The following is a 111,717-nucleotide window of genomic DNA, read 5'->3' as shown; positions in this document are numbered from 1 at the left end:
CGCGCGGAGGCGGCGCTGCACGGCGTGGCAGGGGTGGTGGTCAGCCATGACAACTGCCCCCACCAGTCGGTGGTCTGCGGGGACCCCGCCGGGGTGGGCCGGGTCCTGGAGCGGCTGCGTTCGCAGGGCGTACTCGGCCAGGAACTGCCGTTCCGTTCCGGTTTCCACACGCCGATGTGGGAGCCGTACCTCGGGCAGGTCCGCTCCGCGTTCGACCGGCTGCCGGTGCGGGCGGGGGCGGCGGCGGTGTGGTCGGCGACGACGCTCGCGCCCTTCCCCGCCGGCGCGGATGCCGTCCGGGACCTGGTCGTGCGGCACCTCCTGGAGCCGGTCCGCTTCCGGGAGCTGACGCTGCGGCTGTACGAGGACGCGGGCGTCCGGAGTTTCGTCGCGCTGGGGCCGGGCAGCCTGAACGGCTTCGTCGAGGACACCCTCCGGGACCGCCCCCACCTGTCGGTGGCCACCTCCTCCCCGCGGCTCGCGGGCCTGCCCGCCCTGCGCCGCACCTGCGCCGCGCTCTGGACCGAGGGCCACGCCCCGCACTGGGCCCGCCTGTCTCCGGACCCGGCCGCCGCAACGCCGACCGCCCCGGGCCGGGCCGCCCCCGGCCGGGCCGTCGCGCTGGACCTCGGGTCACCGTTGGTCCGGCTCGGCGAGCGGGCCCGCATCGCCTTCGGCGGCCTGGCCGCCCGGCCGGTGGGGGTCGATCGGCCGGAGGGTGGCGATCGGCCGGACGGGGACGACCGGCCGGGGATGCTGTCCGCGCTGGACACCGTCCTCGCCGAAACCCGCGCGGCCGCGCAGGCCGTCACCGAGGCCTGGTCGACCGTACGCGGGTCGGCCCGCAGCACCGCTGCCGGTCCGCCGCCCGGCCCCGTCGCCCCGCATGCCCCGGGCCGGCTGCCCGGGACGCCTCCGGGCGCGGCCGTACCCGTCCCGCGCGCGGGGTCCGCCGCTCGTTCGGGGAGCGACCGGCTCCGGGTGTCCCTCGACGCCCTGCCCTACGTGCGCGACCACTGCGTGTACCTGCAGCCCGACGGCTGGCCCGAGGACTCCGACCGGTTCCCCGTCGTGCCCATGACGACCATGCTGGAGCTGGCCGCCGACGCGGCCCGCCGGCACGCCCCGCCCGGCGCCGCCCTCATCGGCTACGACGAGGTACGGGCCCTGCGGTGGCTCCCCGCCGCACCCGCCGTCGACATCGAGGTCAGTGTCCGCAGCGAAGGGCCCGGGCGGATCCGGATCGGACTCGGCCCCTACGCCTCCGTCGTCGTCCTGCTCGGCCCGGGCCACGGGCAGCCGCCCCCGCCCGACACCACCCCGCTGCGGGATCCGCGCCCCGCCCCTGTCAGCGCCGAGGCCCTGTACCGGGACCGGTGGATGTTCCACGGCCCCCGCTTCGCGGGCGTCCACGAGGTCCGGACCGTCGGCGCCGACGGGATCCGCGGAGTGCTGCGGGCCCTGCCCGACCCGGGGGCGCTGCTGGACGCCGCCGGGCAGCTGTTCGGACACTGGATGCAGCTCGAACTGCCCGTCGACAGGCTGGTGTTCCCCGCCACCGTCGACCGCATCCGGTTCTTCGGGCCACCGCCCGCCGCCGGCGAGCTGATCTCCGCCACCGCCCGGATCCGCGAGGTACGGGACGTCACCGTGCGCGGCGACCTCGAGCTCAGCCGCACCACGGGTGAGGTGTGGGCCCGGATCGAGGGCTGGACGTACCGCCGCTTCGGCGCCGACGAGCGCGTCTGGCCGATGAAGTTCACCCCCGAGGTGTGCGGCATCGGCGAACCGCAGCCCGCCGGATGGTGCCTGGCCCGGCGCCGGTGGACTGACCCCGCCTCGCAGGAACTGGTCATGCGCCGCTACCTCGGTGCCGCCGAGCGGGCGGCGTACGAGCAGCTGCCTCCCCGTGCCCGGGCGCCGTGGCTGCTGGGCCGGATCGCGGCCAAGGACGCGCTGCGGCAGCTGCTGTGGGACGGCGGTGCGGGGCCGGTGTTCCCGGCCGAAGTCCCCGTCGGGAACGATGCCCACGGGCGACCGGTGCCCGGGGGTGCGCTGGCCTCCGGCTTCCGGCTCTCCCTCGCGCACAAGGACCGGATCGCCGTCGCCGTCGCCCACCGGTCCCTGGCGGTGGGGATCGACGTGGAGCCGGTGACCGCCGACCCCGACGCGCTGATCCGGATCGCACTCGCCCCGGACGAACTCTCCTTGGCCGAAGCCCTGTCCGCCCGCGAGGGGACCGGCCTGCCGGGCGCGCTCACCGCTCTGTGGTGCGCCAAGGAGGCCGCAGCCAAGGCTGCGGGCACCGGCCTCGGCGGCCGCCCGCGCGCCTGGCGGACGGTGGAGGGCCCGGGCTCCGGCTCCGGCTCCGGCTCCGGCGGGCTGCGGGTGCTGTCCCCCGACGGGCATCCGTACGCCGTCCGTACGTCCCTCCTGCCCGACGGCCACGTCGTCGCCTGGACCACCCACCCCGCGGCGCCCGGCCGCACCCCCGTCCCCATCACCCTCACGGAGACCAGCCATGGCCACTGACATCCTCGCCGAGATCACCGGCATGCTCGTGGAGATCGTCGGCGACGAGTTCCTGCTTGCCGAGGAGGTCACGATGAAGACCAGGTTCAACGAGGATCTCGCCCTGGAGAGCATCGAGTTCGTCGCCCTCGCCGAGCTGCTCCACCATCGCTACGGCGCCGAAGTCGACCTCATGGGCTTCCTCGCCGAGAAGGACATGGACGCCATCCTCGCCATGTCGGTCGGTGAACTGGTCACGCACATAGGCCGGGTCACCCATGCCTCCCTCGCCCGGGCGGCGGCCACGCCGCCCGCCTCGGCCGGCTGAGCCCGCCATGGCCTTCGTCCACGCGAACTCGCTCCGCTTCCACGTCCAGCGGCTCCCGGCCGCCGGCCCGGACGGGACCCCCACCGACCGCACCGACCGCCCCGATCAGCCCGTCGTCGTGTTCCTGCACGGACTGGTCGTCGACAACCTCTCCTCCTTCTACTGCCCCCTCGCCCTCCCCGCGGCCCGTGCGGGCCACGAGGTGGTCCTCCACGACCTGCGCGGCCACGGCCGCACCGAACGCCCCGCCACCGGCTACGACAGCCGCACCGCCGTACGGGACCTCCTCGCGCTGCTCGGCGCACTGGGACTCGGGCACCGCCGCGTGCACCTGGTCGGCAACAGCCACGGCGGCACGCTCGCCCTGCACGCCGCGCTCGTCCGGCCGGACCTGGTGGCCGGGCTGACCCTGCTCGAGCCCCCGCTCAGCGGGGCCTGGGTGGAGAACATGGTGGACACGCTGTCCGCAGCCGCCCTGAGCCTGGAGGGCAGTGCGGTACCCACCGAACTGCTCGGCCTCAGGCTGCGCAAGGCCGCCCATCTGACGGCGATCGCCGACGAGCTCCTCAACCGGACGAGCCTGATCGACGACATCGCGGCCAGCCGCACCTTCACTCCCGCCGACTACGCCCGGCTGCGCTGCCCCCTCCTGATCGTGTGCGGAGAGCACTCCGAACTCGTCGCGGGAGCCGAAGAGCTGGCCCGGCACGCGACGCAGGCGAGCACCACATTGCGGATCCTGCCGGGGCTCGGGCACGACGTGCTGAAGGAGAGCAGCGGGGCCCTGCGGGAGACCGTGCTGGCCCACCTCGGGGCGACGGCCGCGGTGACGGCCGCGCGGGCGGGAGCGCTGGTGCCATGAGGGTGCTCTTCACGGTGCCGCCGCTGGCCGGACACGTCAATCCGACCGTGGCCGTCGGAGCCGAACTCGCCGCCCGGGGGCACCAGGTCGCCTGGGCCGGGCCGGCCGGGGCGCTGGCCCGGCTGCTGCCCGCGCACGCCCGGATCCTGCCGGCCGGCGAGGAGACGGGCGGCGGCTATGCGGCGCTGCACGACCGCTGGCGGGATCTGCGCGGGGTGGGGGCGCTGCGCTTCCTGTGGGAGGAGGCGCTGATTCCGCTGGCCCGGGCGATGGTGCCGGGGGTGACGGACGCGGTGCGCGGCTTCGCGCCGGACCTGATGGTCGCCGATCAACAGGCCCTCGCCGGGCCGGTGGTCGCGCGCCGGCTCGGGATCCCCTGGGCCACCTCCGCGAGCACCTCCGCCGAGCTGACGCGGCCGTTCGCGGACTTCCCGAAGGTCGGGGAGTGGGTCGACGAGCAGATCTCCGGGTTCCTCACCGAGTGCGGGGCGGACGCGACGGCGGGCGCGAACGGAGCCGGGGGGCCGGACGGGGCGGGCTGGGACCCGCGGTTCTCCGAACGCCTCGTCCTGGTGTTCTCGACACCCGAACTCATCGGCACGGAGGACGGCTTCCCGCCGCACTACGCGTTCGTCGGCCCTGCCTTCGGGACCCGGCCGCACCCGCCCGGTTTCCCCTGGCAGCGGCTCGACCCGGAGCGCCGCCGGGTCCTGGTGTCGCTGGGCACCCTCAACCAGGAGGCCGGCGGCCGGTTCTACGGGGCGGTGCTGGGCGCTGCCGAGCGGCTGGCGGACGAGGTGCAGCTGGTGCTCGTGGCGCCCGCGGCCCTGATCGGGGCCGTGCCCGGGAACGTGCTGCTGATGGAGCGGGTGCCGCAGCCGGAGCTGCTCCCCCATCTGGACGCGGTGGTCTGCCACGGCGGCCACAACACCGTCTGCGAGGCACTCGCGTACGGGCTTCCGCTGGTGGTCGCGCCGATCCGGGACGACCAGCCGATCGTGGCCCGCCAGGTCGTCGGGGCCGGGGCCGGGGTGCGGGTCCGGTTCGGCAGGACTCGTACCGAAGAACTGCGGGACGCGCTCACGGCCGTGCTGGACGACCCCGGCCCCCGCCGGGCCGCCCGGCGGATCCAGGCCTCCTTCGCCGCGGCGGGCGGAGCCTCCGCCGCGGCCGACCGGTTGGAGAAGCTGCTGTGACATCCCTGATCCGTCCGACGGCCCCGATGCCGACGCCACGGCTCGCCCTTCGCGGAGTCCCGTGGACCTCCGCCGTGCTGCTGGCCGCGCTCGGTGCGGGCACCGTACGCGCCCGGCGGCGGCTGCGGGCCCTCCCGGTGCTGCCCGCGCCCGCGATCGCTCCGGCCGCATCGGCCGGTCTGCCGCGCACCGCCGGGTGGCGGCTGCTGACCGTGCAGGGCGTGGAACCCGATGCGGCGACGTTCCTGACCGCCTGTGCGTACGCCGACCGGGAGGGGCTGCGGGTGCTGGACCTGCTGCCGGCCGATCTCGCCGCCGAGCGTGCCCTGGGGCTGCTGCGCCTGGTCGACCCGGCCGGCTACCGGCAGGACCGGCTCGGCGAGGGGCGGGGCGCCGGGTATGCGGTGCTCGTGGCCGAGGAGGTGCTCGCGCGGGCCGGGGTGGATCCCGGCTCGCCCCGGCGCGATCCTGCGGAACTCCAGGCGCTCGTCCGCCGCTTGAAGGAGTTCGCGGCCGACGCCACCGGTCTGGCCGTCGCCCCGGCGCTGAGCTCCGGGCGCCCCGGCCTCGAGACCACCGGCCAGGGGCGGGTCGCCGAGCTGCGGGCCCAGGGGTTGGCGCCGGGTGCGCTGGCCGCCGCCCAGCTCGCCGGGCTGGCGGTGCTGGCGGGTGCGGTACTGCGCCAGGGCCGCTGGGGCGCGGCGGCGGCCGGGCTGTACTGGCTCCAGCCGTACCTCGCCCTGGGCGGGCGTGGCGCCCCGCTGCGCCCCGCCGACCTGGCCCGGGCGACCGCCGCCCGGCCGGTGCACTCCCTCGCCGCCGGCCTGCGCACGGCCGCCGCGGCCGCCCGTACGCCGCGCGGCGCGGCGGACACCGCGCGGGCGGCGTCGTACCGGGCCGACCTGGCCGACGGGATCGACCGGTTCTTCGAACCGCGCCGCCCGGACTGCCCCTGGTGCGGGTCCCGGCAGCTCACCGTCCGGGTCCGGGTGCCCGACCTGCTGCAGGGCAAGCCCGGCCGGTTCACCCTGGAGCAGTGCGGGGACTGCGGGCACGTCTTCCAGAACCCCCGACTGACGCCGGAGGGACTGGAGTTCTACTACCGAGATTTCTACGACGGCCGCGGCGGGGAGGGCGCGGGCACGGTCTTCGGCCGGCTCGGTGCGTCGTACCGGGCGCGCGCCGAGATGCTCCGCCCGTACGGGGCCCCTGCTTCCTGGCTGGACGTCGGCACCGGGCACGGGCACTTCTGCAACGCCGCGCGGGCCGTGTGGCCCGGTACCCGCTTCGACGGGCTGGACATGGGCGACGGGGTGCTGGGGGCCGAGCGGCGCGGCTGGGTGGCCACCGGATTCCAGGGCCAGTTCCCGGAGTTCGCGGCGAAGCTGGCCGGCCGGTACGAGGTGGTCAGCATGTACCACTACCTGGAGCACACCCGGGACCCGCTCGCCGAACTGGACACGGCGGCCGAGGTGCTGGCCCCCGGCGGGCACCTGGCCATCGAGCTCCCCGATCCGGATTCGCGGATGGCGCGGCTGCTGGGACCGGCCTGGCTGCCCTGGTTCCAGCCGCAGCACCAGCACCTGATCCCGGCCGCGAACCTGCGGGAGGCGCTGGCCGACCGGGGGTTCACCGTCCTGGCCGAGGAGCACGGCGCAGCCCACCAGGGCAACGACTTCTTCGGCGCGGTGGCGCTGACCGCGACGCGGCTGGCCCCGGATCCGGACCGCCCGTGGGGTCCCCCCGCCACGCCGCGCAGCCGGGCCCTGGCCGGTGCCGTACGGGTGGCGGCACTGCCCTGCTTCGCCGGCGCGGCGGTGCTCGACGCACTGCGCACGGCCGCGGCCCGGCGCGCGGACGGCGGGAACGCCTACCGGATGCTGGCCCGCCGGGAGGGACCGTGACCGCGGCCCCCGCCCACACCGACGGACCGGGCGGGCAGGGCGGGACCGGTGCCCCGGCCGGGCAGGACCCCGCCGGACGGGACACCTCCGGACAGGACATCGCCCGGCGGGCCACCGCCGACCCGCTGTTCCGGCTCGTCGCCTACGCTCTGGAGGCCGCGCACGGACGGCCCCCGGCGGCCGTCTGGAGCGCCCCGTACGCCTTCCACCTCGGATCGCCGGGGCTGGTGGCGGCGGCGGGCTGGCCGGTGGCGGCCGCTGCGGCGCCGCGCAGCGACGGCCTGGTGCGGCTCAGCTCCCTGGGGCACCCCGCCGACAGCTGTGACGTTCCTCTGGTGCTGTCCGGGCCGGCGCCCTCGATGCCCGCCTGGGCCGCCCGGCCGTACACGGTGCTGCGGGCCCTGGCCCGAGCCGGGTACGGCCGCGGCGGGACGGATCTGCACGTGCAGGGTTCCCTGACGGCCGCCGCCGGGCTGGCCACCGCGGAGCCGGCCGACTGCGCGGTGGCGCTCGCGGTGGTCGACGCCCACACACCGCCGGGCACGGACCCGGACCGTGCGCAGCTGGCCCGGCTGCTGGCGGGCGCGCTGCCGGACGGCGACGAGGCGCTGCGCCGGGCGGTGTTCTTCGCCCGCCGGGGCGAGGCGCTGTCGGCGGGCCGGGATCCGGCGCGGCCGCACCGGTACGTCGCCTTCGACCCGGCGGCTTCGAACGCGCGGCTGGTGCTGCTGGCCGTACGCACGGATCCGCACCACCCGGACCTGCGGGCGGCGCTGGCGCAGGCCGTGGCCTGCGCCAGCCGGGCGGGGGCGCTGAGCGCCTGGCCCCCGGGGCTGCCCGGGCCGCGGCCGGGGCGGAGCGTCCTGGTGCTGCTGCCCGAGGAGCGTCTGGCGGCCGTGCGGGCCGCGGTCGCGGAGGACTTCCGCGGCCGGGGACGGCCGGTACCCCGCTTCCTGAACATCGCCGTGGCCGGTGCGGCCCGGCGGGAGGAATGAACCACCGATCCCGAGGAGGAACCGCTCATGCCCTCACCCAAGGCCGTCGCGAGACGAAGGACCCGTAGGTCCGCGCTCGTGGCCGCACTCGGCGCGCTCGGCCTGCTGGGCGCCTTCACCGTGGCCAACTCGCAGGCAGCGGACGGCAGTACGGATCCGACCCGGCGGGCGACCGCCGCCGCGGGGCTGCCGGCGTACGACCACGTGGTGGTCGTCGTATACGAGAACAAGCAGTACGGCGAGATCATCGGCAGCGCGAACGCCCCGTACATCAACCAGCTGGCGAACGGCGGCGCGAGCCTGACCGGTATGAAGGCGCTGACGCACCCCAGCCAGCCGAACTACTTCAACCTGTTCTCCGGCGCCACCCAGGGCATCACCGGGGACGGCTGTTACACCCCGCAGTCGATGACCGCCGCGAACCTCGGCCAGGAGCTGATCGCGGCCGGGAAGACCTTCGCGACGTACAACGAGGACCTGCCCGCCGAGGGGTCCACGGCCTGCACGAACGGCCAGTACGCGCAGAAGCACAATCCGTGGTTCGCCTTCAAGAACGTTCCGCTCACCACCGGCAAGACCTGGGCGCAGTTCCCGCAGAACAACTTCGCGGCGCTGCCGAACCTGTCGTTCGTCGTCCCCAACCAGTGCAACGACATGCACTCGTGCTCGGTCAACGCGGGAGACACCTGGACGAAGAACAACCTCGACGCCTACGCCCAGTGGGCGAAGGCCAACAACAGCCTGCTGGTGCTGACGTGGGACGAGGACAACTACCTCGGCTCCAACCAGATCGCGACCGTGTTCTCCGGGGCGAACGTCAAGACCGGCAAGTACGCCACCGCCTACAGCCACCACCATCTGCTGCGCACCTTCGAGGACCTGTTCGGCACGGCGACGCACGCGGGGAACGCGGCGAACGTGCAGCCGATCAGCGAGGTGTTCACCGGCTCCACGGACCCCACGCCCACGCCGACACCCACGCCGACGTCCACTCCGACGCCCACTCCGACCCCGACGCCCACTCCGACGGCCGGCGCCCTGCAGCTCGCCGACCCCGGCCCGCAGAGCTGCAAGTTCAACCAGTCCTGCACCATCCAGCTCACCGCGAGCGGTGGCAGGCCGCCGATCCGGTACTCCGCCACCGGTCTGCCGTGGGGACTGACCGTCGACGCGGGCACCGGCCGCATCAGCGGCAAGCCGTGGGCGAGCGGCACCGTGCAGGTGACGGCCACCGCCACCGACTCGGCCGGGGCGAGCGCGAGCACCACGTTCGCGCTGGCCCTCACCTGGTTCTGACCGGCGCGGACACCGGCCGGGCGAGGTGCAAGCGGGTGTGGAAGCTGCCCGCCGACTCCTTCCCGGCCGGGTCCTCGCCCAGTGCCGTGACGGTGGCGACCGCACGCTGCTGCTCTCCGGGATCCGTGAAGCGCCGCTGGGGGTTCGTGCCCTCGGCGCGCTCCACGGTGAGCCCGTAGGACTCCAGGCAGCCGGCGATCGCCCGGTAGTCGTGGGTGCGCAGGACGAAGGCGGCCACCGGCACCGGCCGGCCGACGGCTGTGAGCAGCCGGGCGAACGTGCGCTCGGTGAGGAAGCTGGTGCCGCCGGTGATGGTGATCAGGCCGACGCCGGCCGCGGAGCGCCGCAGCCGGTCCCCCGGCTCGGCGGTCTCCAGGTTCACGCAGTACCCCTCGTCGAGCAGGCCGGCGGCCACCGCGTAGTCCACCGCGGGGCGCGAGACGTCGATGCCGATGGCCCGCACGGCCTCGGGACGGCGTCGGGCGGCGTAGAAGTCGCGGTCACGGCTGATGAGTTCGGCGGTGGTCAGTCCGGCCGCCTCGGGCGAGGTGTAGCGCGCGTACAGCTGCGGCAGGGTCACGTCGTGGTTCACGAGGGCCGCGTTGATCCCGTACGAGCAGCACACGTCGAGCATCGTCCGCCGTCCGGCGTCCAGTTCGCCGGCCAGGGCGCGGAACACCGGCTGGGCGTGGGCGGGTGTCTGGTATCCGTACGGCCCGAGAGCGGTGAAGTACCCGCGGGGGTCCGGGAGCACGTAGGCGTCGTCGAAGCTGGTCATGTCTGCTGTGGTCATCGGTCGGACGTCTCCCTGGTCCAGGACGTGGCTCGGCGGTTCAGTCGTATCCCGCCGGACGAGGTGCCTGAAAGGCCGCCGATCCGGCCAGCGGCGCGCGTCCGCGCTTCCGTGTCCGGCGGGCCGTCGCAGCGTAGGGTCGGGCCATGGCGGAGGCACGGCGGACTCTCGAAGGCAAGGTCGCCCTGGTGGCCGGGGCGACGCGGGGCGCGGGCCGGGGCACCGCGGTCCAGCTGGGCGCGCAGGGCGCGACGGTGTACGTGACGGGGCGCAGTACGCGCGGCAGTCGTTCGGAGTACGACCGGCCGGAGACCGTCGAGGAGACGGCGGAGCTGGTCACGGCAGCGGGCGGGCAGGGCATCGCCGTGGTCGCGGACCACCTGGTGCCGGCGCAGGTGGAGGCGCTGGTCGGGCGGATCGACGCCGAGCAGGGGCGCCTGGACGTGCTGGTGAACGACATCTGGGGCGGCGAGCGGCTCTTCGAGTGGGACAGCACGGTGTGGGAGCACGACCTGGACAACGGGTTGCGCATCCTGCGGCTCGCGGTGGAGACCCACGCCGTCACCAGCCATTTCGCGCTGCCGCTGATGCTGCGCACGCCGGGCGGGCTGGTGGTGGAGATGACGGACGGCACGGCCGAGTACAACGCGGCCAACTACCGCGTCTCGTTCTTCTACGACCTCGCCAAGTCGGCAGTCCTGCGGATGGCGTTCGCGCTCGGGCACGAACTGGGGACGCGCGGCGCGACGGCGGTGGCACTGACGCCGGGCTGGCTGCGCTCGGAGATGATGCTGGACAACTTCGGGGTGGGCGAGGCGAACTGGCGGGACGCGCTGGCCAAGGTCCCGCACTTCGCCATCTCCGAGACCCCGTCGTACGTCGGGCGGGCGGTCGCGGCGCTGGCCGCGGACCCGGAGGTCTCCCGCTGGAACGGGCAGTCGCTCTCCAGCGGGCAGCTGGCCCGGGTCTACGGGTTCACGGACCTCGACGGCAGCCGGCCGGACGCCTGGCGGTACCTGGTCGAGGTCCAGGACCCGGGCCTCCCGGCGGATGTGACCGGATACCGCTGAGCGTGCCGGCCGGTCGGGCCGCTCCGGCGGCCTTCAGGGCAGCCGGAGTTCGCGGGCGGCACCGAGCGGGGCGAAGAACCGCTCCACGTCGGCGTCGGAGACATCGGCGAGCGCGGCCGGGGACCACCGGGGGTTGCGGTCCTTGTCGACGACCTGGGCCCGGATGCCCTCCACCAGGTCGGACGCGCGCAGCGCGTTGCAGGACACCCGGTACTCCTGGACCAGCACCTGCTCCAGCGGGCCCAGGGCGCGGGCCCGGCGGACCGCGGCGAGGGTGACCTTGAGGGAGGTCGGCGACTTGGCCAGGAGCGTCTCCGCGGCCTCCTTGGCGGCCGGATCGCCCTCGGTCAGCAGCCGTTCGACGATCTCCTCGACGGTGTCCGCCGCGTAGCAGCGGTCGATCCAGTCGCGCCGGTCGGCCAGTTCCCCGGGGGCGGGGTTCCCGGAGAACTGCGGCAGCACCTCGGCTGCGGGCGATCCTGAGAGGGCCCTCGTCAGTTCCGGCAGCCGGCCGGCGGGCACGAAGTGGTCGGCGAGTCCGCACAGCAGCGCGTCGGCGGCGCCCACGGCCGTTCCGGTGAGCGCGAGGTGGGTGCCGAGCAGGCCGGGGGCGCGGCCGAGCAGGTAGGTCCCGCCGACGTCCGGGACGAAGCCGATGCCGGTCTCGGGCATGGCGACGCGGGAGCGCTCGGTGACGACGCGGACGCTGCCGTGGGCCGAGACGCCGACGCCGCCGCCCATCACGATGCCGTCCATGAGGGCGACGTACGGCTTGGGGTAGCGGGCGATCCGGGCGTTGAGCCGGTACTCGTCGCGCCAGAAGTCTGCGGAAGCGCTGGTTTTGGCCTTGGCGTCGTCGTGTATGGCCCGGATGTCCCCTCCGGCACACAGGCCGCGTTCGCCGGCGCCGCGGATCAGGACCTGGTCGACGCCGGGGTCCTGCTCCCAGGCGCGCAGTGCCGCGTCGATCCGCAGCACCATGGGGTGGGTGAGGGCGTTGAGGGCCCTGGGACGGTTGAGGGTGATCAGCCCCGTCCGGCCATCGGTGGCGAGCAGGACCGTGTCGTCGACGGCTTCTTCGGTCTTCACACCGGCCAGTATGTAGCGTGGGTGGGCATGCGGAAGATCATTCTGATGAGTGCGGTCTCCCTCGAAGGCTTCTTCGAGGGGCCCGAGCGGCAGATCGACTGGCACCTCGTCGACGACGAGCTGCATCAGCACTTCAACGACGAGACCCGCGCGATGGGCGGCTTCCTGGAGGGCCGCGTCACGTACGAGCTCATGGCGGGGGTCTGGCCGACCGCCGATGCCGACCCCGCCGTCAGCGGGCCGATGGCCGAGTTCGCCGGCATCTGGCGGGACATGCCGAAGTACGTGTACTCGCGCACGCTGCAGCAGGCCGACCTCGGCTGGAACTCCACGCTCGTGCGGGACGTCGTCCCGGCGGAGGTCGCCGCGCTCAAGGCGGCCCCGGGTGGCGACCTGGTGCTGAGCGGAGCCGATCTCACCGCCTCGTTCCTGCGCCACGACCTGGTGGACGCCTACCGCCTCTACGTGCAGCCGGTGCGCATCGGCCGCGGCAAACCCCTGTTCCCGCCGACCCCCGCCCGGGTACCGCTCCGCCTCGAGGGCACCCGTACGTTCGGCAACGGCGTCGTACAGCTCCGGTACGGGCGCCCGTAGGACGCCCCACGCTCACAGCCCGCGCGGGTGCGCTCCGGGCGTGTGGCCGAAGGCCCGCCGGAAGACGTCGATGAAGGCGCTCGCGGAGGACCAGCCGCAGCGGTGCGCGACCGCGGTGACCGGGGTGCCGACGGCCAGCAGCCGCAGCGCCCGGTGCAGCCGCAGCTGGGTGCGCCACTGCGGGAAGGTCATGCCCAGCTCGGCGCGGAACAGCCGGCTCAGCGTCCGCTCGCCCGCCCCGGCGCCCGCCGCGGCGCTCAGCGCGGCCAGGCCGCGGGAGTCCGCCGGATCGGCGTGCAGCAGGGCGCACACCGCCGCCAGCCGGGGATCGGCGGGCGCGGGCAGGTGCAGCGGCTGCAGCGGCGAGGCCCGCAGCTGGTCGAGCAGCACCCCGAGCATCCGGCGGCGCTGTGGGCTGTCGTCGTCGGGGGCTCGCGTGTAGGCCAGGATCAGCTCCCGCAGCAGCGGTCCGACGGCGATCACGGCGGGGGTGTCGAGGGACAGCGGGTTGAGGTGGGTCGGCAGCCCGACGGAGTGCAGGTCGGTCCGCCCGTACGCACGGTGCTCGTGCACCGTCCCGGCGGGGATCCACAGCGCGCGGGTCGTGGGCGCCACCCACGTACCGGCATCGGTGGTGATGGACAGCACGCCGGAACCGGCATAGGCGATCTGGTGGTCGTCGTGCCGGTGCGGGTCGATCCCGACGCCCGTGTCGAGCTCGCGGACGCTGGTCGCGGCCCGGGGAGTGTGGCGGATTTCCTGCATCACCCGGCAATTTATCGGAAGCGGGCCGCCCGCGACACCGGAGATTCTCGACCGGTGAACCCGAACCCGTCGAAAAGCGCTGCAGAGCAGCTCACCGGACCCGCCGGACGAACCGCCGCCAAGACCGCTCCGGCGCGGCGGCGCCGCATCGCCGCCTACGCGGCCGGGCATTCCTGCGTGGACGTCTACCAGGGCGCCGTCGCGGCCCTGGTCCCCTTCCTGGTCTCGGAGCGCGCGTACGGCTACGCCGCCGCCTCCGGCGTCGTGCTGGCCGCCTCGCTGCTGTCCTCCGTGGTCCAGCCGCTGTTCGGGGCGCTGACCGACCGCCGCCCGATGCCCTGGCTGATCCCGCTGAGCACGGCCGCCGCCGGGCTGGGCATCGCCCTTGTCGGCGCGGACGCCGGCTATCCGGCCACCGTCGCCGCGGTCGCCCTGTCCGGGCTGGGGGTCGCCGCGTACCACCCGGCGGCCGCCCGGCTGGTCCGCACGAGCGCGGGCGGCCCCGGGCACACGGCCATGAGCTGGTTCGCGCTCGGCGGCAACATCGGCTTCGCGTGTGCCCCGCTGCTCGTCGTGGGGGCCCTGTCGGTGCCCGGCGCGGCGGGCTGGTGGCTGCTGGCCGTCCCCGCGGCACTCGGAGTCGCACTGAACCTCCCCCGGCCGGCGCGGGACCGTACGGCCGGACCGGAGGCATCGCAGGGGGCGGGCGGCGCGGGCGCGTCGGCCGGGCCCGAGGACCGCCGGGCCTTCCTGCGGCTCTCCCTCGTGGTGGTCGTCCGGTCCGTCGCGTTCATCGGGCTGAGCACGTTCATCGCCTTGTACGTACGCGAGCGCGGCGGCGGTGAAACCGCGGGGGCGGTGGCCCTGTTCGCCCTCTTCGCCGGCAGCGCGGGCGGCACCCTGCTCGGCGGCCGGCTGGCCTCCCGCTGGGGGCGGGTCACCACCGTCCACCGGGCGTACGCGGCGGCCGCCCCCGCCGTCGCGGGCGTGCTCTTCCTGCCGCTGCCCCTGGTGTACGTCTGCGCGGCGCTGGCGGCCGCCGCCCTGTACGTGCCGTTCTCGCTCCAGGTCACGCTGGGCCAGGACTACCTGCCGGCCCGCATGGGCACGGCGAGCGGGGTCACCCTCGGCCTGACGGTCAGCGTGGGCGGCGTGGCGAGCCCCTTCATCGGCGCCGTCGCGGACGCCACCTCCGTGCGGACGGCCCTGCTCCCCCTGGCCGTTCTCCCGCTGCTGGCCTGGGCCCTGGCCCGGCGGCTGCCGGAACCCGCGCCGGGCACCTGAAGGGCGGTTGCCCGCCCGGGGGTCAGCCCTTCGGGAGGGCTCGGTGGGCCTGCCAGGCCGCCAGGGCCTGCGGCCGGGTGCCCTCCGGGTGGCGGGCGTGCCAGTCGCGCAGGAAGCGGTTGAACTCGAACTGGGAGGCGACCTCCCGGGGTTCGGCCGCCCGGGCGCGGGTGCCGTGCCAGTGGGCGACCGCCTCGGCGAGGGTGTGTCCCGCGTGCCGGGCGACGTAGTCCCGCATGAAGGCGTCGAAATGGAATCCGGGCCCGATCTCCCGGACGAAGTACTCCCGGAGCACCTGGCTGCACCGCTGGCCCTCCGGGATCACGGTGTCGCCGTCGACGGGGGCCGTGAGCTGCCGCCCTGCGCGGCGCCGGGCCCGGACCGGATCCGGCGGCCGGAGCCCGTCGAGCGCAGCGGCCAGCCGGGCCGTCAGCGCCACCTTGCCGCCCCCGGCGGACAGGCCCATCTCCCGTGCGAGCGCGGACAGTTCGGCCAGCGTCCAGTACCAGCGCGTCAGCTCCGCCCCGGTCAGCGCCGGGGTCAGGGAGGGCCGGACCTCCCCGGTATTCGTACTCATGTTCCCATACTAGTGCTCTGACCGGGAGCATTTACCGGGTTGGCGACGGGGCCGGAACCGGTATCTCGACCGGCTCCGCCACCACGCCCCCAATCCCGCGCGACCCGTGTTTCATGAGCCTGACCCGTGACGCCCGGATCCATCCGAGGAGATCCCATGACCGCCACAACCGACCGCACCCGCCCGACCCTCGACGACGGCACCGCCCTGGTCCTGATCGACCTCCAGCAGGGCATCCTGGCGCTGCCCACCACCAGGCCCGCCGCCGAGATCCTCGAGAACGGCATCACGCTCGCCGAGGCGTTCCGCGTTCACAAGCTGCCGGTCGTGCTGGTCAGGGTCGCCTGGTCGCCCGACGGCGGCGACCTGCCCACCACCGACGTCGACCGCCCGGGCCCGGCCGCCGCGCCGCCCGCCGCCTTCTCGGAGATCCCGGCCGAGCTCGCCGCCCTCGGCGACGTCGTCGTGACCAAGCGCCACTGGGGCGCCTTCACCGGCACCGAGCTCGACCTCCAGCTGCGCCGCCGCGGCATCCACCGGATCGTCCTGGCGGGCATCTCCACCAGCGTCGGCGTCGAGTCCACCGCGCGTACGGCCTGGGAGCACAGCTATTGCCTGGTCTTCGCCGAGGACGCCACCGCCGACACGGACCCCGCGTCCCACGCCCATTCGTTCGGCAAGATCTTCCCGCGCATCGGCAAGGTCAGCACGACCGCGGAGATCATCGCCGCACTGAACGGCTGACGACATCCAGCCATTCACACGTGGCCATGATCTGACGTGACATCAAATGGCCTGAATTGGTGCCGTTTCAGCTGTGGTTATGCTCATCACCCAAGTGAACGAGGACTTTCATCGATCACTTATGGGCAGAGTGGGGCGGCCGATTGACACCCCCCACGCGACCGCATGACCGGAGAACCGATGGACCACAACCTTGTCATCCAGACCCCCGCTGGTGGCCAGGAGTTCGACGAGAGCCAAGTTCCGCTCTACTACAGCCGCAAGACCGTGGAAATCCTCCACAAGTACGGCCCCGGACCAAGGGTCCATTTCCACATGGGCCTCTTCGCCCCCGGTGCGACGCCGAACACCACGGTCACCCAACGGGTGCTCAAGCGCCGCATCGTGGAGTCCCAGGAGGCCATCGTCGAGCACGCCGCACGTAGTTGGGGGGCCTACGCCACACCCCCGGGCAGCGTCCTCGACATCGGCTGCGGAGTCGGCGGCGGGTCGCTCTACTGGGCCCAGGAGCACGGTGCGACGGTCACCGGGCTCACCGTCGCGGCCGATCACATACCCGTGATCGAGGACTTCGCCCGCCAGGCGGGTGTGGGCGACCGCGTCACCCCCCTCCTGGCCGACGTGCACGCGTTCGCCGCCGACCGGAAGTACGACGCCGCGTACGCCAACGAGAGCTCCGGCTACATGGACCGCGAGCGGCTCTTCCAGGTCGTGGCCCGGTCGCTGAAGCCCGGCGGCTGGTTCGGCATCCAGGAGCACTTCATCTGCCGGCCCGAGTGGACCGAGTTCATCGACGGCTACTACAAGACGCGCCTCGGCACCCTCACCGAGTACCTCGCCGCCGCCGAGGCGGCCGGTTTCGAGCTGGAGCAGGACGAGGACGTCACCGACCGCGTCGCCGAGTTCTGGGTCCAGTCCATGGCCTGGAACACCGCCGAGCTGGATCGTGCGGAGGGCAGCGGCACCCCGTCCCACTGGTCGTGCGAGCGGCTCCGGGAGTCCGCCATCACGCACGGCAAGCTGTTCCGCATCTGGCGCGACCACGCGCTGGAGACCCGGCTCCTGCTGTTCCGTCTCGGCGGGGGCGGCTGACGATGGCACCCGCGTACGGCGAGAACACCCGTCCCTCCCGCATCGGCTGGCAACTGCCGCCGTTCTACTGGCCGTTCGAGAGGGGCCTGATCCACCCCAAGGCGGCCGAGCTCGAAGAGCGCTCCATCGCCTGGATCGATGACTTCGGACTGTACCCCGACGCCACCGAGCGCGCGTGGGGACTGGCTTCGCGCAGCGCCGACCTCGTCAGCCGGATCGTCCCCCACGGTGACGTCGAGCAGATGCTGCTCTTCGCCCAGTGGTGTTACTGGGCCTTCGCCGCCGACGACTGGCAGGACTCCGGCACCGGCGGGGGGCGCACGGCATCCGTCGTCGACCAGGGCACCCGCGTCATCCGCGCGCTCGAAGCGCCCGGCTCCGGCCTGCTGCCGGCGGGACCGCACACCGCCGCGCTGGAGGACCTGGTGGCCCGCACCCGGGTGATGCTGACCCCCTTCCAGCTGCGCCGCTTCACCGAGGGCGTACAGGAGTGGGTGCTCGGCGCCGCCTCGCAGGCCGCCCACGCCGAGCGGGGCACCATGCCGAGCCTGAACGACTTCGCGGCGACCCGGAGCTGGATCGGCGGGACCCGGTTCCTGCTGACGTGGTGCGAAGCGGCCGCCGGCATCGAGGTACCGGCCGAGGTGCTGTACTCGGCGCCCGTCCAGGCCCTGACCGAGGCCGCCGGATTCATTGTCGCGTGCGACAACGACCTGTTCTCGTACAACAAGGACGACCACCACCGGCCGCTGGAACAGAACCTGCTCAACGTGCTGGCCCGGGAGGACGGCTGTACGCCGGCTGAGGCGCTGCCCGCCGCGTACGCGCTGCGGGACCGGTCGGTGACGCTGTTCGTCCGGCTGAGCGAGAAGCTGGCGCAGGGCGCCGACGAGCAGCTCGGGCGCTATCTCACCGCGCTGGAGCACTGGATCGCGGGGGACACCGAATACCACGACCGTGCGCCGCGCTACGCCAGTCCGCGCAACCGCAACGTGCTGCCCGTCGAGGGCGCTTCGTACGGCATCACCTGGAGCGACACGCCCAGCGATCCGAGCGTCGCGCCGCTGCCTGTCCCGGCTCTCGCCTGGTGGTGGCAGCAGCTCGACGACTCGTCGCGCTGAGGTCAGCCGCGGCCGCGCAGGCGTGACCACCAGGAGGACCGGCCCGCCGGCCGCTTCCCCGCAACGGGGACGGCCGGCGGGGCCGCCGGCGCCGTCCGGGGCGCCTCGGCGGCCGGCCGGCCCGCTCCGGGTACCGGAGTGGAGCCGGTGACGGTGCTGCCGCGCGGGGTGAACCGTACGGGGAGCGCCACCAGATGACGGGACAGCAGCGAGGACGTCCACTGGAGCTCGTCCTCGGGAACGGCCAGCTCCAGGTCGGGCAGCCGGGTCAGCAAGGTGTCGATGCCGGTGTCCGCGATGGCCCGGCCGATGTCCTGTCCGGGGCACTCGTGCGGGCCGCTGCTGAAGGCCAGGTGGGAGCGGTTGCCGTGGACGGGTACCGTCAGATCGGGCCGGATCTCGGGGTCGACGTTGCCCGCCCCCAGCCCGAGCAGCAGCATGTCCCCGGCCTTGATCGGCGTTCCGGCCAGCTCCGTGTCGCCGGTGGCCCAGCGCCCGAGCATCGTCATGAACGGCGGCTCGTCCCACAGGACCTGTTCCAGGGCGTCCGGGAGCGTCATGTGGCCGCCGGACAGGTTCGCGCGGAAACGTCGGTCGGTGAGCACCATGCGCAGGGTGTTCGCGATCAGGTTGGCGGTCGTCTCGAAGGCCGCGATCAGCACCAGCCGCAGGTGCTCCACGGCCTCGTCGTCGCCGAGTGCCGTGGGGTGCTCCACCAGCCAGGTGGTGAAGTCCCTGCCGGGCACCACCCGCTTGCGTTCCACCAGCTCGCGGAGGGTTACCGAGACGAACTCGAAACTGGCGACGGCCGTCTCGGTGCCCTTGATCATGTCGCGGGCGGCCTCGACGAGACGGGGTCCGTAGGACTCCGGCGCGCCGACGAGCTGGGTCATCACCAGCATCGGCAGCGGCTCGGCGAAGTCGGCGACCAGGTCGGCCTTTCCGGCCTGGGCGAAGGCGTCGATCAGCTGGTCGGCGAAGCGCTTGACGTACCGCCGGATGCCGCGCCGGTCGAAACGCTCCAGCGACTCGGTGATCGCCCCGCGCAGCCGCTCGTGCTCGATGCCTTCGACCAGGTGGCACGCGGGCTGCCATGCGGTCATCGGCGTCAGGGGGTGGTCGGCCGGAACGTTTCCCTGCTGCTGGTCCCGCCAGTGGCGCGGGTCGCGGGCGAACCGGGACGGGGTGCGCGCCACGTCCAGGTTCTCGCGGTGGCCCAGCACCAGCCAGGCCGGGAGGTCGCCCTGGACGAGGACGGGCGCCACCGCGCCGTACTCGGCGCGCAGCTTCTCGTACAGGCCCATGGGGTCGGCCTCGGCCTCGGGCCCGTAGAGCCGGTGGGCCGGGCAGCCGGGCGGCGGGGCGGCCGCACCCGGCTGGGGAACGGGGGTGGTGCTCACAGTGCCTCCGGGGTCGCGGCGAGGGAGTGCAGGTAGCGCATCAGCGTCATCAGGACGTCGCGGCTGGAGTCGCGACGCCGGGCGTCACAGAAGACGAGCGGTACGGACGCGGGCAGGTCGAGGGCGGCCCGCAGCTCCTCCAGGGGGTGCTCGGGCGCGTCGGGGAAGGAGTTGACGGCGACCACGAACGGTACTCCGCGCTCTTCCAGCCGGCCGATCACGTCGAAGCTGACCTCCAGCCTGCGGGTGTCGACCAGGACCACCGCGCCGAGCGCGCCCTCGAACAGGCCGCGCCACAGGAACCAGAAGCGCTCCTGGCCCGGCGTGCCGAAGAGGTAGAGCACCAGCTCCTCGTTGATGCTGATGCGGCCGAAGTCCATGGCCACGGTGGTGGAGGTCTTGCGTTCCACCCCCGCCGTGTCGTCGACGCCGACCCCGGCCTGGGTCATCGTCTCCTCGGTGGTGAGCGGCCGGATCTCGCTGACCGAGCCGACGAGGGTCGTCTTGCCGACGCCGAAGCCGCCCACGATCACCACCTTGACTGCGGCGGCGGCCGTGGCCGGCAGCGCGTCCTCGCGCCGGGGCGCGGTGGCCCGGTCAGAGCTTTCGAAGTCCATCGATGACTGCCTCAATCAGTGCCAGGTCCGGGAGTTTGGCGGGTGCGACGGGTGGGCGGGAGAGCACGTGCTTGGCGGCGAGCAGGTCACCGAGGAGTACGGTGACCACGCTCACCGGCAGGCCGAGATACGCGGAGATCTCGGCCACCGAGAGCGGCGACTGGCACAGCCGCATGATCGCCGCGTGCTCCGGCTGCATCCCGGGCCTGGGACCCGACTTGGCGATGATCAGCGTGACGAGGTCGACGTGGGTGGGGACTAACCCCCCACTGCGGCCGCCGGTGATCACGTAGAGCCGCTCGGGAGTGCCGTCCTCCCAGTCCCCGCCGGGGTTGCTCACGCCGGCTGCCCGTCGCGGCGCGGCGGGCTGCTCAGGTGTTCTCCGATCCGGGCGACGAGGTCGCGCATGCGCTGGCCCATCAGGCCCGCGTCGACGCCTTCGCCGGCCAGTACGGCGAGGAAGGCGCCGGCACCGGCCGCCATCAGGTAGAAGAAGCCGCCGTCCATCTCGATGACGACGAGCCGCATCCGCCCGCTGCTGCCCGGGAGTTCGGAGGCGACGGCTCCGGCGAGGCTCTGCAGTCCGGCGCAGGCGGCGGCGAGCCGGTCGGCGGTGTCGGTCTCCGCGCCGTACTGCGCCATGCGCAGGCCGTCGGCGGACAGGACGACGACGTGGCGGGTCTGCGGAACGCTCTCGGCCAGGTCCTTGAGCATCCAGTCCATATTGGTCTGCTGCTGACTCATGGCTGTTCCCCCTTGCTCGCCGAGGCCGGCGAGGCGTCTGTGTTCTGGCTTGCTGCGCCGCTCCGGCTCGCGGTGGTCTGGCTCGCGGCGGTCTGGCTCGCGGCGGTCTGGCTGTCCCCCGACAGGCCGCCCTGGAAGGCGGCCAGCCACATCCCGGGCTGTACCTCGGGCTGGGGATCGGGCGCGGGCTCGGGCACGGCTCCGTACCCGTATCCGGCGCGGTCCGCGGCCGCCTCGGCCGCTGCCGTGATCCGGTCCCCGGTGGCTATCGGCTCCGGCGCCACGGCGCGGGTCTTGCGGCGGCGCTGCGGCAGGCCGTTCGGGGTCCGCTCGGTCACGGCGGGTACCTCGTCGGCGGCTGCCGGCATCCGGGGGCCGGTGACCGGGCGGGCGGCCGGTACTCGGGTGTCTGCCACGGCTGCCTCGGTCATGGCTCCGCCGGCCGGCGCCGGCGGGAGGGCGGCGCGGGGCCCCGAGGCGGTGCCGATGCCGTGGGCGACGCCGGTCGCGGCGGACGCGGTGGTGATCAGCTGTTGCGGGATGACGAGCACGGCCCGTACGCCGCCGTACGCCGACGCGCGCAGCGAGACCTGGAAGTCGTACGCCTGCGAGAGCCGGCCGACCACGGCGAGGCCCAGGCGCGGGGTCTCCCCGAGGTCGGTGAGGTCGATGCCCTGCTGCGCCTGGCGGAGCATGCGCTCGGCCCTCTTGCGGGCCTCCTCGCTCATGCTCACGCCGCCGTCCTCGATCTCGACGGCGATGCCCGAGTTCACGTCCACGGCGGTCAGATGGACCTTGGTCTGCGGCGGCGAGTAGCGGGTGGCGTTGTCCAGCAGCTCGGCGAGCGCGTGGATGAGCGGCTCGACGGCCGGTCCGACGACGGCGACCTGCGAGACCGAGTGGAGCTCGACGCGCTGGTAGTCGATGATCCGCGACATGGCACCGCGCAGCACGCTGTACAGCGGGACGGCCTTGCTCCACTGGCGGCCGGGCCGCGCCCCGCCGAGCACGGCGATGGAGTCGGCGAGACGGCCGATGAGGGCCGTGCCGTGGTCGAGCCGCAGCAGGTCCCCGAACACCTCCGGGCTGCGGCCGTGCCGGTCCTCCATCTCCCGCAGTTCCTGGGCCTGTTGGTGCACGATGGCCTGGACGCGGCGGGCGATGTTGACGAAGGCCCGCTGCGCGGAGTCACGCAGGTCCTCCTCGGCGACGACGGCGTCGAGCACCGAGCGCAGCACGGCGTGGTGCGCCGCCCTGAACTCCGGTGCCAGGCCGGGCCCGTGGGTGTCGGGCTCCTCCAGGGAGGCGAGCACCTCCTCGGGAAACTCCCCCTTGCGCAGCCGCTCCACGACATCGGGCAGCAGCTCCTGCGCCAGCCGCACGGTCTCGGCCTGCTGCCGGTGCAGGGCCGCCTCGTGCGCGGCGACCGTCAGCCGCAGCGCGGCCAGCGCCTTGCCGCGCCGGGCGGCCTCACCGCAGGACAGGGCCACGGCCACGAAGGCCACGGCACCGATCCAGGCGACGGGGGTGCGGGCAGGTGCGGACACCTGCACCACGGCGATCGCCGCAGCAGCGGCGGTCAGCAGGGCGGGCAGCGCCCATGCGACGGGTGAGGTGGGCCCTGGACTTCCGGGCGACGATCCCACGCGAACCATCAGAACCCTCAAACGATCGAAAGCGAATGATCATATGACAACGGCCCGGAATCTTAGCGTCTATGTGCACGGCTCTTGACAGCAGGTCATGATCCGGACGCAGCAAGCGGGTTGACCCTCCCGGATCTGGCCGAAACCCGCGGTCGACAAGGAGCGCATACACCCCGTACGCCGCCCCGGCAGCCCCGGCAGCGGCCGCCCTCCGCCCGGTCTGCACCCCCCCACCGCGCCGTCACGCCGCCCCTCACGGTTCGGCTGATTCCCGCCACCCACCGTCGGTCCGGCCCACTCACGTCCTGCAGGCCTGCCAACGCCACGAAGCGCTCCCCCACGCCATCGCATCCCGTTTGGCAGAGCTCGGGTACAGGCTGCCCGATTTCATCGGCCTGACCGCCGAGCCGCCAGCGCTGGAGCAGTCGGCCACCGGATTCGTCCAACGTGTCACCCAGGAGCTGTCCCCCGCAGGCGAGTAGCCGTGAGACGGGCCGTCCGCCCTCGACCGGCCTCGGGCGGACGGCCGATCGACGCCCCGAAGGTGCCGGAAAACGATCAGGGGCCGTTTCGGATTTCTCCGAAACGGCCCCTGATCTACGACTCTTTCGAGTCGGGACGACAGGATTTGAACCTGCGACCCCTTGACCCCCAGTCAAGTGCGCTACCAAGCTGCGCCACGTCCCGTTGTGCTGCTGATCTGGGGTTTCCCCGTCCCTGCGGCACATGCAGAACATTACCCCACGTAGAGGGGTGCGCATGCACCGGTTTCCGGCGGGAGGGAGGATGGCCTGGTGAACGGACGGGATCGGGACGGTGAGGGGCGGGCGCGGAGCGCGCGGCCCCGGGACGGGCTGGGGCGGCCGCTGCCCTACGGGGCGCCGGGGGTGGAGCGGCAGCCCGAGGGGGTCGTGCGGACGCCCGCCGAGACGCTGGGCGAGGCGCAGCGGCTGCTGGACGCCGGGATGCCGTTCCATGCGCACGAGGTGTTCGAGGACGCCTGGAAGTCCGGCCCGCCGGCCGAGGCACCGCTGTGGCGGGCTCTCGCGCAGCTGGCGGTCGGCCTCACGCACGCCGCACGCGGAAACGCCGTCGGCGGCGCCCGCCTGTTGCGCCGCGGGGCCACCGCCCTGGCCGGGCCCGAGGGGGACGGGGCGGGGGGAAGCGCCGGGGTCGCCGGGGCTCGGGAGCTCCACGGGATCGATGTGCCGGGGCTGGTCCGCTGGGCCCGGGAGTTGGCCGGGCGGGTGGAGGCCGGCCCGGCCGTCGACGCGGCGGCCGAGGCCCCGCGGCTCGCCGCGCCGCCGGACGGCCCGAGCCCCGTCTGACCCCGGCCCGGGTCGCCGGTGGTGCCGCTCCGGGCGGCCGGGGCCCGGCGACGGCTACGCCGGCTCGAGGAGGTCCCAGCGGTTGCCGTAGAGGTCTTCGAAGACGGCCACCGAGCCGTACGTCTCGTGGCGCGGCTCCTCCAGGAAGCGGACGCCCTCCGCCGTCATCCGGGTGTGGTCCCGGGCGAAGTCGTCCGTGTACAGGAAGAAGCCGACCCGGCCGCCCGTCTGGTTCCCGACCCGGGAGCGCTGCGCCTCGTCGCCTGCGCGGGCCAGCAGCAGTGCCGCCTCGGTGGCGCCCTGCGGGCGGACCACGACCCAGCGGCTGCCGTCCGGGCGCGCGGTGTCCTCGACGAGGGTGAAGCCGAGGGCGCGGGTGTAGAAGTCGATGGCCTCGTCGTAGTCGTGGACGACGAGGGCGGTGAGGGCGATGTATGCGGACATGGGACTCATTCTGCTCGTCCGGTCAGCAGGACCACCTCCAGGGTGCGCGGGCCGTGCACGCCCTCCACCCGGTCGAGCTCGATGTCGCTGGTGGCGGAGGGTCCGGAGATCCAGGTCAGCGGCCGCGTCGGGTCGAGGCGTCGCAGGGCCTGCGGGACCGAGTCGACCACCTGGTCGGGCACCCGGACCACGCAGATGTGGTGGTCGGGGACGAGGGTGATGCGGCGACGGCCCTGGTCGGGGCCGCCGTCGAGGACGATCGTGCCGGTCTCGGCGATCGCCAGGGCGCAGCCGGTCACCACACTGTCCACCCCGTCCAGTTCGGCCGTCGTGGACACGGCCCGGTCGTGGATGCGGGTCGGATCGGCTGCCGCGAGCCAGTAGGGGGGCAGGGCCGGCGGCACGAGCACGGTCTGCGCGCCCCGCGCGGCCAGCAGCCGCATCAGGAGCAGCGCGAGGCCGTCCTCGTCCACCCGGTGGACCTCGGCGCGGTACTCGGCGAGGTTCGCGGCGAGGAGGTCCGCCGTCTCCGCCGGCGTACGGGTGCCGTGGACCTGGAAGTAGTCCCGGGGGACGGCGGGGTCCGGGGCGCCGTCCGCCACCGCCCGGCGGATCCGGCCCAGGATGCGGTCCCGGGTGCTCATGCCCGCCCTCCCCGCTCCCGCGCCCACCAGTCGCGGAACGGCTCCGGCGGGGGCTCGGGGAGGTCCCGGGTGTCCGTCCATGCACGGCCGGGGCCGGGCAGGCGGCGCGGCCGGAGCCGGCGGGACCGGGCCAGGAGGCGCTCCCCCGCGCGCAGCGCGCCCGGGCGGTCCAGGAGCAGTCGGGCGGCCCGCATCGCGGCCCGTTCGGCGGTGTGGCCGTGCGCGGGGCGGATCCGCACGCGGACGCCCTCGCGGGTCACCGGGCCGCCCTGGGCCACCCGTTCGCGCAGGTGGACGAGGACCTCGGGGATGTCGATGGCGACCGGGCAGACCTCGTAGCAGGCCCCGCACAGGGTGGACGCGAACGGCAGCGAGGCGTCGATCTCACTGCCGGTGCCCCGCAGTTGGGGGCTGAGGATGGCGCCGATCGGCCCGGGGTAGACCGAGCCGTATGCATGGCCGCCGGCGCGCTCGTACACCGGGCAGACGTTCAGGCAGGCGGAGCAGCGGATGCAGCGCAGTGCCTGGCGGCCCACCTGGTCGGCGAGGGTGTCGGTGCGGCCGTTGTCGAGGAGGACGAGGTGGAAGGCGGAGGGGCCGTCGCCGTCCGCCCCTCTCGAAGGGCCCAGCCCCGTCCACATCGTCGTGTACGGGTTCATCCGCTCGGCCGTGGACGAGCGCGGCAGCGTCTGCAGGAAGATCTCCAGGTCCCGGAAGGACGGCACGACCTTCTCGATGCCGACGACCGAGATCAGGGTCTCGGGCAGCGTCAGGCACATCCGGCCGTTGCCCTCGGACTCGAAGACGACCATCGTGCCCGTCTCGGCGACCATGAAGTTGGCGCCGCAGACCCCGACCTTCGCCCGCAGGAACTTCTCGCGCAGGTGGAGGCGGGCGGCCTCGGCGAGCTCGCGCGGGTCGTCGCCGAGCCCGTCCGGCGCCGGGCGGCCCCAACGGCCCATCTCCGCCGCGAAGACGTCCCGGATCTCGGCCCGGTTGCGGTGGATGGCCGGGACGAGGATGTGCGAGGGGCGGTCGTGGCCGAGCTGGACGATGAGCTCGGCCAGGTCCGTCTCGTACGCGGCGATCCCCGCCGCCTCGAGGGCCTCGTTGAGGCCGATCTCCTGGGTGGCCATGGACTTGACCTTGACCACCTCCCGGTGGCCGGTGGCCAGCACCAGCCCGGTCACGATCCGGTTGGCCTCGTCCGCGTCGGCCGCCCAGTGGACGGTGCCGCCCGCGGCCGTCACGGACTCCTCCAGCTGGAGCAGGTAGCGGTCGAGATGGCGGAGGGTGTGGTCCTTGACGGCCTTGCCCGCCGCGCGCAGCCGGTCCCAGTCGGCCAGTTCGGCGACCGCCCGGGCCCGTTTGTCGCGGATGGTGTGGGTGGCGTGCCGGAGGTTGGCGCGCAGCACCCCGTCCCCGACGGCCTCGCGCGCCGCCTCCGGGAAGGCGGGGAAGGCGGGCATCCCCATGAACGTGCCCGTCATCGCAGCGGTTCCTCCTCCGTCGAGGCCAGGATCTCGGCGAGGTGCAGGGCGCGCATCGCGTCCCCCCTGCGGTGCAGGATCCCGCCGAGGTGGGCCAGGCAGGAGTTGTCGGCGCCGCACAGCACGTCCGCGCCCGTCCCCACCGCACTGTCGATCTTGTCGGTGCCCATCGCCGCCGACACGTCCGGGTTCTTCACGGCGAAGGTGCCGCCGAAGCCGCAGCACTCCTCGGCGCCGGGCAGCTCGATCAGGTCCAGGCCCTTGACGGCGGCCAGCAGCCGCCGCGGGCGGTCCCCCAGCCCGAGCCCCCGCAAGCCATGACAAGAGGGGTGATAGGTGACGGTGTGCGGGAAGTACGCGCCCACATCGGTCACCCCGAGCACGTCGACCAGGAACTCGGTCAGCTCGTAGACGCGCGGTACGAGGTCCTCCGCCTGCGCCACCAGCCCGGAGCCCCGCCCCTCCTGCTCCGCCAGGCGGGCGATGCGCGGGTAGTGGGCCCGGACCATCGCGGCGCAGGAACCCGACGGGGTGACCACGTAGGGGTACCCCGCGAAGGCCGCGGCGGTGCGCCGCAGCAGCGGTTCGCTCTCGCGCCGGTAGCCGGTGTTGTACTGCGGCTGGCCGCAGCAGCTCTGGGCCGCCGGGAAGTCCACACCGACGCCGAGCCGCTCCAGCAGGCGTACGACGGCGATGCCGGTCCGGGGGTACAGCGCGTCGTTGACGCAGGTGACGAACAGGGCGGCACGCATGAGGGGCAGAATAGCGGCGTGAAGAAGTTCTCAGTGATCGGCATAGGCGCGGGCGACCCGGACCACCTGACCCTCCAGGCGGTCAAGGCGATCGGCGCGGCGGACGCATTCCTCATCCTGGAGAAGGGGGAGGAGAAGGCGGATCTGACCGGGCTGCGGCGCGCGATGCTCGACGAGCACGCCCGCCCCGGCCACCGGCTCGTGGAGGGCCGCGACCCGGACCGGGACCGGACCCCGGACCAGTACGCGCCGACGGTGGACGGCTGGCGCAGCGCGCGGGCCGAGATCTTCGAGCGGTTCATCGCCGAGGACCTGGCGGAGGGCGAGACCGGGGCGTTCCTGGTCTGGGGCGACCCTTCGCTGTACGACTCCACGCTCGCCATCCTGGACGAGGTGCTGGAGCGGGGCCGGGTGGCGTTCGAGCACGAGGTCGTGCCCGGCATCAGCAGCATCTCCTCGCTGCTGGCCCGGCACCGGACCAACCTGAACCGGGTCGGCCGGCCGGTCCAGATCACCACCGGGCGGCGGCTGGCCGAGGGCTGGCCGCAGGACGTGGACGACGTGGTGGTGATGCTGGACGCGCGGCACGCCTTCACGGCCCACCTCGACCAGGACCTCTTCATCTACTGGGGCGCCTACGTCGGCACACCGGACGAGATCCTGGTCTCCGGGAAGCTGGCGGAGGTCTCGGGCCGGATCGAGGAACTCCGGACCGAGGCCCGCGCCCGCAAGGGCTGGATCATGGACACGTACCTGCTCCGGCGCGGCTGACTCTCCGTCAGTTCAAGAAGGCCGGGAGCTCGGCGGCGAGGCGTTCGTACTCCTCGGGCCGGTTGTAGACCTGCCCGCAGACGCGGATGCCTCCGCCGCCCGGCCACGCCCAGATCAGGACCCGGATGCCCAGGTCCGCCGCGATCCGCTCGCGCAGGGCGCACGCGTCCTCGTGGGTCTCGGCGGTGCCGGGGGGCAGCCGCAAGGAGCGCATGGCGAGGCCCTCGGTGTACGGGAGCGGGGTGAGCCCGGGGATCTCGGCGAGCAGGGCCGCGCCGTGGGCGGCCAGTGCGCTGTTGTGGGCCCGCACCTTCGCGGCGTCGAGCCGGTCGAGGAGGTCCAGGCCCTCGGGGGCGGCGAGCCAGCCGGTGTAGTCGGCGGTGGCGCGGTTCTCGACGGAGCGGGGGAACCCGTCCGCGTCCTCCCAGGAGGGCACCAGCGCCCGGACCCGGCTCCGGTGTCCGGGGGCGACGGCGAGGACGGCGCTGCCGGAGGGCGCGTACCCCCATTTGTGCAGGTTGCCGAACCAGAAGTCGGCGCCCCCGGCGAGCGGGTCCGCGATCATGCCGGGGGCGTGCGCCCCGTCCACGACGGTGGTGACGCCGCGGGCGGCCAGGTCGGCGAGCAGCCGGGGCGAGGCAATGAGCCGGGCGGTGGGCGAGCTGATGTGGTCGAGCAGCGCCACCTTGGTACGGGGCGTCAGCCCGGCCAGCACGGTCTCGCGTACGGCGTCCTCGTCGGGCAGGTTCGGGTCCAGGGCGACGGTGGTGACCCGGGCGCGGCGGGCGGCGGCCGCGACGACGGTGCCGTAGCCGTGGTCGGTGACCAGGATCTCGTCGCCGTCGGCGAACGGGACGGCGTCGAGGGCGAGGTTGGCGCCCTCGGTGGCGTTGGCGATGAAGGCGACGCCGTCGGGGTCGGCGCCGAGGTGCCGTGCGATGCGGGCGCGGGCCCCGGCGATCCGGTCCGCGGCTGCGATGAAGAAGGCGTCGGGGTCGGCGTGCGCCTCCTCGCGCAGGGCGGCCTGGGCCTCCTGCACGGGGATCGGCACCGCGCCGAACGACCCGTGGTTGAGGTGGGCGATCTCCGGGTCCAGCCGGAACAGCCCGGGTCCCCCCGGGAACACGGCGGGCCCGGCAGGACGCAACGGCGCGGCGGGGGTGGTCGGGTCGGTCACGGATCCTCCGAGGGGTGGTGTGCGGTTGCCCGGATGATGCAGGCCGCCGGGACGGCCCGGAAGGGCCAATACCGCCAAAGTGGCCGGTACACCCCCTAGTCCCGCCCGCTGGTGACGGCGTAATACTGCAGGTCCTGGATTTTCACCGTGTGGTCCGCCGCGTAGGGCAGTTTCACCTCCGCGCCGGGCTTGCCGTCGCGGACCACCACCGCCGAGCTGGTGCCCGGGCGCAGCGGGAGCAGTGCGGAGTGGATGCCGGCCGGGGCCTCGTGCTCGTCCCGGGCCGTGCCCACCGCCGTGCGGACGGTCGCCGGGGCCGTCAGGAAGCTGAGCACCTCCACCGTGTCGCGGGGTGCGGCGCTGCCCTTGCGCAGGGACATCACCAGCGACTGGCTGCCTGTGGGGTCGGCCGCGGCGAACTGGGTGCGCGCGGAAACGTACAGCGTGTCGCGGACGATCTCCGGCCAGCTGCCCGTCTTGAACTTGGTCAGGTAGTACGAGGAAAGGTCCAGGTAGGCGTAGCCGTTGTGCAGCGAGGGCGCGAACTGGCTGCCTTCCGAGTAGTCGTTCCAGGTGGTGAGCTGCACCCAGTCGGCGCCGTCGTCGATGGCGTGCGTCCAGGTGGAGCGCAGCGTGGCGGTGTTGCCGGCCTCGTCGTAGATGCCCTGGTTGGGGCGGGCGTCCTGGACCGACACGGGCTGCATCCAGATCTTGCCCATGCCGTGGGCCCGCTGCACGTCGCGGGTGGCGCTGTCCTGGCCGACGTAGCTGCGGCTGCCCCACTCGGAGAAGCCGTGACTGATCGGCGCGAACCGTGCGCTGTTGGCGTCGAAGTCGAGGAACGTCGGGACGAAGGCGGTGCGGATGCCGTGCCGGCTCTTGAGGAGGTCGAGGACCTTCGTCCACCAGGCGACGTCCTTCGCCTCCGTCTTGAACGGGGAGACGACGAGCCGGCCGTCACCGAGGCGGTGCGCGGCGGGGGCCTTGCCGAGGGCGGCGACGGCGTCGGCGAGCACGCCGGGTTCGTCGGTGTTCAACGAGGTCATGTCCGGCATCAGCATGATCTTGAACGCGGGGTCGACCGCATGGGCGGCCTCCATCAGGAGGCGGGCGCGGTCCCGGTTCGGCCCGGACAGGGAGAGCATGTCGAGCGTGAACCCGTCGAGCCCGGCGGCGCGGGCGGTGCGCACCTCCTGCTCGAGGTTGGCGCGCTCCCAGTTGCCGTCCTTGGGCCGGACGGGCAGCGGCCGGTCGCGCAGCAGGCCGCCGTACCGCTCGTGCTTGCCGTTCTCCCCGCCCGGGTTCAGATAGTTGCGGGTGTAGTAGTCGGCGTCGGCGCTCGCGTTGTCCAGTGAGAGCGGGTACGGGGTGAAGTAGTGCGCGAACACCAGCTTCCTGCCCGCGCCGCCGGTGCGCAGGGCGGCCGGTGCGGGCAGGTCGAAGGGCAGGGCTCCGGCGGGCCGTTGACCGTCGGCGTCCTCCGCGCCGGCAGCGTTGCCCGGGCTCTGGTCCTCACCGCCCGGGCTCCCGCCGGGGGCGGGCGGGCCCTGGCCGGTGGCACCCGGTGTGGGGGTCGCGGAGCCGGTGTCGGAACCGGCGGTCCAGGGCGTGCCGATCGCGGAGGCGGCTGCGCCCTCCCGGCCGGAGGCGCGGGCGAACGGGTCCCAGGCGATGCCGGTGGCGGCGCAGACGCCGACGAGCAGGAAGGCGGCGGCGAGCAGGGTCAGCAGAGGCCGGCCCCGGAACCCCCGGCGGCGGCGGTGCGAACTCATCGTGGATGCCCTCCCCTGCACTGTGCCCCGGTTGCGGGACTTGCACAGCAGTAGAGCCGATCGGCGGCTTCCGGACAACCGTTCGCAGGGGCAGGGGGCGGCAACCGGGCCGGGGCCGGCCGGCGGTCAGGAACGGGCGGCGGCGACGTTCACGTTCTCCAGGATCCCGAGTGCGTCGGGGACGAGGACGGCCGCCGAGTAGTAGGCGCTGACCAGATAGGACATGATCGAGCGCTGGTCGATGCCCATGTAGCGGACGTTCAGGCCGGGTTCGTACTCCTCGGGGATCGCGGTCGGCCGCAGGCCGATGACGCCCTCCTGCTCCTCGCCGGTCCGCAGCGCGAGGATCGAGCTGGTGTGGCCGCCGACGATCGGGATCTTGCCACAGGGCAGCAGCGGGATCCCGCGCCAGGCGGGCACCGACTTGCCCTGGACCTCGGCGGAGTCGGGGACGAGCCCGCGCTTGTTGCACTCGCGGAAGAAGGCGGCGATGGCCTTGGGATGGGCCAGCAGCACCTTGGTGCCGCGGCGCATGGTGACCAGCTCGTCGAGGTCGTCGGGGGTGGGCGGCCCGGACCAGGTGTTGATGCGCTGCTCGTACGCGGCGTTGTGGAGCAGCCCGAACTCCCGGTTGTTGACGAGCTCCCACTCCTGGCGCTCGCGCAACGCCTCGACGGTCAGCCGTAGTTGCTGCTCGAACTGGTTCATCGGGTCGTTGTAGAGGTCGGCGACGCGGGTGTGGATCTGCAGGACGGTCTGGGCGAGGGAGAGTTCGTACTCGCGCGGGCTGAGGTCGTAGTCGACGAAGGTGCCGGGCAGCAGGGCCTCGCCGGCGTGGCCGGAAGCGAGCTCGATGTCGGCCTCCCCGCGCCGGTTGACCGGGCGGCGGCCGTTCTCCACGTACTGTTCGAGGTGGGCGCGCAGGGCGGCGGAGCGCTCCAGTACCTCCTGGAAGGCGCGCCAGCGCAGCACCATCACGGTGCCGGCGGTGGCGGCCCGTACGGAGTAGTCCCAGCGCGGTTCGGGCCGGCCGAGGGCGTCGTCGCCGAGCTGGTCGCCGTCGGCGACGACGCCGAGGCCGTCCGGCGCACCGTACTTGCCCTGGGCGCGCTTCTCGAGGCGGCCGTGGGCGATGACGAAGACCTCCTCCACGGGCGCTCCCTCCTCGACCAGGGTGTCGCCGGCGCGCAGGTCCCGTTTGACGAAGCGGACGGCGAGGTCCTCGAGGACCTCCTGGTCCTGGAAGCCCTTGAGGGTCGGGAGTTCACCCAGGGTGGGGGCGAGGATGCGCACGTCGTCGGCGCCGGTCTGCACGAAGGAGACCCGGCCGCGGCCCACGGCGTGGCTCAGTCGCCGGTTGACGCGGTAGGTGCCCGCGGTGACGTCCACCCAGGGCAGTACGCGCAGCAGCCAGCGGGAGCTGATGCCCTGCATCTGGGGGACGGACTTGGTGGTGGTCGCGAGCTTCCGGGCGGCCGCGGTGCTGAGGGCGGCCTGCCGGGCCGCCGCTTCGGCCTCGGGGGTGGGGGCTTCGGGGGTGGTCATGCCGGGGTCCCTCCGTTCGGGCCGTGCGCCGGGCCGTGCTCCGGACCGTGCGTCGGGCTGTCGTCCCGGGCCGGGTCCCGGCCCGCGGAGTTGTAGCGGTCGGTGGTGCGGTGCCATTCCAGATTTGGAAGCGGATCAGCGTCGGGAATCCGGCCGCGACGAGGAGGGCCGACTCCTCCTCGAAGGCGCGTACGAGCTCGTCGTGGAGGTCGGCGGAGCGGCGGACCGCCTCGGCCCGCGAGCAGCCCTCCTCGGCCTCGATCAGCGCAGGCAGGTTGTAGTTGACGGCCGCGCTCTCGTCCTCGCGGTGCATGGAGTAGAGGTCGTTGACGATGACGCTGGCGGAGGCGGCCTTGAGGACCGCGCCCCGCACGCGCGGGTCGGCGTACGCCTCGACGGGGAGCTCGTAGCCGCCGGCCGGGTCGAGCATCACCATGGTGGGGATGAAGCTGTTGTCCTGGCGGACGGCGAGGAACTCCCAGACCGACGGGGTGCGCCCGGAGACGCGCCAGCCCGCCTCGGCGGTGTAGCCGGAGAACAGCGCGGCCATCTCGTGCCGGTAGCGGGTGAGCTGGGACCGGGTGGCGTACCGGGACAGGTGCCCGGTGCTGGAGCGCAGCGCGACGAGGACCGGATCGGCGCGCATGGCCTGCTCCAGCCGGGGTGCGTAGCGGGCCGGCAGATGGGCCGGGTCGATGGCGGCCAGGGCCTGGGACAGGTGGGTGGCGATCTGCAGCGGGACGGCGCCGGCGCTCTCGTCGTCGCAGTAGTAGTCGTCGGTGGCCCACTGGGCGAGGGTGCACTTGGCGGGGGCGAGCAGCCGGTCCGGGTCCTCGACGTGGGCGAACGTGAGCATCGTGTACCGGCCGAGCGAGAGCTCCCGTACGTCGTCCAGCCGGCCGGCGTAGATCCCGGTCTCCTCGGCCCAGGCGATGAGCCGGTCATCGACCGCTTCGGCGAGGGCCGGGTCGTCGCGCTGCGGGGGCGGGCAGTACAGCTCGGGGACGGCGGGGTTCCCCCGCGACCGCCCGGGCGCCGCGGGCGTCGGCACCGCGGCGGGAGTCGGAAAGGGCATGGCGGCCGGGGCCGGGGCCGGGGCCGGGGGCGGGAGGGCGGGACGGATGCGCAGGGTGCTGGTGCCGGGGCCGCCCGGCCCCCCGCGCAGCCGGGCCAGCAGTGCCGCACGCGACGGTACGGGAGGGGCGGACACGACGGGAGGGGCGGACGGCGTGGGTGGGACGGACGGGTCGGGCAGCTCGAACAGGACGGGCGGGGCCGACACGACGGGAGGGGCGGACGGCGTGGGTGGGACGGTCAGATCAGGCAGGGCGGACCGGCCGGGCAGTGCGGACCGGTCGGGCGGGTGGGCGGGGTCGGCAGCGGGCGGATGCTTCTGCATGGCATGACAGTGCGATGCGGGCCCGGCGCACGGGTAGCCGCCCCGGCACCGGCCCTGTTGAAAATCCGACGCGGTTGAAGCTCTGAACGGTTGTACGAGGAGGCCCCCGTCACGTTCCCGCGGCCACCCGCTCCAGCAGCGGCCGTACCACCCCGCTCGCGCGCACGGCCCGCAGCCGCCCCCGCATCCGGCGCAGCGCGTCCGTCACCCGGGCCGACTCCAGCTGCGGTACGACGTCCAGTACCTCGTGCCAGGCGGCGCAGGCGCGCTCCAGGTGCCCCTGGCCCAGGTGGAGTTCGGCGAGCCGGGCCGCCGTGACCGCCCGTGCGCGGCGCTCCGCCGCCGGCCGGTGGCGCAGCGAGGCGCCGAGCGCGGCGATGGCGCCCCGGCCGTCGCCGAGCGCGGCCAGCGCCTCCGCCTGCTGGTGGCACAGCGCGGCCTGGTGGTAGTCGCCGATCGGCGCACTCTGCCCCTCCGAGCGGTCCAGCAGCCGCTGGGCGCCGGCCAGATGGGAGACCGCGGCCCGCCGGTCCCCGCAGGCGGCCTCCGCCACGGCGAGCTGCCCGGTGACGAACGCCGCCTGGAGCGTCGGCAGCCGCCCCGCCTCCCGCGCGGCCGCCTCCGCGAGCTCCAGCGCCTGCGTGCGGTGGCCGAGGTGGTGGGCCTGCACGCTCATCGCCCGGAGCACGGGCGCGTGACACTGCGGGTCTCCGGCCTCCCGGCCCAGCCGCAACGCCGCCCGGTAGTAGGCCTGGGCCACCCCGTGCTGGTTGCTGTCGAAGCACAGGAACCCGGCGGTGTAGGCCAGCCGGGAGGTGGCGCCGAGCAGCAGGTGGCGTACGGAGGGCGGCGCGTCGGCGCGCAGCCACGGGGCGACGGTGGTGGCGAGGTAGGCGGTCAGGGCGGGCCGGGCGAGCCCGCTGCCGAACATCATGTCGGCGTTGCGGAAGACCGGGAGCACCGCCTCGGCGGCGCGTACGTGGTCGTGCCCGATCCGTGCCCCGCCCCGCGCCCCGCCCCGCGCTCCGGCCCGTGCCGCAGCCCGCGAGCCGGTCTGCCCCGGACGGGCCGGCTGTTGCTCCTCCGGCGGCCGCCACGCGGAGGAGTAGACCGGGATCTCGCCCAGTGCACCGACCCCGAAGTCCGGCCCGCAGTCCGGCATTTCAGCCCCGGTCGGCGCGGCCGCGGCGAGGACGTCCGCGCCGTGCGTCCCGTCGCCGGGGCGTTCCCGCGCCCTCGCCCCGGCGGGCCGGGCGAGCCCGGTGTCGGCGGCGGCGATCCGGCGCCCGGTGCGCCTGCTCAGCGCCTCGGCGGCGAGGTCGACGACGTGGGCGGGCGGCCTGGTGCCCGCGAGCCAGTGGGAGACGGAGGTCCTGTCGTAGCTGAGGGTGAGGCCGGCCTCGGCTGCGGTGCCGTTGACGGCCCGTGCGAAGTCCTGCCCGCTCCAGCGGGCTTCGATGAGGAGGGTGCGGAGTTGTCCGTTGGGTTCACGCTTCGCCATCCAGAACCGCCCAACTCGTACGTGTGTCCAGCGCTTCAACACGGTCGGAGATTCAACAGGGTGGGACAGGGGCCCGTGTACCGGGTGGGGCCGCCCTGCCTCTAACTAAGACGTGTGCACACGGTGGCACCCGGTCACACCGGGTGTGCGTGGCGTGCGGGAGCACAGCGGATCACGCACAAGCGGGATCACTCCTTCCGATCGCCCCCGTACGCGACGTACGCGGCGTGCGCGACCCTCACCCGGGCCGCTGCGCAGGACAGTCACCGACGCCGCATCCGGAGCCAGGAAGACCGACCGAGAGGACGTTCCGTCATGTCTGTCGACCCGACGACCGAAGAGAGCGCCGCCGCACGCCCGAACCGCAACGCCCGCCAGAGCCTCAGCACCGATGCGGCGCGGAATCTCGCCACCACCACCAAGTCCGCCCCGCAGATGCAGGGCATCAGCTCCCGCTGGCTGCTGAAGATCCTCCCGTGGGTCCAGACCAGCGGCGGCACCTACCGGGTCAACCGCACGGTCAGCTACACCCTCGGCGACGGGCGCATCAGCTTCGTCAAGACCGGCTCCGAACTCCGGGTCATCCCGCCCATGCTGCGCGAGCTCGGCATGCTCCGGCACTTCCCCGACGACGCGGTCGTCAAGTCGATCGCCGACCGGTTCGTCAAGGAGGAGTTCCGCAAGGGCGACGTGATCGTCCGCCGCGGCGAACCCGTCGACAAGATCTACCTCATCGCCCACGGCCGCATCGAGCGGCTCGGTGAGAGCGCGTACGGGGAGGAGGCAAGCCTCGGCGTCCTGAGCGACGGCGACCACTTCGGCCACCACCCGCTGCCGGACGCCCGCTGGGAGTTCACCGCCCGGGCCCAGACGGACGTGGTGACCATGACGTACAACCGCGGTGACTGGGACGAGGCACTGAGCCGCTCCCCCGCCCTGCGCCGGCACGCCGAGGCCTACCTGGAGGCGGAGCGCGTGGGCCGCAAGGGCAGCGAGGCTGTGGACCTGTCCGCCGGCCACACCGGCGAGGTCATGCTGCCCGGCACGTACGTCGACTACGACCTGAGCCCCCGCGAGTACGAACTGAGCGTCGCCCAGACCGTGCTGCGGGTCCACACGCGCGTCGCCGACCTCTACAACCAGCCGATGAACCAGTCGGAGCAGCAGCTGCGGCTGACGATCGAGGCCCTCAAGGAGCGCCAGGAGAGCGAACTGGTCAACCACCCGGAGTTCGGGCTGCTGCACAACGCCGACTACGAGCAGCGGATCTACGCCCGCACCGGCCCGCCCACCCCGGACGACATGGACGAGCTGCTCAGCCGGCGGCGCGGCTCCCAGTACTTCCTCGCGCACCCGCGCACGATCGCCGCGTTCGGCCGCGAGTGCAGCCGGCGCGGGCTGTACCCGGCCTCCGTCGAGTTCCAGGGGCATTCGATGCCCTCGTGGCGCGGGGTGCCGCTGCTGCCCTGCAACAAGATCCCGGTCACGAAGGAGCGGACCAGTTCGATCCTGGTCATGCGTACCGGCGAGGACAACGAGGGGGTCATCGGTCTGCACCAGCTGGGCCTGCCGGACGAGTACCAGCCGGGCCTGTCCGTCCGGTTCATGAGCATCAGCGAGCAGGCGATCGTCTCCTATCTGGTCACCGCGTACTACTCGGCGGCCATCCTGGTGCCCGACGCCGTCGGGGTGCTGGAGAACGTAGAGATCTCGCGCTTCGACGACTGAAGGCGGCGGCCGCATGAGCAGCACAGGGAGCGCGCAGCCCTTCGAACTGCCCGAGTTCTACGTCCCGCACCCCGCCCGCCTCAACCCGCACCTTGCCCGTGCCCGCGCGCACGCCCTCGACTGGGCCCGCGGCATGGGCATGCTGGAGGGCTCCGGCGTCTGGGAGCAGGCCGATCTGGAGGCGCACGACTACGCGCTGCTGTGCGCCTACACCCACCCCGAGTGCGATGCTTCGATGCTTTCGCTGGTCACCGACTGGTACGTGTGGGTGTTCTTCTTCGACGACTGGTTCCTCGAGGTCTTCAAGCGCCCCGGCGACCGGACGGGCGGGCACACCGCGCTGGAACGCCTGGCCCTGTTCATGCCCGACGGCCCACCCGGACACGACGTGAACGCGCGGGCCCCCGAGCCCCGCAACCCGGTGGAGGCGGGGCTCGCCGACCTGTGGGCCCGGACCGTCCCAGGGCATTCGCCGGACTGGATCGCCCGTTTCTCGGTCAGCACCCGCAATCTCCTCGTGGAGTCCCTGTGGGAGCTCGACAACATCAGCATCGGCCGGGTCGCCAATCCGGTCGAGTACGTCGAACAGCGCCGCAAGGTCGGCGGCGCGCCCTGGTCGGCGGGGCTCGTCGAGCACGCCGTGGGCGCCGAAGTGCCCGCCGCCGTCTCCGCCGAGCGGCCGCTGCGCGTGCTGCGCGACTGCTTCGCGGACTCGGTGCACTTCCGCAACGACCTGTTCTCGTACGAGCGGGAGGTCGGCAAGGAGGGCGAACTCAGCAACGGGGTGCTGGTGCTGGAGACGTTCTTCGGGTGCACCACTCAGGAGGCGGCCGATCAGCTGAACCGGCTGCTCACCTCACGCCTCCAGCAGTTCGAGCACACCTTCTTCGCCGAGCTGCCCCCGATGTTCGTGCGGGCCGGCCTGACCCCGGAACAGGTCGCGGCGGTGCTCACGTACGCCCGCGGGCTGCAGGACTGGCAGTCCGGCGGCCACGAATGGCACCTGCGCTCCAGCCGCTACATGAACCGGCGGGCCGGCCTGCCGTCCGGACCCTCCGGGCTGGGCAGCGCCACCTCCGGCCTCAAGGCGCTGCTGGGCATCACCGGCGGCGCGGACCGCCTCCGGCGGCACACCCGCACCCCGCACCCGGTGGGCCCGTCCGTGATCCCGGAGTTCTACCTGCCGTACCCGACCCGGCTCAGCCCGCACCTGGAGGGCGCCCGCGGGCGGCTGGTGGAGTGGAACCGTGCGATGGGGATGTTCGACGAGGGCCTGTGGTGGGAGGACAAGGCCGTCGACTACGACTTCGCGCTCTGCTCGGCGGGCATCGACCCGAAGGCCTCGGCCGCGGACCTCGACGTCAGCGCGGCCTGGCTGAGCTGGGGCACGTACGCGGACGACCTCTACCCGCTCCGCTTCGGCGCCACCCGCGACCTGGCCGGGGCCCGGGCCCAGGACGCCCGGCTGCGCTCCCTCATGCCACTGGAGCCGGAGGCGCCCACGCCTCCCCCGGTGAACGCGGTGGAGCGGGGGCTCGCCGACGTCTGGCTGCGCACGATCACACCGATGGCCCCGGCCGGGCGGCGCATGTTCCGGGCGGCGGTGGACGCCGTGCTCGACAGCTGGCTGTGGGAGGTGGAGAACCAGGCGGCCCACCGGGTGCCGGACCCGGTGGACTACCTGGAGATGCGGCGGGTGACCTTCGGCTCTCCCATGACGGCCTCGCTGGCCCGGATGGCCCACATGGACGTCGTACCGGAGGAGGTCTACGGGAGCGCCGCGATGCAGTCGCTGGAGGCGGCGGCCTTCGACTACTCGGCGCTGATGAACGACGTGTACTCGTACCAGAAGGAGGTGGAGTACGAGGGCGAGCTGCTCAACATGCTGGTCGTCACGGAGACCTTCTTCGGCTGCGACTACCGGACGGCGCTCAGGGTCGTGAACGATCTGATGACCTCGCGGATGAAGCAGTTCGAGCACGTGCTGGAGAAGGAGTTCCCCGCCATGTACCGGGACTTCGGGCTGGACGCGGCGGCTCGCGCGGCACTGGACCGGTACGCGGACGAGCTCAAACAGTGGATGGCCGCGATCGCCACGTGGCACGCGGAGACCCGGCGCTACCGGGAGGAGGACCTGGAACGGCACCACGCGCGGCGGAGCGCACCGGTGGTGGCGGCGGCGGCCGGGGCGCTGCCCCGGGCACCGCACCGGGCCGGGTGGGCGTGAGGGCACCTGCGGTCAGGTGTGCGCGCAGGGTCTCGGCGGCGACCACGACGTGCGCGGTCAGGGACCCGGACGTCGGCGAGGTCCAGCCATGCGGGGTGGCCTCCAGCAGGACGTGGGCGTCGCGGGCGCTCTTCACGGTGCCCCACCTGGCTGTATGGACAAAAGTACACCGCGTGTACAACTTATCCGGAATCCGACATTCCCCTGGCCATCCGGCAGAACTGGCGCATAATCATCGCTACGCGGCGCGAATGAACCCTTGGCCGCGCATGGGACACGCATGCAATGGGGGGCATCGTGCCGATGAGGGATTCAGGCCGGACCGGCACGCTTCCGGCGACGTCCGACGAGCTGTCGCGGCTGCTGACCGCCGTCCGGCGGGGGCGGTTGCTGACCATCACCGGGCGGTTCCGGGAGCCGCGGAGCCGGCTGGTGCGGGAGATCGCCGAGCGGCTCTCCTCCAACTTCTGCGACGGCGCGGCCGTCGTCAGGCTGGCCCGGCCCTTCGGCGTTCGCGAACTGACGGCCGCGCTGGGCTGCGTACCGGGCATGCCGTTCCTGCCGTACGGGACCACGGACGCCGTCTCGTGGCTCGCGGAGCGAGACATGCTCCTGGTCCTGGACGGCACCGAGCACCTGGCACCGGAGGCGCTGGCCTGGCTGCGGCGCCTGCTCACGGCCGCCCCGGGGCTGCGCATCCTGGCCGCGGGGCGCTCGCCGCTGGCCTTCGAGGGGGAACGCGTCCACCGCCTCTGATCCGGCACGCAACGCACCGGCCGCCGCTCCCCGGCGGAGCCGCCCCGCAACCGGGTTCGCGGGCGTCTGGTGCCCACGTACGCGTCCGCAGACGGGTCCGCCCCGGTCGGCGACTGCCGACCGGGGCGGACCCGTCAAGACATCCGGAGCTTACGCGAGGGTCGCGATCGCCTGGTTGAAGGTCGCGGACGGCCGCATGACCGCCGAGGCCTTCGCGGCGTCGGGCTGGTAGTAGCCGCCGATGTCGGCCGGGGAGCCCTGGACGGCGATGAGCTCGCCGACGATGGTCTCCTCCTGCTCGCCCAGCGTCTTGGCGAGCGCCTCGAACGCGGTGGCCAGCGCGGCGTCGTCGGTCTGCTTGGCCAGCTCCTGCGCCCAGTACAGGGCGAGGTAGAAGTGGCTGCCGCGGTTGTCGATGCCGCCCAGCTTGCGGCTCGGCGACTTGTCCTCGTTGAGGAAGGTGCCGGTCGCGCGGTCCAGGGTGTCGGCCAGCACCTGGGCGCGGGCGTTTCCGGTGGTGGTCGCGAGGTGCTCGAAGGAGACGGCCAGCGCGAGGAACTCACCGAGGGAGTCCCAGCGCAGGTAGTTCTCCTTGACGAGCTGCTGGACGTGCTTCGGGGCGGAGCCGCCGGCGCCCGTCTCGAAGAGGCCGCCGCCGTTCATCAGCGGGACGACCGACAGCATCTTGGCGCTGGTGCCCAGCTCCAGGATCGGGAACAGGTCGGTCAGGTAGTCGCGCAGCACGTTGCCGGTCACCGAGATGGTGTCCTCGCCGCGGCGGATGCGCTCCAGGGAGTACGCGGTGGCCTTGACCGGGGAGAGGATCTCGATGGTGAGACCGTCGGTGTCGTGGTCGGCGAGGTACGTCTTGACCTTGGCGATCAGCTGCGCGTCGTGCGCGCGGCCCTCGTCGAGCCAGAAGACGGCCGGGACGCCGGTGGCGCGGGCGCGGGTGACGGCGAGCTTGACCCAGTCCTGGATCGGCGCGTCCTTGGTCTGGCAGGCGCGGAAGATGTCGCCGGCGGCGACCTCCTGCTCCAGGACCGTGTTGCCCGCGGCGTCGACGACGCGGACGGTGCCCGCGGCGGCGATCTCGAAGGTCTTGTCGTGGCTGCCGTACTCCTCGGCCTTCTGGGCCATGAGGCCGACGTTCGGCACCGAGCCCATGGTGGACGGGTCGAAGGCGCCGTGCGCGCGGCAGTCGTCGATGACGGCCTGGTAGACGCCCGCGTAGCTGCTGTCCGGGAGGACCGCGAGGGTGTCGGCCTCGTTGCCGTCCGGGCCCCACATGTGGCCGGAGGTACGGATCATGGCCGGCATGGAGGCGTCGACGATGACGTCGGACGGGACGTGCAGGTTGGTGATGCCCTTGTCCGAGTCGACCATCGCGAGGGCCGGGCCCGCGGCGATCTCGGCGTCGAAGGAGGCCTTGATCTCCTCGCCGAGGCCGTGCGGGAGGGACGCCAGGCCGTTCAGGATGGTGCCGAGGCCGTCGTTCGGGGACAGGCCGGCGGCGGCCAGGACCTCGCCGTACTTCGCGAAGGTCTTCGGGAAGAACGCGCGGACCACGTGGCCGAAGACGATCGGGTCGGAGACCTTCATCATCGTGGCCTTGAGGTGGACGGAGAACAGGACGTCCTCTGCCTTGGCGCGGGCGATCTGCGCGTCCAGGAAGGTGCGCAGCGCCTCGACGTGCAGGACGGACGCGTCCACGACCTCGCCGGCCAGGACCGGTACGGACTCCCGCAGGACGGTGGTCGCGCCGTCGGCGGCGACGTGCTCGATGCGGAGCGTGCCGGCCTCGGCGATCACGGCGGACTTCTCGGTGGAGCGGAAGTCGTTCTCGCCCATGGTGGCGACGTTCGTCTTCGACTCGGAGGTCCAGGCGCCCATGCGGTGCGGGTGGGCCTTGGCATAGTTCTTGACCGAGGCGGGGGCGCGGCGGTCGGAGTTGCCCTCACGCAGGACCGGGTTGACGGCGCTGCCCTTGACCTTGTCGTAGCGGGCGCGGATCTCGCGCTCCTCGTCGGTCTTCGGGTCGTCCGGGTAGTCCGGGAGCGCGTAGCCCTGGCCCTGGAGCTCGGCGACCGCGGCCTTCAGCTGCGGGATCGAAGCCGAGATGTTGGGCAGCTTGATGATGTTCGCTTCCGGCGTCTTCGCCAGCTCGCCGAGCTCGGCGAGGGCATCGGCGATCCGCTGGCCCTCCTCGAGGTGCTCCGGGAAGCTGGCGATGATGCGACCGGCCAGGGAGATGTCACGGGTCTCGACATTCACACCGGCCGTCGACGCGTAGGCCTGGATCACAGGCAGGAAGGAATACGTCGCGAGGGCCGGGGCCTCGTCAGTGTGCGTGTAGATGATGGTCGAGTCAGTCACCGGATGCTCCGCTCCACAGTCTGCGTCTCTCGTCTGCAACATTGCTCGACATCAAGATATCTCGTGATCGGGCCGGTCCGGACAGCCCCCTCCCCGAGTTCTCGAGGAGACGCGCGTCACCCCGGTCCTCCGCGACCCCGTGGAACGGCGAAACGCCGCCTCCGGCTGTTTCCAGCCGGGGGCGGCGCTCGGGCCATTCAGACGCTCAGGCTTGCGGGCCCGGTCAGGCCTGGACGGCCTTCGGGTTCTGGCCGTACTGGTTCGGCTGCGGCTGGCCCTCGGTCGCCATGAGGACGAGGAGCCAGATGCCGCCGATCAGCGGGACCAGGGCGATGAACATCCACCAGCCGGACTTGCCGGTGTCGTGCAGGCGGCGGACACCCACGGCCAGGCCCGGGAGGAAGACGGCCAGCGCGTAGATCGCGTAGAGGAGCGGGTAGGTGCCGATCGCGTTGTCGAGGACGGCGACGATGATCAGGGCGATCAGGTTGAAGAGGGTGAACATCCAGTACTCCTGCCGGCGGGCGCGGCCGGAGAAGACGGTGTACTTCTTCAGGACGTCGGTGTAGTAGTGCATGGGTCCCCCCTGAGGACGGTTCGTCGGCCCGTCCTGCTGGAGCAAGCCGAGGCAGAACTTATGCCCCGCTTATGTGGCGGTCAAGCCAGTTCTCAAGTCACCGGAAGTACCGCTTTCCTGGGGTCCATCGACCAAAAACACCGGTATCGGGAGCCATTGGGGACCCACTGGTCGTGTCAGGTCACACGGGGTGACCAAACAGGGGTGACGGGGCCCTATTTGTGAGGTTGGAGAGCCCCCTGATCCTCTCCGGGCCGGCACGCGCGAGGCCCCGCAACTCCCCGAGCGGGCCCGTCCGCGCCCACATCGTTACGGCTCTGCGACCTGAACCGGCCACCACACGCACGGACGTCCCGCGCCGGCCGGGGGCCGGGCGCGGGACGTGGACGCCGTGGACGCACCGGCCGGTTCAGCCGATGTGGAACGGGTCCCCGTAGACCTTCCAGTCGAGGGGGGTGTTGAGGTTCAGGTTGCCCTTCTTGAGGAAGACCCGCTGCGCGGTGTCGACACGGCTGGTGTCGCTGTGCGCCTCCTCCTGCTTCATCGCCCAGACGCGGGCGTCGAGGAAGGCGTTGAGCCAGGTCGTCTCGTTGCCGCCCTGGGCCGGGGGCTTGGCCTTGGACAGGGCCCGCTTGCGGATGTTGCGGAAGCTGGTGGAGTCGGTGCCGTCGCCGTGCATGACGATGGCGTCGTAGTAGATGAACTGGCCTAGCGTGCCGACCCCGTCGGACTTGCCCTGCTTGACGGCCGGGTTGAAGTAGACCCGGTCGCGCTCGTGGTCCTGGGCCTTCTTGAACTCGCCGTCCTGGGCGGCCTTCGCCCAGTCCTTGGGGAAGTTCGGGTCGAGGCCCTTGTGCGAGTCGGTGCCGTCGACCTGGCGGAGGGCCGGAAGGTACTTGGCGAGCACGTTGCCCGGCTTGACGTCGGTGTAGTACTCGACGAGGTCGAGCATGTCGCCGGTGCCGGAACAGAAGCCGATGATGCCGGCCGTGTAGCCGCGGCCGTCGTCTATGTCCTCTATGTACTTGTACTGCGCCTTCCAGTCCAGCGAGGAGTTCTCCGCGCTGGAGACGATCTGCATGGCGATGTCCTTCTTCGCCGGATCGTCGAGTCCGACGGCGGCGGCCGGCGAGGCGGCGGACGCGGGGGCGGAAGCGGGGGCGGAAGCGGGGGCGGGTGCCGCGGTGGCGTGGGCGGTCACGGGCACGGCGAGCAGGGCGCTGCCGAGCAGGGCGCCGATGGCCATTCTCTTGCGGTGGGGGGTGAACACAAGACCTCCATGGGGGAGTTGAGCCTTACCCGACTTCGTTAGGAAACTTTACTACCAGAGGTCGGGACAGCTCAATACCCGTGCACGCCACGCGTGCGGATGGGGCCGGTGGTCAACCCGCGGCTCAGAGCCAGCCGTTGCGGCGGAAGCCCCGGTGAATGACGAAGCAGGCGAGGGCCATGACGCCGACCACGATCGGGTAGCCGTACGTCCAGTGCAGCTCGGGCATGTTGTCGAAGTTCATGCCGTAGACCCCGCAGACCATGGTCGGCACGGCGACGATGGCCGCCCACGCCGTGATCTTGCGCATGTCCTCGTTCTGCGCGACGGTCACCTGCGCGAGGTGCGCCTGCAGGATGGAGTCGAGCAGGCCGTCGTACGCGCCGATCTGGTCGGTGGCCCGGGTCAGGTGGTCCGCGACGTCGCGGAAGTACGCGCGGACGTCAGGCGGGATGACCGGTATCGGCTGCGTGGCCAGGTGCTGGAGCGGCCGGCTCAGCGGGGCCACCGCCCGGCGCAGTTCCAGCAGTTCGCGCTTGAGCTGGTAGATGCGGCCCGCGTCGCCGCGGCCCCCGTACTCGCTGAAGACGGCGGTCTCGACGGCGTCGATGTCGTTCTGCACCGCGTCCGTGACGGCCACGTAGTCGTCGACGACGTGGTCGGCGATGGCGTGCAGAACGGACGACGGTCCCTTGGCCAGTTGCTCCGGCTCCGCCTCCAGGCTCTCGCGGACGGGGCCGAGCGTGCCGTGGCCGCCGTGCCGGATGGTGATGACGAAGTCGTCGCCGGTGAACGCCATCAGCTCGCCGGTCTCCACGACCTCGCTCGTCGCGGTGAGCTCCTCGTGCTCCACGTAACGCACCGTCTTGAAGACGGAGAACAGTATGTCGTCGTACCGCTCCACCTTGGGGCGCTGGTGCGCGTTCACGGCGTCCTCGACGGCGAGGGGGTGCAGGCCGAACAGCCCGGCGAGCCCGGCGAGCTCCTCCTTCGCCGGTTCGTGCAGGCCGATCCAGACGAACCCGTCGCCCGTCTTGCGGACCCGTCGCAGCGCCTCTTCGACCTCGGCGCAGCCGTCCTGCCGTGCACCGTCCACGTAGACCACGCAGTTGACCACCGCGCTGCCGAGCGGGGAGCGGGACGGGTGGCTCAGGTCGACGGCCCGCCTGTAGCCGCGACGCACGGCCCGGCGCAAGTTGCTGAACATGGACAACGGGGTACTTCCCTTCGGCGGATCAGCGGCCAGTCTGCCACCGTCGCCGATCGGCCCCCGTCAGACCCTGTCGATGAACACGCTCGTCGACTTCACCCGGGCCACGGCCCGCGCGCCCACCTCGAGGCCGAGTTCCTCCACCGCCTCCCGGGTCAGCAGCGACACGATGCGGTGGGGACCCGCCTGGATCTCGACCTGGGCGTCGACGGTACCGAGCTTGACGGCGGTGACGATGCCCGGGAAGGCGTTGCGCGCCGAGGTGTACGGGGCGTCCTCGGCGTCGGCACCCTCCTGGGCGGCCTCCACGCAGAACGCGGCCAGGTCCGGCCCGTCCACCATCCGCCGCGTGCCCTCCCGGCGGGTGGGGAACCGCTCGGCATCCGCCCAGCGCCGGGCGGTGTCGACGCTCACGCCGAGCAGCCGCGCAGCCTGGCCGATCGTGTAGGACTCCATGGCCGCAGCTTACGGGTGCCGGGCCCCGTCCTGGCGGAGTGCCTCGGCCGCCGCGGCCGCGATCACCTGCGCCACCGTCGACAGCGCCGGGGAGTCGAGCTTCCACTGCTGCCAGTACAGGGGCACGTCCAGCGGCCGCCCCGGCACCAGCAGCACCAGCCCGCCCGCGCGCAGCAGCGGCTCCGCCTGCGGCTCGGGCACCAGTCCCCAGCCCAGCCCGGACGCCACCGCGTCGCAGAACCCCTCCGAGGTCGGCACGTGGTGGCGCAGCGGCCCGGCCCCGGCGTCCTGATCGCCGGTCAGCGACCGTACGAACACGTCCTGGAGCACGTCCCGCCGGTCGAACACGATCACCGGGGCCTCCCGCAGACCGTCCTCGAGCGACCCGGCCGCGAGGTGACGCGCCACGAACCCGGGGCTCGCCACCGGGAGGTAACGCGCCAGTCCGAGCCTGCGTACGGTGCACCCCGCCACCGGGTCCGGCGAGGAGGTGACCGCCGCCATGACCTGGCCCTCCCGGAGCAGCGCCGTCGTGTGCGACTCGTCCTCCCGGTGCAGTTCGAAGGAGACCGGCGGATCCTGCGGCACCTGCGTGAGCGCCGGCAGGAACCAGGTCGCGAGCGAGTCCGCGTTGACCGCGATCGGCAGCCGCACCGGGCCGCCCGACTCCTGCGCCATCCCGAGCTCGGCGCGCGCGTCCCGCTCCAGCCGGGCCAGCTGCCGGGCGAACCGGACCACCACCTGCCCGGACTCGGTCGCCCGGACCGGCTTCGTCCGCATCAGCAGCACCCGCCCGGTCCGCTGCTCCAGCGCCTTGACCCGCTGGCTGACGGCGGACGGGGTCACGTGCAGGGCAGCGGCCGCCGCGTCGAAGGTGCCCTCGTCCACGACGGCGAGGAGGGTCCGTACCTGGTCCAGGGGAAGCTCATCCATCACGAGGGCTAAGGGTACGTAAAAATCTTTAGCTGTACTGAAACCCTGCCGCTGCCTACGGTCGAAGACATGACACACGGCATCATCGCGGCGGCCCTCGCCGGCTTCGGCACCGGACTCTCCCTCATCGTCGCCATCGGCGCACAGAACGCCTTCGTCCTGCGACAGGGGGCCCGTCGGCAGGCCGTCCTCGCCGTGGTCGCGATCTGCGCGCTCTCCGATGCGGTCCTCATCGCCCTCGGCGTCGCGGGCGTCGGCGCCTTCGTCACCGCCTGGCCGGCCGCCCTGACCGCGGTCGCCATCGCCGGCGGCGGGTTCCTGATCTGCTACGGGTTCCTCGCCGCCCGCCGGGTGCTCCGGCCCGCCCCGGGCGCCGCACTGGACACCGACGGGGCCACCGCCGGGTCCCGCCGCCGGGCCGTGCTGACCTGCCTGGCCATGACCTGGCTCAACCCGCACGTCTACCTGGACACCGTGCTGCTGCTCGGATCCCTCGCCGCCGACCGCGGAGACCTGCGCTGGGCCTTCGGCATCGGGGCCGGGCTGGCCAGCCTGATCTGGTTCGGCACGCTCGGCTACGGCGCCCGGCTGCTCGGCGGTCTGCTGGCGCGCCCCTCGGCCTGGCGGGTGCTGGACGGGCTCGTCGCGGCGACCATGGTCACGATGGGCGGAATGCTCCTGGCCCGGGCCTGACCGCGGACTGCGGCGGGCCTGCGCGCGGGGTACGGATCCGCCCCGTACCGCCGCACGACCACAGGAGCCCGCCGTGCCCGACCGCCCGTCCGACCACCCCTCCCCCGATGCGGTGCGCGCGTACTACGCCGCCCGGCCGTCCCCGCTCGTCGCCGCCACCGGCATCGTGCTGGACACGGGCGGGCGGGTCCTCGTACTGACGCCCTCGTACAAGGCGGACCTGGAACTGCCGGGCGGCACGGTCGAGGACACCGAGACCCCGGAGGAGGGGCTGGCCCGCGAGCTGAAGGAGGAGCTGGACCTCTCCGTGCCGGTCGGCCGGCTGCTGGCCGTGGACTCCCGGCGGCCCGGCTCCCTCGGCCGCTCCCTGATCGCCCACGTCCACCTCGTCGGGCCGCTCTCGCCGGAGCAGGCCGCCGCGATCTCGTTCGCGGACGGCGAGATCACCGCGGCCCGCTGGCTCCCCCCGGAGGAGGCGTACGCAGCGCTGCCCGCCCGGATCGCGCCCCGGCTGCGTGCGGGCCTGGACGCCCTCCACTCCGGCTCCCTCGCGCACCTCGTCGACGGCGTGGCCCAGCCCGGCTCGTCGGCGGGGCTGGACCCGGCGCGCCGTACGGCCCTCGAACACGCCGGTTCCTTCGACGCCGCGAGCCACCGGGCCGCCCGCCCCAAGGCCCTCACCGCGGCGAGCGTGCTGTTCACCGACGCCGCCGGCCGGATCCTGCTGGTGGAGCCGTCGTACGGCAGGCCGGGCCGCTGGAACCTGCCGGGCGGCGGGATCGACAGCGACCTGGGCGAGACCCCGCGGGCCGCCGCCCACCGGGAGGTGCACGAGGAACTCGGCCTCGACCTCGAGCCGGGCCGGCTGCTCGGCGTGAACTGGGCGCACAAGCCCGGCTATCCGGCCCGCATCCGCTTCCTCTACGACGGCGGGGTCCTGGACGGCGCCACCCTGGCCCGCATCCGGCTCGCCCCGTTCGAACTGCTCCGCTGGCGGGCGGTGCCGGCCGGGGAGCTGCGCGCCCTGGTCAAACCGTCCCTGCGCCGCCAGATCGAGGCCTGCCTGCGCGCCCGCACCGAGGGCACGGGCCCGCTGGAACTCCACGCCGGCCGCCCGGCCGGCACCCCGCGCAAGAGGAAGAAGGATCCCGACCGGAAGGCGAAGAAGCCATAGCAGAACCGAGCGCTCACTGCTCCATCCGGAGGGCATCGTGGCGTGGCGCGTGGGCGACGAGGTCGGCTCACGCATCGTCGAACCAGACAGTCCACGCACACGCGCACGCACTCTCGCCAGCGAGAACGAGCGGAACCCATGGAGCGCCACCATGTCCGCAGAGCCGACCCGCCCCGGGACCAGTACCACTCCACCCGTCGCCGACGACGCCGCGCAGCCCGATCCGCGCCGGTGGTGGATCCTCGCCGTCATCGGCCTCGCCCAGCTCATGGTCGTCCTCGACGCCACCATCGTGAACATCGCCCTGCCCTCGGCCCAGGCCGGCCTCGGGTTCTCCGACGACCAGCGGCAGTGGGTGGTGACCTCGTACGCGATCACCTTCGGCAGCCTGCTGCTGCTCGGCGGGCGGCTGGCCGACAAGTTCGGGCGGCGGCGGGCCTTCCTCCTCGGGCAGATCGGATTCGCCGCGGCCTCCGCGCTCGGGGGGGCCGCCGCCACCTTCGGGGTCCTCGTCACGGCCCGCGCCCTGCAAGGCGTGTTCGCGGCGCTGCTGGCTCCGGCCGCGCTCTCGCTGCTCACCACCACGTTCTCCGCCCCCGCCGAACGCGGCAAGGCGTTCGGCGTGTTCGGATCGCTCGCCGCGTCCGGGGGCGCCGTGGGGCTGCTGCTGGGCGGGTTCCTCACCGAGCACCTGAGCTGGCGCTCGACCATGTACGTGAACCTGCTCTTCGCCGCCGTCGCCGTCGTCGGCGGTGTGCTGCTGCTCAAGCGGCCGGCCCCGACCACCCCTCCCCGACTGGACCTGCCGGGCACGCTGCTGGCCTCGTCCGGGCTGTTCTGCCTGGTCTACGGCCTGGCCAAGCCCGGCTCCCACGGCTGGCAGTCCGTACACACCCTGGGATTCCTGGCCACCGGCGCCGTCCTGCTCACCGCGTTCGTCTGGTGGCAGGGCCGCAGTGCGCACCCGCTGCTGCCGCTGCGGATCGTGCTCGACCGGGTCCGGGGTACGGCGCTCGCGTCCGTGTTCATCACCGGGGTCGGCATGTTCGGGGTGTTCCTGTTCCTCACGTACTACCTGCAGCACACCCGCGGTTACAGCCCGGCCCGGACCGGCCTGGCCTTCATGCCGATGTCCGGCTGCACCATGATCGGCGCGATCGGCAGCAACATGGGGCTGCTCGGCAGGATCGGCGGGCGCACGCGCATCGTCACCGGGATGCTGCTGTCGGCGTGCGGCATGGCCTGGCTGGCGAACCTGACGGCGACCGGCTCGTACGTCGTCGACGTCCTGCCGGGCCAAGTGGCGACGGGTCTGGGCATGGGCCTGATCACGGCCGCCGCGATGAACCTCGGCACGGCGGGCATCGACCCACGGGACGCCGGAGTCGGCTCCGCGACGGTCAACGCCATGCGGCAGACGGGCGGCTCCGTCGGCACGGCGCTGATGAGCACCCTTGCCGCCGGAGCCGTCACCCGCTCCCTGGCGGGCCGGCAGCCCGCGCCGGAGTTGATGGCGCGGGCTGCCCTGGAGGGTTACCGCACGGTCTTCACGGCATCGGCGGCGATCTTCGCCGTCGGAGCGGTGCTGACCCTGCTCCTGCTTCCCGGCGGCCTGTCCATGGAGCGCGCACACGGCGCGCCCGGGGGCCGCCGCCCGTCAGCGCGGTGAGTGGGCGCCGGGGGCCGCGGGAGCCGCCGGGGAGGCCGGCTTGGCGGGGGCCATGGGAGCCGTCGGCGAGGCCGGCTTGGCGGGAGTGACCGGGGCCACGGGGGTGCCGTCGGCCGTCAGGCAGTTCGCCATCGAGCTGCGGACCCGGTCGCCGGTCGAGAAGTGCTTCACCCGGCAGGAGTTGGTCCCGATCCCGCCGTCGACCTGGCCGTAGCCCGGTCCGATCGTCAGGACGCTGTCGTTCAGGCCGCGGACCGTGTCGTTGCCGGGACCGCCCTGGACGATGCCCGCGGACTCCGCGCCCACCGACTTGGGCTCGATGACGTCGTTCTCGCTGCCGCCGAGGACCCGGCCGCCGAGGTCGATGTTGCCCGTGCGGATCAGGTCGTTGCCGTCGTTGCCGAAGACCTGGCCGCCGCCGCGCTCGTATTCGCCCGGCTGGCCCATGACGCTGCCCGTGGTGATCTTGTCGTCGCCGTGGTCGCCGTAGACGGAGGCCCCGTGCGCCGCCGTGCCCACGACGAGGGCGGTGATGATGGTGTCGTTGCCGGCACCGCCGCGCACCGACGCGTTGCCGTTGCGCGGGGAGAGGTTGTTGACCTGGAGCGTGTCGTCGCCCTCGCCGCCGAGCACCTGGGCGTCGATGAGCATGCCCTTGACGCGGATGTTGTCGTTGCCGCCACCGCCGTAGATGATCGCGTTCTCGACGTCGTTCTCGCACAGGATCGTGTCGTCGGCCGACGTGCCCCGCACCTCCTGTCCGGGCGGGGCCTCGACACCGTTGACGTAGCACCAGTGGGACGGCAGGGGTTCGGCCGCCTGGGCCGGGCCCGTCGCGAACGAGGCGGCGACGGCGATCGTGCCGGCCAGGGTGTACGAGGCGGTGCGTAGGGTGCGGCGAGTGCGCAGCATCGATTTTGCTCCCGAGCATGGTGTTTGGGTGGGAATGTCGTGCGGGGTCGGTCGTCAGGACAGCTCGTGGCGCAGCGGCGTGAGCTGTTCGATGTCGTAGCGCATCCGCAGTTCGCGGACCGCTACGGGATCCGGGGTGGTGCTCATGTCGAGCAGCTCGAGGAGCTCCTCGAAGTACCGCTCGTGATCGGGCGGCGGTGAGGCCTGGAAGAACATCCGGGCCGGTTCGCCGGTGGGGTTTGCGAAGGCGTGCGGACAACCGGGCGGAACCACGATGACGGTTCCGGGCGTGGCACGGACGACCTGACGTCCGTCGAGCGCTTCCCAGTGTCTCCAGTCGTCCCCGGAACGCACGCGCGGCTCGAAGGCCATGACGTCGAGTTCACCCTCCAGGACGTAGAACAGTTCTTCGCTCCGGGTGTGCAGGTGTGCCCCGACGTCGAAACCGGGCGGTACGACGACCTCGAAGCTCGAGGCCACCGAGGAGTGCTCCCCGGTGACCTTGAACGTGACCTGCTGGGCGTCGGTGTGCAGCTTGCGGCCGTGACCCGGTGGGACGAGCAGCCCGTCGCGGGCGATGTGCGCGGTCATGACCAGGTCACGGGCAGACCTTCGGGCCCGCGGATGAGGGCACCCGGCCGCCAGCCCAGCTCGCTCGGGGGGACGCTGAGGCGGAGGTCCGCGAAGCGGTCGAGCAGCGCGTCCACGAGCAGTTCGGACTCGAGGCGGGCCAGCATGTTCCCGGGGCAGAAGTGGGGTCCGTACCCGAAGGAGACGTGCGGGTTGGGGTTGCGGTCCAGGTGCAGCTCGTGGGGGTCGGGGAAGACGTCCGGGTCGCGGTTGGCCGCGAGGTAGGAGACGTAGACGGCTTCGCCCGCCCGGATGAGCTGGCCGGCCACGGTGACGTCCTCGAGGGCGATCCGGGAGAGGCCGACGGCGTTGCGGTGCGGGATGTAGCGCAGCAGCTCGTTGAGTGCCGAGGGCCGCAGGCCGGGCTCGCTCCTCATCCGTTCCATCAGGTCCGGCCGGGTGAGGAGGATGTAGACCATGTTGCCCACGTTGTTGGTGACGGCCTCACCCCCGATCTGGATGAGCAGGGCGAGTCCGGTGGCCTCCTCGGCGGTGACCTCGCCGGCTTCGACGGCCTTGACGAGGAGCCCGATGACGCTGTCACCGCCGGCCACTTCCCCGCTGCGCATGCGCCCGCCGAGGTAGGCGCACATGTCGTTCTTCGCCTGTTCGCTGCGTTCGGCGCCCTGGGCCGAGGAGAGGATCAGGCTGGTCCATTCGTGGACCACGGGCCGGTCGGCCTCCGGGACGCCCATCAGCTCGCACACGACGGCGAGCGGGAAGGGCGCGAGCAGGCGCTCGGTCAGGTCCACGGGCGGGCCGTCGCGCAGGATCCCGTCGACGAGGGCGTCGAGCATCTCCTTGGCCCGGGTGCGCAGGGACTCCACCCCGCTGGTGGTGAAGGCCGCGGCAACGGTGCGCCGCAGCCGGGTGTGGTCGGGCGGGTCCTCGAACCCGACCGCGCCGGGCGCGGGGATGAAGTGGGGGGCCAGCCGGGTGACATCGTGTTCCGCGACGAGCTTGCGGCTGAACCGGGGATCGTTGGCCACCATGCGCACGTCGTCGTACCGGCAGACGAGCCAGGCCCAGCCGCTTCCGTTCGGCAGACGGATCCGGGTGATCGGACCCGCCTGCATCAGTTCGGCGAGGACGGGGTCGAAGTCGACCCCGTCCAGAGCCGGGGTGGGCCAGTGCGTGATGGGTGGCCTTGCGGTTGCGGGGCCGTCCTTCAGCATGCTTCGGATTCCTCCCTCACCCGGTCCCTCATTCCGAGGTCCAGCTGCCCAGCGAGATCTCTGCGGTGATGCCCGGGCCGAAGCCGGCCAGCAGGCCCCGCGCGGCGTCGGCGGTACCGTTCTCGTCGAACATCCGGCGCAGTGCGTCCAGGACGACGGCGCTGGCGATGTTGCCGTACTCGGTCAGTGTGGCCCGACTGAAGCGGAATGCCTCGGGTGCCACACCGAGGTACTTGCTGAGGTCATCCAGGATGCGGGGCCCACCGGCGTGGATGATGTAGAAATCCAGTGCGGCGGCGTCCCACCCATGGGCTTTCGCGAGCTCCTTGAGGGAGGGGGCGAGCGGTTCCATGGTGCCCGGCACCCGCCGGTCGAGCTTGAAGTGGAACCCGGTGGACTTGACGTCGTACATGATCCAGTCCTCGGTCTGGGGGATGATGTACGAGCTGTTGCGGTGCAGTTCCATGCCGGTGCCGCCCTTGCCGCGGACCACGGCGGCGCCGACGCCGTCGCCGAACAGGCCGTTGGAGAGCAGGTTGCCGACCTCCAGGTCACTGGGCTGGTAGCAGAGCGAGCAGAACTCGCAGGACACGATCAGCGCGTTCGCCTCGGGGTAGGCGGTGCAGAAGTCGTGGGCCCGGTTGACCGCCGCCCCGCCCGCCGCACAGCCCAGCTGGGCGATGGGGAGCTGTTTGGTGTCCGTCCTGAAGCCCATCGCGTTGATCATCCAAGCGGTCAGCGAGGGCATCATGAAGCCCGTGCACGACACGTAGATGATCATGTCGATGTCCTTCGCACGCAGCTGCGCGTCCTCCAGCGCCTGCCGCACCACCGCCGGGACCCGTTGCTTGGCCTCGACCTCGTACACCGCGTTGCGCGATTCGAAACCGGGGTGCTTGAGGGTCTCCTCGATGGGGCGCACGATGTGCCGCTTCGCGACGCCGGTGTTGCGGATCAGACGCAGCGCCAGGTCGAGCTGCGGATGGTCCGCGTGCACCGAACGGCACAGATCCAGGGTCTGCTCCATCGTGATCACGTGCTCGGGCACGCACACCGTTGGCCTGCACAGAGTCGCCATGGGTGGCTCTCCTTTCGTGTCTGACACAGCCTCACGGACCTTTGGCCGATGCGCGCGCGGGACTACGGCGTTGGGGACATGAGCCAATCCGGTGACGCTGCGCCGTGGAGGCAGCGGAGCGTGTGACGAGAGGGAAGGGATGGCTGTGCCGATTTCCCGCGGAATCGCGCCTTGGGGGGTGACATCCACGCAGGGAGATGAACCATGACGTCAGACCCGCACACGGCCCTCGATCCGGACACGGACCCGGTCTCGGGCGAACCGGTGCACTGCTGGAACCTGGACGACTTCGAGGCGCTCGACTTCGACCCGTTCCTGCACGACCGCCTGCGGGACAAACGCGCCGCCCGGATCCGGCTGCCGTACGGCCAGGGCAGCGCCTGGCTGATGTCCCGCTACGCCGATGTGAAGGCGGCCACCACCGACCCGCGCTTCAGCAGGCAGGAACTGGTCGGCCGCACGATCACCGCCTCCTCCCCGCACGCCATCGCCTCGCAGCAGGCGTCCATGAACTACGCCGACCCGCCGCGCCTCAACGACATGCGCCGCGTGGTCGCACGGGCCTTCACCGGCAAGAGCATGCAGAAGCTGCGGCCGACCGTGCAGCGGACCGCCGACAGCCTGCTGGACGCCATGGAGCGGCACGGCTCGCCGGCGGACCTGGTCGAGCACCTGCACGGCCCGTTCCCGCTCGCGGCCGTCGCCGACCTGCTGGGGATGCCGCAGGACATGCGCAAGAACATGACCTCATGGGCCAACGTGATCATGACCCCCGGCCCGGCGCCCGACAAGAGCACCGACGCCCTGAAGACGGTGCGCGAGTGCGTCGTCGCACTGCTCGCCATGCGCCGGGAGAAGCAGAGCGACGACCTGGCCGGCGTCCTGGCCTCGGCCGCCGACGCCGGTGAGATCACCGATCCGGAGGCCGTCTCCATCGCCACCGCGATCCTGGTGAGCGGTGCGCACGCGGTACGCAACAACAGCGCCAACATGATCTTCGCCTTGCTCACCCATCCGGAGCACCTCGAACGGCTGCGCAGGGAGCCGGAGCTGATCCCCCAGGCCGTCGACGAGCTGCTGCGCTTCATCCCGCACCGCAGCGGAGTGGGCCTCCCGCGGATCGCCACGCGGGACGTGGACATCGCCGGCGTCACGGTCAAGGCGGGCGAGACGGTGTACTCCTCGTACCTGGCGGCCAACCGCGACCCCGAGGTCTTCCCGAACCCCGACACGCTGGACTTCGACCGCGGTCCCATCGCCCACATGGCCTTCGGGAACGGGCCCCACCACTGCGTCGGCTCGATGCTGGCCCGTATGGAGTCCGAGATCATCGTCACCACGCTGCTCGACCGCTACCCGCGCCTGGCCCTGGCCGTGCCGCGCGAGCAGATCGAATGGCAGGCCGGCGCGCTGATCCGCGGGCCCAAGACCCTGCCGGTGTCCTGGTGATACGCCGGCACCGGATCAGGGTGGTCCGGGGCACCCCGGACCACATAGAACTGGCGGCCCTCACGGCCGCCCTGGTCATCCTGGCGCGCACGGCCCACGTGCCCCGCGCTCCGCACTCCGCCCGGCACCGGCGGGCCCACTGGGACCGCAACGTGCCGTCGGTCGTGCACCATCCCGCGCAGTCGTGGCGCGCCCGCCCGGCCTCCCCCCTCGTCTAGCGGGGGCGCGGCGGCGCCGACGGGGCCCGGCCGTCCGGGCCCCGTCCGCGGCGGCCCGTCAGGCGCGCGCCGGCTTCGGTGCGGCCGGGGCCGGGGTCGCGGTCGCCGGGCCGGCCGGGGGCGTCGGGGCGGCCGGGGGCGTCGGGGCGGCCGGGGGCGTCGGGGTCTGCGGATCGCAGGTGACCTCGTCGCGCGGGGTGTAGTGCGTACGGTAGGTCTCCCGCTTGACCTCCTGCCCGCCCCGGACGAAGACCCGGTCGACGGCGACGTCGAAGCCTTCCAGCGGGGTCTGCACCTCACAGGTCGGACCGGAGCCCGTGCGCTTGGCCGGCGGGGTGACGTTCGTCCGCGGGCCGTGGGTCGCGCGTATCTCGTCGTACTTCTTCGTGCCGAGCAGGCTGATGGTGACCGAGGTGTCGGTGGACTCGGCCTGGACGTAGATCGCGTGGCCGGAGTCGTTCTTCCAGCGCAGGTCGAGGGTGCCCCAGGCGACGGTGGCCTCGCGGCCCTCGGGGTACCGCTCGATGTAGAAGGAGTGGGCCCCGTGCTCCAGCGGCTTGACGCCCGCGAAGAACATGGCGTTGTACATGGTCGTCGCGACCGCCGAGACCCCGCCGCCGGGCGACTTCACGTACTGGCCGTCGTTGATCATGATGCCGTCGACGAAGCCGTTCTCCTTGGTCCGCTCACCGACCGTCTTGTTGAAGCTCCACGTCTCGCCCGGCAGTACGACGGATCCGTTGATCAGCTCCACGGCGCGGCCGATGTTGGTGGTGCGGTACGGCGCGGCGGGGAAGTTGACGGTGAACGACGAGACCTTCTCCTTGATGCCGAGGCGCTGTGCGTTCTCGGCGGTCAGCCGCGGGTGGACCGTCTTGACGGCGACCACACCGGTACGGGCGGCGCCCGAGCGCGTCAGCAGCGGGACGACGGCGTCGGCGAAGGCCTTCTCGGTGACCCGGATCCCCGAGCGCCCGTCCTGGGCGACGACCGCACGGCCGGCGGAATCGACGCGGAAGGTGGCCCCGCGGGACGGGCTGGTGGCCGCGGCCACCTGCCGGGCGACCGCGGGCTCGGCCAGCAGCCCCTTGGCGTCGAGCTTCGGAACCAGCCGTCCTTGGGCGTCGGGCTCGACCGCGAGGTGCCGGCCGAGCACGGCGGGGGTGAGGGTCACGGGCTTTCCGGCCACGGTGAGGGTGATCGGTCCGGACATCGCGGGCTCGGCGAACTCCTTCAGGGCCCGTGCGGTCTCCTGCTGACCCACCGCGGGCGTCTTCTGGTCCACCGGGAGCGCGACCGGACCGCCCTGCGGGCGCAGGTAGGCGGCGCGGACGGTGTCGGCGGCCTGGTCGGCGCGCAGGGCGATTCCGGTCACGGGGGCGGTGGCCTTGGCGGTGCCGCCCTCGAAGGTGACCTCGCCGTCACGGGCCTGCCGTCCGGCGGCGGCGATCCGGTCGACCTCGCCCGGGCTCGTCGGGCCGTCCGTACGGATCACGGGCTCGACCTCGCGGTCCTCGGCCGGAGTGAGCAGCCGCCCGATCACGGTGAAGGGGTCCGCTCCGGCCTGCGCCGCGCGGTCGACGGTGGCGGCGGTGTCCAGGGACAGCCCGAAGGCGGCGGGGGCGGCCTTCTCGGTGCGGTCGCCGATCCGCAGCTCGATCGGGGCGGCAGCGGCCTGGCCGAGCGTGCGGTCGAGGGCCGTCCGGGCCTCCGTTCGGCTCATGCCGCCGATGTCGATCCCTCGTACGTGGGTGCCGTCGGCGATGGCGTCGCCCGCCACGGCCAGACCGGTGAGGTAGAGGCCGCCGAAGCCGAGGACGGCAGCTCCGCCCACGAGGGGGAGGGCTGTCCGCCGGTTGATCGTGAGGCGGTGTACGCGTCGCATGTCTCTCGTCTCTTCCGGTGCGGGTGGCGCTCGGACGTCGGTGTGGACCGGGAACCAGCATTCACCAATTCGGACTAACCGGGGCAAAAATGTGCCTGTTCTCACGAGGGAAACCGGTCGGCACGCCACGGAAACCGAAGCCATCGAAGTAAGGCCACCTAGGTTGGATTGGCCCTGTCCGGCCGTTCGGGGGATGCCACATCGTGGGGCCTGTCGGTCTTTGGCTCCCCGAAAGGCTCCACCGGTGTCCCTCGCCCCCGCCCGCCCCGCGCGGCGTCTCACGCGTCGACTCCTGCAGCTCTACGTCGGGCTCGCGCTGTACGGCGCGAGCTCGGCGTTCCTGGTCCGCGCCGGTCTGGGGCTGGACCCGTGGGACGTCTTCCACCAGGGGCTCGCCGAGCTCACCGGGTGGAGCATCGGCACGGTGTCCGTGGCCGTCGGGGCGCTGGTCCTGCTGCTGTGGGTGCCCCTGCGGCAGCGGCCGGGGCTGGGCACCGTCTCGAACGTGTTCGCCGTCGGCCTGTCCATGGACGCCACGCTCGCGGTGATGCCGGACGTGCACGGCGCGCTCGCGCAGGCCGCCGTACTGACGGCGGGCATCGTCCTCAACGGTGTCGCGACCGGCCTCTACATCGCCGCCCGCTTCGGGCCGGGGCCCCGCGACGGCCTCATGACCGGGCTGCACCGGCGGACCGGGCGGTCGCTGCGGCTGGTGCGCACCGGGATCGAACTCACGGTCCTGGCGGCCGGTGTCCTGCTGGGCGGCACGGCCGGCGTGGGCACCGTGGCGTACGCACTGGCCATCGGTCCGCTCTCGCAGGTCTTCCTGCGCGTCTTCGCCCTGCCCGGGGAGGCCGGCTCCGCGGCGGCCGGCGATCGGCCCGGAGCAGGGTCCCCGGATGCAGCTCCGGCGCACGCGGCCGATCCGGCCCGGGCCGCAGCTGCGGCACCCGCACCGGCCGCCGCTCAGGCTCCGGCACGGGGCTGACCGGGCCGGTGTCGAAGGCGTGCCCGTGGCCGAGGGGGAATCCGGCGGCGGCCACCAGCACCAGGAGCAGCCCCGGCAGCAGAAGCGACCTGCTGGTCCCGGCGGTGAGGGAGTGGCCCGGGTGCGCGCCCTCGCCGGAACCGCTGCCGGGCGTACGGCAGGAGGCGGAGGCACTGCGGCGGCGCTGCCCCGGGCGGCACACGGTCCTGGCCGAGGCCCGGGCCACTCGGGCGGTGAGACCCGGGCACCCGGCCTGACCGGTCACCCCACCTGGCGGCGGACCAGCCCGTGGAACAGGCCCGCCGTATCGGCGAGCAGCTCGGCGGGCGGACCCTGCTGGGCGACCCGTCCGTCCGACAACACGATCACGCGGTCGGCGTCCATGACGGTGGACAGCCGGTGGGCGATCACGATGCGGGTCGCGCGCAGGGCGCGCGTGGACTCGATGACCACGCGCTGGGCCTCGTTGTCCAGCGCGCTGGTGGCCTCGTCCAGGAAGAGGATGCGCGGTTTGCCGATGAGCGCCTGCGCGATCATCAGCCGCTGGCGCTGGCCGCCCGAGACGGTGCCGCCGCCGTCGGTCAGCACGGTGTGCATGCCCATGGGCATGGCCTTGATGTCCTCGGCGAGGCCCGCCAGAGCGGCGGCCTGCGCCGCCTCCTCGAGGGAGTACGCGCCGGAGCCGCGGATGCAGTCGAGGATCGAGCCGGAGAACGGCTGCGCGTTCTGCAGGACGACACCGCACTGGCGGCGCACGGCCGCCTGGTCGAGTGCGGCCAGGTCCTGGCCGTCGTACAGCACGCTGCCGGAGGCGGGCCGGTCGAAACCGATGAGCAGGCGGAGCAGGGTCGACTTGCCGCAGCCGCTGGCCCCGACGACCGCGACGAACTCACCGGGCCGCACCTGGAAGGACACGTCGTCCAGGACGAGCGGTCCGTCCTCGGCGTACCGGTAGGACAGGTTCTTGACCTCGACGGCGCCGCTGAGCTCGCCCGGCCGGATTCTGGCGCCGCGTACCTCGGGGGTCGCCGCGAGGAGCGGCTTGACCTGCTCGAACATCGGCTGCACGGCGGCGGCCGAGAGGAGGGCGCCGGTCAGCTGGGTGGCCGAGGACAGCATCATCGTCACGGCGGTGCTGAACGTCAGGAACTCGCCGGCGGACATGCTGCCGCGGGCCGGTCCGGCCAGCAGCATGAACATCACCAGTGTGCACAGCGGCAGATAGACCGCGTTGAGCACCGTGACGACGTTCTTGATCCGGCCGATGCGCTGCTGCAGTTCGCGGGTACGGGCGAACTCCCGCGCCCACGCGGCGTACGCGAAGCTCTCGGCAGCGGCCACGCGCAGCTTGGGCAGCCCGCGCAGGGTCTGGAACGCCTGGTTGTCGAGCTTGTTGCCGATCCTGATCAGCTGCCGCTGGTAGCGGAGCTGCCACAGCCCCAGGCCCAGGAAGACGACGGCGATGCCGAGCAGCATGGCGACGGCGGCCAGCGCCAGCGGCACGCTGTAGACGAGCAGCAGCACGAGGTTGACCGTCCCGACGGTGCCCGCCTGCAGGGACACCGAGACGATGCCGGAAAGCACGGTGCGGATGGAGCTGATGCCCATGGCCGCGCCGGCCAGTTCCCCGGTGGAGCGGCCGGCGAAGAACGTCACCGGCAGCCGGAGCAACCGGTCCCATACGGCCGGCTGCAAGGTGGCCTCGATGCGGCCCTCCGTGCGCAGGAGGGAGATGTTCTGCAGCAGCATGAAGGCGGCCGAGACCACACTGGTCGCGATGAGCGCCAGAGCGGTCTGCACGATGAGGCTCTCTTCGGCGTGCGGGACGTACGAGCCGAGCACGCGGCCGGTGGCCACGGGGACGACCGCGCCGAGGCCGACCGCGCCCAGCCCGCCCACGACGAGGCTGCGCAGGTCCGCGCCGCTGCCGCGCACGCTGAAGCGCAGCAGGTGCAGCAGGCCGGGCTTCCGGTCGGGCAGCGGGCGGTAGAACATGACGGCGTGCGGCTCGAGGGCGTCCGCGCCGCCCCGGCCGAGGCGTTCGCGCGCGCCGGTGGCGGGGTCGACGGCCTCGTACCGGCCGCGCCGCCACAGCAGGGCGACGGGGGTCCCGTCGTCCGCGCGCCGGCCCACCAGGGGTCCGCTGTTCTCCCGCCACCAGCGCCCGCCGAGCTGGACGGTGCGGGTGCGGATCCGGGAGGCGAGCGCGATGCGTTCGACGGGGTCCGTCCGCTCGGCGGCCGCGGCGCCGCCGCCGGTCGGCTCGGTCAGCGCGATGCCGGCTTCGGCCGCGACCAGGCGGCACACGGCGAAGGTCGCGTCGTGGCCGGCGTCGCGGCGGGAGCCCCTGCGGGGGCGGCCGATGGAGGCGAGCAGGGTGCGGTCCGCCTGGGTGCGGGCGGCCTCGCCGGCCTCGATGCCGGCGGCCGTGCGGTCCTCGTGGGCGCGCTCGTCCTGCTCGATCCAGCGGTCCAGGGCGTCCAGCAGCCGGTACTGCTGGTCCACCATGCCCTGCCACACGGCCCCGTCGACGAGGAGCGTGCCGGCGGGTGCGGACATGCCGGCCGAGCCGTCGTGGGTCTCGTACACGGCGCCGTACTGCACGCTGCCCGGTGGGATCTGCATCCACAGGATGTCCTCGTCGGCCCCGCCGGGGCCCGCGGTGGCGCGACCCTCCAGCGGCGCCTGGTACAGCACGCGCAGGCCGCGGCCGATGCCGCGGGCGAAGGCGTCCTCGAGGGGGCTGGGCGCCGCCTCGGCGAACCCGTTCTGCCAGGGCTCGGCGTGCCACCCCCAGGATCCGTCCGCGGGGGCCCCGGGGGCTCCGTACTCGGGGCGGTACAGCTCGCGCAGCTCGATGCGGCGCAGTACGCAGCCCTGCAGCGGGCGCCCGGTCAGCGTGTGGGCGGGGCCCTCGGCGGGGCCCAGGAGCAGCGTGCCCGACTCGAGCCGGCCCAGGAAGTGCCAGTGGCCCGCCTGGGCGGCATCGACGGCGAACAGGTCCAGCTCGCCCTGCACGACGAGCCACAGTACGAGCGGGCCTTCCAGCGACAGGCTGCGCAGGCCCGTGCAGTCGACCGGCGTGCCGAGGCCGCCGAGGGCCGCCACGACGGGATCGGGCGCGGGCGGCGGCATGGAGGCCGGGCGGGGCCCGTACGTCTGGTGGGTCGGGTAGGTCGGGTAGCTCTGGTGGGTCGGGTGCGGGGATGTCACCTCAGTGCTCCTTCACCAGTCGGGCGTACGCACCCTGCGCGGCGATCAGGTGCTCGTGCCGGCCGCGTTCCACGACCGTGCCCCGGTCGAGCACGACGATCTCGTCGCTGTCGCGCACGGTGCTCAGCCGGTGGGCGATCACCACGCAGGCGCAGCCGCGGCGCCGCAGGTTGTCGATGACGATCCGCTCGGTCGCCGCGTCCAGGGCGCTGGTCACCTCGTCCAGGATCATGACGCTGGGACGGCGCACCAGGGCGCGGGCGATCTCCAGGCGCTGGCGCTGGCCGCCGGAGAAGTTGCGGCCGTCCTGCTCGACGCGGCTGTGGATGCCGCCGGCGCGGCGCGCCACCACGTCGTACACGGCGGCGTCCTGGAGCGCGGCGATGACGGCCTCGTCCGGGATGGAGGGGTCCCACAGCGCGACGTTGTCGCGGACGGTCCCCTCGAAGAGGAAGACGTCCTGGTCCACGAAGGACACGGAGGCGGCCAGCGCGCCGCGCGGGATGTCCTCCAGCCGCATCCCGTCGATGCGGATGGCGCCCGCCCAGGGGGTGTACAGGCCTGAAATCAGCCGGGAGACGGTGGATTTGCCGCTGCCGGAGCCGCCGACGAGCGCGACCTGCTGCCCGGGGCCGACCGCGAGCGAGACGTCCTTCAGCAGGGGTGCGTCCAGCGGGCTGTAGCCGAAGGTGATGCCGTCCAGCTCCACGTGCCCCTTGAGCCGGCGCGTACCGGCGGCGGCGCCGCCCCGCGCGTGCCGCAGGTAGAGCGGGTCGACGGGGAAGTTCTCGACGTCCTTCAGGCGGGCGACGTCGGCGGCGAAGTCCTGGATCCGGCCGGCCACGCCGCCCAGTCGGGTGATCGGCGCGGTGAAGCTGGTCACGAGGGCCTGGAAGGCGACGAGCAGGCCGACCGAGAGGTGCCCCTCCACCGCCCGCAGGCCGCCGATCATGAGGATCAGCGCACTGTTGAGCGCGGCCAGCGTCGGCGCGACGACGGCCAGCCAGGCGCTGGGGACGCCGAGCCGCTGCTGCACGTCGAGGGTGACCGCGTGCTGGCCGGCCCAGCGGCGGAAGAAGCCGTTCTCCCCGCCGGTGGCCTTCATCGTCTCGATGAGCTGGAGGCCGCTGTACGAGGTGTTGGTGAGCCGGGCGCTCTCGGCGCGCAGCTTCTGCGTGCCGGTGGCCCGTACCCGCATCACGATCCGCACGGCCGCGATGTTGAGCAGCGCGATGAGCACTCCGACGCCGGTGAGCTGCGGATCGTACGTCCACAGCAACACCGCGTAGAGCACGACCACCACGGCGTCGACGCCCGCGGCGGCGAGGTCCCGGGCGAGGGTCTCGGCGACGGCGTCGTTGGACTGGAGGCGCTGGACCAGGTCGGCCGGGTTGCGCTGGCTGAAGAAGCTGACGGGGAGCCGGAGCAGGTGGCGCAGGAAGCGGGCGCTGCCGAGCGTCGAGGAGATGATGCGGCCTCGCAGCAGGTTGGCCTGCTGCAGGAAGGTGAGCACGGCCGTGAGCACCAGGGCCGCCGCCATCGAGGCGAACAGCACGTCCAGCAGGGACGTCTGCTCGCCGATGAGGAACATGTCGATGTACGTACGGCTCAGCGCGGGCACCGTCGCACCGACGGCCACCAGCAGGAGGCTGGAGACCACGGCGGCGAGCATCGTGCCCGACATGCCGCGCAGACGGGCAGGCATGGCGCTCATGACGCTTTGCTTGCGGCCGGTGCGGCGGAAGCCCGGGCCGGGCTCGAAGACGAGCGCGATGCCGGTGAAGCCGGTGTCGAATTCCTCCATGGGGACGAACCGGCGGCCCTTGCCCGGGTCGTTGATGTACACGCCCCTGCGGCCGAGGCGGCGGCCCATGCCCTCGTAGACGACGTAGTGGTTGAACTCCCAGAAGAGGATGGCCGGCGGGTTCACTCCGGCGAGCGCGGCCAGGTCCATCTGCATGCCCTTGGCCGTCAGCCCGTAACCGCGGGCGGCCTTGAGGAGGTTGCCGGCGCGGGAGCCGTCCCGGGACACCCCGCAGGCGATGCGCAGCTCTTCCAAGGGCACGAAGCGGCCGAAGTGGCCGAGGACCATGGCCAGCGCGGCGGCGCCGCACTCCACCGCTTCCATCTGCAGCACGGTGGGCGTGCGCACGGTACGGGGCGTGCGGCCCTTGGGGACGGCCGGCCGGCGACGCCGCCGGCCGCCCGCCGGGACCCGGGCGGCCGGGGGCCGGGAGCGGGGCCGGTTCGGGGAGGTGTGCTGCGGCACGGTCACGGGAGCAGCCAATCGACGGGGCGCTGTGCGGCGAGGTGGACGGCTCCGGTGACCGGTGTCGTGGAGTCGACGGGGTACGGGGGCCCGCCCGCGGAGGACCACCGGTAGCCGGAGGCGTTCGCGGAGGAGCGTTCGAGCTGCACGAGCACGGCGACGGGGTTGCCCTGGCCGGCGAACTGGGCGGCGAGGCGGGGATCGCCGAGGAAGCCGGCGATCTGCGCCTGCGTCTGGGGCGCCCGGCCGACTTCCTTGACGCGGCCGCGCAGCACGCCGAACTGCTGCTGGGGGGCGGACTGGACGGTCAGGTCGACCGGGGCGCCCACGCGGATGTCCGCTCCGCTGCCTCCGGTCAGGTAGAGCACGGCCACCAGCGGGTCGTCGGCGTTCTTCACGCGTTCCACGGTCGCGACGTCCGCGCCCGTCGTGACGACCGAGCCCGTCTTGGCGACCAGGGTCGTCACCCGTCCTCCGGCGACCACGCGTACGGTCCGCTCCCCCTGGTCCGTGGTGAGCTGGAGCAGCGGCGCGCCGGGGGACAGCAGCTGGCCCTCTTTGGCGAGCACGGCGGTGACCTGTCCGGCGAACGGGCTCTGCAGCAGATAACTGCCCTCGGCATGCGTGAGGATGCCGGGTGCGCTCAGGTTGGAGGAGACGGATCCGGTGAATGCCCAGAATGCCGCGGCAGCCATGACGACGACGGTGACGGCGAGAACGAGCCGGCCCTGCGGGCGGGCGAAACGTACGGGCAGATCGAGTTCTTCGGGCGATTGCAGCTTGGAGAGCGCCTTTTGACGGAACTGCACGACCTATCCCTCGCCTGCGTTGTGCATTCTGTGTTCTGCGTTCTGCGTTCTGCGTTTTCCAAACGGGCACCCGTGAACCCCGGAACGATGACGTCCCGGGGTTCACGCGCGCTGCCGGCCGGCTCGGCTCAGAGGCCGGCGACACCGGCGCGAACGCCGACGATGCCCTCGACCTGGCCGGGCAGGGCCAGCGCGCCGTGGACCGTGTCCAGCGAGGTCACGGTGTTCACGACCTGGAAGACGTCGCCGGTGACGGCGCCGAGGAGGCCACCGGAAATGCTGACACCGCCGGAAACCGCGTCCAGTTCGTCGTCGGCAATCTCACGGGTCTCGATGTCGTTACGCATGATGTGCGCACCCTTCAGTTGTCTGAATGTTCCTCAAATGGCGTGGGCGGTATGCGACAAGGCGGTCCGACCACTTCCGAACTTCACTTCGGTGGGCAGATGTAAGCACGCGAACGGGTCACCGGGCCAACCGCGTTGACGCCCCGTCTCACGTCAGGTGACCGTTCACTCGGCGGGCTTTCCGATTGATTCGACGGATCGCCACGAGTTCTCCACAAGATCGAGTAACAAAACAAAACGGCCCCTCACCCCCAGACCGCAAACCCACCCAGACCCCCACGGTTCACCGGGGTCGCGCCTCCCGCGTCGGGTGGGGATGTAACGGGAGCTACCCCCTCCACTTTCACCGCGTGAAGATTTGCGGGAGCGCCACTCCGTGATGGACCGACCACGGTCCGTGCCGATCGGCGCGCTCCCGGCTATGGTCGGCCCATGGAACGAGTGCGCAGCCGAGTGATCGTCCACGGCGTGGTGCAGGGCGTCTTCTTCCGCGACACCTGCCGCCGCACCGCCCTCGATCTCGGGGTGGCCGGCTGGGTGCGCAACCTCCCCGACGGGACCGTAGAGGCGGTGTTCGAGGGCCCCGAGGCCGCCGTCGCCCGCATGCTCGACTGGGCCCACCGAGGCCCGAACGGCGCCGACGTGACCCGCGTCCAGCGCCACGAGGAACAGCCCGAGGCCCTGGAAGGCTTCGAGATCCGCGCCTGAGCCCACGCACCGGGAACACGAAGCGGCCGCCCTTCCGGGAATCGGAGAACGGCCTCCGCGGACTCCCTCCGTCCGCCGTGCTCGGGCTCTCATGTCCGGTGATCCGGACCTCGGCGGCCTCCCCGAAGAACTGCGCGGGACCGTGGAGAAGGCTCTCGCGAAGAACCCCGACCGACGGATGACCGCCGGCTCGGCAGCGGAGGAGTGCGCGCGGCTCCTCACCGCCCAGACGACCCACGCACTCTCCGCCGGCGCAGGGCCGGGAGCGACCCGGCCCGACCACCCCGAGGCCGGTGCGGGGCACGTGCCCGGCGCGGAGGACACCGGCCCGGCGCCCCTCGACCGCGTCCACCCGCGAGCGCGCGCTCATGGGCGCTTGCGCCGCGGCAGCCTCAGGCACCGCCGTCGGGCAGCATCGTCGCCTTCGACACCAAGGACCGCGCAGGTCCGGGCACCGCTCCGAGAAGCGCAGTCGGTGCCCCGCCGCTCAACAGGGAGCCTGCCGCAACCAATTCCTCCGCCGCCCCGGTCGATGCACGAACCGTCCCGGCTGCCACGGATCCGCCGGCACGAGTGCCCGACTCCGCCCACACCCGCTCAAGTGACGAGCCCAGCCGTCGATCCGCGACCGGACGACGTCCCTGCCGGCCACGAAGGACATGGACTTCATGAAGCCCACGGTCACGTTCAACCTGCGCGCGCAGAGCGTGATCCTGACCGGCGGACCGGTCCCCCAGCTTCCCGGCCACCACCGGGAAGTGTCCGCCGGGCCGGGGGGGTGGGCGCAGGCGGCGTCAGTCGGCGGCCCGGCGCCTGCCCCGTCGACGGCGTGGGTACGGCAAGAGCCGCGGCGAGCGTTTGGCGGCCACGTCCTCGACCCAGCCGAAGGCCAGCACCAGCAGGCCGAGCAGCGGGATCGCCACCAGCAGCGTGAACCACGGGCTGGCCAGCAGCCACTGGAGGTTCTTGTAGAAGAAGTGGACGCTCCAGAGCGGGTCGATCAGCGGGACGGCGACCACCAGCGCGGCCTCGTGCCAGAGGTAGACGCTGACAGCGCGTGCGTTGAGCAGGCTGACGAGGCCGTTCCAGCGTTCCAGCGGCCTGGGCCACTGCTCCCAGGACGGGCTGACGTGGAGCAGGATGGCAACGAAGCCGAGGGACCACAGGGCCTGGGCAATCGGCCAGGACTCGATGTCGGTCTGTTCGGTCGGATCGACCGGCCGGGTCTGCAGGTACCACAAGCCGGCCACCATGATCAGCGGCGCGATGGACGGCAGTACGTACTGCGGGATCTTCTTGAGCAGCCCCTCCTGGTGGGCCATGCCGAGGATCCAGCAGGAGCCGAACATGGTGAAGTCGTTGGCGGTCTCCCAGACCCGGCTGTAGATGAACTCCTGGTCGGCGAAGAACGTGTTCATGACGATCGACAGCGCCAGGGGAGTGATCAGCGTCACCACCGGGAATCGTCGCAGGGCCCGGAGCATCAACGGTGAGAGCAGGACGTACCAGAGGTAAGCCCGGAGGTACCAGAGCGGGACGATGATCTGCGCGGCCCACGTCTGTTCCACGAGATGGTGGAAACCGGGCAGCTCGTCCGCGTACGGCGGAGTGCTCAGCGGCAGGATCCAGAACGACAGCTTGGCCCACCACCAGGTGGAGTGGCCGTCGGAGTGGGGACCCCAGCCGTCGAGGATCTGGAGGGCGATCATGACGGCGCCGAACAGCCACATCGGTGGCAGCAGCCGGCGCAGTCGGCCGCGGATCACGCCGAGGGCGGGACGGCTGAGCGAGCGGGCCATCAGCGAGCCGGCCAGCGCGAACATCACGCCCATCGACGGGAAGACGAGGGGCAGCCAGAACCAGCCGAACTGGTGGTAGAACACCACGCGGACCAGCGCCAGCGCGCGCAGCAGGTCGAAATAGCGGTCCCGGCCGCCCTTGCGCTCGGACGGTGCCTCCGGCTCCGGCTCCTGTCGCAGAACGGCGGGGACCCTCAACTGGACGGTGTCCTGAATGCGCCCGAGGTCGACGGATGCAGTCACGGTCAGGCCTCCACGGGTACAGCGACCTCGCCGGTGCGCCGGAGCTTCTGCCAGCGCAGTCGGCCACCGGTCATCGCCGTGATCGCGGACTGCAACAGGACGATGTACATCAGCTGCCGGTAGACCAGTTGCTGGATCGGCAGGCTGATCAGATGCCAGGGCTTCTCGCGGTCGAGCCGGAAGGCGTACCAGGACAGTGCGGCCTGGAGCAGGATGAAGCCGCCCCAGCTGGTGAGGGTGATCGGGGCGTCCCCGAACAGCACGCCGTACACCAGGAACATGTCGACCAGCGGCGCCAGCAGCGGGGCGACCACGCCGAACAGCACGACGAGCGGCAGCCCGATCCGGCCGAAGCGCCCGGCCGGGCCGCGGGAGGTCACCGCGCCGCGGTGCTTCCACATCGCCTGCATGCTGCCGTAGCTCCAGCGGTACCGCTGGGACCAGAGCTGCTGGAGGCTGGCGGGAGCCTCGGTCCAGGCGCGGGCGTGCTCGGCGTAGACGATCCGCCAGCCGTCGCACAGCACCGCGATGGTGATGTCGGTGTCCTCGGCGAGGGTGTCGTCGCTCATCCCGCCGACCCGGTGCAGGGCCTCCTTGCGGAAGGCGCCGACCGCGCCGGGGATGGTCTGGATGACGCCCAGCATGTCGTACATCCGGCGGTCCAGGTTGTGGCCGAGGACGTACTCGATGTGCTGCCAGGCACCGATCAGGCTGTCGCGGTTTCCGACCTTGGCGTTGCCCGCGACCGCGCCGATCGCCGGGTCGCCGAAGGGCTGGACCAGCTCGCGCACGGTGGACGGCTCGAAGACGGTGTCGCCGTCCATCATCACGATGATCTCGTGTGAGGCGGCCGCGATACCGGTGTTGAGCGCGCTGGACTTGCCGCCGTTGGCCTGGCGGATCAACCGGACGAACGGCAGGTCCAACTCCTCGACGACGTCCGCGGTGCCGTCCGACGAGCCGTCGTCGATGACGATCACCTCGATCGGATGGTCGCTGGCGGCCAGGGAGTTCAGGGTGTTGGCTATGCACTCGAGTTCGTTGTAGGCCGGGACCAGTACGGTGACCGGCTCGGTGACGGGCGGCCCCCAGGCGTCCCGCCGCTTGGCGCGGCGGGCGTGCATCGGTGCGAGAACGAGCATCAGCGCGAACCGGCCGAAGTTGAGGAAGCCGACGATGGCCAGCAGCCCGACCAGCACCGGCAGGGTGTGCACGGCGAACTGGGTGGCCCAGATGAATCCCTTGCCCGCCCACAGCTGGTATCCGTGCACCGGCACGGTGGCGCTGGAGGCGCCGAGTGCGTCGGAGATGGTGGTGAAGCGGTAGCCCTGGGCCTGCAACTTGTCGATGATCTGCTCGAGCGCGGCGATGGTCTGGGTGCGGTCACCACCCGCGTCGTGCATCAGGATCACCTCGCCCGCACCGGGCTTGGACGGCATCGCCGCCTTGACGATCGCCTCGACTCCGGGACGCTTCCAGTCTTCGGTGTCGCGGTCGATGAACGCGGTGAGGTAGCCGCGCGCACCCACGTACTTGATCACCGGATAGTTCCAGTCGTCCATCGCGGAGGCGTCGGAGGAGTACGGCGGGCGGAACAGCGCGCTGTGGACGCCCGCGACGCCGGCCAGCGCCAGCTGCGTCTGCGCCAGCTCCCAGCCGATCCGGGCGTGGGACTGGTACGCCATATCGGCGTGGGTGAAGGTGTGCGCGCCGAGTTCGTGGCCGCCCGCGACGATCTGCCGGATCAGCTCCGGGTTGCGCGTGGTCATGGCGCCGGTCACGAAGAAGTCCGCACGGACGTTGCGGGCGGCGAGCACCTCCAGGATCTTCGGAGTCCACTCCGGCGAGGGGCCGTCGTCGAAGGTCAGGACCGCGGTGCGGTCGGGGATGTGATAGCTCACCGGTTGCGCGTTCTTGGTGCCACGCGCGTCGATGATCGGACCGCCCTTGAGCAGGTGGCCCGGCACGGTCGTCTTGTCGACCGAGATCGCGATCCGGGAGTCGTGGAACGCCTCGTTGGTGGCGAGACCGCGCAGGACGAGGAGCGCGAGAAGGCAGGCCAGCAGGGACAGCGGCATGAAGAAGCGCAGCGGCGGCGCGGCCAGTCGGCGCGGCCTCAGCAGGGACTGCCGGCGGCGCTGGTGGCGGGACAATGACGCTCCTGGTGATGGGTGGTGCGGAAGATCAGGGGTGCTTGGCCGGCTGGCCCGAAGCCTTTGCCCCGCGCGGCGCGGTGGCCGTGGGCTTCGATGGGGTGGATGTGCGGCCCGGCGTGGCGGCCGAGGTCTTCGTCCGGGGTGTCGCAGACCGCGTGGCCGTCCGGGGGGACGACGACGCGGACGACGCAGTGGGCGACAGCGACGGCACGGGTGAGGGCGACGGCGCGGGCGGCCTCGACGGCTGCGCGGGTATGCCCATCGCCGGGGCGTCCGCCTGCACACCGATCAGGCTGCTGCCCATGGCGACCGCCAGGATCGCGCCGACCACGGAGACGGGCCAGCCGAAGCCCCGCAGCAGACGGCCGCGCAGACCCGACTGGTCGACGAACACCGGTGCGGGAGCGGGCTCCTCAAAGCTGGACTCGAACATTTCGGGCTGTATCTGGTGCGCCGATCCGCGTTCGATGGAAGAGATGACTGGGCGCACCTTGCGAAGCCTTTCAGTGCAGGGTACGTAGACCGCGGGATGGCAGGGCGAACGCTAGTGCACCGGCCTGAATCGACTTGGGCTCGATATATGCATTTGGCGCGATCTGCCCAAGGGCCGTGACCGGATTGATATGACAATTGGCAGTACCCGCCGGTAGTCCTGCCCACGGTTGCCGACTATTGATGACCTTAGGATGACCCCCTGATCCGATCAGCAATTGATCTTTGCGCAATGGGCGTGTCCGGGTACCGCCTCTACGCCCCAAGGAGCCCGTGTGAGCCACCCCCGCCGCAGTTCTCGTCGCCGCGCGTGGACGGCGCTCACGCTGCCCGTCCTCCTGTGCGTACTCGCCGCGTGTTCCGGCGGCCCCGGCGACGATGCCGCCGCGCCCGCCCCCAGCGCCTCGCCGACCCCGTCCGGACCGCCGGGAACCCTGTTCGACAACTTCCACTACAACGGCCCCGACGACCCGGCGCTCACCGCCCACGGCTGGGAGGTCCGCACTGGTGGGGGCGGCCCGGGGATCAAGGACACCTGGTCCTCCGCCGGTGCCGGCTTCCTCTCCGACACGACTGCCCAGGGGGGCAGGGCCATGCGGCTGCAGGCCTCCACCGACGGCACCAAGCAGGGCACCCGGCAGGTCGAGGTGCAGAGCACCGGCAAGAACCTCTTCACGGGGACCTTCGCCGCTCGGGTCCACTTCGGCAACAAGCCCACGAGCGGTCGCAACGGCGACCACGTCGTCCAGACCTTCTTTCCGATTTCCCCGTCGGACTCCTCGGCCGACTACAGCGAACTCGACTTCGAGTACCTGCCGAACGGCGGCTGGGGTTCGGTGGGTTCGCAACTCGACACCGTCAGCTGGTACAAGGCCGATCCGCCGGACCGGGTCAGCCACACGCTCAAGCGAAGCATCGAGGGCTGGCACATCATGATGATCACCGCCGTGAACGGAAAGGTCACCTATTCCCTGGACGGCAAGGAGCTGTTCACCAGCTCCGGCAAGTACGTCCCGCGCGAGAAGATGGACGTCCACTTCAGCAATTGGTTCATCGATCATGCCTTCACCGGCGGTCCGCGCACATGGGAAATGAAGATCAATTGGTTCTACTACAAGGCCGGTGAGGCCGTTTCCCAGGCGGACGTCCAGAAAACGGTGGACGGCTTCTATGGTGCCGGCACCGACTACATCAACACCGTGCCCAAGTCCTGACCCGGTCCGGGGCGGCTTCGCCGGCTCGCCACGAAGCCGGGAGCCGTCCCGGCCGCAGGCTTCATGCCCGTCGGGCTCCCGGTCCGCGAGCCCTTCGGACCCTGCGGAGACCGCGCCCCACGTGATGGCTTCTCGATCCTCGCCGGTGGCGGTGAGGAGTACCTGCCCTTCACCGGCCGGTCGACCGCCCTCGTGCACGAGGTCCGTCCGCCGGCGAGATCGTCCGCCGGACGGTACGGGAAGCCGAGGCGGTCGTCGCCACCGCAAAAGTTTGCGGGTCGAGGGGCTCGAAGCGGGTGACGGCCGCCCTGTCGGTGTCCCTGTACCGGTCCGGCAGCGGACTCTGACGTGGCGCGATCCGCGCGACGGGGCCAGCCTGGAGGAAAGACCCTGCCCGCACACCGGGCGAACGGAGGCGGCCATGACGGCGACGACGCGGGATGACACACCGGTCGTGATCGAGGGCGGAGGCGTCGAACTCCGCACGCAAGCGATCGGAGAAAGCCTGTCCGTGGCCTTCGTCCGGTTTCCCCGGGGCACCGATATGCGGCCGGCCCTGACCGGCTTGCCCGACGGCCTCTGCGCCTGCCCGCACTGGGGCTACATGCTCAAAGGGCGGCTGAAGATGGTCACGAAGGACGGGGAGGAGGTCTACGAGGCGGGCCAGGCGTTCTACTGGCCGCCAGGGCACGCCCCCGTGGCACTCGAAGACTGCGAGTACGTGGACTTCTCGCCCACCGAAGCCTTCGCCGCCGTCGTCGACCACATCAAGGCGCAGGGCTGACCCGGCTTGCTCAGGCCCGGCGCCTGCCCCGTGCGGCCCATGCCCGTGCCCGCAGCGGGATCGCGCCGTCCGCTTCCCGGGGCAGTGCCGACCGCAACCGCTCACGCAGCTCCGCGCGGTGCTCCTCCGCCAGAGAGGCCACGTAGGTGGGCGCCGGCCCCTGCCCTCCCAGGAACGGCTGCCAGTAGTCGTCGAAGCCCGAGAACCGGGTGGCCACGCTGATCCCCTCCACCTCGACGTCTTCAAGCCCGGCACCGACCAGCAGCTCCCGCAGCGGCTCCTCGGCGCACAACGGGAACCTGACGGCCTCGTCCAATGCCAGGGCATTCGCGTCCAGGGCGGACGCGGCGTCCCAGAAGGCGCGGATGGCCTCCATGCCTCCCTCCCCGAAGTCCCAGACGTACACCCCGACTTGTCCCCCCGGGGCGATGACTCTGGCCATCTCGGCGACCGCCCGTGGTGCGTCCGGTACGAAGTTGAGCACGAGCCCGCTCACGGCGACCGACGCCGTCGAGTCGGCAAAAGGCAGGTTCACGGCGTCAGCCAGGACGAACCGCGCCCGCTGGTCGGCGATGTTCCTCCGTGCGTACGCCACGTAGCCGGCAGACGGATCGACGCCGACGACCGTCACCGGTTCGGCCGCATCCAGCACGGCCTGCGTCACCGCACCCGTGCCACACCCGATATCGCGCCAGCTCCCCCCGGGAGCCGCATCCATCCAGCGAACGAACCGGTGTGCCACCAAGCGGCTCCACCGCCCCACGTACGGCTCATACGCCTCACCAGCCACCCACATCGGCCCGCACCTCTCCTGAAGACGCCACCCCGTGGCCATCCTGCCGCTCCGACGCGGCAGACGACGGCACCACCAGGCCGACGCACGGGCGCCTCACCCTGCCAGGGCAGGGACGGCTGTGGCGGCGCCCTGCCCGGCCCCACCCAGCACCTGCGCCGCCGGCATGTCTGCTGCCCTTGAGGAATCCAGCACTAGGGTCTGCCGCATGACTCTTGCTTACGATGCAGCCGGAGACGGCCCCGCGCTGGTACTTCTGCACTCCGCGGTATGCGACCGACAGATGTGGGATCCGCAGTGGCCGGCCCTGGTCGATGCCGGATACCGGGTGGTGCGCTGCGACTTCCGGGGCTTCGGCCAGAGTCCCTTGCCGGACCGGCGCCACAACGATGCAGAGGACGTACTGGACCTGCTGGACTCCCTCGGCGTGGAGCAAGCGGCGCTGATCGCCTCCTCGTACGGCGGACGGGTTGCCGTGGAGATCGCCGCGCGCCGTCCGGACCGAGTCTCCGCCTTGGCGCTGTTGTGCTCCGGACTGCCCGGGCATGAACCCAGCGATGAGCTGCGCGCGTTCGGCGAGCGGGAGGACTCGCTGATCGAGGCCGGTGACATCGCGGGGGCCGTGGAACTGAACGTGGACACCTTCCTGGGGCCGGACGCCGACGAGGCGGTCCGGGATGAGGTGCGCGAGATGCAGCGGCGTGCCTTCGAGGTGCAACTGGCCGCCCCCGAGGGGGCCGGCCGGAGCAACGTGGACATCGACCTGTCAGCGGTCAAGGCACCCGGTCTCGCGCTTTCGGGTGGCCTCGACCTGGCGGACTTCCGGCAGATCGCGGCCCGGCTGCCGGAACTGCTCACCGACACCCGGCACGTCGAACTGCCCTGGGCCGGCCATCTCCCCAGCCTGGAGCGGCCGGACGCCGTTACGGACCTGCTGATCGACTTCCTGCGGGAGACGGTCCCTGCCGGCTGAGCAGGCGTCTGGTGTCCGGTCGCGCGAGGCAGCCTCGGCCGACCAAGGATCACAGCAAGCCGGCCCGGGTCTGAACCTGGGCCGGCTTCATTGACATCGAGGACCACGAGGCCCGGGACGCGGCCGGGTGCGGCTCCAAGCGCCCGAAACAGAACCGGGCGGTGGCTACCCGGTTGGACAGCCGACGCTCAGCCCAGCGGCACCGTGTCGGCGTCAGGAGCCCCAGCGGGAGGCCCGCGCCGCGAGTTCGAGGGCGGTGACGGCGCCTGGTCCGCCGCGCTCGCGCAGGAATTCGCCCGGGACGGTGTAGTGGGCGCCGGCCTGCGGGGAGCGGGCGGCCTGCCGCACGACGTCGTCGACCAGCACGGTGGCCATGTCCAGCCGCGGGTAGCGGCCGTGGAGGGCCTCGCCCTGGGCGTCGGTGACGAACTCGGTTCCGAAGCCGATGTCGACTCCGATGCCCCGGCGGGTGAGGTAGGCCAGCACGCCACGGCGTTCGGCGATTCCGTCCGAGGTGTGGAGGGCGATCGCCTCCCACACCGGGTCGGTCTTGTCGGCGCCATAGCCGTGCTCGGCGAGGAACCGGGCGGCCATGTCGGCGCCTTCGACCTCGAAACGCGCCTGGCCCGGGGCCGACGGCGAGGCCCCGAGGTCGTGCAGGACGCAGGCGTGGAAGAGGAGTTCGGCGTCGAAGTCGATACCGGGCTGCAGCCCTTCGTATTCGGCCAGCAGCGCGGCGAACACGTAGCTGCGGATGCTGTGGTTGGCGACGGGCTCGCTCTCGCACGACCGGACGAGCTCGAGGGCGGCACGGGCGACGGGAGTGTCCGGGAGTGCCGGCAGGGGGCGGGCTTCAGTGTCCATGAGGCGACCGTAGGCGCGTATCGGACCCACCGGTCAGTGGCACTCGTGCCACCAAGCGATAGAATCGTGCCATGACGGGTCGGACATCAGGCGGGGCACACCACGTGGTCGTCATGGCCCTCGAAAACGTCCTCGCGCTGGACATCGGGATCCCCTGGCAGGTCTTCGGGAGCTGGCGGGGCGGCCCCTACACGCTCACGGTCTGCGCCGAACGGCCGGGCCCCGTCCCGATGCACGGCGGCCCTCCGCTGTCCGTCGCGCACGGTCTGGACTGCCTGGCATCCGCCGACACCGTGATCGTCCCGGGCTACCTGGAGCCGGACGCGCCCAGCGCCGAGGTGACCGCCGCACTGGCGGGGGCGGCAGAGCGCGGCACCCGCATGGCGTCCATCTGCACCGGCGCGTTCGCCCTCGCCGCCGCCGGTCTGCTCGACGGCCGCCGGGCCACCACGCACTGGCTGTACGCGCAGGCGCTGGCCCGGCGGTACCCCGAGGTGACGGTCGTGCCCGAGGACCTGTACATCGACGAGGGCCAGGTGCTCACTTCAGGCGGCGTGTCCTCGGGCCTGGACCTGTGCCTCCACCTCATCCGCCGCGACCACGGCCCCCGCCTGGCGAACCAGCTGGCCCGGCTGCTGGTGGCCGCCCCGCACCGCGCCGGCGGCCAGGCCCCGTTCATCGACCTGCCCGTACGACCCGAGCCGTCCGACAGCCCCGCGCTGTACGACTGGGCCCTGCGCAACCTGCACCAGCCCCTCACCGTCGACCAGTTGGCCCGCCAGGCCGGCATATCCCGCAGGACCCTCATCCGCCGCTTCCACACCGACACCGGCCTGCCGCCCATGCGATGGCTACTCGACGCCCGCCTCACCCGCGCACGCGAACTCCTCGAAACCGGCGACCTCACAGTCGAAGCCGTCGCACGCCACTGCGGCCTGGGCACCCCGGCCAACTTCCGGACCCTGTTCAAGGCACACATAGGAGTGCCGCCCAGTGTCTACCGCGAGACATTCGCCGGCTGACGGACGCCCGGACCGCGATCCGGCGTCGACGAGGCGCCCACCGCCGCTGCTCCTGTCGACTCCGGCGACAACGCTCAGCAGACCCTCGGGCATTCGGCTTCTCATCAGTCGAAACGCGCGGGGCGAGAAGCGGGCCCACACCCCGCCGGAGATGTGGGCCCCTGAGCTCTCGCCGGACGCGCGGCTACTACCAGGACGATTTGGTGACTCCGGGGAGGAACCCGGCGTGGGCCTGCTCGCGCATCCGGACACGGGAGAGCCCGAACTTGCGGAGGTGCCCGCGGGGCCGGCCGTCGACGCTGTCCCGGTTGCGCACACGGGTCGCGCTGGCGTTGCGGGGCTGCTTGCGCAGCTCCGCCACGGCGGCTTCCCGTTCGGCGGCCGTCGAGGAGGGCCGACGGATGATCTCCTTCAACTCGGCGCGCCGTACGGCATACCGGGCGACGACCCTCTTGCGCTTCTCGTTCAGCGCGATCTTGCTCTGCTTGGCCATCAGACCTTCACCCCCCGGGCGCGGATCCGTGCCACGGCGGCCTCGACGCCGATCACATCGACGGTCTTGATCGCCTTCGCGCTCAACTTCAGGCGGACATGCCGGCCCTCACTGGGCAGCCAGTACCTCTTGCTCTGGATGTTGGGATCGAAACGGCGGGAAGTACGCCGGTGCGAGTGGGAGATGTTGTTGCCGAATCCCGGCTGGGCGCCAGTCAGTTGGCAGTGGGCGGACACGGGGGAACCTGCCTCTCGCTCGAGGGAAGTGTATTGGTAATGGAAACCATTACCAATATAGCTCATACGTCTCACCACCGTGATCACCGCGGTAGACCCCACGGTCGCCCTGTCCTCGGCGACAGCGACGGCCTGGCGGACGTCGACCTCGCGACGGCCGCCTCGGGCCGGCGAACGGTCGGGGACACCTGGGCCCGGCAACTGGAATACGCGCCCCGTAGTGACCCTCGGCGACAGCGAGGACGCCGATGACGAGCACCCGCCCCCCTCGCCCAGCTCCAGCCAGCCGCCCGCCGGGGGTCCGCCCGGCTCGCCAGCCGACCGGAGTCGGTCGTCACCTGGCGCTCGGCCGGCGGCCGCCTGGAAATCCGCGAGGCCGACTGCCGGCTCGAAGCTCCCGCCGCCCCGGCGGCGCAACGAGATCGCGTTCACCGGAGCAGACCTGGACCCCGATCGCATCGGCGGGGCTCCGAACTCCGCACTGCTCACCGACGCCGAGTTGTCACTGGGCCGCGACGACTGGCGGGCGTCGAACGATCCGCTCCTCAGGAACGCCGAAGGCGATCGAAGACCCCTCAAGCATATTGAAAATGGTCGTCGTTTTCATATAGCCTGGCGCCGAACACTTCGACACCCCAGGAGATCCGATGGCCGTCCCCAAGCGGAAGATGTCCCGCAGCAACACCCGCCACCGCCGGGCCCAGTGGAAGGCAACGACGCCGCAGCTCGTCCCGATCACGGTCGACGGCTCCGTGTACCAGGTTCCGCAGCGACTGGTGAAGGCATACGAGAGCGGCCTGCTGCGCCCCGAGGTCTGAGCCGATGGCACGCCCGACGAACATTCCGCTCCCGGTGACCGTCCTGTCCGGATTCCTCGGAGCAGGCAAGACCACTCTGCTCAATCACGTGCTCGGCAACCGCGAGGGCCTGCGCGTCGCGGTCATCGTCAACGACATGAGCGAGGTCAACATCGACGCCACGCTCGTACGCGGAGGCGAGGCCGCCCTCTGCCGCACCGAGGAGCGGCTGGTCGAGATGACCAACGGGTGCATCTGCTGCACCCTGCGCGACGACCTCCTGGAGGAGGTCGACCGGCTGGCCCGCGAGGGGCGCTTCGACTACCTGCTCATCGAGTCCAGCGGGATTTCCGAGCCGATGCCCGTGGCGGCCACGTTCTCGTTCCCGCGCGATGACGGCGCCACCCTGGGCGACCTCGCCCGTCTCGACACCATGATCACCGTCGTCGACGCCGCGAACTTCCTGCCGGAACTCGCCGGCGGCGATGAACTGACCGCTCGCGGGCTCGACCAGTACGAGGACGACGAGCGCACCGTCAGCGATCTCCTCATGGACCAGATCGAGTTCGCGGACGTCATCGTCCTCAACAAGCTCGATCTGGTCGGGCCGACGGAGGTCACCCGGCTGCGCGCGACTCTCGCGCGGCTCAACCCGGAGGCCAGGATCGTTCCCGCAGTCCATGGGCAGGTGACCCTCGAACATGTACTGGGCACCGGCCTGTTCGACGTCGAGCGGGCTCAGCAGGCCCCGGGCTGGGTCAAGGAGCTGAACGGCGACCACGTCCCGGAAACCGAGGAGTACGGGATCTCCTCGCTCGTGTTCCGCTCGGAACTGGCGTTCCACCCCGGCCGGCTGTGGACCTTCGTCACCAAGGGCCTCGACAGCGGCACCTTCGGGCAGATCCTGCGCTCCAAAGGCTTCTTCTGGCTGGCCAGCCGCCCCCGCGTGACCGGCCTCTGGTCACAGGCCGGCGCGGTCGCCCGCTTCGAGCCTTCGGGCGCCCGCGGACCGGAGACCACACAGGGCCAGGAGCTCGTCTTCATCGGCACCGGCCTGCGAGCCGAGGCACTGCAGGCCGCCCTCGAGGCCTGCCTGCTCAGCCCCGGCGAAGCCGTGCCCGCCGTGGACGACTTCCCGGACTGGGAGACGTACGGGATCGACGACGCCTGCGAGCACGAACACGGGCAGGCCGTGGGCTCGGCCGCCTGAAGACTCCGGGCCGGAGGGTGGTCGCAGCCACGGCACCGTCCGGCCCGGCTTTCAACCCCCCTACTGAAAATGATTCCCATTCTCGTATACTGAGGCCATGGCACGCAACGAAGTACGCCCGATCATCAAGCTCCGCTCCACCGCCGGCACCGGCTACACCTACGTCACCCGCAAGAACCGGCGTAACGACCCGGACCGGATGGTGCTGCGCAAGTTCGACCCCGTCGTCCGCCGGCACGTCGACTTCCGCGAAGAGCGCTGACCCCCTCCCCAAGAAAGGGCAACCCCATGAAGCCTGGAATCCACCCCGCCTACGGCCCCGTCGTCTTCCGCGACAAGGCTGCCGACTTCGCCTTCCTGACCCGCTCCACCGCCACCAGCGGCAAGACGGTGGAGTGGGAGGACGGCAACACCTACCCCGTCATCGACGTCGAGATCTCCTCGCAGAGCCACCCCTTCTACACCGGCACCGCGCGCGTACTCGACACCGCGGGACGCGTCGAGCGCTTCGAGCGCCGTTACGGAGGGCACAAGTGACCCTCCCCGTCGTGATCGTCGGCGGCATGCACGCCGACGCACGCAAGGAGACCGTCGAACACCTGCTGCGCGCCGTGCCGGGAAGTATCGCCCTGCACCACGACCTGTCCTCGGCGGCCGCGGGCAACGTACTTCGTACGCTGCGCGATTCGGGCGGTGCGATCTCCGCCGACGAGACTCCGCTGGTCAATGACTGTGCCTGCTGCGCCCTGCGCGAGGACCTCGTCCCCGAGCTGGAGCGACTGGCCGCGAGCGACCTGACCCGCCTGGCCGTGGTGGAACTCTGGGACTCGGTCGAGCCCCGGGCTATGGCCGAGGTCGTGGCCGCCCACGCCGGTGAGGTCCTGGAACTCACCAACGTGATCACGGCCGTCGACCCCGCACTCGTCCTGCCCTGCCTCGGCAACGGCGACGACCTCAGCGAGGCCGGACTCGCCGCCGCGGCCACCGACCAGCGGACCGTCGGGGACACCTGGGCCCGTCAGCTCGAATACGCGCCGGTCCTCGCGATCGCCGACAGCGAGGAGGCCGACGACGAGGACCGCGCCCTGCTCGCCCAGCTACACCCGACGGCCCGGCAGGTGCCCACCGGCTCCAGCGAACTCACCCGCTTGGCGTTCGCCGGCTTCGATGTGGAGACGGCCGCCGCCGCGCAGCACCCCGCGTGTGCGCTCCTGCCCCAGGATGCCGACGAGGCGGGGGTTGCCACGCTCGTGTGGCAGCGCCGACGGCCGTTCCACCCCGAGCGGCTCTACCAGGCCCTGGAGGACCTGACCTGCGCTGCGGCTCGTAGTCGCGGCCGGTTCTGGCTCGCCGACCGCCCCGACACCCTGCTCGCCTGGGACGCCGCGGGCGGCGCGCTGTGCGTGGAGAACGCCGGCCCCTGGCTGGCCTCGCTCCCCGACGCCGCCTGGGACCTGGTCCCCGCCATGCGTCAGGCCGCGGCCGCCCTCGACTGGGACCCCGAGCACGGCGACTGCTGCCAGCACCTGGTCTTCACCTCGCCGGGACTCGACCGCGACGGGATCGAACAGCTCCTGGATTCCTGCCTCCTGACCGAAGCCGAGTACACGGCCGGGCGTGAGGCGTGGAAGCAGCTCCCCGCCGCCTTCGGGCCGCTGCTCGACTCCGTCGCCTGACCCCTGCCACCCGCTCACCGACACCCCGAACCCCGTACCCCGAGGAACACCAATGGCCCGCCGCCCCTCCCCCAGCAAGCCGCTGAAGTCCCGCCCCAACCCGCTGGACACGGCAGGAATCACGTACATCGACTACAAGGACACCGACCTGCTCCGAAAGTTCATCTCCGACCGCGGCAAGATCCGCAGCCGCCGCGTCACCCGTGTCACCGCGCAGCAGCAGCGCCAACTCGCCCTGGCCGTCAAGAACGCCCGGGAGATGGCCCTGCTCCCGTACGCCGGCCGGTAGCGCACGGCCACGACCGCGGTGCCGGCGGAGCGCCGCCGCCGGCCCACCAGGGCCGTGACCGCGCGTTGGTGCTGGGGGTCGCCATTTTGGCTGGTCAGCCGTGGTGCGGGAGCACCATCACCGCCGGCGCCCCTCTCACCGTGGTCTCCAAGACTCTGCGGCACTCACCCTCTCGACCACCGCGAACTTCTACAGCCACCTCGCCCAGCAGGCCGCCCGCCGAAGCCGTCGACACCATCGACCTCACCCTCACGGAAGCCGAGAGGACCGGCCGCCGGACGGACCGGCCGGCGTGGCTGCGACCACCCGGCGACCGCATCCAGCCCTCCGTGAAGCCCTCCACCGGCTGGAAAAGGCCGTCCTCTCATATGTGAGAGAACGGCCTCCGACCTGCGTAAAGCATGGTCGGGACGACAGGATTTGAACCTGCGACCCCTTGACCCCCAGATGGCTGCGCCAGGCCCACAATCAGGACATGTGGCGCTATTTGAGGGCGAGGAACGGGTGCCAATGCGCGTGCCGTGCACCTGCGTGCAGCGGCACTGGTCCCCAACTGGTCCCCAACCAGTCGTCACCCCAAGGCGCCACTCGGGAGGTTCGGACGGATTGGGCGGGCCGCGCACGCCCTGGGCTTTCAGCCCACTCCCCCAGCCGAGCCGGACTCCCACTCCTCTCAATTGTGACGCTTCCCACTCCCACGGGCGACCTGGAAGGGTGGTTCGTGAGTCTTTGTGTGTTTTTGTCGTCGCCTGATGGTGTGGGTGCGGACCGAATCCGCTGGTCCGCAGCCGGTTGTCTGCCGGGGCGCGTACGCGATGCGGGAGATCGTGAACTCGATCCTCTACCAGGGCCGGACCGGCTGCCAGTGGGCTTGCCTGCCGCACGATCTGCCGCCGAAGAGTGCGACGTACTACTACTACTTCGCCGCCTGGCGGGACGACGGGACCGACCAGGTCATCCACGAACTCCTGCGCTGCCAGGTCCGGGAGCGGGCCAGTCGATTAGAGGACCCGACCCTGGTGGTTCTGGACACGCAGAGTGTCCCTGCGGCTGCCGGGGTCCCCGCCACCACGACCGGCCGGGATCCGGCGAAGCGGGTGCCGGGCCGCAAGCGGGAACTGGCCGTGGACGTGCTCGGGCTGGTCATCGCCGTCATCGTGCTGGCCGCGAACGCTCACGACAACGCCGTGGGCATCGCCCTGCTGGACCGGGTTGCCGAGCACGCTGGCGGCACCGTCCGCAAGGCCCTGGTCGACCAGGGCTTCAAGAACCAGGTCGTCGCGCATGGATCCGGCATGGGCATCGATGTCGAGATCGTCGAACGCAACCCGCAGGAGACAGGGTTCGTTCCGCAGCCGAAGCGGTGGAGGGTTGAGCAGACCTACGGGATCCTGATACTGCACCGGCGCCTGGTCCGCGACTACGAGCACCGCCCGGCCTCCTCCGCCTCCCGCGTCTACTGGGCCATGACCCACGTCATGGCCCGCCGGCTCACCGACGCGAACACCCCCACCGAGCGCGATGCGCAGGCGATGGCAGCGTGAACATCGACCCCCTGCTCGACGCGCTCGGCATCCAGCAGGACGCCGCCCGGGCCTGGCCGAGGACCTCCGCACCAAGATCGACGCACTGCAGGCTCGACTGCGGGAGGCCCAGATCCACCTCGAGCATCTGGCGATCACCCGGAAGACCGTCACCGCCCTCGCCGACCGGATCCCCGCCCAGGCGGACTCGCCCTACCTTCCCGAGCACCCGGACCACCCCCGCATCCTCACCGTATTCAACGAGGCCACCGGACCCCTCCGGGCCCGCGACGTCTGTCAGGCCCTCGACCACGAACTGCTGCCGAAGAACGTCGAGGACATCCGCGCCAAGCTGAAACGCCTGGTCAAGCTCGATGTCCTCACCGAAGTCGATGTTGGCAGCTTCGCCAGGAAGCAGTAGCCGGCCGAGCGCCCGCCCAGCAGCCATACCCCAGCCTCACCCGGAAACAGACATCAACTCACGAACCGCCCTCTGAAGTGCGTCTGGATGGCCGTCACGAGCCTGGACCCCACCGGCCAGGGCCGAAAGCGCTGGACCCACGCTGGAAAGCCGCTCTGAACGCCTTCGACATCACCTTCGACGGCCGACTCCCAGCCGCCCGCCGCTGAACCCCCTGACAACTCCAGAACCACCGTTAGCTTTACAGACCCGCCGGCCGAGGCGTATCCGAGGGCCGGTCCTGAGAAGCGGAAGTGGAGGTGGAGGTTAGTCCCTGCTTCTCACGGGTTGGCGCCGTTCCCCAGGCTCATGTGCTGTGGACGTGCCCTCGTGCGCCCGGGTGCTGGGCGGGCCGGGACGCCAAACGTTCTGCCCAGGGTGGGTCTGCGCCGGGGACGGAGCAGGTGAGGGCGGCGACGCGGGCGGCGAAGGAGCAGGCGTCGGTGGTGCCTTCGAGGGTCAGGGCGTCGAGTCGGCCGCCAAGGTGTCCGAGTGCGGTGAGGCGGTGCAGCAGGCCGGCAGTGAAGGCGTCTCCGGCGCCGACGGTGTCGATGACGTCGACGGTCGGGGCCGGGACGGTGACGCGTGCGCCGTCGAGGGAGGCGAGGGCGCCGCGTCCGCCGAGGGTGATGACGACGAGGCGCGCGCCGGCCGCGTGCCAGGTATCGCAGGCCTGTTCGGGGCTGGCCCCGGGGAGGAGCAAGCTGAGGTCGTCTTCGCTGAGGCGGAGGATGTCGGCCACGGCGCACCAGTGGTGGAGCCGCTGGTGGTAGGCGGCGGGCGGTACGAGGAGTGGGCGGACGTTGGGGTCGATGGACACGGTGGCGTGCTCGCGCGCCTTGGCGAGGTAGTCCTCGATGTGGCTGCCTCCGGGGCGGCGTATCAGCGCCAGGGAGCCGGTGTGCACGGCGACGGTTTCGCCCGGCACGGTGTCGGACAGTTCGTCGGCGGTCCACTGCCAGTCGGCGGCGCCGTCGGCGAAGAAGGAGTAGGTGGCCTGGCGGGTCTCGTCGAGGTCGGCGATGGCCAGGGTGCTGGGCTCGGGGGCGGCCACGCTGCCGCTCAGGTCGACGCCGGAGGCGCTGAGGCGGTTGCGGAAGAGGGTGCCGAAGACGTCGTTGGAGATCCGGGCGAGGAAGCGAGTGGGGGTGCCGAGTCGGGCGAGGGCAACGGCGGTGTTGGCGGGGCCGCCACCGGGCAGGACGCGCAGGGCGAGATCGGCGGGGCTGGACAGGGCGGGGTCGGTGAAGGCGTCGGCGACGCACTCGCCGAGGACGGTGACGCTGCTGGTGGGGATGTTCATGGGCTGTCTCTCTGTAAAAGCGCAGTGCAGGGGGCTCGGTCGTAGCGTTCGTCCTTGACCTTGCGGATGGACACGCGCCGGACTCAGCCCTTGACCGCAGAGCTGGCCACGCCTTGGACGAACCACCGCTGGAAGAACGCGAAGACGATCAGCACCGGTAGGACCAGCAGGACGCCGAAGGCGAGGATCTGGCCCCAGTCCGGGGGCTGCTGGCCCTGGAAGACGCTCATCTCCAGCGGCAGCGGGCGGACCGACGGGTCGGAGACCATCAGCACCGGCCACAGGAACGAGCCCCACTGGATAAGGAAGGTCAGGATCGCCACTGAGGCGAACGCCGGCTTGCTCATCGGGACGATGATCGCGAAGAAGGTGCGCCAGGGGCCCGCGCCGTCGATCCGGGCAGCTTCCTCGATGCTCGGTGGGATCGAGCGGAAGAACGTGTGGAACTGATAGACCGAGAAGGCGTTGGCGATGAAGGGGAGCGCCAGGATGTAGAGGGTGTTGCGCTGGTCGTTGAACATGTAGAAGAGCGGGACGGCCACCGACTCGAACGGGACCAACATCAGCAGCAGAATGAGCGTGAAGACGGCTTCGCGTCCGCGCCACTTCAGCCGTGACAGCCCGTACGCGGCCATCGAGTTGACGAACAGGCCGCCCGTCACGACCACGAACGCCAGCAGCAGCGAGATGCCCATGAAGCGCCAGAAATAGCCGGTGCTGTCGGAGTTGAGGCTGCTCAGGACGGCGGAGTAGTTGTCGAAGGACAGGTCGGTCGGGAGGAAGCCGGAGAGACCGTTCAGGATCTCGTCGGACGGCTTGAGGCTGCCCAGGAACAGGTAGATCACCGGTAGCGCGAAGACGGAGGCCAGCACGCTGAGTACGGCGTAGTCCATGAAGCGGCGCAGGGGCGTAGGGGTCGTGCCCATGAGTCAGTCCTCGTTTCCGGGCCGGATGACGCGGCGCTGGATGAGGGTCAGGACGACGACGATCAGGAAGAAGACGACGGTGATCGCGGACGCCTGGCCGATGTTGTTCTGGTCGAAGGCGGTGGTGACGGCCTGGTACATCACGGTGCGGGTGACGTCCTCGTCCAGACCGCCCCCGCGGACGAGGACGTACACCTGGTCGAAGACCCGGAAGGAGAGCACCGAGGTGAGCATCGCAACGAAGACGAGGGTGGAGTGGATGCCGGGCAGGGTGACGTGGCGGAACTGCTGCCAACGACTGGCGCGGTCGAGTTCGGCGGCCTCGTAGAGCTCACCCGGGATCTGCTGGAGGCCGGCGAGCAGGATGACCATCTGGAAGCCGACGCCCTGCCAGATGGACAGCACGACGATCGAGGCCATCGCGGTGGCGGAGTCGCCGAGCCAGTCGAAGGCGCCCCAGTTGCCGAAACTCACCGCGTCCAGCGCGGAGTTGAGCATGCCCTGGTCACTGCGGGCCAGTATGAGCCGCCAGATCACGGCGACCAGCGCCATGGGGAAGACGACCGGCATGAAGAAGAGCGACCGGAACAATCCGATGGCCTTGAGCTTGCGGTTGAGCAGGATCGCCAGGGCCAGTGCCAGGGCCGTCTGCACGGGTACGACGAACACGGCGAAGGTCAGGTTGTTGAGCAGGGCCCGCAGGAACGGGCCGGACAGGTCGGGGTCGGTGAACAGCCTCCGGTATTGCTCCAAGCCGAAGAAGCTGGGCTCCAGCGGGGAGCCGAGGCGGACGTTGTAGAAGGAGAGCACCACGGCGTAGCCGAACGGCACACCGACGAAGACGATCAGTCCGACGACGGCCGGGGCGGACATGAGTAGTCCGTGCAGCCAGTCACGGTTCTTGCGGCCCGGCCGCGCTGATCGCGTCGATCGCGCGGATGTCACGGATGTCACGGATGTCACGGATGAGGCCTGCTCCGGGCCGGGCGGCGCGGCGTGCGCGGGTTCCACGGATGTCACGGGAGGGTCCTGTTCCTGGCGGGGTGGGCGCGGCAGCCGCGGCCGCCCGGGCCGATGGGTCCTACGGGATCTTGTAGCCGGCGTTGTCGGAGAAGTCCTGGTCGATGGCGCGGGCGGCCTTTTGCAGAGCGCTCTCGGGGTCGGCGCCACCGTAGATGGAGTTCAGGGCCTCGCTGAACTTCGAGGTGACCAGGGGGTAGCCGGCGGTCACCGGGCGGGTGACGGCGACGCAGGACTTGGTGATGTCCTTGTCGCCGCAGGGCTTGGCGAGCTGGTCGGCGTAGAGCTGGAGCGGGCCGCCCTGCTTGTAGAGCTCGCTCTTGTCGAGCGCGGTCTTGGTGGCGGGCACCGCCCCGTTGGCCGTCGTCATGGCGGTGATGTTGGCGTCGTTCAGGAGGGTGTCCAGGAACGTGCCGGCGGCCTTGGCGTTCTTGCTGTCGGCGCCGATGCCCCAGGCCCAGGAGCCCTGGCCGGTCTTGGGGCCGTTCCCGAAGTCGGGCAGCGGCAGTACGACGAGGTCGTCGCCGAGGGCCTCGCTGTAGGCGGGGTACATCCAGTGGCCGACCCAGCTCAGGGCGACGCGGCCCTTGGCGAAGGCGTTGCCGTCGGTGTTGGGGTCGACATACGTCTTCCAGGACTGGAAGGTCTTCATGGCCGAGATCACGGCCGGGGTGTCGAGGGCGCCTTCCGCCTTGCCGTCCTTGAGGAGGGAACCTCCCGCGGACCAGACGACCGGGGCGAAACCGTAGGTGCCCCACTCGTTGGCGTAGCCGCCGGTCTCCTGGAGGTCGAGGGTCTTGCCGTCGGTGTCCATGGCCTTCAGCGCCCCCAGCGCGGCGGTGAACTCCGTCGCCGTCCAGTCATTAGACAGGCTGGTCGGGTACTTCACCCCGGCCGCGTCGAGCAGCTTCTTGTTGCCGTAGATCCCCAGGCCGGAGTCGAACATGCCCAGGCCGTAGTGCTTGCCGCCGACCTCGCCCTGCGCCTTGCTCGCGTCGGTGGCGTTGTCCATGGTCTCGGTGGAGACGTGCGTGTCGATGGGGGCGAGCTTCTTGTTGTAGACGAAGTTCGCCATCGTCGGGCCGTCGAACTCCATCACGTCCGGCAGCTTGGAGGCGTCGGTGGCCGTGATGGTCTTGGTGTAGTCGGCCTCGGGGATCAGCTTCAAGTCGACCTTGATGTCACCCTGCGAGGAGTTGAAGGACTTCACCGCGTTCTGCAGCGCACTGGCCTCGTTCTTCTGGCCCTGGTGGGCCCAGACGCTGATGGTGCCCTTGCCGCTTCCGGCCTCGGCGGAGACATCGGTGCCGCCGCCCGAGCCGCAGGCGGCCAGCGCCACCACGGGGAGAGCGAGGGCCAGGCCCGTACGGACGGTACGGCGGTACTTTCTGTTGGTCGAGCTCATGGTTTGTGCCTCCGTGCTGCGGCGAGGGTTCGAAGTGCGGGGGGGGAGCTTTCCGGGGCGTGGGGGTGCGGTGCTCGGGGGGTTACCTCGGGCCGCGCAGGCGCGGCGGGGCGGTGGTCTCGCGCAGGACGAGACGGATGGGCATCTGCACCTGCCCCGGCGGCTCGGCGTCGGGTTCGTCCAGTTGCCGCAGCAGCAGCCGGGCGGCCTCGGCGCCCTGGTCGGCAACCGGCTGGGCGACGGTGGTCAGTCCGACCACGTCGGCGAGTTCGTGGTCGTCGAAGCCGACGACGGACACGTCGTCCGGCACCTTCAGCCGGTGGCGGCGCAGGGCGCGCAGTGCGCCCATCGCCATCTCATCCGACTGCGCGAACACGGCAGTCGGCGGGCGGGAGACAGCCAGCAGCTCGGTCATGGCCCGCTCACCGCCCTCGACGGTGTAGTCGCCGTCCGCTTCCAGGGCCGCATCGTGCTCAATCCCCGCATCGGTCAGGACGTCCAGGTAGGCGCTGCGCCTTTCGACGGGGGTGGTCCAGTGCAGCGGCCCACTGGACCCGCTGATCATCCCGATCCGTCGGTGACCGAGGTTCACCAGGTGGCGTACGGCGCTCTCCGTTCCGGCCCGGTCGTCGATGCCGACGACGGTGAAGCCGAGCCGGGCTCCGCCGACCGTGGTGGCCAGCGGCACCCCGAGTGAACGCAGTGCAGCCGACTCCTCCTCGTCAGGGATGAGGAGCGACAGCACGGCGTCCACCCGCTTGCGGACCGGCAGCTTGGTGAAGAAACGCTTGCGTGTCTCCGGCGATCCCAGGTTGTACAGCAGCACGTCGTACCCGGCGGCGCTGAAGACCTGCTCGGCGGCATCCACCACGGTGCCGAAGAACCAGCGGCCCACGTACGGGACCACGACCCCGATGGTGAAGGTGCGCCCGCTGGCCAGGCTCGACGCGGAACGCGAGGCGGTGTAGCCGAGCTGGGCGGCGAGGGCCGCGATCTGCGTCCGCACCTCCTCGGACACGCCCGGCCGTCCGCGCAGCGCGCGGGACACGGTGGATGTCGAGACTCCGGCGGCGCGGGCGACATCGGTGATGCTGGCCGTCACGGCGCATTCCCTCCCGTTGGTTTCACGTCGATGTGATCTGCAGGTGACGTGACCGTAAACCCGCCCTCGTTGTTGCGCAAGCGTTTGCGTTCGGATTTACTTGGACTGATCCTTGAGAGACCTTTTTGTTATCAAGCATCAGCGCATACGTTTGGGCGCTGTGAGCCGACAGGAATGTGCATGCGATACGCCCCGCCCGGCCTCTGCGTGAACGACTTCGCCCTCCTGCGGGACGAGGACGGCACATACGCGGTGCTGCACCTGCAGGGGCCCTGGACAACGGAGTTCGATCATCTGCGGATGGAGACCTCCTACGGCCGGGCAACCTCCACCGACCTGGTCCACTGGCAGCCCCAGGGCACCGCCTTCGGCAACGGCCTGCCCGGCCGCTTCGACCAGCAGGCCGTGTGGACCATGCACCCCATCCGGCACGGCGACGCAATGACGATGTTCTACACCGGCGTCTTCGGTCTCACACCGGGCGGCTGGCCGGTCCAGTCGGTCGGACTGGCGTACTCGGACCGCACGGACGGCACCGGTTGGCGCCGCCATGGCACCAGGCCGGTCGTCGAGGCGGACCCGCGCTGGTACCGCACCAGCGAGAAGATGGCCTGGCGTGACCCGTTCGTCGTACGCGATGACGCGTCGGACGGCTGGGTCATGGTCGTCTGCGCCAGCGACGCCTCCCTCCCGGTGGAGGTCAGCGGCTGTGTCGCCCTGGCCACCTCGGCGGACCTGGAGCACTGGACCGTCCATCCGCCGCTCATCTCCCCCGGTGACGTCGATGAACTGGAGTGCCCGGTCCTGGAACGCCTCGACGACGGAAGCTGGCTGCTGCTCGGCTCCATCGGCGCGACCCGCGGCTTCGAGTCGTGGACCGCCCCCAGCCTGCGCGGGCCCTGGACCCGCCGCGGTCCCCTCGGCCCGGCCGGCGCCTACGCCCCGCGCGTCATCGTCGCGCCCGATGGCTCCCGCGTCGTGCTGCACACTACGCCTCGCCGGGTCGGCCTCACTGACTCCGGCGAGACCTGCCGCGGGATGCTCGCCCAGCCCAAGTCCCTTGTCATGTTGGACGGTTCGCCGCCCCGCCTGGAATGGTGGCCCGGCCTGGACGTCTGGCTCGGCGAGGAAACGGAGCACCCCGCCCCGCACGCAGTCGGCGACATCGGCCTCACCGGGCCCGTCGACGTTATTCTCCGCACCGATTCCCCGGACGGCAGGCCCGCCCTCGTTGTCGGCTGCGACGGCAAGAACCTCTGGGTCACCGGCCCCGAGGGGACCCGGCTCGGCGAGACCGTCCTGACCGAACCCGCCGCCACGCTGCGCATCCTCACCATTGGCGAGTACGTCGAGGTCTACGCCGACGGCCTCTTCGTCCTGACCACCCTGTGCTACTCCGGGCACCCCGCCCCGTGGACGGCCGCCACCGATGGCCGCGAACGCACCATCCCTGTCCGCCCGATCCGGCTGCCCGACCCGCACCGGGACGACGCCTCGGCCATCTGGCCAGGCTCCACAACACCCTGACGGGCGACAGCCCACGCCCGTCTGATCGTCACCCGGCACGGCCCCGGAAAGGCTCAATCGGGTGTGCGAGGACATCGACCGCCCGCCAGGAACTGGCGAGTCAGATCGAGCGCTCCACCGGGCGGGAGTGCCAAGATCTTCCAGAGGGACACCTTGCTGTCCATGGCGTTGACGCGGGCCTGCGTCATGCCGACGGCAGCCGCGATGCGCGCCTGGCTGGCCCTGCTGTACTGCTGGCCGTGGCGGAACACGGTGCCGATATCGCGGGTGCGGAGGGCTTGGCGGACATCTGCGCGCTCCCATGCCCAGTCAGGCAGAGACGTTGGTACGAGCGGTGTGGTCACGGTCCTCGGCGACGACCTCGGCGACGACCTCGGCGCCACCGAGCTCGCCGCGCACGCGGGAGTCAGCGCGCGCCACCTGGCCCGGCTGTTCCTCGACCAGCTCGGACAGACACCTGCCCAGTTCGTACGGACCGCCCGAGCCGAGGCGGCCGCACAACTCCTCGTCTCCACGGCACTGCCGCTGGCCTCGATCGCCAGGCGCTGCGGGTTCAGCTCCGCCTAGACGACACCGCCCCCAGCACCTCGGCGTGGTCCCACGGCGACTGGCGCCTGCTTGTGCCCGCCGAGTGGCAGGACGACACTGAACGCCGCATAAAAGCCGGCCTACCCGAAGAGGTCGGGCACCGGGAGAAATGGCGCCTGGCCCTGGACCTCATTGACGAGGCGGTCGCCTGGGGCCTGGAGCCGGTGGTGATCGTCGCCGACGCCGGCTACGGCCAGATCACCGCGTTCCGCCACGGCCTGGCGGAACGCGGGCTGGACTACGTCGTCGCCGTCCGCTCGGACGAGTCCGCGCACCCGCAGGCGGCCGCGCCCAGCGCATCGCCGTGGAGCGGGAACGGCCACCATCCCGCCGCCGCCACCCCACCCTCCGCACCACGGCTGGCCACGGCCGGAGTGAGGAGCAGCGCCGGAGTCGCACGCGGCCGGTAAGCCGACAGCGGACCCGTGTCAGGCCATAGCCGCGCCGGTTCCCGCGATCACCTCGGGCCGCAGCAGGGCGGTGAGCCGCTCGGCCGGCAGCAGACCTCGCTCCAGGACGAGCTCGGCCACGCCCCGGCCGGTGGCAAGGGCCTCTTTGGCGATGTCGGTGGCGGCGGTGTATCCGATGTGCGGGTTCAGGGCGGTCACCAGGCCGATGGAGTTCTCGACGGTGGCGCGCAGCACCTCGGTGTTGGCGGTGATGCCGGCCACGCAGCGCTCGGCGAGGGTGAGGCAGGCCGCGCGCAGGTGGGTTATGGACTCCGACAGCGAGTGCAGGATGACCGGCTCGAAGGCATTGAGCTGGAGCTGACCCGCCTCGGCGGCCATGGTGATGGCGACGTCGTTGCCGATCACCTCGAACGCGACTTGGTTGACGACCTCCGGGATCACCGGGTTGACCTTGCCGGGCATGATGCTCGAACCCGCCTGTACCGGCGGCAGGTTGATCTCGCCGAAGCCCGCGCGCGGCCCGGAGGACAGCAGACGCAGGTCGTTGCAGGTCTTGGACAGTTTGACGGCGATGCGCTTGAGTACACCGGACATCTGGACGAACGCGCCGCAGTCCTGGGTGGCTTCGACCAGGTTTGCCGCGGTGACCAGGGGCAACCCGGTGATGTCGGCAAGGTGGCGGCGAGCCGATTCGGCATATCCGGCGGGGGCGTTGAGACCCGTGCCGATCGCGGTCGCGCCGAGGTTGATCTCCAGGATCAGCTCGACGGCCTCAGCGAGCCGGCTGCGGTCCTCGTCGACCATGACGGCGAAGGCGGAGAACTCCTGCCCGAGCGTCATCGGCACGGCGTCCTGCAACTGGGTGCGGCCCATCTTCAGAACGTCGCGGAACTCGACGGCCTTGCGGGCGAACGCGTCCTGGAGGACGGCCATGGCGCCGAGCAGGCCGCGCACCGCCAAGACGGTCGCGATCCGCACGGCGGTCGGGTAGACGTCGTTGGTGGACTGGCCGAGGTTGACGTCCTCGTTGGGGTGCAGGTGCCGGTACTCGCCCCTGGCGTGGCCCAGCAGCTCCAGCGCCCGGTTGGCGATGACCTCGTTGGCGTTCATGTTGGTCGAGGTGCCGGCGCCGCCCTGGATGACATCGACGACGAACTGGTCGTGCAGCTTGCCGCCGCGTATCTCCTGGCAGGCGGCGACGATCGCGGCGGCCTTCGCGGGCTCCAGCAGGCCGAGTCCCTCGTTGGCGAGGGCGGCGGCCTCCTTGACGGCGGCGAGGGCGTCGATCAGGTGCGGGTAGGCGGAGATGGGCGTCCCGGTGATGGGGAAATTCTCGGTGGCGCGCAGGGTGTGGACGCCCCAGTAGGCGTCGGCGGGGACGTCGCGGTCTCCGAGCAGGTCGTGTTCGCTGCGGGTGGCGGCGGTCATGGGTGTGCGGCCCTCTTCCTGAGGTGGGTGGGTCAAGGTGGTGAAAGGGGTTGGAGTCAGGCGGTGGCGGGGATGCTGGGCGGGTTCAGCGCCGCCACCGGCTGGATGCCGCCGACGGGCCGGCCGCCGCCGGTCATCGGCTCGCCCTCGAACCCGGCGAGCAGCCGCGGCTCGACTCCCGCCCGGGCGAGGGCTGCGGCTGTCACCGGGATGCGCGCCCGGTCCGCCCCGTCGGCGATCTTCACTGCGACGGCCCGGCCGTCGGGCAGCGCGGCCACCTGGACGCCCTCGAAGCCGTCCTTGGCCAGCAGCCCGGGCACCGCGCGCATCAGCCGGGCCGTGTCTCGCCCTGTGCCGGAGGCCATCTCCGGGTGGACGCGCAGCGCGTCCGCCACCCGGCGCCCGGCGGTGTCCGGACCGGCCGTGGCGATGCGGGCGGCGGCGCGGGCCAGGCCGTGCAGGGACACTGCGAACAGCGGGGCTCCGCAGCCGTCGACGGTGACGTGCGCGATGTGCTGGCCGGTGAGTTCCTCGACGACCTCGGCGATCGCCCTCTGAAGCGGGTGGCCCGGGTCGAGGTAGCTCTCCAGGGGCCAGCCGGCCAGCTTGCACAGGTACAGCATCGCCGCGTGCTTGCCGGAGCAGTTCTGGGCGAGCCGGGAAGGCCCGCGGCCCTCGCGCACCCAGGCATCCCGGACCGCCGGGGCGTACGGCACGTCGGGGACGTTGCGCAGGTCGTCCTCGGTGAGGCCGGCCAGTTCGAGGATCAGCCGGGTACCTGCGAGGTGGTGCTCCTCGCCGGAGTGGCTGCCCATCGAGAGGGAGAGCAGGGCGCCGTCGAGCGGCAGCCCGGCCCGCACCATGGCGAGGGCCTGGACCGGCTTGAGGGCTGAGCGCGGGTAGCACGCGGCTTCGATGTCGCCGATACTCAACCGGACTTCGCCCTCACCGTCGAGGACGACGACGGATCCGTAGTGGACTCCCTCGATCACGCCGCCCCGGGTGACGTGGGCGACGGGTGCATGCTGGGGCTCGCGCATCGCGGGCGCGTCCGCGAGGAGACTGCTGCGCATCACTGCCTCGTTTGGTGGTGGGTTGCTGCTGGCCGGGGTGGCCGGCGGCAGGCCCGGCCCGGGGGGACGGGCCGCGCCCGCCGCCCGGCTCAGCCCTCGCTCTTCGCGGCGGCGTGCGCCACGCGGCCGCGGACCGCGTACCAGCCGGCGACCAGCGCCGCGGCGATCAGCGGCACGCACAGTACGGTGGTGCGCGCCGCTCCTCCGTCGGCGTACATGAGGACCAGGACGGAGGCGAGGAAGGCCAGTGTCACGAGTTCGGTCCACGGGGAGCCGGGCAGGCGGTAGGAGGGGCGGGTGAGTTCGCCGTCACGGGTCTTCCGCCAGAAGAGGAGGTGGCAGAGCATGATCATGCCCCAGGTGGCGAGGATGCCGATGGCGGCCAGGTTGAGCACGATCTCGAACGCGTCCGCCGGAACGACGAAGTTGAGCCCGACGCCGAGGACGCACATGCCGCTGGTGAGCAGGATGCCGCCGTAGGGCACCTGGGTGCGGCTCAGCCGGGCGGTGAAGCTCGGGGCGGAGCCGTTGACGGCCATCGAGCGCAGGATGCGGCCGGTGGAGTAGAGGCCGGAGTTGAGCGAGGACATGGCCGCGGTGAGAACGACCAGGTTCATCACGTCGCCGGCCGCCGGGATGCCGATGTGGGAGAGCACGGTCACGAACGGGCTCTGGCCGGCGCTGTAGCTGTTCCACGGCATCAGCATCGACAGCAGGACGACCGAGCCGACGTAGAAGAGGCCGACGCGCCACATGATCGAGTTGATCGCCTTCGGCATGATCTCCTCGGGATTCTCGGTCTCGCCGGCCGCGACTCCGACCAGCTCGACGGAGGCGTAGGCGAAGACGACGCCCTGGATGATCAGCAGCATGGGCAGCAGGCCGTTGGGGAAGATCCCGCCGTTGTCGGTGATCAGGGACGGACCGGGCACGGCGTCGTCGATGGGGTGCCGGGTCACGAGGAAGAAGATCCCGATGGCCATGAAGACGACCAGCGCGCCGACCTTGACGATGGCGAACCAGAACTCCAGTTCGCCGAAGATCCGCACCGAGATGAGGTTCACGGTGAGGACCACGGCCAGGGCTATGAGCGCGATCACCCACTGCGGGACGTCGGAGAACAGGCGCCAGTAATGGGTATAGGTGGCGACGGCGGTGATGTCGGCGATGCCGGTGGTCGCCCAGTTGAGGAAGTACATCCAGCCCGCGGTGTACGCGCCCTTCTCCCCGAGGAACTCCCGGGCGTACGAGACGAAGGCGCCGGAGGACGGCCGGTACATGACGAGCTCGCCGAGCGCGCGCACGACGAGGAACGCGAAGATCCCGCAGACGGCGTAGGCGACGAACAGTGAGGGGCCGGCGTCGGCGAGGCGTCCGCCCGCGCCGAGGAAGAGCCCGGTGCCGATCGCACCCCCGATGGCGATCATGTTGACGTGCCGGGGTGTCAAGGACTTGCTGTAGCCGGTGTCCCCGGCGTCCACGTGACGGGTCGTGGGGCGCTTCTCGTCTTTGAGGAACTGCTCGCTCACGCCTCGGGTCTGCCTTCCGTGGAGGTGGCCGCGCGCTGGGGGCGCACGATTTCTGTGAGGGTCGTCTCGACCCGCAGGAGGTGGTGGGACATGGCCTCCACCGCGTCGTGCTCGCTGCCGTCGGCCAACGCCTCGAGGATCGCCCGGTGCTCGCAGTTGGACTGCTCGCGCCGGCCGCCCAGTTCGTTGAGGAAGGTCGACTGACGCGCCAGTGCGTCGCGGATCTCCTCGATGACGCGGCGGAAGACGGGGTTGCGGGATGCCTCGGCCACCGCCAGGTGGAAGACGGTGTCCATCGCCACCCACGCGGTGGTGTCGGTCTCCTGCTCCATCCGGTCGAGCAGATGGCCCAGATGGTCCAGGTCCTCCGGGGTGCGGCGCAGCGCGGCGTACCCGGCGACCGGGATCTCGACGTGCCGGCGCACCTCCAGCAGGTCGCTGGCGACGTAGTCGCCGAAGGTGGGGTCCTCGACCGTGTTCGCCAGGACGAACGTGCCCTTGCCGCTCTTGGAGGCGGTCAGGCCGATGGCTTGGAGGGCTCGGAGCGCCTCCCGCAGCACGGGCCGGCTGACCTCCAGGGTCCGGCACAACTCGGCTTCGGAGGGGAGCTTGTCGCCCACGACGTACTCACCGCGCTCGATGGCGCTGCGCAGGTGGCCGAAGACCGCTTCCATCGCGCTGACGCGCCGCGGGGCCTGGCCACCTGTCTGGCTGTCTGACAGGTTCACGGTGTGATCCTGATGGGTGTGCCGGAGGGTGTCAAGACACCTGTGTCGGGAAAGTCCGGCCCGGCGAGTTTCGTACCGTGCGCACTTTCCGTCCTGCCACCGAAGCCGCCCGATCGGTGTCTGCGGCGAAACCGGCGGCATCCACCAGGGCGTGCACCACCGGCGTGTCGACACCCATCTCCGGATGCCACTGGACGCCCACGGCGAAGCGGTGCCGGGTGCTCTCGATCGCCTCGACGGTGCCGTCCGCCGCACGGGCTGCCACGATGAACCCGGAGCCAAGGCGATCCACGGCCTGATGATGGTGCGTGGCGACCTCGCGGGTCCCCGGCAGGAGGGCGCCGATCCGGGTCCCCGGCGCGGTGGTGACGGTGTGGGCACAGAAGTGGCCCCGGTAGGGGTTGTGGCCGTCATGGCCCACCCTGTCGGGCAGGTGCTGGATGAGGGTGCCTCCGGCGTGTACGTTCATCAGCTGCATACCCCGGCACACTCCGAGCACGGGTATGTCGCGGGCGAGACCGGCGGCCAGTACAGCCTGCTCCCACCGGTCGCGCTCGCGGACCGGCGGCCCCGTGCGGGGGTGGGGCCGGGCGCCGTACAGGGCGGGATCCACGTCCTCGCCTCCCGTCAGGACGATCGCGTCCAGACGTGCGACCACATCGGCCGCTGCCGACGGGGCGTCCGGCGGCAGCAGGACGGCCCGGCCGCCCGCGGCCTGGAGACAGCCGGCGTAGGCCGCAGGCAGCACTGCGGCGGGCAGGTCCCACTCGCCCCACCGGGCGTCGGCCAGGTAGGTGGTGAGTCCGATGAGGGGTGGCTGGGGCATACCACTTCCTTTCAGGGCGTGAGGGGTGATCGTCGACGGCCGGGTGCACACCCGCCCCGCCGGACGTCCCCGGCCACGGCGGGCTGCGGCAGAAAAGGCGGACGGGGCGGACGGGGCACTGGCGGAGGGCGCCCCGGCGACAAGGTGGAGGGGCGGTCACGCCCCGGCAACGCGGGCTTGCGTTTTTCTTGCCGCGAGCAGAATCCTGCTGGCGTTCATCCGCAATCACAAGAAAACACATCTTCGCGACAGATAAGTGAGCCTTAACTCCGTGCACGGACTCGACCCCCGCCTGCTCGCCACCCTCGAAGCCGTCGTGCGGCACGGCTCCTTCAACGCCGCCGCACGCGAGCTCGGCTACAGCGCGCCCGCGGTCTCCCAGCAGATCGCCGAACTCGAACGCCGCGCGGGCCTGAGAGTGCTGGAGCGCCGGCCCGTGCGCGCCACACCGGTCGGCGAAGTCCTTCTCGACGCCGAGCAGGGCGTCCGCAACGCGTTGGCGACGGCATCGGTGGAACTCGATGCCATGCGCGCGGGTACGGCCGGACGGATCCGCCTCGGCGCCTTCGCCTCGGCCGCCACCAGCATCGTTCCGCAAGCGCTGGCCCAACTCCACGCGGCCTACCCCCACGTGCAGGTCAGCCTCAGCCAACTGGAACCCGAGGCCTGCTACAACCGGCTCAAGCGGGGGGACATGGACCTGGCCCTCAGCTACGACTACGACTTCATCCCCGTCCCGCCGCCCCGGATGCTGCGCCGGACGCTGGTCGCACGGGATCCGGTGGTGGCCGTGGTCCCGGCACACCACCGCCTGGCCGACAGGGAAGTCATCGACCTGGCCAGCCTCGCGTCCGAGACCTGGATCGCGGCTCCGGAGGCCGCACTGCGCCTGGAACTGCTTTCCCAGATGGCCAAGACGCCTGGCTTCCAGGCCCGCCTGCAATACGAGGGGGACGACTTCAACACCGTGCTCGGCTTCGTGGCCGCAGGCCTGTGCGTGGCCGTCATGCCGCAACTCGCCCTGCCCCGCGCCAACACCCAGGTCGTGGCCCGCCCCCTGGCCGAGCCGCAGTTGACGCGCTTCATCTACGCCGTCCGCATCGACACCCGGCACGCCCCGCGCGCCGTCCTGGACCTGGAGCGGATGCTCGCCGCGCAAGCGCTGGCCGCGCTCGCATGAGGCTGCGGCGGGCGGCCACCGGAGGTGAACGGAGCGTGAACCCCCGTGAAATGCGCCAAGTTGACGGCGGCCGCACGCGCGTAGACCGGGTGATGACGCCAGGTCTCCCGGCTTGTCCGACTACCGGACGCGGTGGCTGAAAGTTAAACTATTGCGTGACGGGCGCCCTACGTTTGCGGCGGTTGACGTTCCAGCGAGAGGAAACCCCTCATGACCGCCGCCGACAGTGCGCCGCGAACGGCCCGCGTCCTCACCGGCTACCGCCCCGAGGACGGCTTCATGGCCGTGGAGCTGGACCCGCCTCCGGGCGAGTACGTATGGCACGACGAGCACGCCGAGCAGCAGGAGCAGCGCTACGGCCCGGGTGCGGGCTACCACCAGTGGCTGGCAGTGGACGCACGCGATGGCGCCGTATGGTTCGGCGACATCGACTGGCGGGCCCCGTCCGAAGACCTCGGCAGCCAGCTCCCCGGCCTCCCCCGCAGGGCACTCGGCGACGGGGCCGTCCCGGCCTCCGGAACCATGGTGCAGCTGCTCGGCCACCTGACCCATGACGAACAGCGCGGCTGCTCCTGGCGCTTCTTCACCGCTGAAGAACTGCACGCGCTCGCCCTGCGCATACTCCCCGCCGTGCAGCGGCTCGTGGACTCCATCCACCGCATCGGACCGGGCGACGAACTGGAGTGGTCGGCCGAGGCCGCCACCGCCTGGGACGACATCGAGCAGGCCGCGACCCACACCTTCGATCCCTCCGGCGATCTCCGCTGGCCCAGGCTGCGCACGACACCGATCCCTGCCTGGCGTGTCGAGGTCGGCGCGTTCCTCGCCATGAACCCCGGTCTGTGCGATCCCTCCTGGGGCCTGGCCACGGACGCGGAACTCGATGCCTACGCCGACTACAGTCCCGAGAGCGGCTACGGCGGTGTACCGGGGCGGATGTGCCGCGCCGCCGACCGGCAGATCGAGGACGGTTTCACCTTCTACGGCCACCGTGCCGCCCTGTACGCCTACCGCGCGCAGGCGTGCGGCGACCGTGTTCCGACAGACGCCCGCGTCTGGCTGGAGACGACAGAGGCGGGTCGGGGCACCTGGGAGGCGGCCAAGCCCCCCGGGGCCACCCTCGCCGACGTCCCCGACTGCGTGCTGGCGGCCTTGGCCGAAGGGTTCCAGAACTCCGCGCACGAGGAGGGTCTGGTCCTGACGGGCCTGGACGCCCATCTGCGCCGGTTGCGCGCCGAGGAACGCTCCGCCGTCGACCAGCAGCTCGTCCGCGAAGCCGAGGAAGTCGAACGCCTCGAGAACATGCTCAAGGACTTCCGCGCGGCACGGAACCGCACCGTGACACGGATCCTGGCCTGGTCCGATGGCCGCAGCGACGGGGAAATCGCCCGCCTGGCGTCCATGCCCGACGACTACGTCAGCGACTGGCGCGCCCGCCTGACCGACGAACAGACGACGGCCACACCCGCAACCTGAAGCATGTGCGGCGAAGACAGGGCACCCGCTCCGCAGCCTCACCGCCCGGGCAGCCCGTCGAACGCCACGGCCGTCCGTAGACCGAGGCGACGGCCCGAGGCCTTGAGCCGGTGCCGCCGGCCCGCTGCGAGTACCGCTGCGCGGGGTAGGTGGAGCCGGACCTGGCCGCTGTACCGGCGAGACGACCGGAGACGGTGCTCGTCGACGGCCTCGGGACCAAACGCACCTGGCCTGCCGCGCCCCGAGCTCCGGACTCCGGCCGCTGCGATCCGAAGCCGCCATCCTCAGCCGGTGCCTACGACCGGACATCGTGAACCCTTGTGCAGGGCAGCGACGCGGGTGCAGTGGGCGCACGCTCCCCGGCACCCAGCCCGGCGGTTCCAAGCCGCTCATCGAGCGCTAACAAGGGAAAGCGACCAGCAGCCGTATCCGCTTCGCGAGGGCGTCACGGCGGGCCGGGGCCGGGCCGATGGATATCTCCGCAGCCATCTCAACAGCAACCCTTCTCCTCGGCGTCCACTCACGCACGGTCGGCCTCGACGGCGACCACGGCAGTGCGCAAGTCGTCCAGGGCGTGGCCGAGGCGCTCGTCGGCGAGTTCGTAGCGGGTGCGGCGGCCGACCGGGACCGTGACGACAAGACCGCAGTCGCGCAGGCAGGCCAGGTGGTTCGACAGCCGGGTCCGGGAGATGCCCAGCGCGTCGGCCAGCTCGACGGAATGGGCCGGAGCCTGGCACAGGGCGAGCAGGATGCGGCAGCGGATCGGGTCGGCGAGGGCGCGGCCGAACCGCGCCAGCACCTCGATGTCGGAGGCGATTGTCAGCACCTACGGGACGGTCCGCTTCGAGATCCCGATTCCCGTCGTGCCCGCCGCCGGCCGATTCGGCAGCCAGCCACTTCTCCTGTGGGGCCGCCCGAGTACGTCGTCACCCATGCGCGGCACGTGCCCGTACGGCGTGCTGCTGACCACGCTGGCGCTGCTCGTATCGCCCCCAAGATCCGGACCATTCGCGGGCCAGGAGGCGGGAACTTGGCCCAGCGTCCGCCATTATGGCTGGTCAGCCTGGTGCGGCGTCTGTACCGCCAGCAGACGAAGAATCTCCTGGGCGTCTGCGGAGGTAAGTCAAGGCGCTGCCCTTGGCGCAAAACAGGGGGAAAGCACAGGTCACAGGGGGCGCATGGATCGTGGTGGTCGCATGCGGTCGCACGAGACTGGAGGTGTCGGACCACCTCGTCATCACCACGCCCAAGACCCGCTCGAGCCTCGGCTGGGTCGCCGTCTCACCCCGCGTCGCCACCGCCCTCCAACACCGGGCCCAGTCAACAACCCACTCCCGCAGCGATCCAGGCGATCCGTTCACCGGACTCGTCTTCTGCAGACCCGACGGCCGACCCCTGCGACCCCACACCGTCCTCGACCGGCTCCGGCAACTCTCCAAAGAGGCTGGTGTACCGCGGGTGACCGTTCACGACCTGCGGCACCTGGCCGCCACCATCACCATCACCGCAGGCGTCCCGCTCACCGTGGTCTCCAAGACGCTGCGGCACTCCACCCTGTCGACCACCGCGAACATCTACAGCCACCTCACCCAACAAGCCGCCCGCGAAGCCGTCGACACCATCGACCACACGCTCACCGGAGCCGAGAAGAGCAGCACGCGTGCAGACCGGCCGGCGTGGCTGCGACCACCACGCGACCACATCCAGCGCCTCCACGAAGCCCTCCACCGGCTCCGCTCCCCCGCCCCGCCCGCGGAAAAGGCCGTCCTCTCATATGTGAGAGAACGGCCTCCGACCTGCGTAAAGCATGGTCGGGACGACAGGATTTGAACCTGCGACCCCTTGACCCCCAGTCAAGTGCGCTACCAAGCTGCGCCACGTCCCGATGCCCGCTGACCTGGGGTTTCCCCGGGTTGAACGCGCAGGAGAACAATACCGCACTTCGCGGGGTGGTCGCGCAGGTTTACCGGGGCCCGGTCGTGCCGAGGGGGCGCTTGACCTCAACCTGACTTGAGGTTGCACGATCGATGCATGACACAGGCAACCGCGGACACGGGGTTCCGCTACGAGGATCTGAGCCGGCTCATGGCGCTCATGACCGGGGCCGAGAAGCACGGGCCCGCCGCCACCTCCACCCTCGACGTGCTCTGGGTGCTCTACGACCGGGTGCTCCGCGTGGGGCCGGCGAGCGCCGAGAAGCCCTGGCGGGACCGGTTCCTGCTCTCCAAGGGCCACGGGCCGATGGCGTACTACGCCGTACTCGCCGCCAAGGGGTTCTTCCCGGTGGACTGGCTGAGCGGCTTCGGTTCGTACGAGTCCCCCCTCGGGCACCACCCGGACCGCACCCTGATCCCCGGAGTGGAGATCGGCAGCGGCTCGCTCGGGCACGGGCTGCCGCTCGCCGTCGGCAGCACGCTCGGGCTGCAGGCGCAGGGGCTGGACGAGCCGGCGGTGTGGGTGCTGATCGGGGACGCCGAGCTCGACAAGGGCAGCAACCACGAGGCCCTCGCGTACGCCGGCGCGGCCGGGCTGGAGCGGCTGCACACCGTGGTGATCGACAACGACTCCGCGACCCACGGCTGGCACGGCGGGATCGCCTCCCGCTTCGAGGCCGCCGGCTGGTCCGCGGTGACCGTCGACGGCCGGGACCACGCGGCGCTGCACGCCGCCTTCACCACACCGCATCCGGGCCGGCCGCACGCCGTCATCGCCCGGGTCGAGAAGAAGCAGTAGAAGGGGCCATTCGTGGACACCATGCGGGAGCGGTTCGTCTCCGTCACTTCGCGCGCGCTCGACGAGGATCCTCGGCTGGCGCTCGTGCTCGCCGAGATCACCATGGACGGGTTCCGGCCCGACCGGCATCGCCACCCGGAGCGGGTGATCAACGTCGGGATCAGGGAGCAGCTGCTCGTCGGAGTGGGCGGCGGGCTTGCCCTCACCGGGCTGCGGCCGATCATGCACACCTTCGCCAGCTTCCTGGTGGAGCGGCCGTTCGAGCAGATCAAGCTGGACTTCGGGCACCAGGGCACCGGTGGGGTCCTGGTCAGCGCGAGCGCAAGCTACGACTGGCCGGCCGGCGGGTTCACCCACATGGCGCCGGGTGACGTGGCCCTGATGGACACCCTCGACGGCTGGACCGTCCACGTGCCGGGGCACCCGGACGAGACCGAGGCGTTGCTGCGCCACGCGTACGCCGCCGGGGACGACAAGGTGTACGTCCGGCTCTCCCAGCAGTCGAACGCCGCCCCGCGCCCGGTGGACGGCCTGCGGCTGCGGACCGTACGGGAGGGCAGTGCCGAGGCCGGTGTCGTCGTCGCGGTCGGCCCGCTGCTGGACAACGTCCTCGCCGCGACGGCGGGCCTGGACGTGACCGTGCTGTACGCCACCACCGTGCGGCCCTTCGACGACGCGGCCCTGCGCGAGGCCGTCGGCCGCGCCACGACCGACGTCGTCCTCGTCGAGCCGTACCTGGCGGGCACCTCCACCGCAGCTGCGGCCCAGGCCCTCTCGGACGTCCCGCACCGGGTCCTCGGCCTCGGCGTCGGCCGTGCCGAGCTCCGCCGCTACGGCACGCTCGAGGAGCACACCGCCGCGCACGGCCTGGATCCGCACTCCCTCCGCGAGCGGATCAGCGCCTTCCTCCGGTGAGGCCCCCGGCAGTCCCGCGCCAGTCCCCCGCCAGTTCCGGGTGGGCCGCGGCCAGGCGTCGGGGGGCCGCCTGGAGCCAGGAGTCGACCAGGATCGCGCGCAGCTCGGCGGCGCCCTCCACCGCCGCCAGACGGACGCGGAGCCAGGCGTAGTCGTCGTCGTGGCCCTCCCGGAGGAAGAACTTCTCCGGCTCGGCGGCGATCAGCTCCGCGCGGTCCTCCTTCGGGCACTTCACCCCGATCGAGGTGTCGTCCTCGCCGAGGGCGGCGAACATCTTGCCGCCCACCCGGAAGGTGGGCATGCCCCAGGCGAGCTTCTCGCTGCTGTCGGGGAGCGACAGCGCGGTCGTACGGACGTCCTCGGCGGTCACGGCCATCCCTGGACTCCTCTCCGGCCACCGGTCCGGCCTCATGCCGATGCCGATGCCGATGCCGATGCCGATGCCGATGCCGATGCCGTCGACCGTAGCGCCCGCCACTGACGGCCGCCCCCGGGCCGCAGGATCCCTAACCCGCCCGCAGGCCGTCCTCGCGTGCGTGGATGGTCTCCAGCAGCTCGGCCGCCAGCGACTTGGCGGTCGCCAGACCCGCCGTCCCCCACCTGCGCGGCTCCAGGTCCACGGCGCACACCGTGCCCAGGACGATCCCCTGCCGGTCCGTCAGCGGCGCCCCCAGGTAGGAGCGCACCCCGCTCTCGTCCACGACCGCGTTGCCCGCGAAGCGCGCGAAGTCCCGTACGTCCTCCAGGGCCAGCGCCCGGCGCCGCACCACCACGTGCGGGCAGTACCCGTGGTCCCGGGGCAGCACCCGCGCCGGGTACCCGCTCGCCGGGGCGTCCGGAGCGTGGTGCAGACCGGCGAAGAACTGCCGTTCCTCCCCGATGAAGTTGACCCCCGCGTACGGGGCCTCCAGTACATCGGCGATCTGCCGGGCGAAGGCGTCGAGCTCCGTGTCCGACCGTTCCCCCAGGCCCAGTTCGCGCAGCCGGACGGTGCGTGCGGGCGCCTCCCGGTCCACCGGCGTGAGCAGCAGGTGTCCGGTCGACTCGTAGTACGTCATCGCGGGTTCCCCCCATCCCAAGAATTCGCTGAAATCGCTGACTTGGCCGGCCTGTCGGTCGCCGCCGTGAAGAGCAGGTGGTGGACCAGCGCGGCCAGGGTCCCCGTCCCGGAGCTCGGCAGCCGCGCGTCGCACCGTACGACGGGCACCTCGGACCCGAGCCCCACCGCCTCGCGAACCTCGTCGGCGGTGTAGCGGTGGCCCTCGTCGAACTCGTTGACGGCGACGATGAACCCGATGCCGCGCCGCTCGAAGAAGTCCACGGCCGCGAAACAGTCGGCGAGCCGGCGGGTGTCCGCGAGCACCACCGCCCCGAGCGCGCCCGCGCACAGCTCCTCCCACAGGAACCAGAAGCGCTGCTGCCCCGGCGTACCGAAGAGGTACAGCACGTGCCGCTCGTCCAGGGTGATCCGGCCGAAGTCGAGCGCGACGGTCGTCGTCGTCTTCGCCTCGATCCCGTCGAGCGGGTCGGGACCCTCGCTCAGCCCGCTGAGCAGTTCCTCCGTGGACAGCGGTTCGATCTCGCTCACCGCGCCCACGAAGGTCGTCTTGCCCGCCCCGAACCCGCCCGCGACCAGGATCTTCAGCGTCGCGGGCAGGACGGGCGCGGGACGGGTGTCACAGTCGTCGGCGTAGGCCATCGAGCACCGCCCGGAGCAGGTTCTGGTCGTCGGCGGCGAGGTACCCGCCGCCCGGGAACCGCGGCGCCTGCGCCGTGACGGCCCCGTGTTCCATCAGATCGGACAACAGCACCTTCACCACCACCGCCGGCAGCCGCAGCTGTCCGGCCACCTCGGCGACGGTGACGGCCGCGGAGCCCGCGCACAGGCGCAGCGCCAGGGTGTGCTCCGTGCCGAGGGGGCCGCGCGGGCGCACCCCCGTCGCGGTCACCAGGGACAGCAGGTCGAGTGCGACGGCGGAGCGGGTCCGTCCGCCGCTGGCCGTGTACGGGCGCATCACCCGGCCCGCCGAGTCGTCGAGCCAGGGCGTGTCGCGCGGGGCCCCCATGCCGTACGCGGCGCGGGCGGCGCGCGTCACTCCGGGTCGCCGGCGTGCCGCCGGGGCGGGGCCGCCAGGTACGGCCGGACGCTCTTGACCAGCATCGCCATCTCGTAGCCGAGCACGCCCGCGTCGGCCTCCCGGTCGGCCAGGACCGCCAGGCAGGTGCCGGCCCCGGCGGCCGACACGAACACGAGCGCGGTGTCGAGCTCGACCACGACCTGCCGGACCTCCGCGCCGTTCCCGAAGCGGGATCCGGCGCTCCGCCCGAGCGAGTACAGCCCGGACGCCAGTGCCGCCAGGTGGTCGGCGCTGTCGTTGTCGAGGCCGTGGACGCAGGCGACGAGGCCGTCCGCGGTGAGGAGCACCGCGCTGCGCGTGTACGGGACCCGCTGGACCAGGCCGCTGAGCAGCCAGTCGAGATCCGTGAGCCGACTGGTCTTCGTCGCCGCTTCGCCGCCCATGGTGGTGCGCTCCTTGCCGAGGTGGGAGGTCGGGGTCATGGCTGGTTCTCCGACTGGGCGAGGCCGAAGCCCCGTTGGAAGGCGGCCATCAGACCCGGGTCGTGCACGGGTTGTTCGGGTGCGTCGGCCCGCCGCGGGGCGGGGGCGTCCCGCAACTGCGGGGCCAGGTGGTGCTGGGCCCGGCGGCGGGGCAGGGGCGGCCGGTCCGGGTCCGTCCGGGCGGCCGGTACGGACACCGTCATGGGCACGGGCACGGGCATGGGCACGGGCACGGGCGACGGGGCCACGGGGGTGGTGGGGGCCGGGGCCGGGACGGGTGCCTGGACCGGTGCCGGCGGCGCCAGACCCAGACCCAGGTCCAGGCCCAGGTCGAGGGTCGTCTCGGCGGCCGGCGTCTCCCCCGGCTCCCAGCGCTCCGTCTCCTGCCGCACCGCCCCGGGCCGCGTACGCGTGTCCGGGCGCGGCGCGGGGGGAGCCGCCCACGTCGGTGCGGCCTGCGGGGGCCGCGCGGCCGCCGGCTCGGGCACCCGCCGGAGCTGCGGGTGCGGCTCCCGTCGCGGGACCGGCTCGCGTCGCGGCTGCCGTGCCGGCTCGGGCTCGTGCCCCGGTTCCGGGGGCGCCTGCCGCTCCGGCTTCGGCGGTGGCACGGCCACCCGTACGGGCTCCAGCGGGGGCATGCCGCCCCCTTCCCCGGTCCCCCACGAGGTGGCCCGGGAGCCGCCGAGCGCGTCGGCGGCGCTGGGCGCCTCCGCCCCCAGCAGTTCCTGGGGCAGCACGAGCACGGCGAGCACGCCGCCGTAGATGTTGGACTTGAGCTCGACGGCGATCCCGTGCCGGCGGGCCAGCGCCGAGACCACGAACAGGCCGATCCGCCCGTCGGACAGCAGGTGCCGGACGCTGATCTGGTCGGGGTCGGCAAGCAGCGCGTTCATCCGGTGCTGCTCCGCGGCCGGCATGCCCAGCCCGCGGTCTTCCACCTCGACGGCGATGCCCGCGGTGACCCGCTCGGCGCGCACCACCACGTCGGTGTCGGGGGCGGAGAACACGGTGGCGTTCTCGACGAGTTCGGCCAGCAGGTGCACGACGTCGGCGACGGCGTGGCCGCGTACGGTGCCGCCCGCCGGGGGCACCACCTTGACCCGCGTGTACTGCTCGACCTCCGCGACGGAGGAGCGCAGCACCTCGCTCAGGTCGATGGGCCGGGTCCACTGGCGCCGGGAGGCGGCGCCGCCGAGCACGGCCAGGTTCTCCGCGTGGCGGCGGATCCGTGTGGCGAGGTGGTCGACGTGGAAGAGCTCCCTGAGGAGGTCGGGGTCCTCGACCGTGTCCTCGAGCTCGTCGAGCAGCGAGATTTCCCTGTGCACGAGGGACTGGAGCCGGCGCGCGAGGTTGACGAAGACCTCGACCTTGCGGTCGCTGTCGGACGGCGCGGCCGGGCCGGCCAGCCGTACGAGGGTCGTGTGCGCCTGTTCGCGGGCGCCCCTCAGCTCCTGGGAGAGCAGCCAGAACTCGTCCACCCGGGCCGGGTCGATGCCGGGCGGCGGTCCCGTCGGGCCGCCGCGGACCTGGCGGACCGGCGGCTCGCCCCGCTCCAGCCGCTCGGCGGCGGTCCGCAGCTCCTGGCGGCCGCGCACGCTGGAGCGACGCAGGGCCTCACAGCGGTCCCGGACGGCCTTGGCGGAGCGCTGGGCCCCGAGCAGGGCGGCGGCCAGCGCGCCGACGACGAGCAGGGCGCAGCCGGCCAGGACCGGCCACAGCCGGGCGTCCCGCTCCCCCGCACCCCCGCCGAGCTGCAGCGTGAAGATCACCGCAGCGGCTCCGCTGAGCGCTGCGGCGAGCGTCGGCAGCAGGGCGGCACGGACCAGCTGAGGCCGTATCTGCCGGCCGGGACCGGTGACGGCGTGTCTCGACGGGGCGTGGCGGGCGGCGCGGAGTCCGGACATCGGCGTCCTCTACGTGGGGCCCGGGCCCCGCGGGGTTCCGGGGCCCGGTGTTGATCACCGGATACCCACGCTAGACCGCACGATCCCGCCCCTGACAGCCAGTTGGGGAACTTGACCGGGCTGCTTCCCGCTCCCGGTGGAGCGCTCGTACGACAGCCCGAATCCGCCGGGGGCGCACGTTCCCGACCACCGCCTGCGACGCACCACCCTCGGTCCTCCGGGACGGCTGGTGCCCCCGCTCGATCTCGTTCGTTACGAGCCGACGGACTCCGGCTCCTCCTGGCCGTCGACCGCCGCCGATGTCACCCGGGCGGCTGTCGCTGTCGCTCCCCCCGCCTCGAGCCGGGGCACGGCCGCAGGACCGTCGACCGGCCCGGCCGGCGATGCGCCGAGGACGAAGGGCCGCCACCACGGTTCGGCGGGTACATCGGCCGCGCCCGGCTCGAACGGCTGGCCCGGGATCGGCAGCGCGATCGCCGCCCCCATGGCCTCGGCCGCGGCCACGGTGCCCTCGCCGGGCTCGTCCCACGGATGCGGGGCCAGGTTGAATGTGCCCCAGTGGATCGGCAGCATCGTGCCGTGCGGGATCCCGCCCTGGAGGTCGAGGTGGGCGCGCATGCCCTCCTCGGGGGTCATGTGGATGTCGGGCCAGTACTCCGAATAGGCCCCGATCTGGATCATCGTGGCGTCGAAGGGGCCGTGCTCGGCGCCGATCTCCCCGAACCCGGGGAAGTAGCCGGTGTCGCCGCTGTGGAAGATCCGGTGCTCGTCGCCCGCGACGACCCACGAGGCCCACAGGGTGGTCTGCTGGTTGCGCAGGCCGCGCCCGCAGAAGTGCCGGGCCGGGGTGGCCGTCAGCGAGAGCCCCGCGACCTTCGTGCTCTCGTTCCAGTCGAGCTCGCGCAGCCGGTCCGGTGACACCCCCCAGCGCTCCAGGTGGGCGCCGACGCCGAGCGGGACGGCGAAGACGGTGTCCGAACCGGCCAGCTCCTTGATGGTCGGCAGGTCGAGGTGGTCGTAGTGGTCGTGCGAGATCACCACGACGTCGACCGGCCCCAGCGAAGCCAGCGGTACGGGTACGGGATGCAGCCGCTTGGGCCCGGCGAACGGGAAGGGAGAGCACCGCTCACCCCAGACCGGGTCGAACAGCACGCGGCGCCCGTCGATCTCCGCGAGTACGCCGGAGTGCCCCATCCAGGTTAGGCGCAGCCCGCTGGCCGGCGGCTTCGCCAGCTCGGCGAGGGTCGTCGGGTAGACCGGGACGGGAGCTCCGGGGTTCCGCCGGATCCGCTGCTCCTTGTGGAAGTAGATCTTGGCGAACTCCAGCATGGAGCCGGAGGGCCTGGTCCGGGCCCCGACCGGGTTCTGGAAGGCACCGTCGGCGAAGTTCGGCGAGCGGTGGATCCGCTCCAGGCGTGCGCCGGACGCATCCGCGCCGAAGGCTTCGGGCCGCAGGGCGCGCAGCCGTGGACGCAGGGGACGGGAGCCGGTCAAAGCGCCTCCTGGGAGGGTGGGGCGGATGGGGCGGACGGCCCGAGGGGCCGTACTGGTTTCCGGTGTATCACCATGCCAACGCGCACCGGCCCCGAAGGATTCCGCCGCGCGTCCCCCTCCTCCTACCCCGTCCTCCTGCCCCCTCCCGCTCCCTTGCTCCGCCGCTCCCCCTTTTCCGCTGCTCCGCCCCTCCCGCACCGGCCTAGAGCGGCAGCAGGTCCGGACGCTTCGCCTCCACGTGGTCCCCGGAGGACTCCCCGCGCAGCCGCCGCCCGATCCACGGCACCAGATGTTCCCGCGCCCACTGGATGTTGTCCCGGGTCACGTCCACGGAGCCGCGCGGCTGTTGCGGCGGCCACGGCTGGTCGGGGTCGGCCGGCACCTCGAGCCCCAGCACCTGGGCGGCGCGCAGCGCGACCCGGGTGTGCCCCTCGGGCGAGAGGTGCAGCCTGTCGTCGTCCCAAGCGCGCCGGTCCTGTACGGACTTCAGCGACCAGAGGTCGAGCACCGGACAGTCGTAGCGGTCGGCGATGGCGCGCACATGGGCGCTGTACGTGGCCACCTTGCCCCGCAGGTGCTTGAGGACCGGCACGCCGCGGGTGTCGAAGCCGGTGGTGATCATGACGTGGCCGACGGCTCCCGTGAGGTCGGCGACGGCCGCCTCGAACCGCTCCGCCACGTCGTCGGGGTCACTGCCGGGCCGGATGATGTCGTTGCCGCCGGCGCAGAAGCTCACCAGGTCCGGTGCGAGCTCCTTGGCCCTGGGGACCTGTTCGGCCACGATCTGGTCGAGGAGGCGCCCCCGCACGGCCAGGTTCGCGTACCGGAATTCGTGTTCCTCGCGCTGATCGGCCAGGAGTACGGCCAGCCGGTCCGCCCAGCCGAGAAAGGTCTCGCCGGGCCCCGGGTCCCCCACACCCTCGGTGAAGCTGTCCCCGATCGCCGCGTACGAGCCGATGGTCTTGAGTGTCGTCTTCGTCGCTGCCACGAGAACACATCCTTCACCCCAGGACGTGACCTACGCCATCGTAGGAAGGGGTTGACGGTCCGTGATCTATACCACCTGGTCGGTGCGGAATAACAGGGCGTGAGGCCGGGACCCCCCTCGGGTCCCGGCCTCACGAGTCCGGCTGCCTCTCTCCGGCGGCGGGAGCCGTCAGATGCTCACACCCTTGGTGCGGAGGTAGGCCAGCGGGTCGATGTCCGAGCCGTAGGACGGGCCGGTGCGGATCTCGAAGTGCAGGTGCGGGCCGGTCGAGTTGCCGGTGGAGCCGGAGAGGCCGATGGTCTGGCCGCCGGTGACGCTCTGGCCGGCCGAGACGGAGAGCTGGGACAGGTGGCCGTACTGGGAGTACTTGCCGTCCGCGTGCCGGATGACGACCTCGTTGCCGTACGCGCCGGCCCAGCCGGCGGAGACCACGGTGCCCGCGCCCACGGCCCGGACGGTGGTGCCGGAGCTCGCGATGAAGTCGACACCGGTGTGGTAGCCGCTGGACCACATGGCGCCGGGGGTCTTGTACTGGGTCGATACCCCGCCGCCGACGGGGGCGACGAAGCCGGCGGCCGTGACCGTACCGGCGGCGGACTTGGCGGCCGTGCTCTTCTTGGCGGGCGCGGCGGCGGCCGCGGCCGCGGGGGCGGCGGGGGCCGGTGCGGCGTCCGCGGAGCCCTTGCCGGCGGAGGACGGGGCCGAGTCCGGGACCGAGGACTTCTTCGCCGGGGCCGGAGCGGACTCCCGGGCCGGAGCCTGCGCGGCCGGCGCCGCCTCGCCCCGCGCACCGAGGGTCAGCTTCAGCCCGGGGTGGATCAGCGACGGGTCGGTGCCCACGGCCTCGCGGTTGTCGGCGTACAGCTGCTGCCAGCCGCCCGAGAGGTGGCGGTCGTAGGCGATCTTGGAGAGGCAGTCGCCCGGCACGACCGTGTAGACGGCCGGCGCGGACTGCGCGGCAGCGGCGGGCGCGGCCTGCGGCGCCGCCGGAACCTGCGGGGCCTGCACGGGAGCCGATGCGGGGGCGGCGGCCGGGGCGCCGGCCGCATGGGCGCCGGCGGCACCCAGCAGCGGCAGCGCGAGGGCCGCACCACCGGTGCCTGCGACGGCGAAGCCGCGCGCCACGGAACGGGACTTGGGACGGCGGTGCTTACCCTTTGCAGGCATGGCGAATTCCTCTCCGTCGCCTGCGAGGTGAGCTGTCGGGTTCGGACTGGAGATGTCCGGCAGCACATGAACGGAACATGCACGGCTTCACCCCGAGCTGCGCCGATACAAAGATCGGGAACAGCGGCTTACCTGGTTCCCCCGCTCCTGCCGCGCGCGTGAATAGTCGGGTGCGGTTTCCGGACGGCGGCAGGATTCGGCGGTCCATCC

At 72.1% G+C, this 111,717-nt stretch carries 104 protein-coding genes, 2 tRNA genes, 3 pseudogenes and 1 riboswitch (2 of these 110 only partly in view); of the genes and pseudogenes, 48 read left to right on the top strand and 61 right to left on the bottom strand.

Going from position 1 to position 111,717, the window contains the following annotated elements:
- The 7 genes in view from IF09_RS0120320 to IF09_RS0120290 are tightly spaced (at most 27 nt apart) and all read left to right on the top strand, a layout consistent with a single transcriptional unit that may run on beyond the window.
- On the top strand, positions 1-2,532 hold the 3' portion of the coding sequence (locus tag IF09_RS0120320; protein WP_063607402.1) for a type I polyketide synthase. It extends 2,103 nt beyond the left edge of the window; the window shows 2,532 of its 4,635 coding nt (coding positions 2,104-4,635); the start codon falls outside the window, past its left edge; its stop codon occupies positions 2,530-2,532.
- Positions 2,522-2,839, top strand: a complete 318-nt coding sequence (locus IF09_RS0120315; protein WP_030297677.1) for a hypothetical protein — start codon at positions 2,522-2,524, stop codon at positions 2,837-2,839. The genes IF09_RS0120320 and IF09_RS0120315 overlap by 11 nt, the downstream gene beginning before the upstream one ends.
- Before the next feature lie 7 nt (positions 2,840-2,846).
- A complete protein-coding gene (locus tag IF09_RS0120310) occupies positions 2,847-3,701 on the top strand; it encodes an alpha/beta fold hydrolase (RefSeq protein WP_051832674.1) in 855 nt (284 codons plus the stop codon).
- The gene (locus tag IF09_RS0120305) at positions 3,698-4,897 is read left to right on the top strand and encodes a glycosyltransferase (protein ID WP_030297674.1); all 1,200 of its coding nucleotides are present in this window, start codon (positions 3,698-3,700) and stop codon (positions 4,895-4,897) included. Before IF09_RS0120310 ends, IF09_RS0120305 begins: the two co-directional genes overlap by 4 nt.
- Positions 4,894-6,801 carry a class I SAM-dependent methyltransferase gene (locus tag IF09_RS0120300; protein ID WP_234321082.1) on the top strand — a complete coding sequence of 636 codons (1,908 nt, stop codon included), beginning with the start codon at positions 4,894-4,896 and terminating at the stop codon, positions 6,799-6,801. Before IF09_RS0120305 ends, IF09_RS0120300 begins: the two co-directional genes overlap by 4 nt.
- Positions 6,798-7,796, top strand: coding sequence for a galactokinase (locus IF09_RS0120295; protein ID WP_234321080.1), 999 nt, complete (start codon positions 6,798-6,800; stop codon positions 7,794-7,796). The genes IF09_RS0120300 and IF09_RS0120295 overlap by 4 nt, the downstream gene beginning before the upstream one ends.
- A 27-nt stretch (positions 7,797-7,823) precedes the next feature.
- Positions 7,824-9,092, top strand: coding sequence for an alkaline phosphatase family protein (locus IF09_RS0120290; RefSeq protein ID WP_030297668.1), 1,269 nt, complete (start codon positions 7,824-7,826; stop codon positions 9,090-9,092).
- On the opposite strand, the gene IF09_RS0120285 is transcribed toward IF09_RS0120290, so the two are convergent.
- The gene (locus IF09_RS0120285) at positions 9,079-9,885 is read right to left on the bottom strand and encodes a hypothetical protein (RefSeq protein ID WP_037635468.1); all 807 of its coding nucleotides are present in this window, start codon (positions 9,883-9,885) and stop codon (positions 9,079-9,081) included. The two genes, IF09_RS0120290 and IF09_RS0120285, sit on opposite strands and share 14 nt — an antisense overlap.
- A 146-nt stretch (positions 9,886-10,031) precedes the next feature.
- Here IF09_RS0120285 and IF09_RS0120275 point away from each other — a divergent pair, with 146 nt between their 5' ends.
- Positions 10,032-10,955: an SDR family oxidoreductase gene (locus IF09_RS0120275; protein WP_030297662.1), complete on the top strand. Its 924-nt coding sequence runs from the start codon at positions 10,032-10,034 to the stop codon at positions 10,953-10,955.
- Positions 10,956-10,988: 33 nt separating this feature from the next.
- Here the strand turns inward: IF09_RS0120275 and IF09_RS0120270 are convergent, their stop codons facing one another.
- On the bottom strand, positions 10,989-12,044 hold the full coding sequence (locus IF09_RS0120270; RefSeq protein ID WP_030297660.1) for an enoyl-CoA hydratase/isomerase family protein: 1,056 nt from the start codon (positions 12,042-12,044) through the stop codon (positions 10,989-10,991).
- Positions 12,045-12,071: 27 nt separating this feature from the next.
- Here IF09_RS0120270 and IF09_RS0120265 point away from each other — a divergent pair, with 27 nt between their 5' ends.
- On the top strand, positions 12,072-12,638 hold the full coding sequence (locus tag IF09_RS0120265; protein ID WP_030297658.1) for a dihydrofolate reductase family protein: 567 nt from the start codon (positions 12,072-12,074) through the stop codon (positions 12,636-12,638).
- A 12-nt stretch (positions 12,639-12,650) separates the two neighbouring features.
- Here IF09_RS0120265 and IF09_RS0120260 read toward each other — a convergent pair whose 3' ends face one another.
- Complete coding sequence (locus IF09_RS0120260) at positions 12,651-13,403, bottom strand: AraC family transcriptional regulator (RefSeq protein WP_030297656.1); 753 nt, start codon at positions 13,401-13,403, stop codon at positions 12,651-12,653.
- Positions 13,404-13,550: 147 nt separating this feature from the next.
- On the opposite strand from IF09_RS0120260, the gene IF09_RS0120255 reads away from it, so the two are divergent.
- On the top strand, positions 13,551-14,687 hold the full coding sequence (locus tag IF09_RS0120255; RefSeq protein ID WP_030297654.1) for an MFS transporter: 1,137 nt from the start codon (positions 13,551-13,553) through the stop codon (positions 14,685-14,687).
- Between the two features lie 22 nt (positions 14,688-14,709).
- On the opposite strand, the gene IF09_RS0120250 is transcribed toward IF09_RS0120255, so the two are convergent.
- Positions 14,710-15,264 carry a DUF6434 domain-containing protein gene (locus IF09_RS0120250; RefSeq protein WP_030297647.1) on the bottom strand — a complete coding sequence of 185 codons (555 nt, stop codon included), beginning with the start codon at positions 15,262-15,264 and terminating at the stop codon, positions 14,710-14,712.
- Positions 15,265-15,420: 156 nt separating this feature from the next.
- On the opposite strand from IF09_RS0120250, the gene IF09_RS0120245 reads away from it, so the two are divergent.
- The 3 genes from IF09_RS0120245 (at position 15,421) to IF09_RS0120235 (ending at position 18,221) form a co-directional block, all read left to right on the top strand.
- Complete coding sequence (locus tag IF09_RS0120245) at positions 15,421-16,008, top strand: hydrolase (protein WP_030297646.1); 588 nt, start codon at positions 15,421-15,423, stop codon at positions 16,006-16,008.
- 180 nt (positions 16,009-16,188) lie between these two features.
- Entirely contained in the window at positions 16,189-17,100 is a 912-nt protein-coding gene (locus IF09_RS0120240; protein WP_030297645.1) for an SAM-dependent methyltransferase, read from the top strand.
- 2 nt (positions 17,101-17,102) lie between these two features.
- Complete coding sequence (locus IF09_RS0120235) at positions 17,103-18,221, top strand: terpene synthase family protein (RefSeq protein ID WP_030297644.1); 1,119 nt, start codon at positions 17,103-17,105, stop codon at positions 18,219-18,221.
- Positions 18,222-18,223: 2 nt separating this feature from the next.
- Here the strand turns inward: IF09_RS0120235 and IF09_RS0120230 are convergent, their stop codons facing one another.
- From IF09_RS0120230 to IF09_RS0120210, 5 genes are read right to left on the bottom strand one after another with little or no spacing between them, the layout of a single operon-like run.
- Complete coding sequence (locus tag IF09_RS0120230; protein ID WP_030297643.1) at positions 18,224-19,621, bottom strand: cytochrome P450; 1,398 nt, start codon at positions 19,619-19,621, stop codon at positions 18,224-18,226.
- Positions 19,618-20,238 (bottom strand): GTP-binding protein, encoded by a 621-nt coding sequence (locus IF09_RS0120225; protein ID WP_030297642.1) that lies wholly within the window; start codon positions 20,236-20,238, stop codon positions 19,618-19,620. Before IF09_RS0120225 ends, IF09_RS0120230 begins: the two co-directional genes overlap by 4 nt.
- The gene (locus IF09_RS0120220) at positions 20,219-20,578 is read right to left on the bottom strand and encodes a DUF742 domain-containing protein (protein ID WP_030297640.1); all 360 of its coding nucleotides are present in this window, start codon (positions 20,576-20,578) and stop codon (positions 20,219-20,221) included. The genes IF09_RS0120225 and IF09_RS0120220 overlap by 20 nt, the downstream gene beginning before the upstream one ends.
- Positions 20,575-20,982: a roadblock/LC7 domain-containing protein gene (locus IF09_RS0120215; protein WP_030297636.1), complete on the bottom strand. Its 408-nt coding sequence runs from the start codon at positions 20,980-20,982 to the stop codon at positions 20,575-20,577. Before IF09_RS0120215 ends, IF09_RS0120220 begins: the two co-directional genes overlap by 4 nt.
- Positions 20,979-22,637, bottom strand: coding sequence for a sensor histidine kinase (locus IF09_RS0120210; RefSeq protein WP_078613357.1), 1,659 nt, complete (start codon positions 22,635-22,637; stop codon positions 20,979-20,981). Before IF09_RS0120210 ends, IF09_RS0120215 begins: the two co-directional genes overlap by 4 nt.
- A 347-nt stretch (positions 22,638-22,984) precedes the next feature.
- On the opposite strand from IF09_RS0120210, the gene IF09_RS47985 reads away from it, so the two are divergent.
- Positions 22,985-23,110: a hypothetical protein gene (locus tag IF09_RS47985; RefSeq protein WP_267882161.1), complete on the top strand. Its 126-nt coding sequence runs from the start codon at positions 22,985-22,987 to the stop codon at positions 23,108-23,110.
- 131 nt (positions 23,111-23,241) lie between these two features.
- Here the strand turns inward: IF09_RS47985 and IF09_RS0120200 are convergent.
- Positions 23,242-23,315 (bottom strand) — tRNA-Pro (locus tag IF09_RS0120200).
- Positions 23,316-23,422: 107 nt separating this feature from the next.
- Between IF09_RS0120200 and IF09_RS0120195 the strand changes: the two genes are divergently transcribed.
- Positions 23,423-23,956, top strand: a complete 534-nt coding sequence (locus tag IF09_RS0120195) for a DUF309 domain-containing protein (protein WP_030297632.1) — start codon at positions 23,423-23,425, stop codon at positions 23,954-23,956.
- Between the two features lie 54 nt (positions 23,957-24,010).
- Here the strand turns inward: IF09_RS0120195 and IF09_RS0120190 are convergent, their stop codons facing one another.
- From IF09_RS0120190 to IF09_RS0120175, 4 genes are read right to left on the bottom strand one after another with little or no spacing between them, the layout of a single operon-like run.
- The gene (locus IF09_RS0120190) at positions 24,011-24,400 is read right to left on the bottom strand and encodes a VOC family protein (protein ID WP_030297631.1); all 390 of its coding nucleotides are present in this window, start codon (positions 24,398-24,400) and stop codon (positions 24,011-24,013) included.
- Positions 24,401-24,405: 5 nt separating this feature from the next.
- Positions 24,406-25,044 carry a LutC/YkgG family protein gene (locus tag IF09_RS0120185; protein ID WP_030297629.1) on the bottom strand — a complete coding sequence of 213 codons (639 nt, stop codon included), beginning with the start codon at positions 25,042-25,044 and terminating at the stop codon, positions 24,406-24,408.
- Positions 25,041-26,534 carry a lactate utilization protein B gene (locus IF09_RS0120180; protein WP_030297628.1) on the bottom strand — a complete coding sequence of 498 codons (1,494 nt, stop codon included), beginning with the start codon at positions 26,532-26,534 and terminating at the stop codon, positions 25,041-25,043. Before IF09_RS0120180 ends, IF09_RS0120185 begins: the two co-directional genes overlap by 4 nt.
- Positions 26,531-27,286 (bottom strand): (Fe-S)-binding protein, encoded by a 756-nt coding sequence (locus tag IF09_RS0120175; protein WP_030297626.1) that lies wholly within the window; start codon positions 27,284-27,286, stop codon positions 26,531-26,533. The genes IF09_RS0120180 and IF09_RS0120175 overlap by 4 nt, the downstream gene beginning before the upstream one ends.
- A gap of 18 nt (positions 27,287-27,304) precedes the next feature.
- On the opposite strand from IF09_RS0120175, the gene cobF reads away from it, so the two are divergent.
- On the top strand, positions 27,305-28,057 hold the full coding sequence (cobF, locus tag IF09_RS0120170; RefSeq protein WP_030297624.1) for a precorrin-6A synthase (deacetylating): 753 nt from the start codon (positions 27,305-27,307) through the stop codon (positions 28,055-28,057).
- Between the two features lie 7 nt (positions 28,058-28,064).
- Here the strand turns inward: cobF and IF09_RS0120165 are convergent, their stop codons facing one another.
- The 5 genes and pseudogenes from IF09_RS0120165 to IF09_RS47975 all read right to left on the bottom strand — a co-directional run bounded on the left by IF09_RS0120165 (position 28,065) and on the right by IF09_RS47975 (position 35,451).
- Positions 28,065-29,234 carry an aminotransferase class V-fold PLP-dependent enzyme gene (locus IF09_RS0120165; protein ID WP_234321079.1) on the bottom strand — a complete coding sequence of 390 codons (1,170 nt, stop codon included), beginning with the start codon at positions 29,232-29,234 and terminating at the stop codon, positions 28,065-28,067.
- A 95-nt stretch (positions 29,235-29,329) separates the two neighbouring features.
- A complete protein-coding gene (locus IF09_RS0120160; RefSeq protein WP_051832670.1) occupies positions 29,330-31,006 on the bottom strand; it encodes a glycoside hydrolase family 71 protein in 1,677 nt (558 codons plus the stop codon).
- Between the two features lie 126 nt (positions 31,007-31,132).
- Positions 31,133-32,551 carry a family 2B encapsulin nanocompartment shell protein gene (locus IF09_RS0120155; RefSeq protein ID WP_030297614.1) on the bottom strand — a complete coding sequence of 473 codons (1,419 nt, stop codon included), beginning with the start codon at positions 32,549-32,551 and terminating at the stop codon, positions 31,133-31,135.
- Positions 32,552-32,690: 139 nt separating this feature from the next.
- Positions 32,691-33,950: pseudogene (locus tag IF09_RS47980) on the bottom strand (family 2 encapsulin nanocompartment cargo protein terpene cyclase); the annotation flags it as partial.
- A 109-nt stretch (positions 33,951-34,059) separates the two neighbouring features.
- Positions 34,060-35,451 (bottom strand): hypothetical protein, encoded by a 1,392-nt coding sequence (locus IF09_RS47975; protein WP_030297613.1) that lies wholly within the window; start codon positions 35,449-35,451, stop codon positions 34,060-34,062.
- A 315-nt stretch (positions 35,452-35,766) separates the two neighbouring features.
- Between IF09_RS47975 and IF09_RS0120140 the strand changes: the two genes are divergently transcribed.
- The 3 genes from IF09_RS0120140 (at position 35,767) to IF09_RS0120130 (ending at position 40,162) form a co-directional block, all read left to right on the top strand.
- A complete protein-coding gene (locus IF09_RS0120140) occupies positions 35,767-37,179 on the top strand; it encodes a family 2B encapsulin nanocompartment shell protein (RefSeq protein WP_030297612.1) in 1,413 nt (470 codons plus the stop codon).
- 13 nt (positions 37,180-37,192) lie between these two features.
- Positions 37,193-39,406, top strand: a complete 2,214-nt coding sequence (locus IF09_RS0120135) for a terpene synthase family protein (protein ID WP_030297610.1) — start codon at positions 37,193-37,195, stop codon at positions 39,404-39,406.
- A gap of 303 nt (positions 39,407-39,709) precedes the next feature.
- Complete coding sequence (locus tag IF09_RS0120130) at positions 39,710-40,162, top strand: hypothetical protein (protein ID WP_158710010.1); 453 nt, start codon at positions 39,710-39,712, stop codon at positions 40,160-40,162.
- Positions 40,163-40,312: 150 nt separating this feature from the next.
- On the opposite strand, the gene IF09_RS0120125 is transcribed toward IF09_RS0120130, so the two are convergent.
- The 6 genes from IF09_RS0120125 to IF09_RS0120100 all read right to left on the bottom strand — a co-directional run bounded on the left by IF09_RS0120125 (position 40,313) and on the right by IF09_RS0120100 (position 46,984).
- Positions 40,313-42,538 (bottom strand): NADP-dependent isocitrate dehydrogenase, encoded by a 2,226-nt coding sequence (locus tag IF09_RS0120125; protein WP_030297606.1) that lies wholly within the window; start codon positions 42,536-42,538, stop codon positions 40,313-40,315.
- A gap of 223 nt (positions 42,539-42,761) precedes the next feature.
- Positions 42,762-43,115: a DUF805 domain-containing protein gene (locus IF09_RS0120120; protein WP_030297604.1), complete on the bottom strand. Its 354-nt coding sequence runs from the start codon at positions 43,113-43,115 to the stop codon at positions 42,762-42,764.
- 409 nt (positions 43,116-43,524) lie between these two features.
- A complete protein-coding gene (locus IF09_RS0120115) occupies positions 43,525-44,361 on the bottom strand; it encodes a chitosanase (protein WP_030297602.1) in 837 nt (278 codons plus the stop codon).
- Positions 44,362-44,509: 148 nt separating this feature from the next.
- Entirely contained in the window at positions 44,510-45,592 is a 1,083-nt protein-coding gene (gene corA, locus IF09_RS0120110) for a magnesium/cobalt transporter CorA (RefSeq protein WP_030297600.1), read from the bottom strand.
- 66 nt (positions 45,593-45,658) lie between these two features.
- On the bottom strand, positions 45,659-46,051 hold the full coding sequence (locus IF09_RS0120105) for a TOBE domain-containing protein (protein WP_030297598.1): 393 nt from the start codon (positions 46,049-46,051) through the stop codon (positions 45,659-45,661).
- Between the two features lie 9 nt (positions 46,052-46,060).
- On the bottom strand, positions 46,061-46,984 hold the full coding sequence (locus IF09_RS0120100; RefSeq protein WP_030297596.1) for a LysR family transcriptional regulator ArgP: 924 nt from the start codon (positions 46,982-46,984) through the stop codon (positions 46,061-46,063).
- Between the two features lie 69 nt (positions 46,985-47,053).
- Between IF09_RS0120100 and IF09_RS0120095 the strand changes: the two genes are divergently transcribed.
- From IF09_RS0120095 to IF09_RS0120085, 3 genes are all read left to right on the top strand, one after another.
- Entirely contained in the window at positions 47,054-47,677 is a 624-nt protein-coding gene (locus IF09_RS0120095) for a LysE/ArgO family amino acid transporter (RefSeq protein ID WP_030297594.1), read from the top strand.
- A gap of 73 nt (positions 47,678-47,750) precedes the next feature.
- A complete protein-coding gene (locus tag IF09_RS43140; RefSeq protein ID WP_078613356.1) occupies positions 47,751-48,851 on the top strand; it encodes an NUDIX domain-containing protein in 1,101 nt (366 codons plus the stop codon).
- Positions 48,852-49,002: 151 nt separating this feature from the next.
- Positions 49,003-50,520 carry a DHA2 family efflux MFS transporter permease subunit gene (locus tag IF09_RS0120085; protein ID WP_030297592.1) on the top strand — a complete coding sequence of 506 codons (1,518 nt, stop codon included), beginning with the start codon at positions 49,003-49,005 and terminating at the stop codon, positions 50,518-50,520.
- On the opposite strand, the gene IF09_RS0120080 is transcribed toward IF09_RS0120085, so the two are convergent.
- The 4 genes from IF09_RS0120080 to IF09_RS0120065 are packed head-to-tail and all read right to left on the bottom strand — an operon-like array spanning position 50,509 to position 54,315.
- On the bottom strand, positions 50,509-51,432 hold the full coding sequence (locus IF09_RS0120080; protein ID WP_030297590.1) for a hypothetical protein: 924 nt from the start codon (positions 51,430-51,432) through the stop codon (positions 50,509-50,511). The two genes, IF09_RS0120085 and IF09_RS0120080, sit on opposite strands and share 12 nt — an antisense overlap.
- Before the next feature lie 54 nt (positions 51,433-51,486).
- Positions 51,487-52,023, bottom strand: coding sequence for a cupin domain-containing protein (locus IF09_RS0120075; protein WP_030297588.1), 537 nt, complete (start codon positions 52,021-52,023; stop codon positions 51,487-51,489).
- Complete coding sequence (locus tag IF09_RS0120070) at positions 52,020-53,237, bottom strand: cytochrome P450 (RefSeq protein ID WP_030297586.1); 1,218 nt, start codon at positions 53,235-53,237, stop codon at positions 52,020-52,022. Before IF09_RS0120070 ends, IF09_RS0120075 begins: the two co-directional genes overlap by 4 nt.
- 28 nt (positions 53,238-53,265) lie before the next feature.
- A complete protein-coding gene (locus IF09_RS0120065; RefSeq protein ID WP_030297584.1) occupies positions 53,266-54,315 on the bottom strand; it encodes a type III polyketide synthase in 1,050 nt (349 codons plus the stop codon).
- Positions 54,316-54,519: 204 nt separating this feature from the next.
- Here IF09_RS0120065 and IF09_RS0120060 point away from each other — a divergent pair, with 204 nt between their 5' ends.
- Together IF09_RS0120060 and IF09_RS0120055 are read left to right on the top strand one after the other, a co-directional pair.
- Positions 54,520-55,764, top strand: a complete 1,245-nt coding sequence (locus IF09_RS0120060) for a cytochrome P450 (protein ID WP_030297582.1) — start codon at positions 54,520-54,522, stop codon at positions 55,762-55,764.
- Positions 55,761-55,982, top strand: a complete 222-nt coding sequence (locus IF09_RS0120055; protein ID WP_158710009.1) for an acyl-CoA carboxylase epsilon subunit — start codon at positions 55,761-55,763, stop codon at positions 55,980-55,982. Before IF09_RS0120060 ends, IF09_RS0120055 begins: the two co-directional genes overlap by 4 nt.
- Positions 55,983-56,040: 58 nt before the next feature.
- Here the strand turns inward: IF09_RS0120055 and IF09_RS0120050 are convergent, their stop codons facing one another.
- Positions 56,041-57,867, bottom strand: coding sequence for a VanW family protein (locus IF09_RS0120050; protein ID WP_078613354.1), 1,827 nt, complete (start codon positions 57,865-57,867; stop codon positions 56,041-56,043).
- A 244-nt stretch (positions 57,868-58,111) separates the two neighbouring features.
- Between IF09_RS0120050 and IF09_RS0120045 the strand changes: the two genes are divergently transcribed.
- Positions 58,112-58,855, top strand: coding sequence for a YczE/YyaS/YitT family protein (locus IF09_RS0120045; protein ID WP_234321078.1), 744 nt, complete (start codon positions 58,112-58,114; stop codon positions 58,853-58,855).
- A 261-nt stretch (positions 58,856-59,116) separates the two neighbouring features.
- Here IF09_RS0120045 and IF09_RS0120040 read toward each other — a convergent pair whose 3' ends face one another.
- The 4 genes from IF09_RS0120040 to IF09_RS0120025 all read right to left on the bottom strand — a co-directional run bounded on the left by IF09_RS0120040 (position 59,117) and on the right by IF09_RS0120025 (position 65,493).
- Positions 59,117-61,990, bottom strand: coding sequence for an NHLP bacteriocin export ABC transporter permease/ATPase subunit (locus IF09_RS0120040; RefSeq protein WP_030297572.1), 2,874 nt, complete (start codon positions 61,988-61,990; stop codon positions 59,117-59,119).
- A 79-nt stretch (positions 61,991-62,069) separates the two neighbouring features.
- Positions 62,070-64,343, bottom strand: a complete 2,274-nt coding sequence (locus IF09_RS0120035) for an NHLP family bacteriocin export ABC transporter peptidase/permease/ATPase subunit (RefSeq protein WP_030297571.1) — start codon at positions 64,341-64,343, stop codon at positions 62,070-62,072.
- Positions 64,340-65,146 carry an HlyD family efflux transporter periplasmic adaptor subunit gene (locus IF09_RS0120030; RefSeq protein ID WP_030297569.1) on the bottom strand — a complete coding sequence of 269 codons (807 nt, stop codon included), beginning with the start codon at positions 65,144-65,146 and terminating at the stop codon, positions 64,340-64,342. Before IF09_RS0120030 ends, IF09_RS0120035 begins: the two co-directional genes overlap by 4 nt.
- 128 nt (positions 65,147-65,274) lie before the next feature.
- Positions 65,275-65,493: a hypothetical protein gene (locus IF09_RS0120025; RefSeq protein ID WP_030297568.1), complete on the bottom strand. Its 219-nt coding sequence runs from the start codon at positions 65,491-65,493 to the stop codon at positions 65,275-65,277.
- Positions 65,494-65,925: 432 nt separating this feature from the next.
- Here IF09_RS0120025 and IF09_RS0120020 point away from each other — a divergent pair, with 432 nt between their 5' ends.
- Positions 65,926-66,201 (top strand): acylphosphatase, encoded by a 276-nt coding sequence (locus IF09_RS0120020; RefSeq protein ID WP_030297567.1) that lies wholly within the window; start codon positions 65,926-65,928, stop codon positions 66,199-66,201.
- 794 nt (positions 66,202-66,995) lie between these two features.
- On the opposite strand, the gene IF09_RS0120015 is transcribed toward IF09_RS0120020, so the two are convergent.
- Together IF09_RS0120015 and IF09_RS0120010 are read right to left on the bottom strand one after the other, a co-directional pair.
- A complete protein-coding gene (locus tag IF09_RS0120015) occupies positions 66,996-68,243 on the bottom strand; it encodes an acyltransferase family protein (RefSeq protein WP_234321077.1) in 1,248 nt (415 codons plus the stop codon).
- Between the two features lie 2 nt (positions 68,244-68,245).
- Positions 68,246-70,396: a glycosyltransferase gene (locus tag IF09_RS0120010; protein ID WP_051832668.1), complete on the bottom strand. Its 2,151-nt coding sequence runs from the start codon at positions 70,394-70,396 to the stop codon at positions 68,246-68,248.
- Here IF09_RS0120010 and IF09_RS0120005 point away from each other — a divergent pair.
- The 3 genes from IF09_RS0120005 to IF09_RS0119995 all read left to right on the top strand — a co-directional run bounded on the left by IF09_RS0120005 (position 70,396) and on the right by IF09_RS0119995 (position 72,889).
- Positions 70,396-70,920, top strand: a complete 525-nt coding sequence (locus IF09_RS0120005; RefSeq protein WP_030297564.1) for a hypothetical protein — start codon at positions 70,396-70,398, stop codon at positions 70,918-70,920. The genes IF09_RS0120010 and IF09_RS0120005 overlap by 1 nt on opposite strands.
- Before the next feature lie 246 nt (positions 70,921-71,166).
- Entirely contained in the window at positions 71,167-72,105 is a 939-nt protein-coding gene (locus tag IF09_RS0120000) for a glycoside hydrolase family 16 protein (RefSeq protein ID WP_051832666.1), read from the top strand.
- Positions 72,106-72,526: 421 nt separating this feature from the next.
- On the top strand, positions 72,527-72,889 hold the full coding sequence (locus IF09_RS0119995; RefSeq protein ID WP_030297562.1) for a hypothetical protein: 363 nt from the start codon (positions 72,527-72,529) through the stop codon (positions 72,887-72,889).
- 10 nt (positions 72,890-72,899) lie between these two features.
- Here the strand turns inward: IF09_RS0119995 and IF09_RS0119990 are convergent, their stop codons facing one another.
- Entirely contained in the window at positions 72,900-73,685 is a 786-nt protein-coding gene (locus IF09_RS0119990) for a class I SAM-dependent methyltransferase (protein ID WP_030297561.1), read from the bottom strand.
- Positions 73,686-73,890: 205 nt separating this feature from the next.
- Here IF09_RS0119990 and IF09_RS0119985 point away from each other — a divergent pair, with 205 nt between their 5' ends.
- Positions 73,891-74,655: an alpha/beta fold hydrolase gene (locus IF09_RS0119985; protein ID WP_030297559.1), complete on the top strand. Its 765-nt coding sequence runs from the start codon at positions 73,891-73,893 to the stop codon at positions 74,653-74,655.
- Positions 74,656-74,868: 213 nt separating this feature from the next.
- On the opposite strand, the gene IF09_RS0119980 is transcribed toward IF09_RS0119985, so the two are convergent.
- A complete protein-coding gene (locus IF09_RS0119980) occupies positions 74,869-75,519 on the bottom strand; it encodes an HD domain-containing protein (protein ID WP_030297556.1) in 651 nt (216 codons plus the stop codon).
- 71 nt (positions 75,520-75,590) lie between these two features.
- On the opposite strand from IF09_RS0119980, the gene IF09_RS0119975 reads away from it, so the two are divergent.
- The gene (locus IF09_RS0119975) at positions 75,591-76,541 is read left to right on the top strand and encodes a GlxA family transcriptional regulator (RefSeq protein ID WP_037635456.1); all 951 of its coding nucleotides are present in this window, start codon (positions 75,591-75,593) and stop codon (positions 76,539-76,541) included.
- A gap of 187 nt (positions 76,542-76,728) precedes the next feature.
- On the opposite strand, the gene rpsN is transcribed toward IF09_RS0119975, so the two are convergent.
- Positions 76,729-77,034 carry a 30S ribosomal protein S14 gene (gene rpsN, locus IF09_RS0119970; protein WP_030297551.1) on the bottom strand — a complete coding sequence of 102 codons (306 nt, stop codon included), beginning with the start codon at positions 77,032-77,034 and terminating at the stop codon, positions 76,729-76,731.
- Positions 77,034-77,270 carry a 50S ribosomal protein L28 gene (gene rpmB / locus IF09_RS0119965; RefSeq protein WP_030297549.1) on the bottom strand — a complete coding sequence of 79 codons (237 nt, stop codon included), beginning with the start codon at positions 77,268-77,270 and terminating at the stop codon, positions 77,034-77,036. Before rpmB ends, rpsN begins: the two co-directional genes overlap by 1 nt.
- A gap of 647 nt (positions 77,271-77,917) precedes the next feature.
- On the opposite strand from rpmB, the gene rpmF reads away from it, so the two are divergent.
- From rpmF to IF09_RS47085, 9 genes and pseudogenes are all read left to right on the top strand, one after another.
- Complete coding sequence (gene rpmF, locus IF09_RS0119960) at positions 77,918-78,088, top strand: 50S ribosomal protein L32 (protein WP_030297547.1); 171 nt, start codon at positions 77,918-77,920, stop codon at positions 78,086-78,088.
- Positions 78,089-78,092: 4 nt separating this feature from the next.
- Complete coding sequence (locus IF09_RS0119955) at positions 78,093-79,277, top strand: GTP-binding protein (RefSeq protein ID WP_030297544.1); 1,185 nt, start codon at positions 78,093-78,095, stop codon at positions 79,275-79,277.
- A gap of 97 nt (positions 79,278-79,374) precedes the next feature.
- Complete coding sequence (rpmG, locus tag IF09_RS0119950; RefSeq protein ID WP_007267663.1) at positions 79,375-79,539, top strand: 50S ribosomal protein L33; 165 nt, start codon at positions 79,375-79,377, stop codon at positions 79,537-79,539.
- 26 nt (positions 79,540-79,565) lie between these two features.
- Complete coding sequence (locus tag IF09_RS0119945; protein ID WP_030297543.1) at positions 79,566-79,814, top strand: type B 50S ribosomal protein L31; 249 nt, start codon at positions 79,566-79,568, stop codon at positions 79,812-79,814.
- A 26-nt stretch (positions 79,815-79,840) separates the two neighbouring features.
- Positions 79,841-80,953, top strand: coding sequence for a CobW family GTP-binding protein (locus tag IF09_RS0119940; RefSeq protein WP_051832692.1), 1,113 nt, complete (start codon positions 79,841-79,843; stop codon positions 80,951-80,953).
- A gap of 52 nt (positions 80,954-81,005) precedes the next feature.
- Positions 81,006-81,242, top strand: coding sequence for a 30S ribosomal protein S18 (gene rpsR, locus IF09_RS0119935; RefSeq protein ID WP_030297540.1), 237 nt, complete (start codon positions 81,006-81,008; stop codon positions 81,240-81,242).
- A gap of 800 nt (positions 81,243-82,042) precedes the next feature.
- Positions 82,043-82,786: pseudogene (locus IF09_RS0119925) on the top strand (IS5 family transposase); the annotation flags it as partial.
- The gene (locus IF09_RS40405) at positions 82,764-83,186 is read left to right on the top strand and encodes a hypothetical protein (protein WP_234321076.1); all 423 of its coding nucleotides are present in this window, start codon (positions 82,764-82,766) and stop codon (positions 83,184-83,186) included. The pseudogene IF09_RS0119925 and the gene IF09_RS40405, both read left to right, overlap by 23 nt.
- Positions 83,187-83,258: 72 nt before the next feature.
- Positions 83,259-83,395: pseudogene (locus IF09_RS47085) on the top strand (IS256 family transposase); the annotation flags it as partial.
- A gap of 137 nt (positions 83,396-83,532) precedes the next feature.
- On the opposite strand, the gene IF09_RS0119915 reads toward IF09_RS47085, so the two are convergent.
- The 5 genes from IF09_RS0119915 to IF09_RS0119895 all read right to left on the bottom strand — a co-directional run bounded on the left by IF09_RS0119915 (position 83,533) and on the right by IF09_RS0119895 (position 88,981).
- A complete protein-coding gene (locus IF09_RS0119915; protein ID WP_037635449.1) occupies positions 83,533-84,528 on the bottom strand; it encodes a carbohydrate kinase family protein in 996 nt (331 codons plus the stop codon).
- 83 nt (positions 84,529-84,611) lie between these two features.
- Positions 84,612-85,454 (bottom strand): carbohydrate ABC transporter permease, encoded by an 843-nt coding sequence (locus tag IF09_RS0119910; protein WP_030297533.1) that lies wholly within the window; start codon positions 85,452-85,454, stop codon positions 84,612-84,614.
- A gap of 3 nt (positions 85,455-85,457) precedes the next feature.
- Entirely contained in the window at positions 85,458-86,474 is a 1,017-nt protein-coding gene (locus IF09_RS0119905; RefSeq protein ID WP_030297531.1) for a carbohydrate ABC transporter permease, read from the bottom strand.
- A 61-nt stretch (positions 86,475-86,535) separates the two neighbouring features.
- Complete coding sequence (locus IF09_RS0119900) at positions 86,536-87,879, bottom strand: sugar ABC transporter substrate-binding protein (RefSeq protein WP_030297528.1); 1,344 nt, start codon at positions 87,877-87,879, stop codon at positions 86,536-86,538.
- Positions 87,880-87,961: 82 nt separating this feature from the next.
- Entirely contained in the window at positions 87,962-88,981 is a 1,020-nt protein-coding gene (locus tag IF09_RS0119895) for a LacI family DNA-binding transcriptional regulator (RefSeq protein ID WP_030297526.1), read from the bottom strand.
- A gap of 180 nt (positions 88,982-89,161) precedes the next feature.
- Here IF09_RS0119895 and IF09_RS0119890 point away from each other — a divergent pair, with 180 nt between their 5' ends.
- The 3 genes from IF09_RS0119890 to IF09_RS0119880 all read left to right on the top strand — a co-directional run bounded on the left by IF09_RS0119890 (position 89,162) and on the right by IF09_RS0119880 (position 91,506).
- On the top strand, positions 89,162-90,508 hold the full coding sequence (locus tag IF09_RS0119890; protein ID WP_030297524.1) for a hypothetical protein: 1,347 nt from the start codon (positions 89,162-89,164) through the stop codon (positions 90,506-90,508).
- 162 nt (positions 90,509-90,670) lie between these two features.
- A complete protein-coding gene (locus tag IF09_RS43130) occupies positions 90,671-91,075 on the top strand; it encodes a helix-turn-helix transcriptional regulator (RefSeq protein WP_078613353.1) in 405 nt (134 codons plus the stop codon).
- Complete coding sequence (locus tag IF09_RS0119880) at positions 91,054-91,506, top strand: transposase (RefSeq protein WP_078613360.1); 453 nt, start codon at positions 91,054-91,056, stop codon at positions 91,504-91,506. The genes IF09_RS43130 and IF09_RS0119880 overlap by 22 nt, the downstream gene beginning before the upstream one ends.
- Before the next feature lie 18 nt (positions 91,507-91,524).
- On the opposite strand, the gene aspA is transcribed toward IF09_RS0119880, so the two are convergent.
- The 5 genes from aspA to IF09_RS0119855 form a co-directional block, all read right to left on the bottom strand.
- Entirely contained in the window at positions 91,525-92,934 is a 1,410-nt protein-coding gene (aspA, locus tag IF09_RS0119875; RefSeq protein WP_030297518.1) for an aspartate ammonia-lyase, read from the bottom strand.
- 56 nt (positions 92,935-92,990) lie between these two features.
- The gene (locus tag IF09_RS0119870) at positions 92,991-94,007 is read right to left on the bottom strand and encodes an asparaginase (RefSeq protein WP_030297517.1); all 1,017 of its coding nucleotides are present in this window, start codon (positions 94,005-94,007) and stop codon (positions 92,991-92,993) included.
- A gap of 89 nt (positions 94,008-94,096) precedes the next feature.
- The gene (locus IF09_RS0119865; RefSeq protein ID WP_030297515.1) at positions 94,097-95,536 is read right to left on the bottom strand and encodes an amino acid permease; all 1,440 of its coding nucleotides are present in this window, start codon (positions 95,534-95,536) and stop codon (positions 94,097-94,099) included.
- Positions 95,533-96,264, bottom strand: a complete 732-nt coding sequence (locus tag IF09_RS0119860) for a FadR/GntR family transcriptional regulator (protein WP_078613352.1) — start codon at positions 96,262-96,264, stop codon at positions 95,533-95,535. Before IF09_RS0119860 ends, IF09_RS0119865 begins: the two co-directional genes overlap by 4 nt.
- Before the next feature lie 31 nt (positions 96,265-96,295).
- Complete coding sequence (locus IF09_RS0119855; protein WP_030297511.1) at positions 96,296-97,090, bottom strand: gamma-glutamyl-gamma-aminobutyrate hydrolase family protein; 795 nt, start codon at positions 97,088-97,090, stop codon at positions 96,296-96,298.
- Positions 97,091-97,361: 271 nt separating this feature from the next.
- Between IF09_RS0119855 and IF09_RS0119850 the strand changes: the two genes are divergently transcribed.
- Together IF09_RS0119850 and IF09_RS0119845 are read left to right on the top strand one after the other, a co-directional pair.
- Positions 97,362-98,270, top strand: a complete 909-nt coding sequence (locus IF09_RS0119850) for a LysR family transcriptional regulator (RefSeq protein ID WP_051832660.1) — start codon at positions 97,362-97,364, stop codon at positions 98,268-98,270.
- Between the two features lie 210 nt (positions 98,271-98,480).
- Complete coding sequence (locus IF09_RS0119845) at positions 98,481-99,746, top strand: hypothetical protein (protein WP_030297507.1); 1,266 nt, start codon at positions 98,481-98,483, stop codon at positions 99,744-99,746.
- A gap of 520 nt (positions 99,747-100,266) precedes the next feature.
- Here IF09_RS0119845 and IF09_RS0119840 read toward each other — a convergent pair.
- The gene (locus tag IF09_RS0119840; RefSeq protein WP_030297505.1) at positions 100,267-100,572 is read right to left on the bottom strand and encodes an ArsR/SmtB family transcription factor; all 306 of its coding nucleotides are present in this window, start codon (positions 100,570-100,572) and stop codon (positions 100,267-100,269) included.
- Positions 100,573-100,964: 392 nt separating this feature from the next.
- Here IF09_RS0119840 and IF09_RS41835 point away from each other — a divergent pair, with 392 nt between their 5' ends.
- On the top strand, positions 100,965-101,576 hold the full coding sequence (locus tag IF09_RS41835; protein ID WP_234321073.1) for a site-specific integrase: 612 nt from the start codon (positions 100,965-100,967) through the stop codon (positions 101,574-101,576).
- Here IF09_RS41835 and IF09_RS0119830 read toward each other — a convergent pair.
- Positions 101,555-101,631 (bottom strand) — tRNA-Pro (locus IF09_RS0119830). The genes IF09_RS41835 and IF09_RS0119830 overlap by 22 nt on opposite strands.
- 146 nt (positions 101,632-101,777) lie before the next feature.
- Here IF09_RS0119830 and IF09_RS0119825 point away from each other — a divergent pair.
- Complete coding sequence (locus IF09_RS0119825) at positions 101,778-102,479, top strand: transketolase (RefSeq protein WP_030297500.1); 702 nt, start codon at positions 101,778-101,780, stop codon at positions 102,477-102,479.
- Between the two features lie 12 nt (positions 102,480-102,491).
- Positions 102,492-103,394 carry a transketolase family protein gene (locus IF09_RS0119820; protein ID WP_030297498.1) on the top strand — a complete coding sequence of 301 codons (903 nt, stop codon included), beginning with the start codon at positions 102,492-102,494 and terminating at the stop codon, positions 103,392-103,394.
- Here IF09_RS0119820 and IF09_RS0119815 read toward each other — a convergent pair.
- From IF09_RS0119815 to IF09_RS0119775, 9 genes are all read right to left on the bottom strand, one after another.
- Complete coding sequence (locus IF09_RS0119815; RefSeq protein ID WP_051832689.1) at positions 103,375-103,806, bottom strand: MmcQ/YjbR family DNA-binding protein; 432 nt, start codon at positions 103,804-103,806, stop codon at positions 103,375-103,377. The genes IF09_RS0119820 and IF09_RS0119815 overlap by 20 nt on opposite strands.
- 94 nt (positions 103,807-103,900) lie before the next feature.
- Positions 103,901-104,452 carry a GAF domain-containing protein gene (locus IF09_RS0119810; RefSeq protein WP_030297495.1) on the bottom strand — a complete coding sequence of 184 codons (552 nt, stop codon included), beginning with the start codon at positions 104,450-104,452 and terminating at the stop codon, positions 103,901-103,903.
- Positions 104,449-105,093, bottom strand: coding sequence for a GTP-binding protein (locus tag IF09_RS0119805; RefSeq protein WP_051832657.1), 645 nt, complete (start codon positions 105,091-105,093; stop codon positions 104,449-104,451). Before IF09_RS0119805 ends, IF09_RS0119810 begins: the two co-directional genes overlap by 4 nt.
- A complete protein-coding gene (locus tag IF09_RS0119800) occupies positions 105,071-105,460 on the bottom strand; it encodes a DUF742 domain-containing protein (RefSeq protein ID WP_030297490.1) in 390 nt (129 codons plus the stop codon). The genes IF09_RS0119805 and IF09_RS0119800 overlap by 23 nt, the downstream gene beginning before the upstream one ends.
- A gap of 26 nt (positions 105,461-105,486) precedes the next feature.
- Positions 105,487-105,915: a roadblock/LC7 domain-containing protein gene (locus IF09_RS0119795; protein ID WP_030297488.1), complete on the bottom strand. Its 429-nt coding sequence runs from the start codon at positions 105,913-105,915 to the stop codon at positions 105,487-105,489.
- Between the two features lie 35 nt (positions 105,916-105,950).
- Entirely contained in the window at positions 105,951-107,858 is a 1,908-nt protein-coding gene (locus IF09_RS0119790; protein ID WP_051832655.1) for a sensor histidine kinase, read from the bottom strand.
- Positions 107,859-108,110: 252 nt separating this feature from the next.
- On the bottom strand, positions 108,111-109,352 hold the full coding sequence (locus tag IF09_RS0119785; RefSeq protein WP_030297485.1) for an MBL fold metallo-hydrolase: 1,242 nt from the start codon (positions 109,350-109,352) through the stop codon (positions 108,111-108,113).
- Between the two features lie 202 nt (positions 109,353-109,554).
- Positions 109,555-110,340 carry an SGNH/GDSL hydrolase family protein gene (locus IF09_RS0119780; protein ID WP_030297484.1) on the bottom strand — a complete coding sequence of 262 codons (786 nt, stop codon included), beginning with the start codon at positions 110,338-110,340 and terminating at the stop codon, positions 109,555-109,557.
- A 168-nt stretch (positions 110,341-110,508) separates the two neighbouring features.
- Entirely contained in the window at positions 110,509-111,507 is a 999-nt protein-coding gene (locus tag IF09_RS0119775; RefSeq protein WP_030297482.1) for a M23 family metallopeptidase, read from the bottom strand.
- A 4-nt stretch (positions 111,508-111,511) separates the two neighbouring features.
- A riboswitch (cyclic di-AMP (ydaO/yuaA leader) is annotated at positions 111,512-111,717 on the bottom strand (it continues 2 nt past the right edge of the window).

This window comes from Streptomyces katrae, assembly GCF_000717655.1.
GTDB classification, from domain to species: Bacteria; Actinomycetota; Actinomycetes; order Streptomycetales; family Streptomycetaceae; genus Streptomyces; species Streptomyces katrae_B.
Note: the sequence above shows the minus strand (reverse complement) of the source record. Positions and strands in the feature narration are given on the sequence as shown.

Bases quoted from the DNA above. Each gene is read 5' to 3' on its own strand.
- IF09_RS0119985 (WP_030297559.1), top strand. From the start codon at position 73,891: ATGACTCTTGCTTACGATGCAGCCGGAGACGGCCCCGCGCTGGTACTT.
- IF09_RS0120070 (WP_030297586.1), bottom strand. From the start codon at position 53,237: ATGCTGAAGGACGGCCCCGCAACCGCAAGGCCACCCATCACGCACTGG.
- IF09_RS0119915 (WP_037635449.1), bottom strand. From the start codon at position 84,528: ATGAACATCCCCACCAGCAGCGTCACCGTCCTCGGCGAGTGCGTCGCC.
- IF09_RS0120290 (WP_030297668.1), top strand. From the start codon at position 7,824: ATGCCCTCACCCAAGGCCGTCGCGAGACGAAGGACCCGTAGGTCCGCG.
- IF09_RS0120115 (WP_030297602.1), bottom strand. From the start codon at position 44,361: ATGGCCATCGGCGCCCTGCTCGGCAGCGCCCTGCTCGCCGTGCCCGTG.
- IF09_RS0119870 (WP_030297517.1), bottom strand. From the start codon at position 94,007: ATGCGCAGCAGTCTCCTCGCGGACGCGCCCGCGATGCGCGAGCCCCAG.
- rpmG (WP_007267663.1), top strand. From the start codon at position 79,375: ATGGCACGCAACGAAGTACGCCCGATCATCAAGCTCCGCTCCACCGCC.
- IF09_RS0120305 (WP_030297674.1), top strand. From the start codon at position 3,698: ATGAGGGTGCTCTTCACGGTGCCGCCGCTGGCCGGACACGTCAATCCG.
- IF09_RS0120140 (WP_030297612.1), top strand. From the start codon at position 35,767: ATGTCTGTCGACCCGACGACCGAAGAGAGCGCCGCCGCACGCCCGAAC.
- IF09_RS0120120 (WP_030297604.1), bottom strand. From the start codon at position 43,115: ATGCACTACTACACCGACGTCCTGAAGAAGTACACCGTCTTCTCCGGC.
- IF09_RS0120180 (WP_030297628.1), bottom strand. From the start codon at position 26,534: ATGACGGGCACGTTCATGGGGATGCCCGCCTTCCCCGCCTTCCCGGAG.
- IF09_RS0120160 (WP_051832670.1), bottom strand. From the start codon at position 31,006: ATGAGTTCGCACCGCCGCCGCCGGGGGTTCCGGGGCCGGCCTCTGCTG.
- IF09_RS40405 (WP_234321076.1), top strand. From the start codon at position 82,764: ATGCGCAGGCGATGGCAGCGTGAACATCGACCCCCTGCTCGACGCGCT.
- IF09_RS0119805 (WP_051832657.1), bottom strand. From the start codon at position 105,093: ATGGCCTACGCCGACGACTGTGACACCCGTCCCGCGCCCGTCCTGCCC.
- IF09_RS43130 (WP_078613353.1), top strand. From the start codon at position 90,671: ATGGCGTTGACGCGGGCCTGCGTCATGCCGACGGCAGCCGCGATGCGC.
- IF09_RS0120240 (WP_030297645.1), top strand. From the start codon at position 16,189: ATGGACCACAACCTTGTCATCCAGACCCCCGCTGGTGGCCAGGAGTTC.
- IF09_RS0120245 (WP_030297646.1), top strand. From the start codon at position 15,421: ATGACCGCCACAACCGACCGCACCCGCCCGACCCTCGACGACGGCACC.
- corA (WP_030297600.1), bottom strand. From the start codon at position 45,592: ATGTTCAGCAACTTGCGCCGGGCCGTGCGTCGCGGCTACAGGCGGGCC.
- IF09_RS0120050 (WP_078613354.1), bottom strand. From the start codon at position 57,867: ATGCGACGCGTACACCGCCTCACGATCAACCGGCGGACAGCCCTCCCC.
- IF09_RS0119810 (WP_030297495.1), bottom strand. From the start codon at position 104,452: ATGACGTACTACGAGTCGACCGGACACCTGCTGCTCACGCCGGTGGAC.
- IF09_RS0120265 (WP_030297658.1), top strand. From the start codon at position 12,072: ATGCGGAAGATCATTCTGATGAGTGCGGTCTCCCTCGAAGGCTTCTTC.
- IF09_RS0120020 (WP_030297567.1), top strand. From the start codon at position 65,926: ATGGAACGAGTGCGCAGCCGAGTGATCGTCCACGGCGTGGTGCAGGGC.
- IF09_RS0119795 (WP_030297488.1), bottom strand. From the start codon at position 105,915: ATGGGCGGCGAAGCGGCGACGAAGACCAGTCGGCTCACGGATCTCGAC.
- IF09_RS0120075 (WP_030297588.1), bottom strand. From the start codon at position 52,023: ATGACCGCGCACATCGCCCGCGACGGGCTGCTCGTCCCACCGGGTCAC.
- IF09_RS0120085 (WP_030297592.1), top strand. From the start codon at position 49,003: ATGTCCGCAGAGCCGACCCGCCCCGGGACCAGTACCACTCCACCCGTC.
- IF09_RS0120100 (WP_030297596.1), bottom strand. From the start codon at position 46,984: ATGGATGAGCTTCCCCTGGACCAGGTACGGACCCTCCTCGCCGTCGTG.
- IF09_RS0120025 (WP_030297568.1), bottom strand. From the start codon at position 65,493: ATGCGTAACGACATCGAGACCCGTGAGATTGCCGACGACGAACTGGAC.
- IF09_RS0119815 (WP_051832689.1), bottom strand. From the start codon at position 103,806: ATGAGGCCGGACCGGTGGCCGGAGAGGAGTCCAGGGATGGCCGTGACC.
- IF09_RS0120080 (WP_030297590.1), bottom strand. From the start codon at position 51,432: ATGCTGCGCACTCGCCGCACCCTACGCACCGCCTCGTACACCCTGGCC.
- IF09_RS0120190 (WP_030297631.1), bottom strand. From the start codon at position 24,400: ATGTCCGCATACATCGCCCTCACCGCCCTCGTCGTCCACGACTACGAC.
- IF09_RS0120310 (WP_051832674.1), top strand. From the start codon at position 2,847: ATGGCCTTCGTCCACGCGAACTCGCTCCGCTTCCACGTCCAGCGGCTC.
- IF09_RS0119775 (WP_030297482.1), bottom strand. From the start codon at position 111,507: ATGCCTGCAAAGGGTAAGCACCGCCGTCCCAAGTCCCGTTCCGTGGCG.
- aspA (WP_030297518.1), bottom strand. From the start codon at position 92,934: ATGACCGCCGCCACCCGCAGCGAACACGACCTGCTCGGAGACCGCGAC.
- IF09_RS0120285 (WP_037635468.1), bottom strand. From the start codon at position 9,885: ATGACCACAGCAGACATGACCAGCTTCGACGACGCCTACGTGCTCCCG.
- IF09_RS0119845 (WP_030297507.1), top strand. From the start codon at position 98,481: ATGACCGCCGCCGACAGTGCGCCGCGAACGGCCCGCGTCCTCACCGGC.
- IF09_RS0119790 (WP_051832655.1), bottom strand. From the start codon at position 107,858: ATGTCCGGACTCCGCGCCGCCCGCCACGCCCCGTCGAGACACGCCGTC.
- IF09_RS0119800 (WP_030297490.1), bottom strand. From the start codon at position 105,460: ATGGGGGCCCCGCGCGACACGCCCTGGCTCGACGACTCGGCGGGCCGG.
- IF09_RS0120210 (WP_078613357.1), bottom strand. From the start codon at position 22,637: ATGGTTCGCGTGGGATCGTCGCCCGGAAGTCCAGGGCCCACCTCACCC.
- IF09_RS0119980 (WP_030297556.1), bottom strand. From the start codon at position 75,519: ATGGACACTGAAGCCCGCCCCCTGCCGGCACTCCCGGACACTCCCGTC.
- IF09_RS0120005 (WP_030297564.1), top strand. From the start codon at position 70,396: ATGACGCTCCTGGTGATGGGTGGTGCGGAAGATCAGGGGTGCTTGGCC.
- IF09_RS0119890 (WP_030297524.1), top strand. From the start codon at position 89,162: ATGCGATACGCCCCGCCCGGCCTCTGCGTGAACGACTTCGCCCTCCTG.
- IF09_RS0119825 (WP_030297500.1), top strand. From the start codon at position 101,778: ATGACACAGGCAACCGCGGACACGGGGTTCCGCTACGAGGATCTGAGC.
- IF09_RS0120065 (WP_030297584.1), bottom strand. From the start codon at position 54,315: ATGGCGACTCTGTGCAGGCCAACGGTGTGCGTGCCCGAGCACGTGATC.
- IF09_RS0120235 (WP_030297644.1), top strand. From the start codon at position 17,103: ATGGCACCCGCGTACGGCGAGAACACCCGTCCCTCCCGCATCGGCTGG.
- IF09_RS0120105 (WP_030297598.1), bottom strand. From the start codon at position 46,051: ATGGAGTCCTACACGATCGGCCAGGCTGCGCGGCTGCTCGGCGTGAGC.
- IF09_RS0120315 (WP_030297677.1), top strand. From the start codon at position 2,522: ATGGCCACTGACATCCTCGCCGAGATCACCGGCATGCTCGTGGAGATC.
- IF09_RS0120155 (WP_030297614.1), bottom strand. From the start codon at position 32,551: ATGACCACCCCCGAAGCCCCCACCCCCGAGGCCGAAGCGGCGGCCCGG.
- IF09_RS0119940 (WP_051832692.1), top strand. From the start codon at position 79,841: ATGCACGCCGACGCACGCAAGGAGACCGTCGAACACCTGCTGCGCGCC.
- rpmF (WP_030297547.1), top strand. From the start codon at position 77,918: ATGGCCGTCCCCAAGCGGAAGATGTCCCGCAGCAACACCCGCCACCGC.
- IF09_RS0119995 (WP_030297562.1), top strand. From the start codon at position 72,527: ATGACGGCGACGACGCGGGATGACACACCGGTCGTGATCGAGGGCGGA.
- rpsN (WP_030297551.1), bottom strand. From the start codon at position 77,034: ATGGCCAAGCAGAGCAAGATCGCGCTGAACGAGAAGCGCAAGAGGGTC.
- IF09_RS0120095 (WP_030297594.1), top strand. From the start codon at position 47,054: ATGACACACGGCATCATCGCGGCGGCCCTCGCCGGCTTCGGCACCGGA.
- IF09_RS0119975 (WP_037635456.1), top strand. From the start codon at position 75,591: ATGACGGGTCGGACATCAGGCGGGGCACACCACGTGGTCGTCATGGCC.
- IF09_RS0119990 (WP_030297561.1), bottom strand. From the start codon at position 73,685: ATGTGGGTGGCTGGTGAGGCGTATGAGCCGTACGTGGGGCGGTGGAGC.
- IF09_RS0120040 (WP_030297572.1), bottom strand. From the start codon at position 61,990: ATGCCGCCGCCCGCGCCCGATCCCGTCGTGGCGGCCCTCGGCGGCCTC.
- rpsR (WP_030297540.1), top strand. From the start codon at position 81,006: ATGGCCCGCCGCCCCTCCCCCAGCAAGCCGCTGAAGTCCCGCCCCAAC.
- IF09_RS0120260 (WP_030297656.1), bottom strand. From the start codon at position 13,403: ATGCAGGAAATCCGCCACACTCCCCGGGCCGCGACCAGCGTCCGCGAG.
- IF09_RS0120060 (WP_030297582.1), top strand. From the start codon at position 54,520: ATGACGTCAGACCCGCACACGGCCCTCGATCCGGACACGGACCCGGTC.
- IF09_RS0120215 (WP_030297636.1), bottom strand. From the start codon at position 20,982: ATGAGTCAGCAGCAGACCAATATGGACTGGATGCTCAAGGACCTGGCC.
- IF09_RS0120225 (WP_030297642.1), bottom strand. From the start codon at position 20,238: ATGGACTTCGAAAGCTCTGACCGGGCCACCGCGCCCCGGCGCGAGGAC.
- IF09_RS0119945 (WP_030297543.1), top strand. From the start codon at position 79,566: ATGAAGCCTGGAATCCACCCCGCCTACGGCCCCGTCGTCTTCCGCGAC.
- IF09_RS0120250 (WP_030297647.1), bottom strand. From the start codon at position 15,264: ATGAGTACGAATACCGGGGAGGTCCGGCCCTCCCTGACCCCGGCGCTG.
- IF09_RS0119955 (WP_030297544.1), top strand. From the start codon at position 78,093: ATGGCACGCCCGACGAACATTCCGCTCCCGGTGACCGTCCTGTCCGGA.
- IF09_RS0120185 (WP_030297629.1), bottom strand. From the start codon at position 25,044: ATGAGCACCCGGGACCGCATCCTGGGCCGGATCCGCCGGGCGGTGGCG.
- IF09_RS0120275 (WP_030297662.1), top strand. From the start codon at position 10,032: ATGGCGGAGGCACGGCGGACTCTCGAAGGCAAGGTCGCCCTGGTGGCC.
- IF09_RS0120135 (WP_030297610.1), top strand. From the start codon at position 37,193: ATGAGCAGCACAGGGAGCGCGCAGCCCTTCGAACTGCCCGAGTTCTAC.
- IF09_RS0119900 (WP_030297528.1), bottom strand. From the start codon at position 87,879: ATGAGCTCGACCAACAGAAAGTACCGCCGTACCGTCCGTACGGGCCTG.
- IF09_RS0120130 (WP_158710010.1), top strand. From the start codon at position 39,710: ATGAGGGATTCAGGCCGGACCGGCACGCTTCCGGCGACGTCCGACGAG.
- IF09_RS0120175 (WP_030297626.1), bottom strand. From the start codon at position 27,286: ATGCGTGCCGCCCTGTTCGTCACCTGCGTCAACGACGCGCTGTACCCC.
- IF09_RS0119855 (WP_030297511.1), bottom strand. From the start codon at position 97,090: ATGCCCCAGCCACCCCTCATCGGACTCACCACCTACCTGGCCGACGCC.
- IF09_RS0119910 (WP_030297533.1), bottom strand. From the start codon at position 85,454: ATGGGCACGACCCCTACGCCCCTGCGCCGCTTCATGGACTACGCCGTA.
- IF09_RS47975 (WP_030297613.1), bottom strand. From the start codon at position 35,451: ATGGCGAAGCGTGAACCCAACGGACAACTCCGCACCCTCCTCATCGAA.